The sequence below is a fragment of the Paenibacillus sp. AD87 genome (assembly GCF_001659845.1).
Lineage (GTDB): Bacteria > Bacillota > Bacilli > Paenibacillales > Paenibacillaceae > Paenibacillus > Paenibacillus marchantiae.
On sequence record NZ_LXQN01000007.1, the window covers coordinates 3013705 to 3129047 of the forward strand.

97 protein-coding genes and 1 pseudogene (2 of these 98 only partly in view) are annotated in these 115343 nt (G+C 45.7%); 24 read left to right on the forward strand and 74 right to left on the reverse strand.

Annotated features, from left to right (window positions below):
• From gpAD87_RS12995 to gpAD87_RS13045, 11 genes are all read right to left on the reverse strand, one after another.
• Positions 1-3442: the 5' end (the start) of a fibronectin type III domain-containing protein gene (locus gpAD87_RS12995; protein ID WP_064638769.1), read on the reverse strand. Its footprint begins 4022 nt before the window's first position; only the first 3442 of its 7464 coding nucleotides appear in the window; it begins with the start codon at positions 3440-3442; its stop codon lies beyond the left edge, outside the window.
• A gap of 174 nt (positions 3443-3616) precedes the next feature.
• Positions 3617-4273, reverse strand: a complete 657-nt coding sequence (locus gpAD87_RS13000) for a prolyl oligopeptidase family serine peptidase (protein ID WP_063563494.1) — start codon at positions 4271-4273, stop codon at positions 3617-3619.
• A gap of 9 nt (positions 4274-4282) precedes the next feature.
• Positions 4283-5305, reverse strand: coding sequence for an SDR family oxidoreductase (locus gpAD87_RS13005; protein ID WP_064638770.1), 1023 nt, complete (start codon positions 5303-5305; stop codon positions 4283-4285).
• 97 nt (positions 5306-5402) lie between these two features.
• A complete protein-coding gene (locus gpAD87_RS13010) occupies positions 5403-5828 on the reverse strand; it encodes a cupredoxin domain-containing protein (protein WP_063563492.1) in 426 nt (141 codons plus the stop codon).
• A 203-nt stretch (positions 5829-6031) separates the two neighbouring features.
• Positions 6032-6985, reverse strand: coding sequence for an EamA family transporter (locus gpAD87_RS13015; protein ID WP_064638771.1), 954 nt, complete (start codon positions 6983-6985; stop codon positions 6032-6034).
• Between the two features lie 335 nt (positions 6986-7320).
• Positions 7321-9534 carry a DEAD/DEAH box helicase gene (locus gpAD87_RS13020; protein WP_064638772.1) on the reverse strand — a complete coding sequence of 738 codons (2214 nt, stop codon included), beginning with the start codon at positions 9532-9534 and terminating at the stop codon, positions 7321-7323.
• A complete protein-coding gene (locus tag gpAD87_RS13025; protein WP_064638773.1) occupies positions 9531-10874 on the reverse strand; it encodes an ATP-binding protein in 1344 nt (447 codons plus the stop codon). The genes gpAD87_RS13020 and gpAD87_RS13025 overlap by 4 nt, the downstream gene beginning before the upstream one ends.
• Positions 10875-10881: 7 nt before the next feature.
• On the reverse strand, positions 10882-12480 hold the full coding sequence (locus tag gpAD87_RS13030; RefSeq protein WP_197521415.1) for a TerB N-terminal domain-containing protein: 1599 nt from the start codon (positions 12478-12480) through the stop codon (positions 10882-10884).
• A 196-nt stretch (positions 12481-12676) separates the two neighbouring features.
• Entirely contained in the window at positions 12677-15217 is a 2541-nt protein-coding gene (locus gpAD87_RS13035; protein WP_064638775.1) for a diguanylate cyclase domain-containing protein, read from the reverse strand.
• A 45-nt stretch (positions 15218-15262) separates the two neighbouring features.
• Complete coding sequence (locus gpAD87_RS13040) at positions 15263-15868, reverse strand: biliverdin-producing heme oxygenase (protein WP_064638776.1); 606 nt, start codon at positions 15866-15868, stop codon at positions 15263-15265.
• 294 nt (positions 15869-16162) lie between these two features.
• A complete protein-coding gene (locus tag gpAD87_RS13045) occupies positions 16163-18769 on the reverse strand; it encodes an MMPL family transporter (protein WP_269453509.1) in 2607 nt (868 codons plus the stop codon).
• 43 nt (positions 18770-18812) lie between these two features.
• Between gpAD87_RS13045 and gpAD87_RS13055 the strand changes: the two genes are divergently transcribed.
• Positions 18813-19963, forward strand: a protein-coding gene (locus tag gpAD87_RS13055; protein WP_157258429.1) for an IS3 family transposase whose coding sequence is annotated in 2 segments (ribosomal slippage) — positions 18813-19074 and positions 19074-19963 — 1152 coding nt in all. Because the reading frame shifts where the segments join, the coding sequence is not laid out codon by codon here.
• 16 nt (positions 19964-19979) lie between these two features.
• Here the strand turns inward: gpAD87_RS13055 and gpAD87_RS13060 are convergent.
• Positions 19980-20567: an MMPL family transporter gene (locus tag gpAD87_RS13060; RefSeq protein ID WP_064638777.1), complete on the reverse strand. Its 588-nt coding sequence runs from the start codon at positions 20565-20567 to the stop codon at positions 19980-19982.
• A gap of 78 nt (positions 20568-20645) precedes the next feature.
• Complete coding sequence (locus gpAD87_RS13065) at positions 20646-21218, reverse strand: TetR/AcrR family transcriptional regulator (protein WP_064638778.1); 573 nt, start codon at positions 21216-21218, stop codon at positions 20646-20648.
• A gap of 157 nt (positions 21219-21375) precedes the next feature.
• Here gpAD87_RS13065 and gpAD87_RS13070 point away from each other — a divergent pair, with 157 nt between their 5' ends.
• The 4 genes from gpAD87_RS13070 to gpAD87_RS13085 all read left to right on the forward strand — a co-directional run bounded on the left by gpAD87_RS13070 (position 21376) and on the right by gpAD87_RS13085 (position 24004).
• Positions 21376-22173 (forward strand): Nif3-like dinuclear metal center hexameric protein, encoded by a 798-nt coding sequence (locus tag gpAD87_RS13070; RefSeq protein ID WP_064638779.1) that lies wholly within the window; start codon positions 21376-21378, stop codon positions 22171-22173.
• A gap of 168 nt (positions 22174-22341) precedes the next feature.
• Positions 22342-22767 (forward strand): DMT family transporter, encoded by a 426-nt coding sequence (locus gpAD87_RS13075; RefSeq protein ID WP_024633836.1) that lies wholly within the window; start codon positions 22342-22344, stop codon positions 22765-22767.
• Between the two features lie 34 nt (positions 22768-22801).
• Entirely contained in the window at positions 22802-23500 is a 699-nt protein-coding gene (locus gpAD87_RS13080; protein ID WP_064638780.1) for a Crp/Fnr family transcriptional regulator, read from the forward strand.
• An 18-nt stretch (positions 23501-23518) separates the two neighbouring features.
• Positions 23519-24004, forward strand: coding sequence for a DMT family transporter (locus gpAD87_RS13085; protein ID WP_063563626.1), 486 nt, complete (start codon positions 23519-23521; stop codon positions 24002-24004).
• An 85-nt stretch (positions 24005-24089) separates the two neighbouring features.
• On the opposite strand, the gene gpAD87_RS13090 is transcribed toward gpAD87_RS13085, so the two are convergent.
• The 4 genes from gpAD87_RS13090 to gpAD87_RS13110 form a co-directional block, all read right to left on the reverse strand.
• Entirely contained in the window at positions 24090-24806 is a 717-nt protein-coding gene (locus gpAD87_RS13090) for a YebC/PmpR family DNA-binding transcriptional regulator (RefSeq protein ID WP_064640900.1), read from the reverse strand.
• 210 nt (positions 24807-25016) lie between these two features.
• Entirely contained in the window at positions 25017-26738 is a 1722-nt protein-coding gene (cysI, locus tag gpAD87_RS13095; RefSeq protein ID WP_064638781.1) for an assimilatory sulfite reductase (NADPH) hemoprotein subunit, read from the reverse strand.
• A 54-nt stretch (positions 26739-26792) separates the two neighbouring features.
• Entirely contained in the window at positions 26793-28634 is a 1842-nt protein-coding gene (locus gpAD87_RS13100) for an assimilatory sulfite reductase (NADPH) flavoprotein subunit (protein WP_064638782.1), read from the reverse strand.
• Between the two features lie 213 nt (positions 28635-28847).
• Positions 28848-29237 carry a winged helix-turn-helix transcriptional regulator gene (locus gpAD87_RS13110; RefSeq protein WP_064638784.1) on the reverse strand — a complete coding sequence of 130 codons (390 nt, stop codon included), beginning with the start codon at positions 29235-29237 and terminating at the stop codon, positions 28848-28850.
• 177 nt (positions 29238-29414) lie between these two features.
• Here gpAD87_RS13110 and gpAD87_RS13115 point away from each other — a divergent pair, with 177 nt between their 5' ends.
• Positions 29415-29975: an NAD(P)H oxidoreductase gene (locus gpAD87_RS13115; RefSeq protein ID WP_064638785.1), complete on the forward strand. Its 561-nt coding sequence runs from the start codon at positions 29415-29417 to the stop codon at positions 29973-29975.
• Between the two features lie 161 nt (positions 29976-30136).
• On the opposite strand, the gene gpAD87_RS13120 is transcribed toward gpAD87_RS13115, so the two are convergent.
• A complete protein-coding gene (locus gpAD87_RS13120; protein ID WP_064638786.1) occupies positions 30137-35344 on the reverse strand; it encodes an S-layer homology domain-containing protein in 5208 nt (1735 codons plus the stop codon).
• A 417-nt stretch (positions 35345-35761) separates the two neighbouring features.
• Positions 35762-37318, reverse strand: a complete 1557-nt coding sequence (locus gpAD87_RS13130; protein ID WP_063563476.1) for an ABC-F family ATP-binding cassette domain-containing protein — start codon at positions 37316-37318, stop codon at positions 35762-35764.
• A 245-nt stretch (positions 37319-37563) separates the two neighbouring features.
• Between gpAD87_RS13130 and gpAD87_RS13135 the strand changes: the two genes are divergently transcribed.
• Positions 37564-38037 (forward strand): SET domain-containing protein, encoded by a 474-nt coding sequence (locus gpAD87_RS13135; protein ID WP_064640902.1) that lies wholly within the window; start codon positions 37564-37566, stop codon positions 38035-38037.
• Between the two features lie 199 nt (positions 38038-38236).
• On the opposite strand, the gene gpAD87_RS13140 is transcribed toward gpAD87_RS13135, so the two are convergent.
• The 6 genes from gpAD87_RS13140 to gpAD87_RS13165 all read right to left on the reverse strand — a co-directional run bounded on the left by gpAD87_RS13140 (position 38237) and on the right by gpAD87_RS13165 (position 44573).
• The gene (locus gpAD87_RS13140; RefSeq protein WP_064638788.1) at positions 38237-38845 is read right to left on the reverse strand and encodes a DUF1349 domain-containing protein; all 609 of its coding nucleotides are present in this window, start codon (positions 38843-38845) and stop codon (positions 38237-38239) included.
• Positions 38846-38874: 29 nt separating this feature from the next.
• Positions 38875-40218 (reverse strand): dihydrolipoyl dehydrogenase family protein, encoded by a 1344-nt coding sequence (locus gpAD87_RS13145; RefSeq protein ID WP_064638789.1) that lies wholly within the window; start codon positions 40216-40218, stop codon positions 38875-38877.
• A 39-nt stretch (positions 40219-40257) separates the two neighbouring features.
• Positions 40258-41772, reverse strand: coding sequence for an osmoprotectant update ABC transporter permease/substrate-binding subunit OpuFB (gene opuFB / locus gpAD87_RS13150; protein WP_064638790.1), 1515 nt, complete (start codon positions 41770-41772; stop codon positions 40258-40260).
• Positions 41765-42808, reverse strand: coding sequence for an ABC transporter ATP-binding protein (locus gpAD87_RS13155; protein WP_064638791.1), 1044 nt, complete (start codon positions 42806-42808; stop codon positions 41765-41767). Before gpAD87_RS13155 ends, opuFB begins: the two co-directional genes overlap by 8 nt.
• Before the next feature lie 199 nt (positions 42809-43007).
• A complete protein-coding gene (locus gpAD87_RS13160; RefSeq protein ID WP_064638792.1) occupies positions 43008-43859 on the reverse strand; it encodes an NmrA family NAD(P)-binding protein in 852 nt (283 codons plus the stop codon).
• A 129-nt stretch (positions 43860-43988) separates the two neighbouring features.
• Positions 43989-44573: a TetR/AcrR family transcriptional regulator gene (locus gpAD87_RS13165; RefSeq protein WP_064638793.1), complete on the reverse strand. Its 585-nt coding sequence runs from the start codon at positions 44571-44573 to the stop codon at positions 43989-43991.
• 167 nt (positions 44574-44740) lie between these two features.
• Between gpAD87_RS13165 and gpAD87_RS13170 the strand changes: the two genes are divergently transcribed.
• Together gpAD87_RS13170 and gpAD87_RS13175 are read left to right on the forward strand one after the other, a co-directional pair.
• Complete coding sequence (locus gpAD87_RS13170) at positions 44741-45103, forward strand: iron-sulfur cluster biosynthesis family protein (RefSeq protein ID WP_064638794.1); 363 nt, start codon at positions 44741-44743, stop codon at positions 45101-45103.
• Positions 45104-45349: 246 nt separating this feature from the next.
• Positions 45350-46126: a M15 family metallopeptidase gene (locus gpAD87_RS13175; protein ID WP_064638795.1), complete on the forward strand. Its 777-nt coding sequence runs from the start codon at positions 45350-45352 to the stop codon at positions 46124-46126.
• Positions 46127-46333: 207 nt separating this feature from the next.
• Here gpAD87_RS13175 and gpAD87_RS13180 read toward each other — a convergent pair whose 3' ends face one another.
• On the reverse strand, positions 46334-47104 hold the full coding sequence (locus gpAD87_RS13180; RefSeq protein WP_064638796.1) for an alpha/beta fold hydrolase: 771 nt from the start codon (positions 47102-47104) through the stop codon (positions 46334-46336).
• A gap of 241 nt (positions 47105-47345) precedes the next feature.
• On the opposite strand from gpAD87_RS13180, the gene gpAD87_RS13185 reads away from it, so the two are divergent.
• Positions 47346-47960, forward strand: coding sequence for a TetR/AcrR family transcriptional regulator (locus tag gpAD87_RS13185; RefSeq protein WP_231952543.1), 615 nt, complete (start codon positions 47346-47348; stop codon positions 47958-47960).
• Positions 47961-48214: 254 nt separating this feature from the next.
• On the opposite strand, the gene gpAD87_RS13190 is transcribed toward gpAD87_RS13185, so the two are convergent.
• The gene (locus gpAD87_RS13190) at positions 48215-48490 is read right to left on the reverse strand and encodes a hypothetical protein (protein WP_064638798.1); all 276 of its coding nucleotides are present in this window, start codon (positions 48488-48490) and stop codon (positions 48215-48217) included.
• 130 nt (positions 48491-48620) lie between these two features.
• Here gpAD87_RS13190 and gpAD87_RS13195 point away from each other — a divergent pair, with 130 nt between their 5' ends.
• Both gpAD87_RS13195 and gpAD87_RS13200 read left to right on the forward strand, forming a co-directional pair.
• The gene (locus gpAD87_RS13195) at positions 48621-49253 is read left to right on the forward strand and encodes a nitroreductase family protein (protein ID WP_064638799.1); all 633 of its coding nucleotides are present in this window, start codon (positions 48621-48623) and stop codon (positions 49251-49253) included.
• Between the two features lie 211 nt (positions 49254-49464).
• A complete protein-coding gene (locus gpAD87_RS13200) occupies positions 49465-49929 on the forward strand; it encodes an AraC family transcriptional regulator (protein WP_064638800.1) in 465 nt (154 codons plus the stop codon).
• A 91-nt stretch (positions 49930-50020) separates the two neighbouring features.
• Here gpAD87_RS13200 and gpAD87_RS13205 read toward each other — a convergent pair whose 3' ends face one another.
• From gpAD87_RS13205 to gpAD87_RS13215, 3 genes are all read right to left on the reverse strand, one after another.
• The gene (locus gpAD87_RS13205) at positions 50021-51265 is read right to left on the reverse strand and encodes an aminopeptidase (RefSeq protein ID WP_064638801.1); all 1245 of its coding nucleotides are present in this window, start codon (positions 51263-51265) and stop codon (positions 50021-50023) included.
• Positions 51266-51318: 53 nt separating this feature from the next.
• Positions 51319-52929 carry an acyl-CoA synthetase MbcS gene (gene mbcS, locus gpAD87_RS13210; protein ID WP_064638802.1) on the reverse strand — a complete coding sequence of 537 codons (1611 nt, stop codon included), beginning with the start codon at positions 52927-52929 and terminating at the stop codon, positions 51319-51321.
• Between the two features lie 277 nt (positions 52930-53206).
• Positions 53207-54211: an aldo/keto reductase gene (locus tag gpAD87_RS13215; protein ID WP_064638803.1), complete on the reverse strand. Its 1005-nt coding sequence runs from the start codon at positions 54209-54211 to the stop codon at positions 53207-53209.
• A 203-nt stretch (positions 54212-54414) separates the two neighbouring features.
• Here gpAD87_RS13215 and gpAD87_RS13220 point away from each other — a divergent pair, with 203 nt between their 5' ends.
• On the forward strand, positions 54415-55260 hold the full coding sequence (locus tag gpAD87_RS13220) for an AraC family transcriptional regulator (RefSeq protein WP_063563461.1): 846 nt from the start codon (positions 54415-54417) through the stop codon (positions 55258-55260).
• A gap of 86 nt (positions 55261-55346) precedes the next feature.
• On the opposite strand, the gene gpAD87_RS13225 is transcribed toward gpAD87_RS13220, so the two are convergent.
• The 10 genes from gpAD87_RS13225 to nagZ form a co-directional block, all read right to left on the reverse strand.
• Positions 55347-55745, reverse strand: a complete 399-nt coding sequence (locus gpAD87_RS13225; protein ID WP_053782092.1) for an Asp23/Gls24 family envelope stress response protein — start codon at positions 55743-55745, stop codon at positions 55347-55349.
• Positions 55746-55778: 33 nt separating this feature from the next.
• Positions 55779-56858 (reverse strand): AI-2E family transporter, encoded by a 1080-nt coding sequence (locus gpAD87_RS13230; RefSeq protein WP_063563459.1) that lies wholly within the window; start codon positions 56856-56858, stop codon positions 55779-55781.
• 99 nt (positions 56859-56957) lie between these two features.
• Entirely contained in the window at positions 56958-58373 is a 1416-nt protein-coding gene (locus gpAD87_RS13235) for a sensor histidine kinase (RefSeq protein ID WP_231952545.1), read from the reverse strand.
• Positions 58374-58386: 13 nt separating this feature from the next.
• On the reverse strand, positions 58387-59094 hold the full coding sequence (locus gpAD87_RS13240) for a response regulator transcription factor (RefSeq protein ID WP_064638805.1): 708 nt from the start codon (positions 59092-59094) through the stop codon (positions 58387-58389).
• Positions 59095-59314: 220 nt separating this feature from the next.
• On the reverse strand, positions 59315-60742 hold the full coding sequence (locus tag gpAD87_RS13245; protein ID WP_064640904.1) for a 4-hydroxyphenylacetate 3-hydroxylase family protein: 1428 nt from the start codon (positions 60740-60742) through the stop codon (positions 59315-59317).
• Between the two features lie 196 nt (positions 60743-60938).
• Entirely contained in the window at positions 60939-62897 is a 1959-nt protein-coding gene (locus tag gpAD87_RS13250) for an FtsX-like permease family protein (protein ID WP_064638806.1), read from the reverse strand.
• Positions 62872-63642, reverse strand: a complete 771-nt coding sequence (locus gpAD87_RS13255) for an ABC transporter ATP-binding protein (RefSeq protein WP_063563455.1) — start codon at positions 63640-63642, stop codon at positions 62872-62874. The genes gpAD87_RS13250 and gpAD87_RS13255 overlap by 26 nt, the downstream gene beginning before the upstream one ends.
• A gap of 277 nt (positions 63643-63919) precedes the next feature.
• Positions 63920-64906 carry a sensor histidine kinase gene (locus tag gpAD87_RS13260; protein WP_064638807.1) on the reverse strand — a complete coding sequence of 329 codons (987 nt, stop codon included), beginning with the start codon at positions 64904-64906 and terminating at the stop codon, positions 63920-63922.
• Positions 64903-65607 carry a response regulator transcription factor gene (locus gpAD87_RS13265; protein WP_064638808.1) on the reverse strand — a complete coding sequence of 235 codons (705 nt, stop codon included), beginning with the start codon at positions 65605-65607 and terminating at the stop codon, positions 64903-64905. Before gpAD87_RS13265 ends, gpAD87_RS13260 begins: the two co-directional genes overlap by 4 nt.
• A gap of 74 nt (positions 65608-65681) precedes the next feature.
• Positions 65682-67019: a beta-N-acetylhexosaminidase gene (gene nagZ / locus gpAD87_RS13270; protein WP_231952547.1), complete on the reverse strand. Its 1338-nt coding sequence runs from the start codon at positions 67017-67019 to the stop codon at positions 65682-65684.
• Between the two features lie 483 nt (positions 67020-67502).
• Between nagZ and gpAD87_RS13275 the strand changes: the two genes are divergently transcribed.
• Positions 67503-69056 (forward strand): acetamidase/formamidase family protein, encoded by a 1554-nt coding sequence (locus tag gpAD87_RS13275; RefSeq protein ID WP_064638809.1) that lies wholly within the window; start codon positions 67503-67505, stop codon positions 69054-69056.
• A 72-nt stretch (positions 69057-69128) separates the two neighbouring features.
• Here gpAD87_RS13275 and gpAD87_RS13280 read toward each other — a convergent pair whose 3' ends face one another.
• The 4 genes from gpAD87_RS13280 to gpAD87_RS13295 form a co-directional block, all read right to left on the reverse strand.
• Complete coding sequence (locus tag gpAD87_RS13280) at positions 69129-69575, reverse strand: Lrp/AsnC family transcriptional regulator (RefSeq protein WP_082935283.1); 447 nt, start codon at positions 69573-69575, stop codon at positions 69129-69131.
• A gap of 133 nt (positions 69576-69708) precedes the next feature.
• The gene (locus gpAD87_RS13285; RefSeq protein WP_064638811.1) at positions 69709-70809 is read right to left on the reverse strand and encodes an NADH:flavin oxidoreductase; all 1101 of its coding nucleotides are present in this window, start codon (positions 70807-70809) and stop codon (positions 69709-69711) included.
• A 323-nt stretch (positions 70810-71132) separates the two neighbouring features.
• Entirely contained in the window at positions 71133-72446 is a 1314-nt protein-coding gene (locus gpAD87_RS13290; RefSeq protein ID WP_064638812.1) for a hypothetical protein, read from the reverse strand.
• Positions 72447-72731: 285 nt separating this feature from the next.
• The gene (locus tag gpAD87_RS13295; RefSeq protein ID WP_064638813.1) at positions 72732-73781 is read right to left on the reverse strand and encodes a 2,3-butanediol dehydrogenase; all 1050 of its coding nucleotides are present in this window, start codon (positions 73779-73781) and stop codon (positions 72732-72734) included.
• A 416-nt stretch (positions 73782-74197) separates the two neighbouring features.
• Here gpAD87_RS13295 and gpAD87_RS13300 point away from each other — a divergent pair, with 416 nt between their 5' ends.
• Positions 74198-75241, forward strand: coding sequence for a LacI family DNA-binding transcriptional regulator (locus tag gpAD87_RS13300; protein ID WP_064638814.1), 1044 nt, complete (start codon positions 74198-74200; stop codon positions 75239-75241).
• Between the two features lie 142 nt (positions 75242-75383).
• Here the strand turns inward: gpAD87_RS13300 and gpAD87_RS13305 are convergent, their stop codons facing one another.
• The 3 genes from gpAD87_RS13305 to gpAD87_RS13315 form a co-directional block, all read right to left on the reverse strand.
• Positions 75384-76358 (reverse strand): D-2-hydroxyacid dehydrogenase family protein, encoded by a 975-nt coding sequence (locus tag gpAD87_RS13305; RefSeq protein WP_064638815.1) that lies wholly within the window; start codon positions 76356-76358, stop codon positions 75384-75386.
• A gap of 190 nt (positions 76359-76548) precedes the next feature.
• Positions 76549-76800 carry a hypothetical protein gene (locus gpAD87_RS13310; protein ID WP_064638816.1) on the reverse strand — a complete coding sequence of 84 codons (252 nt, stop codon included), beginning with the start codon at positions 76798-76800 and terminating at the stop codon, positions 76549-76551.
• Between the two features lie 33 nt (positions 76801-76833).
• Complete coding sequence (locus gpAD87_RS13315) at positions 76834-77418, reverse strand: TetR/AcrR family transcriptional regulator (protein ID WP_064638817.1); 585 nt, start codon at positions 77416-77418, stop codon at positions 76834-76836.
• 245 nt (positions 77419-77663) lie between these two features.
• Here gpAD87_RS13315 and gpAD87_RS13320 point away from each other — a divergent pair, with 245 nt between their 5' ends.
• Positions 77664-78884 carry an MFS transporter gene (locus tag gpAD87_RS13320; RefSeq protein ID WP_064638818.1) on the forward strand — a complete coding sequence of 407 codons (1221 nt, stop codon included), beginning with the start codon at positions 77664-77666 and terminating at the stop codon, positions 78882-78884.
• 6 nt (positions 78885-78890) lie between these two features.
• On the opposite strand, the gene gpAD87_RS31805 is transcribed toward gpAD87_RS13320, so the two are convergent.
• The 13 genes and pseudogenes from gpAD87_RS31805 to gpAD87_RS13380 form a co-directional block, all read right to left on the reverse strand.
• Complete coding sequence (locus tag gpAD87_RS31805; protein ID WP_157258459.1) at positions 78891-79052, reverse strand: hypothetical protein; 162 nt, start codon at positions 79050-79052, stop codon at positions 78891-78893.
• A 27-nt stretch (positions 79053-79079) separates the two neighbouring features.
• Positions 79080-79529 (reverse strand): SRPBCC family protein, encoded by a 450-nt coding sequence (locus gpAD87_RS13325; RefSeq protein ID WP_331710913.1) that lies wholly within the window; start codon positions 79527-79529, stop codon positions 79080-79082.
• Between the two features lie 269 nt (positions 79530-79798).
• Entirely contained in the window at positions 79799-80713 is a 915-nt protein-coding gene (locus gpAD87_RS13330; RefSeq protein ID WP_064638820.1) for a phosphotransferase, read from the reverse strand.
• Positions 80714-80820: 107 nt separating this feature from the next.
• Positions 80821-80989: pseudogene (locus tag gpAD87_RS13335) on the reverse strand (IS1595 family transposase); the annotation flags it as partial.
• Between the two features lie 322 nt (positions 80990-81311).
• The gene (locus gpAD87_RS13340; RefSeq protein WP_063563441.1) at positions 81312-82403 is read right to left on the reverse strand and encodes an HD-GYP domain-containing protein; all 1092 of its coding nucleotides are present in this window, start codon (positions 82401-82403) and stop codon (positions 81312-81314) included.
• A 277-nt stretch (positions 82404-82680) separates the two neighbouring features.
• Positions 82681-84516, reverse strand: a complete 1836-nt coding sequence (locus tag gpAD87_RS13345) for a UbiD family decarboxylase (RefSeq protein ID WP_064638822.1) — start codon at positions 84514-84516, stop codon at positions 82681-82683.
• Positions 84517-84795: 279 nt separating this feature from the next.
• Positions 84796-86133, reverse strand: coding sequence for a sensor histidine kinase (locus gpAD87_RS13350; RefSeq protein WP_082935120.1), 1338 nt, complete (start codon positions 86131-86133; stop codon positions 84796-84798).
• On the reverse strand, positions 86130-86798 hold the full coding sequence (locus tag gpAD87_RS13355; RefSeq protein WP_064638823.1) for a response regulator transcription factor: 669 nt from the start codon (positions 86796-86798) through the stop codon (positions 86130-86132). The genes gpAD87_RS13350 and gpAD87_RS13355 overlap by 4 nt, the downstream gene beginning before the upstream one ends.
• A 45-nt stretch (positions 86799-86843) precedes the next feature.
• Positions 86844-88808 carry an ABC transporter ATP-binding protein/permease gene (locus gpAD87_RS13360; protein ID WP_064638824.1) on the reverse strand — a complete coding sequence of 655 codons (1965 nt, stop codon included), beginning with the start codon at positions 88806-88808 and terminating at the stop codon, positions 86844-86846.
• A gap of 203 nt (positions 88809-89011) precedes the next feature.
• Positions 89012-90304, reverse strand: coding sequence for an amidohydrolase (locus gpAD87_RS13365; RefSeq protein WP_064638825.1), 1293 nt, complete (start codon positions 90302-90304; stop codon positions 89012-89014).
• Positions 90305-90384: 80 nt separating this feature from the next.
• The gene (locus gpAD87_RS13370; protein WP_064638826.1) at positions 90385-90678 is read right to left on the reverse strand and encodes a hypothetical protein; all 294 of its coding nucleotides are present in this window, start codon (positions 90676-90678) and stop codon (positions 90385-90387) included.
• An 88-nt stretch (positions 90679-90766) separates the two neighbouring features.
• Positions 90767-91864 carry a saccharopine dehydrogenase family protein gene (locus gpAD87_RS13375; RefSeq protein ID WP_064638827.1) on the reverse strand — a complete coding sequence of 366 codons (1098 nt, stop codon included), beginning with the start codon at positions 91862-91864 and terminating at the stop codon, positions 90767-90769.
• On the reverse strand, positions 91848-92555 hold the full coding sequence (locus gpAD87_RS13380; RefSeq protein WP_082935121.1) for a class I SAM-dependent methyltransferase: 708 nt from the start codon (positions 92553-92555) through the stop codon (positions 91848-91850). The genes gpAD87_RS13375 and gpAD87_RS13380 overlap by 17 nt, the downstream gene beginning before the upstream one ends.
• A 129-nt stretch (positions 92556-92684) precedes the next feature.
• On the opposite strand from gpAD87_RS13380, the gene gpAD87_RS31810 reads away from it, so the two are divergent.
• Together gpAD87_RS31810 and gpAD87_RS31815 are read left to right on the forward strand one after the other, a co-directional pair.
• On the forward strand, positions 92685-93020 hold the full coding sequence (locus tag gpAD87_RS31810) for a hypothetical protein (protein WP_157258460.1): 336 nt from the start codon (positions 92685-92687) through the stop codon (positions 93018-93020).
• A 229-nt stretch (positions 93021-93249) separates the two neighbouring features.
• Entirely contained in the window at positions 93250-93801 is a 552-nt protein-coding gene (locus gpAD87_RS31815; RefSeq protein ID WP_231952549.1) for a helix-turn-helix transcriptional regulator, read from the forward strand.
• Between the two features lie 145 nt (positions 93802-93946).
• On the opposite strand, the gene yidC is transcribed toward gpAD87_RS31815, so the two are convergent.
• From yidC to gpAD87_RS13395, 3 genes are all read right to left on the reverse strand, one after another.
• A complete protein-coding gene (yidC, locus tag gpAD87_RS13390; protein WP_064638829.1) occupies positions 93947-94813 on the reverse strand; it encodes a membrane protein insertase YidC in 867 nt (288 codons plus the stop codon).
• Entirely contained in the window at positions 94750-95100 is a 351-nt protein-coding gene (locus gpAD87_RS32165) for a hypothetical protein (RefSeq protein ID WP_197521416.1), read from the reverse strand. The genes yidC and gpAD87_RS32165 overlap by 64 nt, the downstream gene beginning before the upstream one ends.
• A gap of 92 nt (positions 95101-95192) precedes the next feature.
• On the reverse strand, positions 95193-96839 hold the full coding sequence (locus tag gpAD87_RS13395; RefSeq protein WP_064638830.1) for a DUF4153 domain-containing protein: 1647 nt from the start codon (positions 96837-96839) through the stop codon (positions 95193-95195).
• 134 nt (positions 96840-96973) lie between these two features.
• Between gpAD87_RS13395 and gpAD87_RS13400 the strand changes: the two genes are divergently transcribed.
• Complete coding sequence (locus gpAD87_RS13400) at positions 96974-98752, forward strand: ABC transporter substrate-binding protein (RefSeq protein WP_064638831.1); 1779 nt, start codon at positions 96974-96976, stop codon at positions 98750-98752.
• A gap of 61 nt (positions 98753-98813) precedes the next feature.
• On the opposite strand, the gene gpAD87_RS13405 is transcribed toward gpAD87_RS13400, so the two are convergent.
• Positions 98814-100163, reverse strand: coding sequence for an FtsW/RodA/SpoVE family cell cycle protein (locus tag gpAD87_RS13405; protein WP_064638832.1), 1350 nt, complete (start codon positions 100161-100163; stop codon positions 98814-98816).
• Positions 100160-100477: a PadR family transcriptional regulator gene (locus gpAD87_RS13410; protein ID WP_079344751.1), complete on the reverse strand. Its 318-nt coding sequence runs from the start codon at positions 100475-100477 to the stop codon at positions 100160-100162. The genes gpAD87_RS13405 and gpAD87_RS13410 overlap by 4 nt, the downstream gene beginning before the upstream one ends.
• A 316-nt stretch (positions 100478-100793) precedes the next feature.
• On the opposite strand from gpAD87_RS13410, the gene gpAD87_RS13415 reads away from it, so the two are divergent.
• Positions 100794-101378, forward strand: coding sequence for an AAA family ATPase (locus tag gpAD87_RS13415; RefSeq protein ID WP_064638833.1), 585 nt, complete (start codon positions 100794-100796; stop codon positions 101376-101378).
• 176 nt (positions 101379-101554) lie between these two features.
• On the opposite strand, the gene gpAD87_RS13420 is transcribed toward gpAD87_RS13415, so the two are convergent.
• From gpAD87_RS13420 to gpAD87_RS13435, 4 genes are all read right to left on the reverse strand, one after another.
• Complete coding sequence (locus gpAD87_RS13420) at positions 101555-103705, reverse strand: hypothetical protein (RefSeq protein ID WP_064638834.1); 2151 nt, start codon at positions 103703-103705, stop codon at positions 101555-101557.
• 308 nt (positions 103706-104013) lie between these two features.
• Complete coding sequence (locus gpAD87_RS13425; protein ID WP_064638835.1) at positions 104014-104979, reverse strand: sugar phosphate isomerase/epimerase family protein; 966 nt, start codon at positions 104977-104979, stop codon at positions 104014-104016.
• 108 nt (positions 104980-105087) lie between these two features.
• Entirely contained in the window at positions 105088-106284 is a 1197-nt protein-coding gene (locus gpAD87_RS13430; RefSeq protein ID WP_064638836.1) for an ROK family transcriptional regulator, read from the reverse strand.
• A gap of 224 nt (positions 106285-106508) precedes the next feature.
• Positions 106509-107348, reverse strand: coding sequence for a YitT family protein (locus tag gpAD87_RS13435; protein ID WP_064640909.1), 840 nt, complete (start codon positions 107346-107348; stop codon positions 106509-106511).
• A gap of 376 nt (positions 107349-107724) precedes the next feature.
• Here gpAD87_RS13435 and gpAD87_RS13440 point away from each other — a divergent pair, with 376 nt between their 5' ends.
• From gpAD87_RS13440 to gpAD87_RS13450, 3 genes are all read left to right on the forward strand, one after another.
• Positions 107725-108783 (forward strand): fatty acid desaturase, encoded by a 1059-nt coding sequence (locus gpAD87_RS13440; protein WP_064638837.1) that lies wholly within the window; start codon positions 107725-107727, stop codon positions 108781-108783.
• A 93-nt stretch (positions 108784-108876) separates the two neighbouring features.
• Positions 108877-110025 (forward strand): sensor histidine kinase, encoded by a 1149-nt coding sequence (locus tag gpAD87_RS13445; protein ID WP_064638838.1) that lies wholly within the window; start codon positions 108877-108879, stop codon positions 110023-110025.
• Entirely contained in the window at positions 110022-110621 is a 600-nt protein-coding gene (locus gpAD87_RS13450) for a response regulator transcription factor (protein ID WP_064638839.1), read from the forward strand. Before gpAD87_RS13445 ends, gpAD87_RS13450 begins: the two co-directional genes overlap by 4 nt.
• Before the next feature lie 147 nt (positions 110622-110768).
• Here gpAD87_RS13450 and gpAD87_RS13455 read toward each other — a convergent pair whose 3' ends face one another.
• The 3 genes from gpAD87_RS13455 to gpAD87_RS13465 all read right to left on the reverse strand — a co-directional run bounded on the left by gpAD87_RS13455 (position 110769) and on the right by gpAD87_RS13465 (position 113377).
• Positions 110769-111677: a hypothetical protein gene (locus gpAD87_RS13455; protein WP_064638840.1), complete on the reverse strand. Its 909-nt coding sequence runs from the start codon at positions 111675-111677 to the stop codon at positions 110769-110771.
• Between the two features lie 60 nt (positions 111678-111737).
• Positions 111738-112478 (reverse strand): polysaccharide deacetylase family protein, encoded by a 741-nt coding sequence (locus gpAD87_RS13460; RefSeq protein ID WP_064638841.1) that lies wholly within the window; start codon positions 112476-112478, stop codon positions 111738-111740.
• A gap of 395 nt (positions 112479-112873) precedes the next feature.
• Complete coding sequence (locus tag gpAD87_RS13465) at positions 112874-113377, reverse strand: ferritin (RefSeq protein WP_063563419.1); 504 nt, start codon at positions 113375-113377, stop codon at positions 112874-112876.
• Positions 113378-113551: 174 nt separating this feature from the next.
• Between gpAD87_RS13465 and gpAD87_RS13470 the strand changes: the two genes are divergently transcribed.
• Positions 113552-114814 carry an amino acid permease gene (locus gpAD87_RS13470; protein ID WP_064638842.1) on the forward strand — a complete coding sequence of 421 codons (1263 nt, stop codon included), beginning with the start codon at positions 113552-113554 and terminating at the stop codon, positions 114812-114814.
• Positions 114815-114869: 55 nt separating this feature from the next.
• Here gpAD87_RS13470 and gpAD87_RS13475 read toward each other — a convergent pair whose 3' ends face one another.
• Both gpAD87_RS13475 and gpAD87_RS13480 read right to left on the reverse strand, forming a co-directional pair.
• Complete coding sequence (locus tag gpAD87_RS13475; protein WP_090805800.1) at positions 114870-114992, reverse strand: dihydroorotate dehydrogenase; 123 nt, start codon at positions 114990-114992, stop codon at positions 114870-114872.
• A gap of 99 nt (positions 114993-115091) precedes the next feature.
• Positions 115092-115343, reverse strand: partial view of a YolD-like family protein gene (locus tag gpAD87_RS13480; protein WP_064638843.1) — the 3' portion only. 6 nt of this gene lie beyond the right edge of the window; the window shows 252 of its 258 coding nt (coding positions 7-258); its start codon lies beyond the right edge, outside the window; the stop codon is at positions 115092-115094.

The following is a 115343-nucleotide window of genomic DNA, read 5'->3' on the forward strand; positions in this document are numbered from 1 at the left end:
GGACCAGATTGGTCATGTACGGAATATTGGAAGAATCGGAGATCGTCTGGTCAAATACAATACTTCCATCCGAAGTTGCAGCCGTGATACGGTACGCAGTAGCACCTTGAACCGAATCGAAATGTACTTCTGCCAGCTCAGGCTGGGAATCGACTTTTCGAACTTGTAATGATCCCGGTGCCGCGGGGATTGTCAGTGCACGGACAGATACTGCATCACTTATACCAGTATGGTTTCGAACTCTCACTTCGTAATCATAGACTTGCCCACCACTTAGGGAGTGATCAATGAGCGTATGTTTAGGATAATCCAGTGTCCAGGACTGGCCTGTCGTATGGTTTATGATTTCATACTGATACCCGTCGTTATACCATTCTCCTGTGGGCAGATCCCACGTAAGTTCTGCCGAAGTCTCACTGATCTGTGTAACGCTCGCATTTCCCGGCTGCTGTGGCTTGCGCTGGATCTGATAAGGTGCTGATACGGTCTCATATGTATTCCCTGCCATATCTATTGTTTTGGCATGGATATACCAAATGCCTTCGGATTCAATTGAAATTACAGGCTCATTCGAGCGGGCTTCATTCCAGTTGTCTGGCGATGCGGTACTGTTGGTCACACTGTACAATCGCGAATTCTCATTGATACCCGAATCAGAATCTTCATATTGAACGGTAGCAGATATATTAGTGTCAATCCAGCCTTGTCCATTCGGTGTAAATGTAATCGTTGGAGCAACCTGATCGACATAAGCCGTACGACTGACCTCCTTGCTAACGTTTCCGACAGCGTCTCTCGCTCTGGCTCGAATTACGTTGGGACCGTTTGAACTCACTGTACCTGAGTTTCCTACAATATACGGGGCCCCATTCAAACTATATTCATACGAAATGGCATGTTCATCTACGCTGCCAGCAATCGTAAATTGTATAGCTTCCTCGCTCCAGCCAGACTGACTTAATGTAATAACCGGCTCTGTTGGAGCAGTCTTATCCAGTCGAATGAGTGCTTTTGTAACAGTACTTACATTCCCTACCCTGTCAAGCGAGCGCGCATATACTGTGGTTTGTCCTTCTTCGGTAACCTTCACTTCTCCAGTGTAATCGATCCAGGGGCCTTGTTCGTTTAGACGATATTGGCTTTTGGCAAGTCCACTGCCTGTATCTTCACCGCTGGTTATTTCAAAGGATACATCCTGATTCGTCCATTCATCAGCACTGAGTGTAATCTTTGGCTCATCAGGCCCTGTCTTGTCGATCCGGGCATTGGCTGAAGTTGACGCACTGACATTAGAGGCCCGATCCACACTTCGCGCCTGAATCTCGGTGATTCCTTCCGTATTGATGGTAAATGGCTCTCGATAATCGACCCAAGTTCCTTCAACTCCAAGTCTATATTGCGTAAGACCCACTCCACTTGCTTCATCCGTACCTGCCGTTAACGTCACCGTTACTGCCGAATGGGTCCACTCCGTCGAATTTAACGAGATGACGGGAGGTGTCGGAGCTGTACGGTCCACTCGTGCTGTAACAGAAGCCTCCTGTCCTGTATTGCCAAATGCATCTATGCTGCGTGCAATAATGAGTGTGTTTCCTTCAGAAGCAACCGTAATGGGAGCAGTGTATTCCTTCCATTCTCCCCCAATCCCCAGCTTGTACTCAGTCTTCTGTACACCACTTAAGGCATCCGAGCCTGCTGTAATCGTAACCAGGACATCTTCCTTGGTCCAAGAAGAAGGATTTACTGCTATCGAGGGAGCAGTGGGACCGGTTGTGTCCTTTGTGATCTGACCTGCAGAGGTAAATGCAGTCTGTATGCCTTCTCCATTCAGTGCTGCTACATATACGTTATATAATCCGTCTGCAAGTCCAGTTAACGCAAGTTCAGTCCGAGTTGATGAAGTTGTACCCGATGCAAGCACTTGTCCGACGGAGTTACGTATTTCCGTTTTGTAACTCGTTCCCGCAGGATTGCCATTGTTGTTCCAACTAGCCGTAACGGAGTTACCTGACTGGCTCACAGCTGCATCGCTTGGTGCATTGGCTAGTGTAAATTTGCTAGCTGGACTTGAATACCCCGTATACGAACCCACTGTATTTTTAGCGCGCACAGCAAAAGAATATTGAGTATTCGGTGTAAGCCCGGTCACCTGCCGACTATTTGTTGTACCCGTATCAAAGGTTTGATTCGTCGTTACATTTTTCAGTTCATACGTCACGGAAGCATCATTCGCCTTTTTGTCCCAGTTGACCGTCAGATTATTATTGTTAACAGATATAAATGACGGTGTTCCCGGAACAACGAAACTTTTCACCGTGAAGTTGACAGTGCTCGCAGAGGAGACCCCTCCCTTGTCATCCATTACCCACACCTGCAACGTATGTGCGCCATCTGCGAGCGTGTCTGGCAATGTGTAATTCGTGTTAAACGACTGATTGGAACCTGTAGCCGTCATCTGTGTCAACATGTTTTCGGAGCCTCCGTCGGTTGACCATTTGACAGTCAGAAGATCTCCCACATCCGTATCCCGGGTTGTACCGGATATTTGAAGCTGTTCTCCTTTGTAATAGGTCTGGCCCGAAGACGGTGCCGATAGTGCAAATGAAGGCGGTGCATTTTTGGGACCAATCCCCACAATCGTCGAAAATTTGCGTGAAGCCTGGTTCGCGGTTGCTTTGCCGTCCCACCAAAACTGCGCAGCAGTATCCGTTGCGGTAACGGTCTGCCCTGGCGTAAAGGAAGATGGAGAAGAACCACCTGTCAGCTGCGCATTGTCCGGGCTATTGTACTGCCCCATGAAAATGCGATCTGCGTCCACAACGTTATACGTGTTGGCATAAAAAGCAGTTACCTGAACACCTCCACTGTAATTGCGCCAGCCGTTCTCAATCACTTCAAACGGAGAAGCATCGTTGCCATTCACCATCGTATCCCAATAGAACGTACCTCCCAGATTCAGCGTAGAGCCGCTGCGGTTAACAGCCTCCAGCTCCACCTTCATATAACCGCCCTGAGATGTGGCATTAACGATGGACACGCGCAAAATATACTCTACGTTGTCTTTCTGCCTGGACATTTCGATTACATTATTATTGATTCGATAATAATTAAGGGGCAGCGACTTAAAATTAACGGGTGTTCCGTTATGATCAATAATGGTGGATACATTCCCGGTATCGCCACCGTAGAATACGTTTGTATTAGGAAGCAACACAATTCTATATTTGCCATCACTATTCATCTCCACTTTCACCTTGGAGGATTGAACAGCCTTCATGCTGGAAGTATCGGATACAATACTGATGGTTTCCACAGCTTCAGCCATAATGGCCGTTGAACCCCATTCGACCAGCAAGGCTTGGGGTGACAGCAGAGCAAATGCAAGTACCACTTTGGTAAGCTGCTCGGCCTGTTTTTTAATACGCTTCTCAGATTTCTTCAACGTCTGCTCTCCTTTTCTGCACACAAAAAAAGGAGGCACCCCAACAAAGGAACAAAGTCCTCTGTTGGGGTGCCTCCCCTAACAAGTGTCATTTTTTCTTGATTATAACGATTCGAATAACGAAAGTAAATACTTAATAATGCTGAATATTGTCAATTACGAACGATTGATTGATTATAACGTATGGCTGAGAAACCACTTGTACAATTCCGGGTTGTCATACGTTTCGGTCCAAGCATCATGATTACCTTCAGGATATATCGTCAGCTTCACATCCGCGTTCAACGCTTCAAGCGCATGAACAATTTTCTCGGATTCCGTAACATAAACGATGTCATCCTTGGCACCATGGAATGCCCAGATCGGTATATTATGCAGTTCTTCCGCTTTGGAAGGGTCTGCTCCCCCACATACAGGAGCCAATGCAGCAAATGTATTGGGGTAAAACAGTGGCAGATCCCAAGCACCATACCCGCCCATACTCAGACCTGTAAGATACACCCGGTTCGGGTCAGCAGCTTCGTTTTCCAAAACATGTTCCAGAAGAGCCATAACAGCTTCGCGATGCATACCCCAAAATTCGTCCACAGGACATTGCGGTGAAATCACGATAAACGGGAAACTTTTGTCCTGATCGGCAATAAGGGGAACCCCGTGTGCTTTAAGCTTTTCCAGATCATTTCCACGTTCTCCAGAACCATGAAGAAACAAAATGACAGGCCATTTCTGGTCCGCAGCAAGCGGTTCCTCCGTCTCGGGAATGTGCAGTAAATAGTCCAAAGTGACGGTTTTGGTGATTTCCTTTACCAGTCGATGCCCGGTTTGGGACATATGCTCGCCTCACTTCTCATCTCTAATTTTCAGCAACGCTTCATCCAATACTCCAACCACCTTGTCACACCATGCATCAAATTCGGGATCTTCGGTCTGCAATTCAGGATGTGCAAGAATATATTCTATGGTGCTCCGGATTCCTTGATCGGCCCTGATCGTTGCCACAAATTCTGGAACAAGCCTTTTTAGCTTACTGTTATCAAATACAACCGTATTCGCCTTGTCTCCCAGCAGACCGCCTCGAAGATCCTGATCACTGCACGCCGCCAAAAACTCGGAAGATACATGAACCGCATGAAGCTTGACACCAAGCACTCCTGCAATAATCTCATAGATCTGATTCCAGGTTACTGACTCGTCCGAGGTAATATGTACCGATTCACCAATGGCGTGAATATTGCCCATAAGGCCAATAAATCCTTTGGCAAAATCACGGTTATGCGTTATGGTCCAGAGAGATGTACCATCTCCATGAATGAGTACGGGTTTATTTTCACGTATGCGCTTGAGGACCTGCCAGCTTCCCTCTGCCCCGTGTACACCGAGAGGTACAGAACGTTCACTATACGTATGGCTTGGACGCACAATGGTTACCGGAAATCCTTCTTCACGATACTGTTTCATCAAATAGTCTTCACATGCAATTTTGTTGCGCGAATATTCCCAATACGGATTGGATAAAGGCGTACCTTCCGTGATCCGATAATCAGCAAGTGGTGTCTGGTAGGCAGATGCCGAACTGATAAATATAAATTGCTTCGTTTTGTCTTTGAACAAACGGTAATCTCTCTCCAGCTGGGAAGGTACAAACGCGATAAAGTCTGCGACAACATCGAACTCCAGGTCGGCAATCAGCTCCGCAACCCGCGCTTCATCGTTAATATCGGCTTGCAGCACTTTGATTTGCGCAGGCAAATTATCATTTTGATTACCCCGGTTGATCAAATAAAGTTCACAGCCTTGCTTCGCAAGCTGATCGGTAATTGCTGTACTGATGGTACCTGTTCCTCCAATAAATAGCGCTTTCATATTTGGCCACCTCCAGATGAAATTGATCACTAGTCCATGATATCACGCACACAAAAGAGGAGCAAAGATTCAATTGAAGAATCTTTGCTCCTGTCCACTATATGACCTTAACCGTTCCGTAAATCATGTACATGCCACAGTGAATTTCATATTCCCCAGGCTGGAGATCTTTGTCCAAGGTGTAGTAATTATCACCCTTTTGCATGTACATATCCATGCCAAGCTTACTTGATGCCACCGATTTAACGTGTGTGACCTGCCGAGTAAGAATAAAGTTGATTTTGGTAGGGACTCCGGATTTAACTTCAATAACATCAGGTTCAAAACCGTCATTGCTTACGTTAACATTAACAACTTCATATCCCTTCAAGTCCTCCGGCGTCTCGGCTTTGGCCGTTACGGCACTTCCTGAACCTGGGGACATGTCCTTGCCCATAAAATACACCATAAAAGATCCAAGCAGCACAACTACAGTAATTCCCAGCGTAAGCCAAGGCCAGGTTTTGCTAATCCAGCTTTTCATCTCAACGCTCCTCTGTCTATGTTCCCATTCTATTGCAACTCTTCTTCAGCATACCCCATCCGGTTAAAATTGAAAATGACTCGAATGGGCCATATCGATGGGACGTCACTTAGCCCAATAAATATATTCATCAAAAAAAGAGCCTGAATCACTCAGGCTCTTTCAGTTATAGCTATTGTCTTTATCATTCTATCTAATCCCACTCAGGAATATAGAGGTGTATTTCGACTTCGTCTCATCCGCAACTTATAAATCTCTGGCAGCGCTACACCAATTAGTACCACAATAACCCCGATCCATTGCAATGGGCTCACATGCTCGTGAAGCACAATGGCTGAGAGCAGCACCGCGATTGGGAGCTCAACTGCACCAAGAATTCCGGCCATGTCGCCCCCAATATGAGGCACACCTACTGCGAACAGTACTGGTGGGATAAAAGCTCCGAAGAAGCCAAGCAACAATCCGAAGACAAGCAGCTGGCTCCAAATCAATCCGTTAAACAGGAACGTCGGCGGGAACAGGATGCACAGCAAGACCAGACCTCCGGTCACCATCCATGCACTGCGAAAAGCCGGATGTGCTGATGGAACCGCTTTACCACTGAACATTACAAACAGGGAGTAACTTACAGCCGCCATTAAGCCAAGCGCTATGCCCAAGCCGTTAAACTCTCCGAGTCCCTGTTCCAGGAAACCTGCTGCCAGCAATGTTCCGCCAAACAGGATAATCAAAGTCAGGAACGTTACTTTGTCAGGACGCTGACGTTTGCTCACGGCCTGAATCAATACGCTAATCCACGTAAATTGGAACAAAAGAATAATGGCAAGTGACGCGGGAATGTATCGTAAAGACTGATAATAGACCAGACCGGTAATCACCGTCGGCGTCCCTGCAGCCATCAATATCAAACGTTGCTTCCACGTTAATTTCTGAAATGCTTTTGCCACGGCAGCTGATGTTTTTCCATCTGCCTGTGATTTCCGTTTCATTCTAAACTTCGAGTATAATGCCAGCATCCAGGACAGGATGAAGCCCGTGATCAGCTGTGTGCCCACGACCTCTCCAAGTTTGTACCCTTCGCCGTAAGCCAGAACCACAATTGTGGATAATATGCCATAGCTCATCGCTCCTGCGAGAACGGACAGATAATATTTCATTGTAGATAAACCTCCTGATGATCGAAAAATGCGTCCGCATGTTTGATCCATGCCAAGGTCACAGACACCATCCAAATGCAAAAATCCTAACTACGAGCAAGGAATACAATGATTCCTGGCATCGTAGTTAGGAAGTATAGGCTTCCCGTAGAGACCCTCGCCCTGTGTACACTTTCGGCCTGCGAGGTTATACGAAATGAAATATGCATTTGTTGTTTGCGATTCGTGTGTGACGACTTTTCATATATTACATGGCAGGTGAGGTGGTGTCAACCCTGATTCACAATTTAAATTTTTTTAATTCAAATTAAAAACAAAAGACATACGTTATTACGTCATTTCACAGATGAAGAATCCCATGTTAACGTTTGCTGCAATCCTTCTTTGAGACCATTTAAATCCAATCCATCCACTGCAAAGGCCTCTCGGATCAAAGGAGGAGCCACAAATTCATCGTATTTACCAAGATACGGTGCTTCATCTTCTGAAAGTAACGCAGATGCGTCTTCCGCTGTTCGACATTCACTCATGATCTCGGCCAAAAGTGTGCGACCATCCACTTTGCCTGACACGACAAAATAATAAGGCTCCATAGGTACAACAGATCGCAAGGCAAGTTTGTCAGACAAATTGTGCTTCATTAAACGTTCCAGTGTGCGGAAAGACTTGCTTCCCACCCAAGGTAATACATACAAGGAATCTCCTCCAGCTGGAATGACAACCTGTTTCAGCAACCCACTTTCACGTGCAAGTCGACGGGCGCGTTCCAATCGATTTACCGCTTGCGGAGACAGATACGGATATATCACCGTGTCGGACAGTACTTCACGCATTTTCTGGACGACCGTCGTATGAATGTCCCCACCCGCACCCAGCCATAACGTATCCACTTTTCCTTTGGCTGCCTTCACATACACAGATTTATGCTTGTGATCGACCTCTTCCACTTTCCACAGTTTCCCGGCAAGAGAGAAACAGTATCCAGGAGGCGGCACGGTTGTAATCGACCCGATCTCCTCGGAACCGTTCAGCACTTTGTGCTCTTCATCATCTTTGAACACCGCATAAAAGCGATAGTTATTGACGGTTTTCTCACCCGTAAGCCCGATGATTAAAGTCCGATCTTCTGTCCATTGCAGATGATCAGTCTCAATCAGATAATTTAGAAAAATCTGATATTGATCTGCACGAATCTCCTTGAATGGTGCGAGCGAAAGCATGGCCTCAGCCAATTCTTTGGGTTCAGCCTCCCCCATGCTTTTCAGTATGCTCATCGTCTGATGATAGAGCACACCCATCGGCATCTTCCGGGCCTCAAGTGGTTCAACCCACTTGGTCTTTACATACAATTCAATAACAGCAATAGCCCGCATGAGTGTCCATGGCATCCGAGCAGGCAATTGAGCTTCCTCATCCTCTTCTTCCGGACATACAAATAGCATCTCGGAAGCCATATCCTCACGCCTGCCTGACCGTCCAAGGCGCTGAACAAAGCTCGATGCACTATAAGGTGCTCCAAGCTGCACAACTCGCTCCAGTTCACCCAGGTCAATCCCCAGTTCCAACGTTACGGTAGCCGCAGCTACTGCTGGCCCTGATCCGGTTCGTAAGGCGGCTTCGGTCTCTTCTCTCAACATGGCGGAAATGCTCCCATGATGAACATGGAATACGTCCCGCTCCTGTCTCCGTGCGGCGACACGCCGCATCTCAAGTATAGTGACTTCGGCATCCGTTCGACTATTGGTGAATATCAAAGCTTTTTTGCGATGTGTACTCTCATATATGAAGTCGTAATAGACTTTACGTGCGTTATGCAGATGTTCCGCCTGTTCTTCATCCCGTGCATCTGGAAACGAAAAATGCTCCACCCGCAAACGCAGCTTGCGACCACCGGGGGAAGAAACCACATCCACCCCCTGATTAGTTCCAGCAGCGAGCCAGGCTGTAGCAGCATCATAATCACTTAGTGTCGCAGATAATCCCACTCTTCTCGGTTTACATCCAGCCATACGTTCAATTCGCGCCAGCTCACTCAGTACCTGAATGCCTCGATCCGCTCCCATGAATGCATGAACCTCGTCAATGATGACATATCGCAGATCATGAAATAGCGCCGGAATGGCATTGGGACGATTCATCAGCAAACCTTGGAGCGATTCAGGCGTAATCTGAAGCACACCGGATGGACTTCGCATGAGACGTGTTTTCTCTGCCTGAGGCACATCTCCATGCCAGTGCCATACCGGAATATTACCCTCGGACAGTAGGTCTTTTAGTCGCTCGAATTGGTCATTAATCAGTGCCTTAAGCGGCCCGATGTACAAGATGCCCACGGATTTGGAGGGCCGTTCATGCAGCTCCGTCAGTGCAGGAAAAAAAGCCGCCTCCGTCTTGCCGGAGGCTGTACCTGCCGCAATCAGCATATGATGCGGGGTATGAAAGCAAATGTTGCAAGCTTCAATCTGGGCAGGCCGAAGTGATTCCCATCTTTTTTTATAAATAAATTCCTGTACAAAAGGTGCCAGTCGATAGAAAGGGTTCTCACTCATAATTCAAACTCCGCCAGAAAATCATCCAAATCATCAGCAGATGATGAAGAATCCGTTCCTTTTCCTGCTTCCTGCGGTTTGACTGCTCGCTCACCAAGTAATTGAACATAGGTCACTTCAGGATTCTGATGGAGCGTGTGCAGCACATCCATGAAGTCCCGTACCACTTCACGTGTGGTCAGTAACTCATCCGCGCCGAGCCTGTTGACCGCTGTTTGCATAAAATCAACTAAATCCTCGTCTGTTAGACTAGCACTATATCCAAAATGCAGGGCATGAATCTGACGCAGCTTTTGCAACAGAATCAAAATCTCTTCATGGGACAACATCGAAAGTTTCAGGATCGGTCCTGTATAATTCGCATATTCTCTTGCTGCATAGCGGCCATCAATGAGTCTCGAACGAAGTGCTTCATAACTGAAGAGTCCGCGTCTTTCATCTTCCACAAATTGTGGTGTGCCGCCTACAAAGATACCAAGGTGTTCTGCTTTACCCTGCATCGTATCATTGAACATGGTAAGCAGCTTCTCGTAGTTGCTTTGCCGGGATATGCTGTTTGTAATTTTGTACAGATTCACCGCTTCATCTATGAACAACAGCAGTCCTTTGTAACCGATCCGTGCCGTAAATTCGGACCATAATTTGAAGTAGTCATACCAGTTATCATCATCAATGATGACGCCGACAGCCAGCTCTTTCTTTGCTTCCGTCTTGGTTGCAAATTCGCCTCTCAACCAGCGCAGCGCCGCCTGTTTACGGTCATCATCCGCCAATTTATAGCCGTTCCAGTACGAAGCAAGCACTTTGGCAAAATCGAATCCATGCACCATATTCTGCATTTCGTTCGTCACCGCATAGATTTGCTTCTCGACTTCAGCAGGAAGAGCCGGATCATCCGGGCGCAAGCCCTGACTTTGCATCGCTTGCTGCTGAAGACCAGCGATCCATTTTTGCAAAATCGGTTCCAGTGCCCCACCATCCGGACGTGTACGAGTAGACAGACGAGTCATCAGCTCACGGTATGTTGCAAGCCCCTGACCTTTGGTTCCCACCAGTCTGCGCTCAGGTGACAAGTCCGCGTCAGCCACAACAAATTCCCGATCCATCGCATAGTTACGAATCATCTGTAACAGAAAACTTTTTCCGCTTCCATACCTTCCTGTAATCAGCTTAAAAGCTGCCCCGCCTTCCGCAATGTTGTCCATATCCCGCAAGATCGCGTCCACTTCAGACTTCCGACCAACAGCAATCTGCTCCAGTCCGATTCGTGGCACAACGCCCGCTGTCAACGAATTCACTAGTGCGGTAGTCAGCCGCTTCGGTATTTTAAGTTCTGCCACTGCCCAATCACCTCTTCACATGTTCAAACACATTTATATAATCCGAAACCATCCGATCACCTTCAATCAAAAGGTCACCAATCGTTTCCATGGCCACATCATTAATTTCATCCAACAGGAGTGCAGGCATCGTGCCGTATTGCTCAGCCACCCGCATCAGCTCCGTATCCGGGCTGACACCAAGCAAGGCGTGAATGGCCTGTACATGTTGCGGGGGTAGCATCTCAGAAAACTGTAACCACTCTTCATCCAGATCAGCAGAAAAATCCGCCTCCCATTGCAAGGTTAATAGCTCTGTATTTCCGCTTCCTTGTCCTCCATCAGTATTAAGCGCTCCCTCAACGTCAACCTCCGGTTGGTTAGACTGCTTAGCACTTTCAGCTTCTTCCGTTGAATTCTGGATCACGGTAGTGGGTAGGCTGCTCACATTGTTTGCATCCTCATCTTCGGAGGTATGATTTTCTTCGATCATGAGTGCTCTGCGCACATATTCGCTTTCCATTTTCAGCGAAGCAAGTTTCTCTGCATCAATCCGGACTATCGGTTGCTCTACAACTGGCATTTGCTCGATTGCAAAGGCCTTGTCCAGATAACGTTCAATCACATTTGCAAGCTCAGGTTCAAGGGTCTTTCCACGAAGTCGCCCTCTGAAACCGAGCAGTTCACGGCATTTATTTTCCGTGCATCGAAAAACTCGGGTTACAAACTGGACAAAATCAGCATGCTCTCCAATCGGAACATATGTCATTCGAACCAATTTTCCATAAATGGATTCGTCATATACAGCTTTTCGAAACAGCGTACGTTCGATAGTCCTTTCATGATTTAACTCAAACTGATCCAATATGCCTGCCTTGCGTGTACGCAGTAGATAAGAATCCACCAAAACCATAACTCGGGGAATGTACTGTTCCAGAACCTTCATACCGCCATCTCTGTAAAATTTACTGAGCGTAATGTCGTAATCATAATATCTTTGTAACAACTTCAGCGAGATATCCGATATATTGCTGCTCAACAGCCGTTGCAATTCCATATCCAGAATCTCCGGTGGAAGATAGCCACTCGAAAGCTCCACCATCTCGGATAATGACATGTTCAACTCATGGACTAGATCATAATCAATAATCCATTCCTGCATGTACACATCCAACTGCGGAAGCCGTTCACGATAGTTGATCCATAGCTCTTTTAATTGGTCGTAACCTTCCTGTGGTTCCTGCCAACCAATTCCGTTTATCAGCTCATAAATATGAACAAACAGATAGGACAGATCCGTATCAGGGAAACGTCCTTGCCGGACTTCCGTCCTCCAATACATATACCACTTGCGCTGGGGTTCGTTCATTACACCATAAGTCGGCCAATAACTCATAAAAGGAACAAAGGTAGCCTGCTCCCCTTCCACTTCAATGAGTTGCCTTGCTTCCTCTACAAACCTTTTCTCAGAAGACAATATGCCGCCAGGTAATCTTATATCAATATCAGCACGGACAATCGTTGAACGATCAGGAACCGGGACTGCCGCTGTGATAGGCTCTTCGCTTAGATCTATCTCCATAAATTCCAGTTGTCTTGAATCCTCTTTCATTGAATTCCGTTTCACCGTCCTCTGCGTGTGAATACGAACAAGTGTATCCATATTCATCATTATAACACTTGTCCTGTGCCTGCGGTGATGAAAATAATACTTTCCTTATTAGCAGAAAAAAGAAAGACATTCAAACTGATATCCAGTTTAAATGCCTTCCCTCTATACCATTTTGCCGCACCCTTTACAGTAAGGCTAGTACAACCTCGTATCAAACCATGATAGCCCGATTTTTCCCGTCACTCTTGGCTTGAGCAAGGGCCTGACTGGCTTTTTCAATCAGATTCGACATCATCAGCTTCTCTTCAGGAACCATTACCGCACCGCCAACGCTAACAGTGACCACGTCACTCGGGCTGGACAGATCTCTCTGAATTTGAAGTGCAAGCACATGTTGTCTGATTTCTTCGGCAAGCTCCGCTGAACGTTCTGATGTTGCATTCTTCAGTTTCAACATGAAGGTTCCTCCCCGAAGACGGGAGATGATGGCATCATTCTGCTCACTGACCACCGCCAGCACTTCTCCAATCCACTGCAGGCACAGATCGCCACCTTGAAGTCCATAAGATGCATTATATGAACGGAAATCATCGATATCTATAATAAACAGTCCCAAACTGCATTTCTCCTGCAAACATTCATTCCAATCATCCTGAAGTTGGGATTGGAATATCGTCTGAAGCGGCATGTCTGTTAACGGATCTGTATTGAGATAGTTCTGGAGCTGACTGGTTGTCTCCGTATAATGATCCTGATCATGATTCGATGCGCCACTGTTCAGGAGCACCATCACTGAGGGTCTGCCTGCATGTGTAACAGAAGCAAGTGTAATCTCAAGCAGCAGGGACGTGCCCGTTGCTGTGGTGAAGTACGCCTGGTTAGTAAACAGACGCGTATTATTGAGCTTCAGTTCCTCCAGGTTTTGCTGCAAAATCGTTTTCGTCTTATCAGGCACAAATTCCCTGAAATCCTTGCCGATGAGATGTTTGGAGTTTTCATAGCCAAGCAATTCAGCTGCCTTGTTATTGCAATAAATAACGAACCCGTCCGTCAACGTAAAAAACGCCACCGGGGAAAACTCCATCAACTGTAAGTAGCGCTGCTCATTTTGTCGCAAAATACGTGCATTCTGCAACGCCTGCTCCTCTGCCTGAACAAGCTGGTTCTCCGTTTGACGGCGTACGATGCTTTTGAGCAATGGAAGCACATTCAGCTCCTTCGTTGTCCACGGGTAGGAGGTCGATTGGACAATCTCTCTCCATTTCTCGAAGGATTTCCGGGGGGACAGACGCATGCCATCATCGGTTTTGATCACGGCTTTGGCTGGATCACCTGCCCAATCCACAAGCTGAACCACTTCAGGCCGGAACCAGATGATATAATGATGCTGCCCAGGGGATATGGCAACATAAACAATACCCGATGCTTTTTCCTTGTAAGCTTTAGCAGGATCATACTCCAAACTCAGCTTGGAGGTGTGATAACTGTAATCTACCGACTTGCCCGCTAGCCATGCAGCCAATTCCCGTACTTGCTCTCGTGCCGGCGTATCGCCATATAACAGCAGCTTGTCCTGATAACAGATCGCAGCTCCCGAAGCATCCATCAAACTTAATAAGGTCTGCTCTTCGCCCTGCAATTCCTCAATAATCCTCACTGGACTTGTATTTCCAATAAAAATATTGGCAATTTGGGTAGCCGCTTCACGTGACCTGATCTCAGCCTGATATTCATCCAGCTGCTGACGTTGAAACAGTTCACTTGAGAAGAATGAACCCAGGAAGTTACACAAATTCCGAACACGATGAGGTATATATCTGGCTGAATAATGATGACATGTAATCAGGCCCCATAGTTGGTTGTCATGAATCAGAGAGATGGTTACTGTTGCTCCGACACCCATGTTCTGCAAATACTCAATATGCAACGGGGATACACTCCGCAGAACCGACAAGCTCAGATTAAGCGGTTTGCCCGTCAAAGGTTGAAGCAGGGGAACGATCTCCACAGGTGTATAATTCACGTTCACGATGGTGCGCAACCAATTACGCAGGTATAACTCGCGTGCCTGTTTGGGAATATCTGACGCTGGATAATGGTGCCCGAGAAACGGTTCGAGCTCTTCCTCACGTGCTTCTGCGATGACCTTTCCATTCCATTGTTCGTCAAATTCATAGATCATAACCCGGTCATACCCGAGCATTTCCTTCACTTGTTCGGCTGCTACTTGACTCGCTTCCACCCGATTATCAGTACTTTTAAGTCGGCTGAAGAAGCTGGAAATCCACTCAAAATCATTAACTTCCATATTTCCTTTTTCATAGGAAGGCTCCATTTCCAAAATTAACAGGCCTTCACTCTCATGAATGACAGAAGTGAAGACCTGCTCATTTCCAGATACGTTAATCGTGAGATCCATATATTGCAGGTCTGATGTTACAGATGCACTGAAGGTGCGTGCCAGTACCTGCCTTATATTATCCTTGCCAATCAGATGTTCGAGTGGAAGACCCAGCACCTCTTGCGTAGTAAGACCGAGATGTTCCTCCGTATTTTGGCTGCATTGTACAATAGTCGGTATATTGTTGGTGCTCACAGCCAAGAGCACACCATGAGGTTGAATGAAGCCGGGGATATGAATGGGTTCTTTGTCGCAATTGTTTAGATCAATTGGATCATTGGTGTACGTACCCTGATTAAGCAATGTACGGTTAAGCAAATTATTTTCTTTCTTGGACTTCGATTCGGGCATAGCCTGAAAAATCCCCTCTCATCATGTGATAACTCTATTTTCAACTTACAGATTATCCGTATTTGTATTGATCCATTGATCAAGTAATCGGAATGTTTCCGAAGCCGTGTGCACCATGATGTCGTGATCTTCTTCCGCCGTGATGGATTGACGCAGTAGTTCCGTGAACTCCGCCCATCTCGTTCTGGTTTCCGTCCCGTAGGCATTAAAATATTCCAGCCCCCGATCTGCTTCAATCGGCAGGAAGTGCGACAAACGTTTGGTCATGATCTGACCTCCGTTCGTAGATCCTTCAATGACGTATAAATAACCGAACAACCTTGCTGGTGTCGAGATATCCGGAAGATCCTTACATAAAGGAACCTGGCTAATTTCCTCTTCACTGGCGCCCAGATTCCGCAGGTCATTTTCAAGCAAGTTCGCTTTTCCTCTAATCCCGATATCCAGTCCGGTGTTTTCCCAGAAAGGCTGCTGTACAGCCTGATCTTCCAGTGGTTTCAGGAACCCGTAAAATTTCTCCAGATATTTCTTATAATCTCCCAAGCTAACGGTTTGATTCATAATAGCCTTGGCGTAATCGTTCTGTTCCACTTGTCTGTGATAATGAGCTGTCTCACTTTTCAGACGTTCCATAATGGTACTGGCTGTCATGTAATCATCGCCCTTCTATGTCGGATCTCTTCATCAGAATTAAGACTTATACTTAACTGAATGTTCAGTGTAGGTTTGAATGGGTACTCCATTTCATCTAGATAAAGACTCTATGTAAGTATACTTTTTCTTGTACGAGAAAACTATATGAATCCAGCAAGTTACATCTTTATTACGTTTGTTCGATTATACTACCCAGCTTGAACTCTTTATTTCTATTTTATAGGAAATAGTAAAGACGACCCCTGACATATGTTAGTCAGGAGTCGTTAGCAAAGCATAGATTAATATAAATTATTTATTTTCATCTGATTTAGATCCCCATTTGGCTAATTTATGCAATAGACTGATCAAAGCTGGTAACAAGACCGGAAGCATCACAAAACTGAGTAATACCAATCCAATGATGACAGATACAGCAACTTCAATCAATGTAACTACACCGGAAGGAATCAGGGCAGCAAAGGTACCTCCCAAAATAACAGCGGCAGAGATGACGACACCTCCGATATTGCGGGAAGCCTCCGTAATTTTATGAACCGGATCACCTTCAATCTCGCGATATCTCATCATGAGAAAAATGCTGTAGTCCACGCCAAGTGTAACGATCATAATCAGACTGAAGAAAGGAACGTTCCAACTCAGATAATCCACGTTAAGCGGCCCCACTACTAACAATTCATTCAGACCAAGCGCAACGTAATACGTCAGGAACAACGAGCCAACAATAATTACGGACTGCCAGAATGAACGAATGATTACCAGAAGAATGAGACCAATCCCAATCAACATAATCATGGAAGTTCTGCTCAGGTCGCCTCCAGCTAATTTTTGTAGATCAAGATTTTGTGACGGAACCCCACCAAGCGCCACTTTGGCTTCGCTCAAATCCGTACCAACAAGGGCTGTGTTCAGTTGGTTGCTCAGATTTTGGACAACATCCATCGCCTCTTTAGAGTAAGGATTGTCTGTTAAAATGATGGATATTTCCGCAGTCTTCCGGTCATCAGACATATAAGTTTCTAGCGATTCTTGGAATTCCTCGCCTGTTAATACCTCTTTAGGAATATAGAAACTTTTGGCTGCATCGGACTGTCCCAGATTGCCCAAATACTCCTGTGCATCCCCAAGACCTTTGGAAACATCTGTAAGCCCTTTTGTACTTGCGGTGAGTCCCGATTTCAGTTCACCCATCTTCGCTTGCAGATCGTTCAGACCGGTTAATAACTGATTTTGTCCTTGATTAATTTGTACAAGTCCTTTTTCAACTTCAGACGTTTTCCCAGCAATCTGCCTGCTGCCACTTGCACCATTAACCAGACCTGCAGATAACTCCCCTGCTCCAACTTTAAGTTGACCCACACCCGAAGTCACCCGAGTTAAACCTTCGTTAACCTGAGCCAGGGCTTTGTTCGCTTCCTTGAATGAACCCAGAGCACCATTGTACTGCACCATCAGCGGGTCCATCTGTGTGTATAACTTGTTCAGATCGCTTTGAGCCGCCTGGGCAATGGCGATGATTTGTACCGCATCTTCGTCCTGCTGTAACTCAGGATGATTCGTAATGAGTCTTGTCATACTACTTTCGATTTGAGCGTAGGCATCTAGTGCACCCTGAATTGCTGTTTTCATACTTTTAAAAGTATCTCTGAACGAACCTAGTCCCTGTTCAAGATCGGCATATCCTTGATGCAACTCAGTTGTACCTTTAGATAGAATATCTACTTTTTCCCTGAGGGTAGCCAGGCCATTTTTCAATGTATCTGCGCCTTTCCTCCCATCGTTCAGCCCGACTGTCACCTGATTCATGGCTTTCCCTAGAGCTGACACTCCTTCTTGCAACTGACTTGTACCATCAATCAGCTGCTGCACATCACTCAGATCATTGGAAGATTGCAATTGGCCTGCAGCAGAAGATAATCCTTCGTTGATGGTGCCTAATCCATTGTTCGCTTTCCCAATACCTTGATTAAGCTCATCCGCCTGATCATTGATATACAATTCCTTAATTTTTGTTCCGGTTGGTCGGGTAACGCTATAAACTACGGACACACCATCCATTTTGGATACTTTATCCGTCAGATCATCCAGTGCTTTTAAAAACGTTTGGTTATCCATTGACTGCTTGGATTGTACAACCAGTGTGGTTGGGGCAGAGAAACCTGGTGGGTAATGATCCATGATCAGATTAATCCCCTGTTTGGATGTATAATTGTTATTGACCTCAAATAGATCATTATAACTAAGCCGGTTACTGTAGCTGAATAAAAACAGAATGCTGATTACGGCAACAAGAATGATTGCCAGAACAGGTCTACTTGCCGCGTTCCGAGACAAAAATCCCCATAAGCGGCTATCAGCGTGACCTTCAAATTTCTTCGATGGCCAGAACATCTTTTTGCCTAATACAACCATGAAGAATGGATTCAACGTATTGAGGACGACAATGAGAACCGCTACTGCAAATGCCACTGAAGAGGTTGCCTGATACAGCTGAAACTTGGCGAGCATCAGAGCAAGGAATCCGATGAATACAGCAATACCACTATATAACACAGTACGTCCTGCCGTTCTAAACGTCGTTTTGGTTGCGAGAAGTACATCTCCGCCCTGTCTGCTTAACTCTTCCTTAAATCTGGTGTATAACAAAATATTGTAATCCGTACCGATTCCAAATAAAATCACAACCATAAACACTTGGGTAAAGTTAGAGAACGGAAAGTTAAACAAGTCTACAAGATGACCCACAATCGCTAATGAAACAACATATGATATACCCACTGTAAGCAGTGAGATAACGGGAATGATCGGCGATCTGAAAATAATAATCAAAATAACGAGGATAAAAATAACCGCGATTGGTATTATCCCCTCAAGGTAGACAGTGAAAAAAGAGGTCATGTTAAAATGAACTCAACACTGAAAACCGGAGGGGATTTTTGCTATGCCAGCTAAAAAAGGCCAAACCTTTAATCAATATAGTGAAGAAACGAAGAAAGAGGCTGTTCGTCTGCGATTGGAAGAAGGTTGGACATACAGTCGGATCATGGAGAAGTTTGGTATTAAGAGTGAGAGCCAGATTATTACTTGGGTACGGAAAAGCCATAATGGAGAGAGTTTTGAGGATTATCGAGGACGTTGGACGAAGAAACATTTTAGCACTGCAGAAGAAGAAAATGCTTATCTGAAAGCGCAGGTAGAATATCTAAAAAAGCTCAATCCGAATTTGCACGGAGAGGGAAGCTGGATTTCGAAACCCGGTGCCAGTCCGTTCGAGAAATAAGCAAGTGGGCACCTGTGGTTTGGTTGTGTAAAATTGCTGAAATTTCTCGTGCAGGTTACTACAAATGGAAGAAGAATATCGTCCTCAGAGAGAAACGAGCAGATCGGGATGCGGATCTAAAAGCACATATTTTAGGCATTCACCGGCTTCGTCCTTATTTTGGCTACAAACGTATGCGAACCGCGTTAGGAAAGGAAGGCCTCGTGGTGAATCACAAAAAGGTACGCCGCTTAATGAGAGAACTTCAGATTCGTTCCGTGATTCGCAAGAAACGTCCATTTGCTGGCCGGAAACCGTCCGTTCTTTTCCGTAATGTCTTAAATAGAGAATTCTCGGCGGCAGCTCCTCTGCAGAAGCTCGTGACGGATATTACGTATGTCCGGATTGGGCATGATTTTGCTTATCTCTCGGTTGTGATGGATCTATACAACAACGAGATTGTAGCTTGGGAACTATCCGAGCGAAATGACTTAAAACTCGTTATGGACACGGTGAAGAAACTAAAATGTGGACCTACCTTGCTCCATTCCGACCAGGGGTTCCAGTATACAACACAGAGCTATGCCAAGTTGCTTGAAGAGAAGAAGCTAACAGGAAGCCATTCTCGGCGTGGGAACTGCTATGACAATGCATGTATTGAGTCGTTCTTCTCCCACTTAAAGACAGAGAAGTTGTATTTGGAGAAGCCTCAGAATCTGGAGCAAGCAAGGAACCGAATTACAGAGTATATTTTGTTTTACAACAAGGAACGTTTCCAAAACAAACTCGGCGACCTCTCCCCGATTGAATTCAGGGAAAAAGTCGCCGCTTAATGGAATTTCTCTTTTTTTATTGTCTACTTGACGGGGCTATGACCACGATAATTTCTGTTTTCTGTACTCCATCCTCAATCGATTTGCCAAAGTCATCACCAATCAGATCTGCTCCTGTCAGATATGTATTCACATCTGAGATGGCTGTCGCCTCATTTAACTGACTCACCACTTCCGAGAGGGGAATATCCTCATCCTTAGTGACTGTGATTTGGGTTAAAATCGTGGTTTGGTCCTCGGATATAAGTCGATCAGCTTGCTCTTCACCATCCAGATGGGTTGTGAGCGTCTGTATATTCAGTTGTTTTTCCTGATTTTTCAGATTGGACAAAACAGATTCGATTTCCGTCTTTTGCTGCTTGGTTAATGCCTGTGCATCTTCTCCACTGTTAAATACAGCGATGATTGAATAGGTATTCCCACTATCCTTATCCATGTCTTTCATCATCGTAGCAGCAATTTGGCTCTGAGCCGTTTCAGGAATTGAAATTTCTCCTTTTTCTTTCACCAGCTGACCAAAATCAGGCATCGTCATTACAGAAACTACGGTAATAAGTATCCATAAAATCAAGGAAAGCGTTCTGGGGTTTCTAAGTTTACTCATAGTTTATCCTCACACACCTTATGTCTAATATAGGAATGAACGTTCATTCCGTTTATGTTGTAAAAAAGGCCAATAGAATCAATGGACTCTAATGGCATTCCACAGGCACTCCTCAAGCTGGTTCATTAACTCCGGCGTTGCTTCCAAAAGTCCTTTGTTAAAGTGTTCAAACAAATGCATAGAAGCACCGTAGACAATGTTCATTAACGCTTCTGTCGGCAACATAAGAATAGCTCCCTGCTGCTGCCCCTTATGGATGCATTCATTCAGAAACCCCATAAATTCATTGACGCTATCCTTGCTTTCATCGTGAAAATGCAGTGCATTACCAGTAGAGTTAATAAACTTTAGCCGATCCGGGTTGGACTCAGCGAACTTAAACAATCCACGGAATATATGATGAAACTGCTCACGTACGGAAATGGGTTTATCCGGAAATCCTTGCCTCAAGGCATCAAGGAACTCCCTGATACTTTTCTGAAAGAGTTCATTCAACAATACTTCTTTGTTCGTAAAATATCGATATATGGTTCCCGCTCCTACCTGAGCCGAATCCGCAATCATTGGCATGGTTGTTGCATCGAACCCCCGTTGGGCAAAAAGCGTTAAAGCAGCTGCATAAATATCATCTTTTTTGCTGCCTTTAGCCATGAATCTATCCCTCCTTTAATTAGGAATGAACGTTCATTCCGTTTCTTTTGGTTATTATAACCTCTTTTCTTCCATCTAGCAAGTCTAATCTAAAGTGCCGTTCTTGCTTCAAAATGGTAAACTAATCCTATATCCTGTCACTGGAGGAATTATACCTATGAACATAACGATTCAAGACATTATACAACATCTCACGGAAAATGTTGAGTTACCTGAACATACCGTGGATCAACTGATTACGGGTTCTCCCAACCAAACGATCACAGGCGTTTTTGTAACTTTTATGCCTACACAACATGTGATTGAGCACGCCATAAAGCGTGGTGCTAATCTAATTATCGCTCATGAACCTCCCTTCTATAACCATCATAGCTATACCGATTGGCTGGCTGATGATCCGGTCTATGAAACCAAGAGAACGCTAATCGACAACGGTGGAATTGCGATCTATCGTTGCCATGATGCAATTCACCGCTTTCAACCGGATGGCATTACGGAAGGATTGGTTCAGGCATTAGGATGGTCCCCTTATGTGGTACAGCGTAAACCGGAAGCTGACATTCTATCCTTTCCGGAAGGAATGACAGTTCAGCTTATTGCAGAACATATTAAACGTTCGCTTGGAATCGAATATATACGCCTAGCTGGTGATCCAAAGATGATATGCAGACGAGCAGCAGTGCTTGTTGGTTTTCGAGGTAACGGTAATCTGACCATTCCTCTGCTTCAACAGGAAGAGCTGGATCTGATTATTGCAGGTGAAGGATTCGAATGGGAGACACCGGAGTACATACGAGATGCTGTGCAGCAAGGAAAACAAAAGGCTCTTCTTATGATCGGTCATGCCGAGAGTGAGGCTGTCGGGATGAAGCTTTTGTCAGAAAGATTGGCTACAGCTTTCCCGGAATTGCCTGTTCATTTTATTGGTGAGCAACCGGTGTTTCAAGTATTGTGATCTTCAGAATGACGAGCCATCCTGAGTCCTGTCTGGATTTTGTAGAGGGTTTAATGTACTCTAAATGCTATAACTTCTGAGCTGAGGACATTTGTCCTTGGCTTTTCGAGTGGATATATCATTTAATAGAAATCGAAGAAGTAATGACGCGACAAGGAGAGTACAACCATGAGAGGAATTATTTTTGCACTATTAGGCGGTGCATGCATTACCCTGCAAGGGGTTGCCAATACCCGAATCAGTACGGACATGGGCACCTGGCAAGCCGCAACCATTACCCAACTCACCGGGTTCATTCTGGCGGCTCTGATCCTTGTATTCGTGCGGGACATCAACCTGCAAGGATTGAAGCAAGTGAAGCCCATGTACCTGGCGGGAGGCGCGTTTGGTGCAGTGATTATTTTCAGTGAAGTCACAGCAATCCAGCAAATTGGGGTAACTTTTACGATCTCCGCCCTGTTGATTGCACAGCTTTTCCTGACCTTTCTGGTCGACAGTAACGGATGGTTTGGTGTTGTGAAGCAGAAAATGAAACTACCGCAATTTCTGGGTATAGCATTAATGGTTACGGGCGTCATTATTATGAAACTGTAGCTGGTCGATTATAAAGTCGGGGGTGAAATACACTATGGAAGAATTCCAGAATCAGCATCAATTGCTGCACTATTTGAAACAGTATCAACTCGAATCGGTATTTCACGAGCCCCTGCATCCGCATATGACGTTATGCCACTTCGAGAAGTGCGAATTGATCTGCCGCGAAGGCGAAACATCCGAATATTTATATGTGCTGGTTGAGGGGAAAGTCAAAATTTTCACGACCTCACCACAAGATAAAACACTCGTTCTTTGTTTCAAAACACCGCTTGAGGTGGTTGGTGATATCGAGTACGTTCGGGAGAGTAACATCGTGAACACCGTACAAGCGGTCTCACCTGTCGTGATGCTACGCATTCATTATCAATGGTTAGTTGAACTCGCTAGCGATTACGCCCCCCTGTTGAAATTTTTACTCAAAATTATTTCCCACAAGTTTTACATTGATTCGAACTTCTCCAACTTCAACCTGATGTATCCGGTCGAGGTTCGATTAGCCAGCTATCTGCTCTCCATCTCTACCGAAGAAGCGGGGACTGTTGTCCACGAAGAACTGGACGCCTTTAATTTGACAGATATCGCGAATCTGATCGGTACGAGTTATCGGCATTTGAATCGGGTGATTCAGAAGCTGTGTGCAGATGGATTAATCATGCGGAATCAGGGCTTTATTATGGTCAAAGATCGGGCAGGTCTGGCAGAAGTGGCGGGTCACAACATCTATGAATAAGGAGATCTCTATCCTATGATCATTACAGGTATTTTACTAGCGTTACTGGCAGGTTCTCTTGTCAGTCTGCAGACCATCTTTAATAGTAAGGTAAATGAACGTACCGGCTCGTGGTCCACGACAACGATGGTGCTTTTCACCGGGTTTATTGCATCGTTTCTGATTTCTCTAGTGGTGGAGGGCAAAAATACGTTCAGCTTCCAACATATGCAGCCCTGGTATTGGCTTAGCGGAGCCATCGGTGTTGGGGTGGTCTTCTGTCTCGTTCAAGGGATGAAGCTGCTCGGTCCCACATTTGCGATCTCCATCGTACTTACATCACAGTTAAGTTTCGCCTTGCTGTTTGATTCCATGGGATGGCTTGGACTGGAGCAGATTCCATTCTCGTGGAACCAGCTTCTTGGTGTTCTTGTCATCGTGGGCGGTATTGTGTTATTCAAGTTTGGCGGTAGCAAATCGGCAAAATCGAAAAAATCTCCTGGTGCATTGCAATCCGATTCATAGGAGAACAATAAAAAGAGTGTCTGTCCAATCCGTTGATTGGCTAGACACTCTTTTTGGCAATCAAACCACGTATCGTTTAGTTCGCTTAAACGAACTCTACGTTGTGGTATACTTGTTGAACATCTTCAAGGTCTTCAAGCGCATCAATCAGTTTCTCGAACTGAGCTTGTGCATCCTCTGGAAGTTCAATATGGTTTTGCGCAAGCATCGTCAGCTCGGCTACTGTGAACTCAGTAACACCAGCAGCTTTAAATGCTTCCTGTACAGCGTGGAATTGATCCGGTTCTGCATATACGATCACAGCATCGTCTTCGTCCACGATATCACGTACATCCACATCTGCTTCAAGCAGAAGTTCCAGTACTTCCTCGGAGTTTTTGCCTTCTACCCCGATTACCGCTGTAGGATCAAACATATAAGCAACTGAACCACTCACACCCATATTGCCCGCGTTTTTGTTAAATGCCGAGCGCACTTCCGGTGCAGTACGGTTCACATTATTGGTGAGGGCATCCACGATAACCATGGCACCATTGGGCCCGAATCCTTCATAACGCAGTTCTTCATAATTTTCGTCCCCGCTGCCTTTTGCCTTTTCCATGGCACGGTCAATAATTGCTTTGGGTACGTTATACGTTTTGGCACGTTCCAGCACGACTTTCAGTGCGCGGTTCGCTTCCGGGTCCGGTTCGCCCTTCTTGGCAGCTACATAAATCTCAACGCCGAATTTAGCATAGACCCGGCTAGTATTTGCATCTTTTGAAGCTTTTTTTTCTTTAATATTATTCCACTTACGACCCATATCGTTTCCGCTCACTTTCAACATATAATCTGCTTTCTACTTTGTCATTATATCTTGTTGGGCGTACTTCAACAAGTTTAGACTCACGAAGAAATGGTAAAAGACAAGTTGATTTCACCTTACCACGTTCAGAAATCCCAAAGAGAAACGATCCAAAAACGCCAAAGAAGCAATTCCCTAGGGAATGCTTCTCTTCACGAATTCATCTAATTAGGCATGAAACTGTTGACCGTCCAGCACTTCAGGCACATAACCGGCACGAATGACGAAATCTCCAAAATGCTCACCATCATTGCGCTCTTTGGCATATTGATTCACCATTGGAGTCAATGTATCCAAAATTTCGGTTTCGCCAATATTTTCTTTGTACAATTTGTTCAAACGATGCCCGGTAAAACTTCCACCCAGATACATATTGTATTTTCCCGGAGCTTTGCCGATAAACGAGATCTCGGCCAGCATCGGTCTCGCGCAGCCGTTCGGGCAACCCGTCATACGAATGACAATCTCTTCGTCTCTCAGCCCCGCTTCGTCCAGTACAGGCTCCAGCTTGTCGATCAGTGATGGAAGATACCGTTCGGATTCCGCCATGGCAAGACCACAAGTCGGAAGCGCCACGCAAGCCATAGAACTTCTGCGAAGCGCCGAGTAATGAGCACCATCGGTCAGATTGTATTGCTCAATCAGTGCCTCAATCTTTTTCTTCTTCTGGCTGCTGATGTTCCCGATCATGAGATTCTGATTGGCTGTGAGACGGAAATCTCCAGTATGGATTTTGGCAATTTCACGCAGACCTGTCATGAGCGGATAACCGTCCACATCCTTCACACGTCCATTTTGAATGAACAAGGTGTAGTGCCATCTGCCGTTGCTGCCTTTCACCCAACCGTAACGATCTCCATTATGTTCAAAATGGAACCCGCGCGCCGCATCCAGCTTCCAGCCGAGACGACTCGTCAGTTCTTCCACAAACCAGGCGAGGCCGCGGTCATCGATTGTATATTTGAAACGGGCATGTTTACGTACTGCACGATCCCCATAATCACGTTGAATCATAACCGTCTTCTCCGCAACATCAATCATTTGCTCTGGTGTACAGAAACCAATGACTTTGGACACCTGAGGATAAGTCTTCGGATCACCATGAGACATCCCCATACCACCACCGACAGAAACGTTAAAGCCTTGCAGCTTGCCGTTCTCTACAATAGCGATAAAGCCGAGATCCTGCGAAAACACATCTACATCATTGGATGGTGGAACAGCAATCCCGATTTTGAACTTACGCGGCAAATACACTTTGCCATAAATCGGTTCTACCTCTTCATCTGTGTCTTGTGAATCGATAATTTTCTCTCCATCCAGCCACAACTCATGATACGCACGAGTCCGTGGATCCAGGTGATTACTCACCTGGCATGCCCATTCATATACTTCAGCATGAATGTCCGATTGGTCTGGATTCGGATTACACATGACGTTCCGGTTCACGTCGCCACAAGCAGCTAGGGTGCTGAGCAACGAATCGTTTACTTCACGAATGGTATTTTTGAGGTCCCATTTGAGCACACCATGCAGTTGAAATGATTGGCGCGTCGTCAGACGAATGGTCTCATTCGCATATTTATGCGCTACACGATCCATCATCAACCACTGTTCGGGTGTAACAATTCCTCCGGAAGCACGCACACGCAACATGAATTGGTAGGCAGGCTCCAGCTTGGATTTATTCCGCTCATTACGCAGGTCACGGTCGTCTTGCATATAACTGCCGTGATGTTTCATCAGACGGTTATCGTCCTCAGGAATCGCACCACTGATCCGATCCGCCAGCGTTTCAGTCAGACTTCCACGCAAGTAGTCACTTTTGATCTTTATATCTTCCACATCACTGTTCGTGCGCTGCGGGTTAAGTAAGTTATTATAAGTCATGCTGCTTTCTCCTCTCGTATCTCCGGGATGCCTTATCCGGCATATGATCTGTAATTAATACACATCCCGCTGATAACGTTTTTCCTGTTGCAACCGTGTCAGATATTCCGCTGCCTGTTCAGGTGTTAGGCCACCCTCTTGTTCAAGAATGGTCGCTAGTGCAGCATGAACATCATGTGCCATTCGTTTCTCGTCACCACAGATATATATAACTGCACCTTCCTGTAACCATTGATACAGCTCTTTGCTATGCTCCAGCATCCGATGCTGCACATATACTTTCTCTTCTGCATCACGGGAAAAAGCGACATCCATCTTCGTAAGAACGCCGTCCTTGAGCCAGCGCTGCCATTCGGTCTGATAGAGGAAATCGGTGGAGAAATGCTGATCTCCGTAGAACAGCCACGTTTTGCCTTCTGCACCCGTCTCTTCACGCTCTCCAAGGAAAGATCTGAACGGAGCTACACCTGTACCTGGTCCAACCATGATGATTGGAGCATCCGGGTTCTCAGGCAGTTTGAAGTTTGGATTTTGCTGAATGAATACAGGTAATGTATCACCTAATTCGACTCGTTCAGCCAGATGAACAGAGCATACACCATAGCGCTCTCTACCACGTGATTCATAACGTACTGTTCGAACGGTAAGATGAACTTCATCCGGGAAAGATTTCGAACTGCTTGCGATCGAATATAGACGTGCCGGGATTTTGCGAAGCACAGCTACGAACGATGCAGCCGGAATACCTTTAAGCCCATAATCCTGTACCAGATCCAGCAAATCACAACTGTTCATGGCTTTCCGGAATTCCGAATCATCTGCTAGCAGAGCAGGCAACCCGCTACCCGGGCTCAGCTTTGCCAGCTGCTCCACAACGGGTCTTGTGACAGCAGTAATTTCGAAGTAACGCAATAATGCTTCACGTACAGAAACCTGGTCTCCACTTTTATTAACCGTAACGCGCTCATCTGCATTCCATTCCATGGCTGCAATCAGCTCATCGACCAGGCGTGGATGATTCTCAGGGAACACACCCAGGCTGTCACCCGGTTCGTAGTCCAGATTGGAGCCTTCCAGAGACAATTCAATATGACGTGTCTCACGGTCCGATCCTCTGCCGTTCAGGTTAAGATTTTCCAGCACTTCCGCCTTGTATGGATTCGTCCGGTTGAACTCAGATTCACCGCTACTTACTGCGGCTCCAACCGCTTCACTGGTTACCACTCCAGCAGCAGCCGGTGTGCTGCTAAGTGAAGCAAGCACTTCATTCATCCACTCTGCAGCCGCTTCATCAAAATCAACATCACAGTCCACACGTGGTACAAGCGCTGTTCCGCCAAGCTCCTGCAAACGAATGTCAAAATCCTTGCCTGTCTTACAGAAGTACTCATACGAAGTATCTCCCAAAGCCAATACGGAGTACCGCAATCCATCAAGCTTCGGAGCCCGTTTGCTATGTAGGAATTCATGCAACGGAATCGCATTATCCGGCGGTTCGCCTTCTCCATGTGTGCTGACAATAATGAGAAGATTCTCTACTTTTTTCAGTCCGTTCGGTTTGAAATCTCCCATTGACGACAGGGTCGCCTGAAGCCCCTGCTCTTCCAGCTTTTTCGCCAGTTTCTTGGATAGTCCACTGGAGTTCCCGGTTTGTGATCCAAAGAGTACCGTAACTTCCCTGGACACCGCAACAGGTGCACTTGCAGGAGTAATACTTGCTGAAGATGCAGACTGTTGTTCCACACCAGCAGGTGCAGCTACAGCCGCAAATCCCTGAATGGCTGTCAGATATCCGCTAAGCCACGTTTTCTGTCCATCGTTCAATGTAGGAATAAGGCGATTGAGCAGCTCAACCTGTTCCTGATTAAAAGGGCTGTTTGTCACTTGAAGTTCCACCATTTTCCACCTCACGCATTACGTCAATTTTAATTCCTACTAAAATGATCATATTAATTTCTACTCTCTTGAAGCTACCATACCCGATGGTAGGGGTCAATTTCGATGATTTTATGGTATTTATCAGTTTCACTGATAAAGGACAAAAAAACAACAAATACCCTCCTCCTCAATTCAGGAAGGTTTTTGTTGTTTTTTAAATCTGGAAGCAGTTTAGTTCGAAGTCGAAAGCGGAATATATTCGCTAAAATGATTCTCCAGCACTTTGTTTTTATCACCATATACTCTGTCCAGATGATTCTCTCCCCACAGACAGATGCGGTCGATGATTGCCTGCAGTGTCAAGCCATACTCGGTCAGCTCATACTCGACCTTGGGCGGAATCTCGGGATGAATAATTCGATGGATGATTTCATTCTTTTCAAGATCACGCAGCTGCTGGGTAAGGACCTTCTGAGTAATGCCAGGGATAGCTCTGCGAAGTTCGCTTGTTCGTTTTTTACCTGATATCAGTTGATGCAGAATAAGAATCCTCCATTTTCCACCGACCAGTTCTAACATTGCCTGCACACCACTCTCATATCTTTTCAGTTCCTGTTCCACTGGTAATCCTCCTTAAATCACATATATGTATACCCATTATTAAAAGTAACCGAAGAACCTCAAAGTATCTACAGCACTCGAAGGTGCGTACTTCTCAATAAGATGTCATGAAACTTATAATAACATTGGTCAGAACGTTAAACCAAAAAATGAAGGAAAAAGGATGGTCACTCATACATGAAAATTAAACTGGTCGTTACTCACCCAAGACAGGATTCTCTAACATTTGCCGTGATGAATCGTTTTATAGAAGGTCTGAAGGAGAATCACCATGAAATTGATATCCTTGATCTGTACCATGATGGATTCGATCCGTTATATAGCGTAGAAGATGAGCGAGATTGGCAAAATCCCGATAAGCAGCATGCCCCTGTAATTCGCAAAGAGCTGGATCGCGTGCTCGCGGCTGATGCCATTGTCTTTATTTTTCCGGTATGGTGGTACAACGTTCCTTCCATGCTCAAAGCTTATCTGGACAAGGTATGGAACATGGGGCTGCTGAACAAAGCAAACTCCAAAAAGGCACTCTGGATTGCACTAGCTGGAGGAACGGAGGCTTCATTCCATAAATACGATTATTACAACATGATTTCGAATTATCTGAATAATGGGATCGCGGGTTACGCAGGATTGCAGGAATCCCGAGTCGAGTTTCTCTATGAAACCATATCCGATTCCAAAACGCATATTGAAGGTTTGCTGGAGCAAGCGTATCAAATCGGCAGACATTATAAGTAACCTCTGAAATCGGAAAGAAAGCTACTGGCTCGTAAAGAGTGGACTTCACCATCCAGTTATCCCCCATGCCGGGCGCATAAGCAAAAAGAAAAAGGCTTACATCATCCTTTAATCCAGGTTGAAGTAAGCCTTCTCTTCTTACGCTAAAATGGTTTTTATCATCAGTTAGGCCAAACCAATTTACTCATCATTGCATACAGCAGCGTTGCCGATTCGGCACGAGTCGCTTGGGCAAGAGGCTTCACCTCTCCGTTGTATCCACCGACGATGCCCCGCTTTACAAGCAAGGCTACGCTATCGCGGGCATATGAGCGGATCGTGGAAGCATCGCGGAACTGTACAAGGCTATCCGCCGAAGCTGATTCCGGCTCGACCAATCCGGCCGCTCCAAGTGCCCTCACGGTCAGCGTCATCATTTCCTGACGGGTGATGGTTGCCTCAGGCATAAAGCGCCCGTCCCCGGTGCCACCAGTGATGCCAAGCGCATGCGCCGTGGTTACCGCTTCATAATACGATGCCTCCGCGCTGACATCGGAGAACGCATTCCCGCGCAACGTTTTCAAGCTGAGTGCGGTCATCAGCCACTGCACGTATTGACCACGCGTCATCACCTGTTTCGGATACAACTGACGGGAGTCCTCGCTTGCACTTTCATCAAAGACTCCTCGGGCTGCCAAGGCCTCCAAGGCATTCTTAGCCCATGGTACATTCGCGAGATCAGTGAACGTCTGCTGCACAGACACGGCAGCATAACTTCCTACTGCGGACGTAACAGTGAATACGACCTCTCTGTTATTCTGATCATAACGGCTTTGGGGCAACGGAGTTGCCATATGATTCGCATCTATGGCAAACCCTACGATTATATCCCGTTGTACATTTTGCAATGTTTCGTAGGGCAGACGCAGCGTCAGCTCATTTGCTGCTGGGTAAGCATCACCGTCCAGATCAATTTCCAATCGAACTCCGTGCTGTGTTCCGAGTTGATCAACGACTGTCTGCGACAGCTGAGTTCGAATCAATCGGACCGATACAGTCTCATACCCTGCTAAGTCTTTCATTGAAAGTGTGGCAGGAAGCTCTAACGTCCCCAATTCCGTAACGATGTTGAATACATGTGCGTCGCCTTGGCCCACCAACGCAGAGACAGGCAGCAATAGTTCATATGCACTTGCTCCTGAAACCGGTTTCTGCCGAAGTTCGACCAGACGGTGACTCTTACTAGCAGGAGCGACTCTCAATGCCTCTTCAATCGCTGAAGCATCCACCTTCGTCTGTACTACACCCTTCTGGTCAACAATACCTTGTAACTCAAGAACGGCACGGTCTTTTTGCGATACTGGTCGTGGCGATGAATTCTCTGTACTTGGGGTACCACTCCCCGGCTGTCCTCCGGAGCCGCTTGAATTACCACCTGAATTTCCACCAGAACCACCGCCCGAACCATCGGAACCCGAGCCGCCTGGTGATGGTGTATACGCTGGTACCTTCACTGCCAGCGGTATAGTCATCGCTTTGCTGTCATCAGAGGTTCGAGTAATCTCCAATTCCAACATGACCGATGTTTCCTTCGATGGCGGGATGATCGTTCCATCGGTTTGAATGACGGTCGGCACCGAACTAGAAGCGATCTCCACGGCAAAACCTTGCGGCACAGTCGGCAACTTTAGCCTCTTCGCACCTGCAGAAGGTTGCTCCAGTACCGTAATGCTCGCAGCCACATCGGCAGCGGTCTGTTGGGCCGTAACCACACGATACGCGGAAGACAACCCGAGCATCGAATGCCCCGACGCGTCAAAAGCTTCCACTTTGTAATAATAACTGGTGCCGGGGCTCAGTTCGTTGTCCGTATACTCCCGCAAACTGCCGTTGTAGACGACACTGTACTCTCCTTTCTCACGATCGGAGCGATAGAGCTTGTAGCTTGCTGCGCCAAGAATTGCATCCCAGTGGAGTGATGCACTTGTTGCAGCCGACATATCAGCATTTAGACCGGCGCTATCGTCCGCAGGTGGCACCGCATCAGACTTGGCGATTATAATCCAGCTGATCAGCGGGTCCTGTGATGCCGTATTACATACCGTTAATTCCAACTTGTTGCCAGATACGACAATGCCTGTGTGAGCTCTTACACTGGCGGGTGTATAAGTAACTGCACCGGTATTCGTGCCATTGATGAGGAAGTTCGCTTTCCGCGATGTGTTCGTCCACGGATCGTTGAACCCGGCGTATATATCGTATGTCCCGTTCGGCATATCGAAGGTATAGGTCAGATCACTGCCTTTGGGCGAGTTGCTGACATTGCCGCCGTTCAAATAACGGACGGTCGAGAAAATATCCCCGCCGCTCGAACCGGAAGCGAGCGCATCTGCGCTGACATAACCCCAATTCCGTCCCTCCTCCGGCGCGTACAACTGATCTGCCGTATCCGAATTGACGAGTGTGCCTTTCATGTAGGCACCCATCAGTTTATAATCAGCCGTTTCGTATCCACCGCTGTTCACGAAATACTGTGCGTTCTCCGGAATAACATATACTCGGACTGCCTGCTTTTTGTTACCGAACTCCGGTGTCGTTACCTGAAGGGTGATTGGTCCGGGTTTCGCAAAATCTTCTGCCGTCATGACTCGGTTATCCACTGTCCATACCGCTGGGGTTGACACAAGCGTACCTCCGTCACGCACCTTGACCGTCGTAGGCAGGGAAGGTACTTTCCCGAGCGGCACAGCTTCCGGCAGCGGATCGGCGATGTCTACCTTGCCCATCGAATTCAGCAGATCAGGCGACCAACTGTTATACCACTTTATAGCGATGTCTGATCCTATCCCAAACTCAATGGGCAAGAAAACGTATTTTGCCCCATCGTTTGAGAAATTGCCGCCGTTCCACGTGTCTCCCACGTAAATGAATTTTCCTTTTTCCGGATCGACTGGAATGACCGACGTAGTCTGCGTACCGAACGCCTTACCCGGATCGGGATCGCTCGGCAATGTGCGTACGAACGGATTGGTCATCGTTGACCAAGGACCAAAAATGTTATCAGCCACCGTCACTTTATTTTCGTTAGGGGCCCAGCCGGACGCGCCGGAGGTCAGAATATAATATTTCCCCTGATACTTGAACATCGCGGGCGCTTCACGCTGTCCGCCTGGGAACACGCGCACATAATCGACACCGTATTCCGCCTGATAGGTCGAATCACGTACCGGATTGCCTTTGTCATCCGTACGTCCTTCCTTATGCCACCCTGTTACGTCACTGTAGTCTTCATTCAGTTTGGAGATATACAGCGTCAGGTTTTCCTCACTGGAGTAGATCAGATATCCGGTACCATCGTCGTCCTTGAACAACGTCATGTCACGTGCCATGCCCCGATCGCTTGGGAAGTAATCTTTCTCCCCTTCAGGAGTTATGTCCATCCGGTAACTCTTCTGATACACGAAAGGCCCTGTGGGGGAGTCACTGATTGCGTAGCCGGCCCGCGCTTTACCGTAGTTCGCACTATCGTTGTAGGGGTCCTTGTCTCCGTCCATGTGGGCCCACATCACGTATTTTTTCGTTTTATCGTTATAGATGACCTTCGGTCGTTCAATAATTCGACCTTTGCGGATATCGGCCCAAATGTCCACCTTGTCGTCACGACCTTCATACAACTTGGCGTTCAACGGGTTCTTGTCGAAATCATCCATCGATTGAATCATCGTCAGTGCCATGCCTTCATCTGTCCAGTTCAGCAGATCCTTGGATGAATATACGCGCACACCAGCGGCTGGCCATCCGCCCGTATGGTATTCGCCATACCAATAATACTTTTCAGTCTGTTCATCGTAAAAAAATCCTGCGCCGTGTGCGTCGATCGGCTTGCCGTCCTGATCCGGCCATAACTGCCCCGGCGTAAAGCTTGTACGAATGGTGGCAACGCCCAGCGGTGCAGATGCAGGAGAAACGATGTCGTCGACGGTTGCCTGGATCATGTAAAAATACCCCGTGCCCATCGTCAGACCATTATCAATAAACGTACTTTCATTGCCACTGTACACCTGCTGATACGTACCTGCAGCACTGGTTGCACGGGACACCGTATATGTTACATCAGATCCAGAAAGTTCGTTCCACCCTAGAGAAATCGACGTATCCGTTACGACTGTAGCAGCAAATCCTGCTGGGGAATCAATCGAGTATGTGGTAGCCTCGGCAACGGTGAACGCAGATTCTCCGGCAGCATTAAAGGCCGTTACGCGATAGCTATAGCTGTTGCCGGGATCAAGCCCCTGATCCGTGTAACTGAGCGCCGTACCTTCATACACCTGATTATACTGGTCGCTGCCAGCCTCAGCCCGAGCCACACGGTAGCCAGCCGCCTTGTCCACGGCTGGCCAAGACAGCTTCACGCTCGTGGCATCGAGTGCTAAGGCCTTCAATTCGCCTGGTCCCTGTGGAGCAACGGCTGTCGTCCGAACCTCCAGCGGCGCAGACCATAACGATTCGGTCATCCCCCCATATTCATAGGCGAGCTTGTAATAATACACCATATCCGCACTTAACCCCTCATCCACGTAACCCAAAGACCCGGTGTTGGTAATCAGGGAATACCCACTTTCAGGCGTAGAGGAACGGTACAGGTGATAGCTTGTTGCACCTGCTGCCTCGGTCCATTGCAGTGAAACCGAAGACGCCGTCTGTTCATCGTTGGAGAGTTGGAGATCGTTCCCTGGTGGCTGCTCGGCAATGATAACGTCATCTATATGTACCGACTGCCACTTATTACGAATGCCAACTGTACCCGACCCGTATGTAGTATCGATCAAATCGAATACTAACCGATCCAAACCGTTTTCGGCGATGTACCCGCGAATGGAAGAACCCGACAGCACCATTTTGAGCGTATACCACGTATTTTTGGCAAACGTATAGTCCACCGATTTCAACGTCGTATCTGTTCCGTTTACCCGCTTGGAAAAGACAAGTTTATTGTTAGGGGCCTGCATTTGAAAATAATAAAAGTTGCCCTTATCCTGAAACCGCGATAGAATTCCCGGAAATCCCTGACCGCCCCCCATGTAAAAACGCATGGAAACCGTCATGTCAGTCATGACCTCTCCGGTTGAAATGATGCCTTCCCCAGTATCGCTCTGAAAAAGTGTGGAGTTGGACGTATCCGTTGGGTCCGCCATTACCTCCCAACTACCTGAGCTTACGTCCCACACTGGCGATGCCGTGTAATCTCCGTCAGAAAAATCGTCCTGCAACAACGTAGCAGGCATTCTATCCGCATCGGCATATGCATGGCTTGGTAACATCAACGGTCCTGAAGACAATGCCAACGTAGCAGATAACATGAATATCAAGGGTTTCCTGAGTTTATCCAATGTTCATTCTCTCCTTTGACTTGGAAGATGAAAGCATGGTTCTTGAAGGCGGTGTTGTTATCCGACCTGTCCTCAGCAGTGAGCGTGCGGTAAAAAAGTGCACTCCACCTCCCTTTTTTAATGAAACCGGTTTCATTATAAAGCAAAAAAAGACCCGTCTTCTCTCCTAAGTGCAATGATACCAAAACGGAATACCTCGTCTTCTTTGCCCCTATGTCGTGAAATAGGTTTATATTATATAAATGTAATCGCTTTCTCGAATTATATGATTACGTATTTGAAGCTGTCAACCATTAACTCAACTCGGACATTTTTCGCTGTAACATGCAAAAAAAACGCGTATTCCGCCTGCTATGCAAGCAAAATACGCGCCTTGTATCACCGTTCGAGTTTGTTCGCAAACTCGCCCATATTACTTTAAAATACCTTCGTTGTCCACGACTCACAATTCCATGTCTCCGTAACCACATCACGATAGAATTCAGGTTCGTGAGAGATCAGCAGAATGCTGCCTTTGTATGCTTTGAGTGCGCGTTTCAACTCTTCCTTCGCATCAACGTCCAAATGGTTCGTCGGCTCATCGAGTACGAGCAGGTTTGTTTCGTTATTGATCAGTTTGCAGAGACGAACTTTGGCTTTCTCGCCACCGCTCAGTACCGCAACCTTGCTCTCAATATGCTTGGTAGTCAGTCCGCATTTTGCGAGTGCAGCACGCACTTCAAATTGGGTATAGGAAGGGAACTCCTGCCAGATCTCTTCGATACAGGTATTGTAGTTGGCATCCTTCATCTCTTGTTGGAAATATCCAATTTCCAGATGTTCACCGCGCTGAACGGTTCCTTCCAAAGCTGGAATCTCACCCAGAATGCTGCGCATCAGGGTTGTTTTACCGATACCATTCGCACCAACGAGAGCGATCTTCTGACCACGCTCCATACGCAGGTCCAGTGGTCTCGACAACGGCTCATTGTATCCAATGACAAGGCCTTTTGTTTCGAAAATGAGCTTACCGGACGTTCTTGCATCACGGAAGTTAAACTGTGGTTTCGGTTTTTCCTTGGCGATTTCGATGACATCCATCTTGTCCAATTTCTTCTGTCTGGACATCGCCATGTTGCGTGTCGCCACACTTGCCTTATTACGGGCCACAAAATCCTTGAGATCAGCAATTTCCTGTTGTTGACGCTTATACGCCGACTCCAGTTGCTGTTTTTTCATCTCATGGACTTCCTGGAAATGACTATAATCGCCCACATAACGGGTGAGATCCTGATTTTCCATGTGATAGATCAAGTTAATTACACTGTTTAGGAACGGGATATCATGCGAGATCAGAATAAAAGCATTCTCATATTCCTGCAAATAGCGTTTCAGCCATTCGATATGCAATTCATCCAGATAGTTCGTAGGCTCATCCAGGAGCAGAATATCCGGTTTTTCAAGCAGCAGCTTGGCGAGCAATACCTTCGTACGTTGTCCACCACTAAGGTCGTTAACGTCCTTATCCAGACCGATATCGGTTAGACCCAGACCGCGTGCTGTCTCGTCGACTTTGGCATCGATCATGTAGAAATCCTGGTTAGTCAGCGTATCCTGAATCGTACCTACATCCTCTAGCAGCTGTTCCAATTCCTCCGGAGTTACATCGCCCATCTTGCCATACATATCATTCATTTCTTGTTCCATGTCAAACAAATACTGGAATGCTCCACGAAGGACATCACGAATGGATTGTCCCTTGCTGAGCACAGCGTGCTGATCCAAATATCCGACACGCATACGTTTGGACCACTCCACTTTACCTTCATCTGGCTGGAGTTTGCCAGTAATAATGTTCATGAAGGTAGATTTCCCCTCACCATTGGCCCCGATCAGACCAATATGTTCGCCTTTCAGGAGGCGGAAAGAAACGTTGTTAAAGATAGCACGGTCACCAAAACCGTGACTTAATTTTTCGACATTTAATATGCTCATTCATGACACCTTTTCTATATAGACTTAATTCTTTGTATATTATAAGCGTTATATCATGCACAACTCAACGCCCTATTGTAAATTCAGCACCATTTTTCGATGAAATGTCCTTCGTTTTGACCCCGGATCCACTCAAACTGATATCAATGGCATTTGCCTTATAGGTATGGATGAGTTAAAATTTTTCCTTAAACGACTTACTACTATAAGAATGGAGCTCTCTTGGAGAGCATCAGGTGAAAATCATGATTGAAGTGAAACAATCCAAATTGGGTAATGGCGAATTTAACCGCGGCGTATTTGCGACCGTAGACATTCCAAAAGGCCAACTGATCCATCAGGCTCCAGTTGTCCCTTATCCAAATGAAGACCACGAACATGTTGAGAAAACAATTCTCGAAGATTACGTATTCGAATACGGAGCCAATCATACGGCTATCCTGCTGGGCTATGGCAGTTTGATCAACCATTCCTACGAGCCTAACGCCACCTATGATATCAACTTTGAAAACCACACTTTTGACTTCTATGCTTATACAGATATCAAAGCTGGCGAAGAAGTATTGATCAATTATAATGGCGAGGAAGATAACATGGACCCATTATGGTTTCTGGATGATTACGAAGAACGTATGCGTGAGCTGAACGAAGCAAATGATGGTGAAGAGGATGCTGATGGCATCGAATCTGACTCCAAGGACACAGACTCAAGCAAATAAGACCTTGAGGATAAACGACAACAGTATTGCAACTTCATGTGAAAAAAATTCAAATAAGCCTCACCATAATCGTTGAAGGCTTGATAAATTAACCTATGGCGCTGCCTAATGCAAACGAAAACAAGCAAGTCCCCCACCAAGGGAGACTTGCTTGTTTTCGTTTGTTGCAATTGCGTCACATTTTCCAACCAAACCCATCTTAATCGGCAATGGGAGGGTCTGTGTGCAGATCCTGATCCGGTTCAGTCAATTTCCATTTGGTAAACGCAACCTCGAACCCGGCACGCTTCGGAGAACAGAGAAACGGTCCTGCTTGCTTGTTCGTCGGATAGGCAAACCTCGCGACCCGAATGGTACGCCAAGGATGCTCATCCGTGCGGGCACGAATAACTACGGCTTCGTCATGGTATGAAGCCCGAATGGTAACGATGCGTCCACCCCACTCCGGTACAGGTGAGAGCGACCAATCGGAAAAACGATCCGTTACGACCGCTCCTACATGAGCCACGCCGTCATTTACTTCAACCCCCGCCTTGATCCATTGATCCTGTCCATGCCAGAGCATTAACCCTGCCTGATCATATAATTCCGTGAATGAACTCAGATCAAATGATACTTCGATTGCCTTGGTTCCATCCCATGGAGCAAGCATGGCATGTCCATTCTGATGGCAGAAACCATAGAAGGTCTTCTCCCAAAAGTCACTGCCCTCCTGTGCCTCCACAATTAGACGGTCACCTTCCGTTCGCGCCTGAACCGGTTCGGTTGTCCACTCGGCTTCATGAATCCGATGAAAATGAACTGACATAATTCTTCCCTTCCTTCCACACCATCACATTAAAATAAAGAGCCTATATCCGATGCGGCTGTAGGATATGCAAAATTCATGGTGTTTAGCTGATCGGTCGTCAAATCGAACTGAATTGCCATGGCGAACAGGTTAATCAGTTCTTCTGTTTTGCCACCCAATACATGGGCACCCAAGATACGTCCTGTTGACTTGTCGATTACAACTTTGGCCATGGCATATTTTTCATTCGTACGTTTATAAGTATACCATTTCGACATGTCATTTACCTTCACCTCATAGCCCTCTTTCTTGGCCTGCTCCACATTAAGGCCTACAGAACCCATGGAGGGCACGGTAAATACAATGGAGGGCATTACTTTATAATTAGGTTTGTTATGATTGCCTTCAAGCAGATTCAAGGATACTGCGCGTGATTCTTGGCCTGCGAGCGGAGTCAACGGAAGTCCTTCCGTTGCGGTAACATCGCCGGCAGCGTAGACTCTTGGATTACTTTCGCTCTGCAAGTACTCATTAACGGAGATGCCTTTTTTCGTGTAGCTGACATTTCCTTTCTCCAATTCAAGCCCCTCTACATTCGGAATACGCCCTGCTCCGTGAACGACAAGTCCACATTGCCATTGATGATCAGCCCCATTGCGGGTTCCACTGACCACATATGTGTTTCCCTGCTGACGAATTGCCTTCACTTCCGCATTCAAGTGTACGTGAATGCCTACTTCTTCGGATTTTTGCAGTAGCATGTCCACCAGTTCCGAATCAAACTGTTCCAGCGGCTGTTCACCTCGATGAATAATATGGACTTCCGTACCAGCTCTGGCCGCAATATGTGCAAATTCAAAAGCAATGTAACCTCCACCTACCAGAACCAATTTATCTGGCAGCTGTTCCAGATCAAGAAAATCATCGCTGTATTTCAGATGCTCTACACCATCAATAGAAAGTGGTGCTGGACGCGCTCCTGTTGCGATGAGAATATGTTTCCCGTGTAGGACTTCGTCCCCTACACGAATATGATCTTCGTCAACAAAAGAAGCCTTGCCATGGAACGTATGCATCCCGGCCTGCTTGAACTTATCCTCGCTTGCTCTCGGAATACTCTCCGTAAATGTTCGCTTGAACGCCATAAGTTCCGACCACTGAATAGAGGCGTTACCTTCCACTCCTTTGCCCTTCATTCGTTCATTCCAGTCGATCAGTTCAGCCGCTCCTGCAAGTACTTTCTTGGGATCACAGCCCCGTAACGCACAGGTTCCGCCAAACTCTCGTTCATCAATCACGGCAATTTTCCATCCGGCTTCGGCGCAGCGGGATATAACAGAGCTTGCAGCGCTCCCGGTTCCAATCGCGATCAGATCATAAGGTTGTGTCATGTTAGTTCCTCCTCTTCATGTATAACCGTAAATATCAAGCTACAGTAACCCTGCTTTTTGCAGATAATCCGTTGCCACTTGCTCTGGAATCGCTCCATTAACGTTCACTTCGTAATTCATTTGACGCATCTCATCGTCCGTGATCCGGCCTGCAAGTTGATTCAGTACCTCCACAAGCTGCGGATATTGGTCTGCCGTTTCTTTACGGAGCATCGGCGCCCCCTGATATGGCGGGAACAATTCCTGATCATCCTCCAGCACAACAAGTTTATACTGTCTCAGTTCACTGTCTGTGGAATAGGCATCTAGCAAATTAATGTCTCCACGCTGAACGGCTGAATAACGCAGTTTCGGCTCCATTGTGGCTACGTTCGGGAATTTGATGCCATACTTCTTCTGAATACCAACATATCCGTCTTCCCGATCAGAGAATTCCAGTGTGAATCCTGCCTTAATCTGCTGCTGTACCGATTTAAGATCCGATATCGTCTTCAGATTATACTGATCGGCAACCTTCTGAGGCACAGCCAACGTATACGTATTGTTGTAATCCATCGGGTTCAGTAGAACCATATCGAATTGGCTCAACATCCCGTCTCTTGCCTGTTCATACACTTCTGTACGATCAGTGCTAACTGCGGTTTCCTTCATAAATTCAGATATGGCGGTACCCGTAAATTCTGGATAAATATCAATATCACCTGATTTCAGTGCATTGAAAAGAAATGTGGTTTTCCCCAATCCTGGTTTCAATTCAACCTTCAGATCGGTATCTTTTTCAATGAGCAATTTGTACATATAAATCAGAATCTCTGGTTCGGCACCCAGCTTTCCAGCAATAACCAGATCTTTTTGCCCTCCACGGGAGAGCCAAGGAATTGTGATTACCAGTACGGCCACCAGAGCGAGTGTTCCGAGAGTGACCAGCGTTTTCTTGAATGATAAACGTTGGAACTGGCGGAGCAGCACATCAAACAAAATGGCAAGCAATGCGGCTGGGATGGCTCCCAGAATAATCAATGCCGTATCATTTCGATCAATACCTAGCAAAATGAGTTCACCCAGGCCTCCCGCGCCAATCAGGGCTGCAAGCGTTGCTGTACCTACAATCAGAACCATTGCGGTGCGAATGCCTGCCATAATGACAGGCATCGCGAGTGGCAGCTCCACTTTGGTGAGACGTTGACGACTGTTCATGCCCATCGCATTCGCTGCCTCGACCATGGAAGGATCGACTTCCGATATACCCGTATACGTGTTGCGGAGTACCGGAAGCAGGGCATACACTACAAGCGCAATAATCGCAGGAAATGTACCGATGCCGAATAACGGAATGAGCAATCCGAGTAGAGCCAGAGACGGGATCGTTTGTAATACGGCTGTTACCCCAATAATCGGCTCGGCCACTCTTGGCTTGCGTGTCAGATAAATGCCCAGCGGGATCGCAATCAGAACGGCAAAGAACAATGCGATAAATGAGATCTGAATATGCTCAAGAAGAGCGGATAATAACTGTCCTTTGCGCTCACTGAACACCTCTGTAAATCTACTCATGTGCTTCACCTCGTTCCTGCAACTGCCCGGACCAGTACTGGATCAGATCAGCTCGACTGACCTGGCCTATAATCTGGTGGTCCTTCTCGACCAGTAAATGATCATGAGATGCCATGATTTCCACAAAATCAGGCAGCGTAATTGATACGGGAACAGCCGTTTTGGCCGACTTCGGCACATGCCCGGGTGAGAGCGGGGACATGATCGATTCAAGATCAAATATAGAAATCAGTCGTTCTTGTTCGCCGGAGGCCGTTTGTAATTCATACATCGGGTCGCCCGCACCAGATACAGGCTGTGAACTCCTATCCGGACCAGAACTACCGACAAAGTCACGTACGAATTCATTCGCTGGCTGCTGGATTAGTTCTTCCGGGGTACCCACCTGTAATACTTGCCCATCCTTCATGATGCAGATACGATCACCCAGCTTCATCGCTTCCTGAATATCATGGGTAACAAACACAATCGTCTTCTTCATCTGACGCTGAATATCCAGAATATCGTCTTGCAATTTCTCACGGCTCATCGGGTCAAGTGCACTGAACGGTTCATCCATCAGTACAATTTCGGGATCGGCAGCGAGTGCGCGCAATACACCGATTCTCTGTTGTTGTCCGCCAGATAGCTCAGCAGGCTTGCGATCACTGTATGTGGTACCTTTCAGTCCGACCATGTCCAGCAAAGTATGTACGCGCTCCTTGATTTGCTCTGACTTCCACTTTCGGAGTTCAGGAACAACCGCAATATTTTGGGCAATTGTCATATGTGGGAACAGTGCAATCTGTTGCAGCACATATCCGATATTCCATCGCAATTCATGAATGTTATATTCATCGATAGGCCGTTCATTAATTCGTACGGTCCCATCTGTCCGCTCGATCAGACGATTGATCATTTTGAGCATTGTGGTTTTGCCGCAACCGCTCGGACCAATCATGACGAACAGCTCTCCCTTGTTAATGTTGAGATTAACCTGACGTAGAGCATGGGTTCCATCAGGGTATTGCTTGGATACATTTTCGAACTGAATCATCCGTTCTCTTCTCTCCTTTTATCAAACATTCATTCTCATCTATTTCCCCAAAAGCGTACACATATAATCACCATGCTGGATTGGGGTATTGTTAAAGGTTGAACAATCAGCAAAAAAGACGGGCCTTCCGGCACCGTCTTCTTGTTATTCAGCAGAATTTGCTTCCAATATTTTTATAAAAACACATCTATCATTTCCCTTAATGCATATGCTGCCTTATAAATTGCTCAAGAGAAACCGGGCTTTGCCCTGTGACTTTCAATACCGTCTCCGTCGTTTGATCTTCTCTTCCTTCCTCACGGATGAATACATCCAGTCCTGCCAGAGCCGTGGCGTAATCTTCCGGCATTCCCGCCTGAATCAGGCTATTTCTTAGTTCTGCATCCGACAATGAATCATGCTCAATACGCTGATCCAATAAACGACTAATGATGTCCGCAACTTGACCATAAGACAATGTCTCCGGCCCCGTAATGATATGAGCTGTATTATGGGGGACAACATCTGTCAGAGCATAGAAGGCAACTGCTGCGATATCATCTGCGCTGACAAAACCAATTTTACCTTCACCAGTAGCACTGTAGATTTTACCCAACTGCTTCATCGTCTCTCGATGCGGTCCCTCTGTAAAGTTCTCCATAAAATAGGAAGGCTGTAGTACAATCCACTCAGGAGCAAGCTCCTTCAAGCTTTGATGTACTTTGCCAAATATAGGTCCGTCTTCATCAACGGAAGCACTGCCAAGTAAGACGAATCGTTTAACGCCGTTCCATAACGCTTCCTTGATGAACGGAATCATTACGGCTTCTGGGTGCATGTCCATGACCGGTACAACAAGGTACACTTGATCCACATTTTTCAGCGCTGGACCATAAGTGGTTGAATCGTACCAATCAAAAAAGACATAGTTGTCGGCAGAATCAGAAGAAGCTGGTTTCTTTCTCCCTGCCAGACGCACCGGATAGTGGTGCCTCTGAAGCATTGCCGCAACGCGGCTTCCTGTCTTTCCATTCGCTCCTGTAATCAGTGTTAAAGGTTTATCGTTGAACATTTTCACGTCCTCCTTCGGTTTGCTTTATGTTCATTTTCCAGACTGATCAGTCTAAAAAGGTGAAAAAACAAACGCCCTAAGCGTTCATTTTCAGAAATCCAACAAGAATCCTTTCTCATACTACTGCCATTAATTCAATACTCTTAATGTTGTACGCACTAGCTCCCGCAGCACTTCTGTACTGGCACCGCTCTTGGCGGTGAAGGTCAATGACAGGCGGGAATAATTCAAAAAACGGGCAATACCGAGCAATTCATCCTCGGCATGGTTAAATTCACCGTTTTTATGTCCACGGATAAGCGCCGCAAGAAAAATATCTTCCATTCGCTTGTTGTTCGCTTGAATAAAGTCGGCAATTTCATGATTTTGGGGTGCCTGTTCGACGGCGCTATTGATGATAAAACACTCATTGCGACGCCCCTCGTCACTCAATACATTAACGGCTTCGTTGAAAAGCTGTTCCATCCCCTGCCGCACACTGGTGCATTCATTTAACAGCCGAATACCCGCCTCTGTTTTCTGCTGAATATAGAATTTCAGGGCAGAGACAAATAAATCATGCTTGGTTCCAAAAGTGTCATACAAACTTTGCCGTGCAATACCGAGCTCATTCAGCAGTATAGTCAACGAAGTACCTTCATAACCATAGGCTCCAAATACAGCCGTGGCTTTTCTTAGAACACTTTCGGTGTCAAATTCCTTGGCTCTTCCCAATTTCAGACCTCACCTCCCGCTTGATTAAGTCAAGAATACACTTTTCCAGACTGATCAGTCAAGAAAATAAATGCTTTGATTTTTGCCAAAGTGGTATAATGACAGTAGAAGTTGAATTAATCCATCTACCATTACAATCGTGCCAACATATAAAGGAGTGTAGCGATATGCATATTCAAATTACAGATTTGGCTGCTGCGCGATTAACTGAAAACCTGAATGATCAGCCCGGTTATTTCAAAGTGATCTATGACATGGAAGGTTGTGGCTGTAACGGAATTATCGCCATACTTATCGTGGATGAACCCGAAGCTCTGGATGTACAAATTGAAACCAATCTGGTGCCATTCTATGTCGATCCGAAGCAACAGCTAAATCTGGAGCAGCACATGAAGCTGGACACGGAACTCAACTATCCTTCCTTCAAACTAAGCAGTGATTCCGGTGTACTCAGCAGCAATGTCCGTGTTCGGGATGCCCGTGCAGTGGCTGCTGTAAGCTCCGGCAATTCTGTTTCATGCGAGCTGTAATTCAAAAGTTTGTGGCTGAACTAATGAGCATTTGATTCGCCTATCTATGTATACAGAAAGACTTTGCACAAAAGGTGCAGAGTCTTTTTTTGTGCTCTTTTTCTCGTCAGACAATTAAAAGCTATGAATCTCGCAAACTTTGTTTACAACTCGGAAACAATTGGAGAACCTATGGATATAATCCTCTAGTATACTCGGTATATAGCAAAGCACGAGATTGATATAACCCGAGGAGGAACACACATCATGAAATCTTTTACACGTAAATCCATCGTATCCACGATACTTATAGGTTCTGTCGTAGCAGGCTCAGCATTCACAACGCTGCCCTTCACTAAGGAACTGAATCCAGTCGCATCTGCTGCCAGCTCCAGCTTCACTCAATTCCTGCACGATAATGCACCTGGACGCACAATTAAAACGAGCAGCAGTGGCCTGGCAACGGTAACGAATCTATCAAGTACAGTTGTGCTAGTGAATAAAAAGAGAAACTTGCCTTCAACCTATGCCCCTCAGGATCTGGTTGTTCCTAACATCCCATTTAGCTTCTCCGGCTCCAGTCCTAAAAAGCAAATGCGTAAAGTAGCCGCTACCGCAATTGAGAACTTGTTCGCAGCAGCAAAAAAAGACGGCATTGATATCAAAGCCGTGTCTGGTTATCGCTCTTATGCTACCCAAAAATCCATTTTTGACCGTAATGCAAGTATCAAAGGCGAAGCCGTTGCGAATAAAACCAGTGCTCGTCCTGGACAAAGTGAACATCAGACGGGTCTTGCGATGGATATCTCCAGTGCATCAGCGGGATATGATTTGCAACAAAGCTTTGGAAACACCAAGGAAGGCAAATGGCTGAAAGCCAATGCACATAAATACGGATTTATCATTCGTTATGGCAAAGATCAGGAGAAACTGACAGGCTACTCTTATGAGCCATGGCATGTGCGTTATGTTGGCGTGTATATTGCGGGGGAAATTACGAGTCAGAACCTTACACTTGAACAGTACCTTGAACGCGCCAAATAAACAGTTAGAAATCTGATGACAAAAGGTATTCATTCCACTCTCATATGACTATCGTATGTAAATGACAGATAACTAACAGGACGGGGCCCAATTTCGGGCCCCGTCCTGTTGTTGCATATCAACCACATTTTAATCGTTCTCCAAATCGAATAGATAAGGATCAGTTCAACCACATTGATGTAAAGGTAAAGTTAGATTCATAGCAGACTAAGGTTTACTATTCAGTTCTGTGCTCCATTCCTCGACAGCATCAACGACCTGTTTTAATTGCTGTTCTTCCTCAATCGCTGGATCATTGTCCCCTTTTTGCTTCCCATAAGAGCCAAATTGCCCATGGTTTCCTCCTTTTACACTGACATACAAAGTGTCAGCAGGTAGATTGGTTTTGGCACTTTCCCAAGCTTCTTTATTGAGAACTCCATCTGCTGTACCTGTAATTTGCAAAACAGATAAATCAGTGTCTTTTATGGATCCGCCCTCATCCGCATAAGATGCCAAGAAAAATACACCCTCAAGCTTCTCACTGTGTTCTGAAGCATATCTCGCTGCGAATGAACCTCCTAAAGAGTGTCCCCCAATAACAAATGATTCGTCTGGGTGTTCTTCAAGAAAGGAGTCCGCTTTATTTTGACCGAAAATGGCTAGATTCAGTGGCATTTCCGCAATATATACGCGATGTCCCCGTTGAGCCAGTGCTCTGGCAAATGGTGAGTAGCTTTCCGGTTCTACTAAACCTCCAGGATAAAAAATAATATTCGGTTCAATTACTTTCCCGGTTTGTGGCTCAAATTTATAACCGTCTTTGATCTCTGTTACTATGACCTGATTATCATTCTGAAATGCGAGTTCCGCTTGATTGGAAGGACTGTAGGTTATCGAATTGAGGTATACCAATAAGCCAATGATTACAATTATGATGAGGGAAACTCCCCATATCAATATTTTAGTCCATTTGTTTTTTTTCTCTGTTTTTGCCAAAGTTAAAACCTCTTTCAATCATTATTTTGGATTAGAATAGCAGACAGATAGTAGCGCGGTAAGAACAGCATCGGCCCATTACACAGACAAATTCCAGTACATTCACCTGATCGTTTTTTTATTTATCATTGAATTGTAGCTTCAGTTCTAGTAAATTATATTTACCGGTAAGTAAAATTACAAGTCTAATCTTATTCAATGGATAAGTTGTCATAAAATATTCATGGAGGTAATGATGAAAATGAATACAGATTCACAACGCTCACCAGGAAGACCGAAACAAGCAGAAGATGATTTACCCGTACAAGAAATAATTCTTCAAACGGCCGCCAAACTCTTTATGGAGCATGGGTACGAACCTGTTTCACTCCAACAAATCGCTAAAGCTTGCAATGTGTCTAAACCATCCATTTATTATCACTTCACCAGTAAACCGGAACTTTTTAAGATCGCGGTTACGACCATGTTTAAACATGTGCACCAAGCTACGTCACGATTATTAAGAGAAGCAGACAATCTGGAAACAGGACTGCTACATGTGGCAGAAGCAAGGTTAGCTAATCCTCATGCGGAGATTGAGACTCTGCTCAAAGATGCGGAGAGATATTTGAGTGAGAAACAGATCGAGGAAATCAGAGCAGCGGAAAATAAAATTTACATAGAGCTGGCTGATTATTTTAAAGATGCGATGGATAATAACCTTCTTCGAAACAACAATTCCATGCTTCTTGCGCAAACTTTCTCAACAATGATGGTCATCGGCAATAAGGTAGATACATTAAAAGAACATGATTCCACTTTAAATTTAGGTAAGGAAATTGTCGAAATTTTTTTGCGGGGTACGATGGTGAGATGACTGGCCGCCAGACTTATATAAAAATGGCGTTCCTCTCTCCTCGTTCGGGGTTGGAGCAGAAGACATGGAGTGTAAAAAAAGATGAGACGTGTATGAGAGGTTGAAGAAGCGCCTGCAAAATGCTAAGGAACCTCAGACACGTTATAACGGAGTTTAGGCCATATGTAACGTTTTTGGAGCATTTTAGGAAATAACGTGTCCGGTGTCCCTTGCAATTGAAAAAGAGAGCCAGGGGCCCATAAGCCGTCTATTCCTTAAGTAAAGAACATGCTCATGCTCCCTGAACCTTCCTGCCGACCTGCTATTTTTCTGAAAACGACTGGCAGCCTCTTCACACTCTCCGTCCCGGCCCAGGAACCAACGCCAGCAAGAAGTGCATTATGAAACCAAAAAAGTGCAACATTATACGCGATGGTTCCCAGTACCATCTCCACCACCAAAAAACGTTTCAGCGTGGAGGATTCGATGACGTATACCTGAAATTCATTTCGCGACTTTCCAGCTCTGTACCTAGTGATGAATGTTTTCATGAATCACCTCTTCTGTTTTATTTTATCGTATGGCAGGCAGATCTTGTCTTATTCAAAAATAATACTTACATAAAGTAACTTAGTGTGTTATAGTCAGTTTATAAACCATACATAAGCGAGGGAAACTACCATGAGTGAATTGGAGAATCTGGTCAAAAACCGTAGATCGGCCGTTATTTTTGAAGAAGGAATTGAGATTCCAGATTCAGAATTGCAAGAGATGTTTGCCTTGAACAAATTCGCACCTTCCGCCTTTAACCTCCAGCATACGCACTATCTTGTGCTGACGGACCCGGCTCAGAAAGAAAAAGTCTATGAAGCTTCCCAGCAATATAAAGTAAAAACGGCCTCTGCGGTCATTGTTGTCCTCGGCGATGTCAACGCACACCATCACATCCGCACAATCAATGAGGGCCTGCTGAACCTTGGTGCGATGACTCCGTTTCAATACGAGCAAGAATCACAGAGTGTCATCGAATTTTACGAAACGCGGGGAAGGTTCTTCCAGAGAGAAGATGCAATTCGTAATGCCAGCCTGTCAGCGATGCAATTGATGCTGATCGCTCAGGATCGTGGTTGGGACACCTGCCCCATGATTGGCTTCGACGCTGAAGAATTGCAACGCAGTTTGGATATTCCCGACCATTATGTACCTGCCATGCTGATTACAATCGGCAAAAAGTCGGAAGCCAAACAACGTCCGCGCGGATACCGCAAACCGATTAACGAATATGTCAGCTTCAACAAAATGCATGCTGAATAATTTGGGAATGTGACATCCGTAACTTTTCACTGATTCCATTACAAAAAGGAGGTCGATGATCAGATCATTGGCCTCTTTCCTATTTTCCTAGAATAAACAAATCGCACGTCAAACTAACCGATCTTTTCTCAAAAATACATATGAATATTTTTTTATACCATGATAGCATTCGAGATGTAACCCTTAATCGTAACGAAAGGAATGAACTCCAATGGAATTCCACATCGAAAACCTGCCAACCTCCCGAATTGCTTATGTACGACAAGTCGGTCCGTATGGTCCCGCCAACAGTCACGCGATGGAAACATTAAAGACCTGGGCAAGATCCCAAGGCCTGCTTACAAGCTCGACCATCTTGTTCGGCATTCCGCAGGATAACCCGGAAACCACCCTCCCCTCTCAATGCAGGTATGATGCATGTATTGTCATATCAGAGGATTACTCCTTGGATGAGTCGACTCCCCAACTTGAAGAAGCTGAACTTCCTGGCGGGCAATATCTGGTTTGCAAAGTCAAACATACAGCAGAAGATGTGCAGCAAGCCTGGACCGAGATTTTCCCGTATTTGCAGAGCAATGGTTGTATTATGGACAACAAACCCATTTTGGAAAGGTATGCCGGTGATCTGCTTCTTCTGGATTTTTGCGAAATATGTGTACCCGTTAAGCCGCTATAAATCATTTAAAGTTGTGGATGCCAAAAACAACAAAAGCGACTTCAACGTTGAAGTCGCCTTTGTTTCTAACTTATTGCCTTGTTTTCACCAATTAAAATGCCCAGTTCCCTTTGCGGAATACAGGTTCCACCGTTCCATCCTGCAACTCACCATCAATGTCGAGCTCTGCGGAGCCGATCATAAAGTCCACATGGGTCAGACTAACGTTGCATTCATGTTTCAGCAATTCCTCGTTAGACATCGTCGTACCATCCTTCATGTTGAACGGGTATGCACTTCCTACGGCCAGATGGCAGGATGCATTCTCGTCAATACCGGTATTATAGAAAATACGATTCAAGTTGGAGATTGGCGAATCATGCGGCACGAGGGCAACTTCGCCAAGATAACGTGCACCTTCATCGGTGGCAAACAGGTTTTTAAGATGCTCTTCACCCGAAGCTGCTGTAAAAGCAACGACCTGTCCATCCTTAAACGTAATTCTCATCTGGTCCACTAGTTGACCATTCAGGTTCAGCGGCATCGTGCTGCTGACAAATCCGTTGACTCCACTGCGCTTCGGCATTGTAAATACTTCTTCTGTCGGCATGTTCGCAACGGTATACACACCTTGCTTGTTTTCGCTACCGCCGCCACCCCAAATATGGTTGTTCACCAGTTCGATTTTCAAATCCGTTCCGGGTGCGCGGTAGTGCAAGCTTTTATAATTTTTCTTGTTCAGCAAATCACTCATGGCATTCAGGGTGTCCAGATGTTTTTTCCAGTTCTGAATAGCGTCTCCGCCATCGACACGGTTCATTTTGAAGATGGTTTCCCACATCACGTTAATGCGATCTTCCTCTGGAATGTCGGCAAATACTTTGTTCGCCCACGCCTTGGTTGGCGCTTTGATCAGACACCAGCTAATTTCGTGGTTACGTGTATATTTCGAAAATCCGCGACGTGCATGAGCCGCCGCTTTGGTTGCACGCGAAACATTGTCGGAATTGATGCCTTTGTATAATTCAGGGTCAGGTACTTTGATCGTGAGCGTAGCGCCGCCTGCTTCTGCAAACTTCTCCATCATTTCCGCCTTCCAGGCCGGGTAATAATCAAAACTGTCATCAGAGCCATGTTCAAAACGGCTGCGTGTAATATCGTCATCATCAAAATCAACCTGTACATACTTGGCGCCAGCCGCATACGCTTTTTGCACGATCAGACGGGTGAATTCCAATGTTTCGATGGGTGCCGTTACGAGCAGATCCTGTCCTTTCTGAATATTTACGCCGACTTTGACAACCAGCTCTGCGTATTGTTCCAACGATTTTTCAAAGGTTTGTTCAAAATTACTCATGGTTGTGTTCACTCCTGTTTCATATTTGAATACTATTGCTGCTGCACAATCATTTAAGCCTTGCGTTTCTCCTGCTCACGCAGCTCGATCCGGCGGATTTTTCCTGAGTTTGTTTTCGGCAGATCGGCTACAAACTCGATTTTACGTGGATATTTGTAGGGTGCTGTCCATTCCTTCACATGGTTTTGCAGTTCACGCGCCAGTTCTGGTGATGCGAGAGACTCGTCTCTCAGCACTACAAATGCTTTCACTACGTTACCACGGATCTCATCAGGACTCGCTACGACCGCACATTCCTTCACGCTGGCGTGTTTCATCAACGCTTCTTCCACCTCGAACGGTCCAATCGTGTATCCCGAACTGATAATGATATCATCACTTCGACCTTCAAACCAGAAGTAGCCTTCTTCGTCTTTGCGTGCGCGGTCACCTGTTACAAAATAATCCCCACGCTGATTCGCTTCCTTCCGTCCCTCATCCTGGTAATAGGCACGGAACAAGGCTGGCATATCCTTATGCACTGCGATATCTCCTACTTCACCAGCAGGTACAAGTTGTCCCTCTTCATTGACGATCTCAATAAGGCCTGGTGTAATGGACTGCCCCATAGAACCAATTCGTACGGGAGCATCTTTTAAGCTGCCGATCAGCAGCGTGCTCTCGGTTTGTCCATATCCGTCCCGGATCGTCAGGTCAAAGTGACGCTGGAAAATTTCAATTACTTCCTGATTCAACGGCTCACCAGCAGACACGGCGCTGCGCAGTGCGGACAGATCATGGTGACCCAGATCGTCTGCTTTGGCCATTAACCGATATTCCGTCGGCGTACAGCACAAGACGTTGATCTGATGCTCCTGCAACAGTTCCAGATAACGTTTGGGTTGGAATGATCCATTGTAGACCAGTCCGGTAGCCCCTCTTCCGAGTACAGACAGGAACGGACTCCAGATCCATTTTTGCCATCCCGGTGCTGCCGTTGCCCATACCGTATCCGAAGGCTGAATATCCAGCCATAACGATGAAGCGATCCGTAAATGGGCATACCCCCAACCATGACTATGTACTACGCCTTTTGGATTACCAGTCGTACCGGAGGTATAAGCGAGAATAGCCATATCGTCACGATGTGTTTCCACCGCAGCCATCGTATCGGATTGGCCTTGCATTAACTGGTGTACATTGACCCAGCCTTCTCCAGGTACGCTATCATCACCATTTGGTGATGCAACGATGCGGTGTGCCAATGCCGGCAGATCTGCATGTATTTTTTCAACTTCAGCAGTCGTCTCGGACCAGACAATGACAGCCCGGGCCTCGGAATGCCGAAGACGATACTCCAGATCTTTCGCACGCAGCATCTCGGAAGAAGGAATAACAGCAATCCCCAGTTTCAGGCAGGCAATGTATATAACATAGGCAATAATTCGGCGTGGTACCATGACCAGCACCCGGTCGCCCTTCTCCAAACCAAGATCACGCAAGCCTCCAGCAAGACGATTTGCCTGCTTCAATAACTCACCATAAGTGATCTCTTCCAATTCTTTATGATCGCTCAGCCATCTAAGTGCAACCCGATCCGACGGGTGATTCTCCATCTCGGATGTCAGGTTATAGGTTTCAGGCGAAATCCACTGTTGAAAATTCAAATGGAGCCTCTCCTTCATATTTCAAATGTATAGCATCTATATATTATACCCTAAATCCTAGGACCTGGTGCTATGATATGAAATAGTTTAAGAAAAAAATAAACATAGGTCAATTAAGCCGAAGCTCTAAAAGGTCTATCTCTACATATAAAGAACGATAAGTAAGACAAAAAAAGTGTCCTCCCGACTACAGGAAGACACCTTAGTTATCCCAACATATCTATATCATGGGGATCAAATTAATCATTGTAGACATGACTCTGAATCTCCAAAGTCGTATCTCTCCGTTACAAGTTTACCAAGCGTAGTTTCCGATGCCGTCCAAAATGCCTTCGATCTCATTCAGCTCTTCCGTCGTCAGGTCTGGTGCCTGAAGAGCGGCTACGTTTTCTTCGATCTGGGATACACGGCTTGCGCCAATTAGAGCAGAAGTAACTCGGTTGCTACGCAAAATCCAGTTCAGCGCCAACTGGGAGATCGTCTGTCCTCTACGTTCGGCAACCGCCTGAAGTGCTTCGAACTTGGCGATCCGTTCGTCCGTATAGGCTTCTTTTCTCAGATTGCCTGTTGGATTAGCACGCTCTTCCTTGATCTTGTCCACATACTTATTCGTCAACTGACCGCGGCCAAGCGGACAGAATGCAATCGATCCTACGCCGTCCTCATTCAGCACATCCTGCAATCCATCCTCAATCCAGCGATTCAGCATCGAATAATTTGGCTGGTGAACCAGACAAGGTGTTCCGAGACGACGCAAAATAGTAACTGCTTCTTTTGTCTGTTCGGCATCATAGTTGGACAAGCCTACATACAGAGCTTTACCCTGTCTAACGATATGATCCAGCGCAGTCATCGTTTCTTCGAGCGGTGTCTCCGGATCTGGACGGTGATGATAGAAAATATCTACGTAATCCAGTCCCATCCGGCTGAGACTTTGGTCCAGACTGGCAATCAGGTTTTTGCGGGAACCCCATTCGCCGTATGGACCGTTCCACATATGATAACCTGCCTTGGTTGAGATGAGCAGTTCGTCGCGGTAAGGACGCAGATGTTTTTTGAGAATGACACCAAAATTCTCTTCGGCTGATCCTGGAGGTGGCCCATAATTGTTGGCCAAGTCGAAATGGTTAATCCCCAGATCGAATGCGCGCAGGATCATCTCTTCCTGAATATCCATGGTGCGGTTTCCACCGAAGTTCTGCCATAAGCCTAGTGCTATTTGCGGCAGTTTAATTCCGGTTTTGCCAGAGCGTGCATACTTCATTTCACTGTATCGTTGTTCACTCGCAGTATAAGGCATCGTTAATCTCTCTTTTCCTGTAAAAGTTATTGAATACCCTTTCATCTTAGACACTTTCCATGTAAAACGATATGGCATTTCACTATAACGATATGGAAAAATGATTGGTATCTTCATCAAATGATATTCATAAAACGATCCCTTTTCACCTTTTATATGTTAAAATGCAAGGTATAACGACCTCATAACAGGAGTGAATAGCCTTGATTACGTATATGTGCAAAAACAATCACTTTCAGGAGCTGCAGCTCCTTCATTACGGCACAGAAGCTTGCGCACCCGGTCACCACTTCGGCCCGGCCATGCGGGATTATTACAAAATCCATTACATATTGGACGGCAAAGGTACCTTCGAAGTTGGAGGCAAAAAGGTTACGCTGCGCAAAGGTCAGGGGTTCCTCATCGTCCCCCATTCTGTCGTTCATTATGAAGCAGATCAGGATGATCCGTGGGAGTATAGCTGGGTTGCTTTCCAAGGAAGCACCTGCCCTTCGTTATTACAGCAGGCCTGCCTGTCTGAGCACCATCCGATCTTTGAGATGGGTAATGACGATGACGAGATGCGCTCCTGTCTGCACCGCATGATTAGCTCTCGCAACACCCATAAGGGATGGGAGATCAGCATGACGGGATTGCTCTTTCAGTTTTTCTCCATTTTGATTGATCGAGCCGGTGAGGACAGACCTATTCCGCTCCAGGACTATACGAAAGAAACTTATGTCACTCAGGTGATGGATTTCATTGAGATTAATTATGCTAATACCATAACCGTACAGTCCATTGCGTCTCATGTTGGCTTACAGCGCAGTTACTTGTGCTCTCTCTTCAAAGACAAGATGGGCACCAGCATTCAGTCTTATCTGGTCAATTACCGCATGCGCAGGGCGGCTGAGCTGACGCTGGATCCGGCTTTGACCATTGGGGATATCTCCCGTTCCGTTGGATATGCCGACCAGCTGCTTTTCTCGAAAATGTTCAAAAAAGTTATGGGCGAAGCCCCTACGTATTATCGCAAACACAAAACAGCACCTTCCCATTTATGCAGCTAATGGGAAAGTGCTGTTTTGTATTTTTACACAGGATATCACTACCTGCTTATGACTGAATTCCATTCGTTCGTTCTAATCGTTCTGCTTTAAACTTGCTCCTGCATGGTCACGCCTACCACTTGAACTTTAATTTCATTCACCATAATGCCTGTTAATTGCTCGACAGCTTGCTGCACATTATGTTGAAGTTCCTGACAGACTTCATGCATCTTTTTGCCAAATTGAACATTGATTCGCAGTTGGATAGATGCCTGGTCATCTTTGATCGCAACGTCAATCCCTTTCTGCAAGCTCTTTCCGCTGATACTCTTGGCGATTCCTTCGGTAAGACCAACAGACATGGAGGATATTCCCTCTGTAGTCTGAGCGGCCATGCCAACAATTTTGGATACTACATCGTTGGAAATATGAATGGCGCCCATTTGAACAGATTGTGGCTCAATATACTCAGGTTCAGTGTATGGTTGTGGGATGATTTCAGACATGATTTCCACTCCTTCTATATCATTTATAAATGTTTAAGCATTCTGCCATTTGTCCTTGAAGAATAGCTGATAGATTCGAACCAAAATAATCTTAACGATCATGTAGACAGGGATGATAATCAGAATGGCAATAATGCCGCCCAGATCCCCTGCACCCAGCACCAATATAATGGTGGTAAGCGGGTGAATATCTAGTTTTTTGCCGAATACATACGGTGCAACCAGATTATCCTGAATTTGCTGCGCTACCAGAATAATAATGAGTGACCAGATCGCAACCGAAGGGGATACCACCAGTCCCATAATAACAATAGGAACGGAAGACAGGATCGCCCCGATAAACGGAACAAAGTTCATAATGACCGCAATCACGGTTAACAGCAGTGCATACGGGAGACCGATGATCAGGAAACCGATATACATCAGCACGCCCAAAGCCAGATTCACGAGAACTCGTCCCACGATAAAGCCGCTTAACGCCTGATCGATCTCAAGTACCACATCACGACTGTCTTTTTGGAAACGTTTTGGTGCAATGTGCACCAGCTTACGACCGAATTTCTCTCCCTGCTTCAACATGTAGAACAAAATGATCGGGAAGGTGAACAGAACAATCGCAAAGCTTGAGATGAGTGAGAAGAATCCACTCACATAGTTCGTTACAAAGGTGAAGCCTTTGTTAATGTAATCCGTAATCTGCGAAAACGGGGTCGACCCTTCCGGGAACAAAGCCGTAATGGCACCGTTCTGCTCGAGCTCTTTAAGCTGCAAACTCAGTGAATTGATTAAATTTGGTGCGTTTTCTACCAGGTTGATCAACTGCTCGCGTAGTGAAGGCCATAACCCTATAATAAACAGGGCGAACAGTATACCAAACACCAGATAGATCAACAAAATGCTAAGTGTGCGATTCAGCTTCTTTTTTTCCATGTAATTGACGAGCGGCCGCAGCAGATAATAAAAGAATACGGACAACATCATCGGCACGGTAATCACCGTAATCATGGTAACAAGCGGTTGGAAAATAAAGCTGACACGTGATAACAGATAGATATTGATCAGTATCAGTGCCAGTGCAATACTGAAACGTACAAACGAATTTACTTTGAACAAAAAGTTTCCCCTCCACTTAACCTTTTCTATATGAGCATTTTGCAAATGGTGATCAGAATGACAAATGTTTATGTCAACCTTATCCTTTATGTCGGTTCTTTATTTCGGAATCTGTATAGTGAACACCGTCGTCTCTCGTCCACGCTGGGAAAGTGTTAATCGTCCACCCATTTTCTCGGTGTTCCGCCGCGCAATTGCTAGTCCAAGCCCGGTACCCCCGGTTCCCGTACGAGCCTCATCCCCTCGCACAAATGGATCAAAGATGGTTGCCCACAACTCTTGAGGGATACCCACACCGGTATCAGCAACCTCGATAACCACATGGTTGTCCAGTGGGATTAACTCCACATGCAGCTCCGTCCCCCGCGGGTTGTAGGACAAGGCGTTTGTAATCAGGTTCTGAATCACTCTGGACAACAGTTCCGGATCATACCTTGCATAGATCTCTTCATCAGGAACGAGCACATGCAGGCCAAAATGGTTCTGCTCAATCTCACCATATGTGTCGGCCATAATTTCACGTACAAATTCTCCGATTTCCCGCTGCTGAATGTGCATACGGAAGTCAGGTGAATCTACTTTGAGCAATTCCAGCATGTTCTGAATCATGCGCGCAACCTGAACGGACTTGTTGTAGATATAACCCAGATATCGCTGCTGCCTGTCCTTATCTTCCCCCCGCCCTTCCACCAAAGCCTGGGCGTATCCTTGAATACTCGTGATCGGGGTCTTGAGATCATGTGACAGATCCACAATTAAGCGCTGTTTGCTCTCTTCGGCATAACGTTTCTCCGCAGATGTATTCTCAATGACGTCCGCCATATAATTGAAGGTTTCTCCAATCTGGACAAATTCCCTCTCTGCCGAGATGGACATGCGCGTACTATAATTCCCCTGGATCATCTGGGTAAGACCTAGAGAGAGAATACTCAGCGGTTTTTTGATTCGACGGGCGACCCAGTAGCTGTATACAAATATCAGCAGCAAGACCAATCCGATCCCGATCATAATGTAGAACGATAACGGATGCTTCAAATTGGTAATCAGTTGATTATCATTAATTCGTACACTGACCAAGTCACGCGGAATCTTCAGCAAAACGTACTTTGCAGCTCCCTCTGTTGAAAGCGGACTAATGGAGTAATAGTAAAGCTGTTCATTTCGGTTTTCGAGTCCTGCATATAGCTCAGCTTCACTGTACTGAGTGAACGTATCCTGCTTGTCCCCGATATAACGAATGACCCTGCGATCCGCATCCAGCACTTCAATCCATCCCCCACTGTCCTTGAGACGCTGAATTTCGGTATTATTGGTCTCATCGGAACTACCGGACAACCATTCGTTCTCCAGTTCTGTCACGTACACATGTGCCTCCACATTCAGATCAGGATCCACCACCTGATCCGAAATGCGGAAATCAACCACATCCAGATTAATGATAATGTACACGATGGCTACCAGTAACAACAAAAAGAAGTTGAACAGCAAAAAGTCCAGTGTCAGGGACGTTTGCAATAGTCTCTTTTCTCTAGCTTTCCATGGGCGCTTCAATTTTGTATCCCAGTCCCCTTATCGTTTTTAAATATTCCGGTTGCCTGGAGTCGCGCTCGATCTTTTCCCGAATGTTACTGATATGTACCATTATCGTGCTGTCCTCGTGAGCGTAATAATCTCCCCAAACGGCTTCGTATATTTTTTTACGGGTGAAGACACGACCTGGCTGCTCAAGCAGAAGCTCCACGATTTTGTACTCTGTAGAGGTCAATGTCACAGGTTTACCCGAGCGAAAAAGGATACATTGGGATCGATCAAGCCTAAGCTCACCCAGCTCAAGATTTAACTCCTTAGCAGCAGGCACGTCAGGTGCATCAAATTGATTGACTCTTCTGAGCAAAGCTTCCACTCTGGCGACAATCTCCAAAGGATTGAAAGGTTTGGAGATGTAGTCGTCAGCACCCAATCCGAGTCCAAGGATTTTGTCATGGTCCTGGCTTTTGGCCGACAGGAACAGAACAGGCATATGATGTGTGGACCTGATTTGTTTGATCAGCTGGAGTCCATCCATTACAGGCATCATAATATCCAGTATGACCAGATCAATCTGAGTTGAACGGATACACTCTAGCGCCTCTACTCCATTAACGGCTGTCACAATGTTGTAGTCCTTCTCAAGGTACAGCTGAAGCAGTTCCACAATTTCGGGTTCGTCATCTGCAATTAATAGTGTGTATCTCATGCGAATCCTCTCATTCCTATTTCAATAAATTCAGTTTTCATTCGAATTCGTATCCGTACATTCCATTTGTTATTGTTCATATGTCTATACGTTACTACTATATACTACGTCTCTTAAATCAATCTAAACCATTTCTAAAGATAACCTAAATAAAAAGCCCAGGCATCAGGCCAGAGCTTCAAATATAAAGCTAAAATAAGTAAAGATTCAGTACCATTCATCACTTGCTACGTAACCAGGGTTCAACCCGGGCATATAATCGGTCCTTATCATATTGCACATACTGACTCGCCCGATTGCGTACCGGGTCACCGGCATAGAAACGTTCATACAGATCATGTCTGGCTCCCAGCGGACTTCCTGTCAGCTCCCAGGCGAGCTGGAATAACCGAATCTTCTCTGGTGCCTGCATCGTTACGCCTCCAAGATACTTGTTCATCATAGGGCTGATACTTCCTTCCAGCTCCAGCTTCCCGGAAGGGATCTGAATAAGGCCACCTGCGGCTATAGTCTTCAAAATCTCAACAGCGCGCGGGTAATAATGGTTCCCCAGATTACGGGCTGTTTCGATATATTTGAATGATGGTAGCCAGTTCCCATGAACATCCGGGGCAGCTTGTGCCTCAGATGCGACGATGAGTCCTTCAATCGTATGCATCTGGCTGATCATCTCCCCAAGCTGTTCCTGTACATTCAGGAAGGCATCCACTCCAATCTCCTTGGCGATGGAAGACGTGATGGCTGTAATGAATTCCAGCTTCGAATGTAGCCGAATAATGCTCTGATGATAAGCCAGACTGGAGGATGCCACGTTGCAGCGAATCTGCCATACCGCTTCCGGATTGTTGTGCAGGAGTACACGCTCCCAAGGTACAAATACGTCGTCAAAAAATAATACAGCATCCATCTCATCATACTGACTACTGAGCGGATGAGCAGTATCTGAATCTAATGTTGCAAAAGATTCTCTACATACCATATGTAATCCTGGACTTCCTGCTGCCACAATAACCATATGCGCCAATTCCGGGCGATGTCCAGGAATGCGCTGAATCGGATATGCAATGATATCGTCCGCATATGGAGCAGCAGTCGCCACCATCTTCGCCCCACGGAGGACAACGCCCTCTGTATTGGTACGAATGATTTGAAGCATTGCATCTTCATCTTCCCCTACAGGCAGAGCACGATTAATCTGCGGGTCACGCTGCACAATGGTCAGGAAGGCATCCTTCCGTTTTGCCTCATCATAATAGGCAGCGATTTTACCTCCATATGCTGGGTCATATGCAGCCATCGCATCCCGTGTGGCGTACCATCCGGTCAGGCGGGATCGGGCGTAATCCGAGAGACGGCTCATTACCCCGTAGGTGCGATCAGACCACAATCGAAAGGCTGCCGCCCTGCCGCTGATCTCCTGAGCATTGCGGGGTACTCGAAAAGCCTGGTGTACATATCCGTTCGTCTGCTCATCCCAATAAGCCACTGTTTCTCTCGTGTCCGCATCATCCACCAGATTGAACAGACTTTCAATCGTTTGTAAGGTTCCCCGGAAGGCAGAATGCTCTGTTACGCGAATACGTTCTCCATCCAGCCATACATTCCGTTCATCGTTCAACCGTTGCAGATAAGCTTGTCCACGGGACATCGTTATGCTCAATGTAATCCTCCTTCTCAGTTAGAAAGGCTAGGAAACTCAATGGTGATAATGTTTTTAATCATTTCGAGACTCAACTTATACCGAAATGATACATATTGTATCTATTGAAATAGTACTTTGCTTTGTAGGAAAAAGTCAACAGACACCAAACCTAAGGTCCGGTGTCTGTTCTATTAGATTTATATTAGATCAATTTGGCATACATATGACGCAGATAGCGCCAGCGTACCAGCAGGAAAAATAGAATCTGCATAGATGCAAATACGAGGAAAATGCGCAAAGTATAACCCATAACAGAGAAATCAACCAACTGCTGTAATGCAACAAATGCAACAGAGCTGTGGAAAATGGCCAAGGCTATTGGCAGGAAAAACATCAATACCAGTTGTCTGGTTACGATGTTGCGAAGCTCCGGGCGACTCAGCCCCATCTTACCAATCATGCGGTACTGCTCTTCATCCCGTTCCAGATCAGCATATAACCGGAAGTAGGTAAAACTTGCAGCAAAGGTGAAAAAGACAATGCCAATCAATCCACTTAGAATTAGGATAATACCATTAGTTTGTTTGGAATTAAGCCAATCCAGCACGAGAGCGCTGATCTCGAAGTAGCCCTGACCATCTGAGTCATTTTGAATGGATTCGATCAGATCAGGAGAAAACTTCCGCGTTCCCATCCAATCTGTCACAACAAATTGAGTTTTTTTATCGAAATAAAAATTTTCATCCGCTTGGATTTCATTCTTAAATTCCTTATTCATTTTATCGTACAGCTCATTGGAAACTACATACACTTCCCTTGTAAATTCAACCGGGATGACGATCTCGGTTTCAGGTGTTGTTAGACGTATCTTTTTATTTGTTTCTCCAACCCTCATATCGATATTTCCCTGAGTTGAACCCTGCCCGACCAGTGCACGTAACGTCTTGCGACTCGTAAGATTACCCGGAGTCATAAACGAGTCATTGTCATTCTCCAACGTTCGCTCTTTGTAACCGAGTGCCTTCGCAAGATGATTATACTCACTGAGTTTGATGATATAGTTGCCCTCGTTGTCATACAGCGGAATATAACTTCCTTTCTGATACGGAACTTCATGATCAATGAGTGTTTCTTCGATCTTCCTGACGTGGCGTTCTGCGTTAGGTGTATCCCATGAATTTTGGTAAGTAAACGCATATGGATTCGTCATGGATGATAATCCCGGATCAGCGATCGCCAGCATTGTGCCAATGCCCGTAAAGGCAGAAGCCGAGATCACACTTACCATAAAAAACATGATCGCATTATCTTTCATTCGATAGGTAAGTTCGGACAGAAACAGCAAATTCGTTTTGCGGAAAAACAAACGCTTATTGCCTTTGAGCGCCCGAATGGCATACACACTAAGTTGGGTGAATAACAAATACGTGCCTGCAATAACCAAAACAACACTACCAAGCAGCAAAGGGAAAGAGTATGTGATCCATACAAAGGCAAATACACCCGCATATCCACCCCCAATGAGTATGACGGAGAGAAGTGCTAAAAGACGAGAAGCCTTTGGCTCGGGTTTTGGTTTTTCCTCTGATTTTACAAGGTCAATCAATGACCCTTTTCGCATCAGCAGCGATGAGCTCAGCGCAATCACAACAAACAGCAGCAGAAATGCTCCGACAGTAAGTGCGATTGCGTTTAATGGAAAATAGAATCGGAGACTTTCTTCCACCGCCAGCATCGAACCGCAGATCAACAGGATCAGCTTGGCAAAGATCATTCCTAATCCAACGCCTGCCACAATGGCGGCAAGTCCAATGCACAAGTTTTCCATGAATAACAGTCGGTTCATCTGTTTACGTGTCATGCCAATGATTTGAAATATGCCGAATTCTTTTTTACGCGTCTTTAGAAATGAACCTACGGAATAGAGCAGAAACAGAAACGAAAAGATGAAAATAATGATCTCAGCAATCAAAAACCCCTGATTCGCAAGCATGGTCACTGTCCCACTTGAACCCTTCAGTCCATCCTTCAGATCCGGGTGAAACAAAAGAAGTGCATACGTAAAAAAGATCATGACGGAAAACGTACTGCTCAGAAAATGGGCCAAATAAATTCGTTTGTTCCGAACAACATTATTAATGGCGAACTGGCGAAAATTCATGTCCTGAGCCTCCCATCAGGGATAATACGTTGATGATTCGTTGATAGAATGTCGATCGGTTATCTCCATAATGAATTTCGTTGTAAAGTCGTCCATCCTTAATAAATACAACCCGGCTGCAATAACTTGCCGCAACAGCGTCATGCGTGACCAACAGCATGGTGGCCCGATCTTCCTGGTTGCGGCGTTCCAGCATCTCCATTACATCACGCGCTGCCTTCGAATCGAGATTTCCTGTAGGCTCATCGGCCAGCACCAGCTTGGGAGAATGGATCAGGGCTCGTGCGATTGCTGTCCGCTGGGCCTGACCTCCGGAAATTTCATACGTACGTTTGTTCAGTAGAGATGCGATGCCCAGCTTCTCTGCAAGTCGATCAACACGTTCATTCATCTCCTCAATCGGTACTCCATCCAGCGTAAGCGGCAGGACAATATTTTCTTTAACCGTGAGTGTGTTGAGCAGGTTAAACGACTGAAATACGAACCCCAGCTCTCGGCGTCTGAACAGAGCCAGTTCATCGTGATCCAGTTCAAACGGGTTCTTACCCGCGATCTTCAGTTCCCCTGAAGTAGGGTGATCAATAGTTGAAATCATGTTTAGCAACGTTGTTTTGCCGCTGCCGGATGGACCCATGATGCCAACGAATTCACCCTCCTGAATACTGAGATCAATACCTGACAAAGCTTCGTATGATACGATCCCTTTATAAATTTTGCTAATCTGTTTCACTGAACATATCTCCATAGGTTAATGGCTCCTTTTAGATTTCGGATTTGAATTAAACCAAGTTGAACTGAACTTCATCGCAAATCGAGGTCGTTCTCTACTTTCTGACTTCAGTCTATCGAAGTTTCGACCATTCTCCTATGGATTAACCTTTCATCTTCATGACATTCTTGTAAGGTTACATGTCTCTCGTCGCCTTTTGGCGTGTTTCTTCTATGTAGAAAACGAGAAAGACGCCGATCCCTGTCAGGGCACCAGACGTCTTCTCATTTCGTTCCGCATTATGCGCTTATATTTAGATTTCAAAAGTAATGGTTACCGTTGTCCCTTCTCCCTGAACGGATGTAAGGTCGATCCGATGGTTCATTCGTGTCAGGACATCTTTTACAATATATAATCCCATCCCCGTGGATTCTTTAAAATGACGCCCATTCTCTCCGGTGAAAAAAGGCTGGTACACTCGGTTGAGATCCGACTTGGGAATACCCACTCCCTGATCCTTCACTTCAAGAATAATGGATCTTGTGGATTCATGGGCCTGGATGGTTACCTTTTGCCCGTTCCCCCCGGAAGAGTACTTGATGGCATTGGATAACAGCTGCACGAGGACAAACCGAATCCACTTCGCATCCGACTGAACCATTAACGCAGAATCAATTTTCATCTCGGGATACACGTGATTGCGAATGAAGAACCGTTTCAGCTCATGGATGGCTTCTTCTCCGGCCGCCTTGAGGGATACCGGTTCCACACTGAAATCTTGTTCAAATGTCTCCAGCCGTGCCATGTACAACACCGTTTCCAGTCCTCGTCTCATCTGGTCTGCTTCCTCTCGAATGCTGATGAAACGGGGGTCCTCATCCTCCTGATCCTCAACCGTCAGTTCAATGACGGACAAAGGTGTTTTCATCTGATGAACCCATTGATTCATAAAAGTCAGATATTCCTGTTGACGCTGTTCCAGACGATGCAGATGCGCATAATAATGACCGTACTGTGAGTCCAGCAGTTCTGACAATGCCTGTGGCAAGGGAGCAGGCTCATTCAATGGAACAAATTCTTTCAGATCATTCATTCGATGGGACATCCGGGAATAAAACATGCGATGGGACAGATACCGATAAATGAGATAGGCTGCGTATAGGACTAACCCCAGAGATACCGCATACGTGGCCGTTAACCAGTGGTCATAGCCGTCGTACCAGAAGACCGCAACAACGGTGAGCAGCACAACGATTACCCAACAAGTCAGTACAATATGTTCTTTGATAAACAACTTCATGAGGGTGACGATGCCTTCCAATTACTGTTGAGTCGATAACCCGAACCTCTTACCGTCTCCAGCGCATCTGTAATTCCCAGCTCAGTCAATCGTTTACGCACGCGGGTCACATTCACGCTAAGTGTGTTATCATCCACAAAGGAATCATCCCACAGCTTTTCCAAGATGGTTTCACGACTAACCAGTTTGGGACTGCGACGCAGCAACGTCTCCAGCAAAATGGTTTCTTTCTTGGTCAGTTGTATCTTGCGGTCACCGAGCTCCATCTCCAATCTTTCCAAATAAACAGTTAGTCCATCCAGCTCCACCTTGCGCTCTTCATGACGCGCAGCGTAATCGCCATACACCCGGCGCAGCTGACTTCGAATTTTGGCCATGACAATCTCATGTTCAAACGGCTTCGTAATATAATCGTCCGCACCGTTCTCAAGCGCCATGACCTGGTCCATTTTGCCACTCCGGGCCGAGATGAAAATAATCGGACATGTGGAAATGGAACGAATTTGGCGACACCAATAGAACCCATCGTAACTCGGCAAGTTGATATCCAGCAGCACGACATGCGGCTTCATTTGTTCAAACTGCTGAACGACTTGCTCAAAATCCTCAACCGCAACGGCCCTGTCACCATATCGCTCGATATGGGATTGAAGAAGACCCGCAATCTTCGGATCATCTTCAATAATCATTATCGTATACATAAAAAAGGTCTCACCTCTAACCTGTCGTAATGGAATATGCAATTCTCTTTCCAAAATCATAACACAGGTGGGTACTATCGGGCATCGACCTGGTTGCGCCAATCCACAATGTCAGCGTTCAGCTGCTTCAAATCGCCAGACGGCTGCTCCTCATCGGACAAGTTATACTTCTGTTTCAAAGCCAGAATTCGATATACACTTTCATTAATTCGGGATTCTGAAATCTTCCCTGACTTCACCGCACTCTTCAGCGTATCAAAAATAGTCTTGGCACTCTCATAACTGTGAGCTACCAGCAAAATATCGCTCCCTGCCTGAACCGTCGCTACAGCGGCATCGTTCAGCTTATAATTTTTCGCGATCGCGCCCATGCTCAGATCATCTGTAATGACCACACCGTCATACTTGAATTTGCCACGCAACTGCTGACCAATAATGACGTCCGACAAGGATGCCGGATGGTCGGGATCAAGCTTTGGAAACAAAATATGGGCTACCATAACCGCTTCCACTTGTTCCTTCACCGCTGCCTCAAACGGAATCCACTCCAGCTGGGCAAGTTGCTTTTCTGTTTTGTTCACGACAGGCAGATCCAAGTGGGAGTCCACTGACGTGTCTCCATGACCGGGAAAATGCTTCACCACCGGAATAATCCCTTCGTTGCGCAATCCCTTCATCTCGGCTATACCCATTTGGGAGACCAGACTGGCTGAACTCCCAAATGAACGATCCCCAATTACCAGGTTATTCGGATTACTGTTTACATCCAGTACTGGAGCAAAATCGACGTTAAAACCTAACAGCTGAATTTGTCTTGCTAACAATTTGCCCATCGTTTGAGCCAAATCAGCATCCTTCGTCTTGCCCACTTTCCCATTGGAAGGTATAGACTCTACCGTTTCTGGCATTCGACTAACTTTGCCACCCTCCTGATCCACACTCATGAAAATAGGAACCGGATTGGAACGATTGGCATCCTTAATGGATTGTACGAACTTTGCTGTTCCTGGCACGGTCGAGACATTATTTGCATAGAAAATAATCCCTCCCACCTTCTGATCCGTGATCATCTGTTTCGCTTGAGCATCCAAAGTGGTTCCCTGAACACCCGCCAGAATCATTTGTCCGATCTTCTCATCCAAAGACAATTGGTCGAGCTGCTCTTCTACCGGATCCTTCTCTTCCTGTGGAGGCACTGTATTCTGTTGATCATCCTGAACATTCTGATTGTTTGCACCTGTGTTTGAATTCGCATTGGTCTCCGTTCCGGCATTAATGTTATTTTGCTCTGACGAGGAAGGCTTCTGTGACTGCCCACATGCGGATAAGAGCAGCATTATTCCGAATAGCAGGAACAACATTTGAAGCGTGTTTATGTGTTTGTTTTTTAACTTGCGATTATCGATATACAAGGATGGTCATCCTCCTTAAGCATTGTTGTCATTCAGTCTGAATGTGGTTTAGGCATAACCTTATCATAAGGTGGTTCATTTTCAAAATGGAGACGGCTTAAGTACAAATTCTTATGTTGCAGCCTAAAAACGCAAAAAAATTTCCCTTTTTGGGCTTAAAGTGTGGTACTTCATGGTGTTGTTCCTTAGGGCGTGTGTGATTGGAGGGGATGAGAAAAGGTGTCAGCGGTGCGAAAAAGGGTTTTCTATTGTGAATTTTTCATATGTTGAAATTATTATTATAGGAAGGCAAAAAGCAGCTAATATTTACTAAGCATTTCAATTTGGAAATCTAATAATTTTAAGAATATTGGATAAATAACTTTAAAAAATATGAAAAATAAAACAAAAACTTTATATTGTTAACCTAAAATACATCTGTTATACTCTGATTCATATCATGTTAAGTAAAATGACATTATATCGAATGGGAGTGATTTTCGAATGAGAAATCGGTTTAAATGGAAGGTTTTCTCTGCATTATCTGCTGTTTTATTAATGCTTCCAGTCTCTTATGTTGCAAATGCTGACACAGTTCAAGTTAGAAACGTTCCGAAAACACATTATCTTGAAGCAAAATCGGAAAACGTACGCTGGGGTAATATCGGGAAAGGTGATCCCGTGCTTACGGTTAATTCGGGGGATATCGTCACGGTGGAAGCTGTTACGCACCACTCCGGCGATGATTATGAGCGCATGATCAAAGGTGATGCCGGCGCAGAAGATATTTTCCATTGGAGCGAAACGGAAAAACATGAGGCTGATCGTGGACCTGGCGTACATATCATGACGGGACCAATTGCAGTCGAGGGCGCTGAACCTGGCGATGTACTCGAAGTGAAGATTTTGGACATGAAGCTGCGCCCTAGCGGAAACGGGGAATATGCCGGTAAAACCTATGGTTCGAATGTAGCTGCAAACTGGGGCCTTTTATATGGTGAGATGGAAGAAACGCCGAATACACGTGAGGTTGTTACAATATATGAAATGGAGACGAAAGGTGGCAATGATTACGCCAAGGCACTGTACAGTTATCGCTGGACACCACAGACCGATCCAAGCGGCACAGTACATCCAACCATAGATTATCCAGGTGTTATCGTTGATCACTCGACGGTGGAAGAGAACCATGATGTGCTAAAAGGCATTCACGTCCCTGTCCGGCTGCATTTTGGCACAATGAGCGTGGCCCCCAAAGAAGCTGATGTTGTCGATTCCGTTCCACCATCGTATTATGGCGGGAATATCGATGATTGGCGCGTAACCGAAGGGGCAACGATGTATTATCCGGTATCAGTACCTGGAGCACTGCTTTCTGTGGGTGATCCGCACGCAGGTCAAGGTGATTCCGAATTGAACGGAACAGCGATCGAAACATCAGTGACCGGGGATATCCAGCTCATTCTTCACAAAAAAGCGGAGCTGGTCAACAAGTTGAAGGCGCTCAACTTCCCACTTCTTGAGAATGAAAACGAATGGGTTGTTCACGGCTTCAGCTATGCGAACCATTTGGCCGAACTGGGCAAGGATGCACAAACAGAAATTTTCAAGCAGTCTTCCCTGGATAAAGCGATGAAGGACGCTGCGAACAAAACGAAGTCTTTTCTGATGAGAGGCATGGATTTGACTGAAGATGAAGCATATTCACTGATGTCCGTTTCAACGGATTTCGGAATTACGCAGGTTGTTGACGGTAACTGGGGCATTCATGGCATCATCAACAAAAAAATCTTCGGGGAAAAAGAACAGAAGCGTGCACTGCTGCGCAACAGCTTTGAACAATTCGGGGCAGACATCGGATGGGACCCAGCAACCAAAATGATCACCATTCAATATAACGGCAATACACTCTCTGCCAAAATCGGTGCTACAACAGCTACGTTTAATGAGGAAACGATCAAATTGACGGCGCCTATTCAATTGAACGATCAGAAGTTGGCAGAAGTCAGCGAATATTTCGTAACCTTCTACCGGGCAAAATTGTCCAAGACGGAATAATCACACTCTTCTGTTTCTGTAAAGGAAATAAACAAGAACCGTTAGTCTTCAGAGCCTGACGGTTCTTGTTCGTTAAATATTCAATCCATCCTGGTTTTTGTGTCGCTTCAACAAAATCTGGTTTTCCACCCGAACCAACCCTTCCAGAGAGTAAATCGATTCGTTCATGAAGTGTTCCATTTCCTCGATGCTCTCCACAAGAATGTGGGTGTGCAGGATGCAAGCCCCCGTCATTTCATAAAGCACGGCCACCCGCTCGTTTTCTTTCAGCGCCGCCACAATCTTGTCCAAATGCTTGGGTTCAACCTCCAGCTCAAGATAAGCAGAAATTTTTTTCCCAAGCTTCTCGGCACTGATTACAATTGAAAATTGCTCAATAATCCCTTGATTTACAAGACGCTCAATACGTTCCTTAACCGCTACCCCTGAAAGGCCGACCTCTTTGGCCAGATCAGTGTACGAGATTCTGCTGTTCTGGGCCAAACGCCGCAAAATATGGCTATCAATCGTATCCAGCACCGTCATTCACCCCTCTATATACTATATATTGTAACAGAAAAACAGTGTCACAGAAAAACAGACAACTCCTAATTACTTGCTTACCTGATCATACGAAAAGCCGCCTTTCGGCGGCATCAGGTTTGTTTTCAGTTTAGAGTGTTTTCAATGCTTCTGCTGTAAAAGGAACAATTTCGGACAGGCGCCCTTCGCGAACTTTGTTTGGCCATTCCGGATCACTCAGCAGTACACGCCCCAACGCGATCAAGTCAAATTCATTATTTTCCATTTTCTCGTTCAACTGATCCAGATGAGCGTCACCTGTTCCCTGGTTTTCGTTCGCTCTGTCCACGAATTCCGCTTCGAGACCTACCGATCCAACGGAGATCGCCGGCTTGCCACTTATTTTCTGTGTCCAGCCTGCAAGATTCAGCTCTGAGCCATCAAATTCCTGCAGCCAGAATCGACGGGTAGAGCAGTGGAAAATATCTACACCTGCAGCCGTGAGGGGTGCAAGGAATTGCTCCAGTTGTTCTGGTGTTTCTACCAGCCGTGCGTAGTAGTTCCCCATTTTCCATTGGGAGAAACGAAGTACGATCGGGAAGTCAGGACCTACCGCAGCGCGACATGCTTCAATAACTTCAACAGCAAAACGCGTGCGCTGTGTCAGATCGCCTCCATATTTATCCGTACGACGATTGGTGTGCTCCCAGAAGAATTGATCAATCAGGTAGCCATGAGCCCCGTGAAGCTCAATACCATCAAAACCGATGCGCTGCGCATCTGCTGCTGCTTGGGCAAACGCCTGGATAAGACCCTTGATCTCTTCATCTGACAATGGTTCTCTCTCAGGTTCACCTGCCATGCTTATTCCCGATGGGCCTACCGGCTCAGCTTCTGCATTAGGCAGGTCCCCTGAACGGCGGGCTGTACCCACATGCCACAATTGTGGCATGATTTTGCCACTTGCCTCATGGACTGCTTTGACTACATTCGCCCAACCCTGCAATGATTCTTCGCCATGGAACAGCGGTATGCTCGCGCCACTAATGGATGAAGGGTGGTTAATACCCGTTCCTTCCGTAATAATCAGCCCTACACCTCCGGCTGCTCTGCGACGATAATATTCCACGACCTCTGGTCCGGGTACTCCTTCGGGTGAAAATCCACGAGTCATGGGTGCCATGACGATCCGGTTGGACAGGGTAAGCTTGTCCGAGGTAAATGGTTTAAACAAAGCTGACGGTACATTCATTGTGTATTGCTCCTTTACGATTAGATTGGAAGAAAAGATGTACACTTTCTTGCACATGCTATTGTATAACTACTACATATGTTAATCAGTGAGTTGGTTAAGATATATCACCTTTCTATTTTATAGTTTCTGATTTTTATTTTCAAATTTTCGATTAAAAAGGATTATTAATCTCTTGAACATAAAAATAGAGCAAGCTCGATGTAGCTTCATCTAAGAAGTTCTACGATCTTGGCCTGCTCTGTACAATTAACCTAAACGGCTCTCTCTGTAACCAAAAATGTGGATGAAGCATAGTATATAATCCATAATCTTCCTTACATTTAATTAGAATTAACAGGGATTTCATTGCGATTAACTCTGAGTAATTTGCCTGATGAAGTCGATAGAACGTCGGGGTCTGTGCCCAGCCCAAAGTAGAAATCACCTTCGTGTTCTTCAAAAGACTTGGCGTACGTGTCCTGGTTAAAACGGAGGATTTCATTCCATGTGTTCAGATCTGTCGATTGATACACCCGGTTTATATAGAGATTCGCACTTTTGCGTGTGTAGGTAAGCACATAGACTTTCCCTTCTCGAAGCAGCAGATCCGTAGGAAGAGCTTGAGTATCTGGCAAAATGACGCGCGCTGCCTGATTAATGTCGGTCATCACATTCAAGGATTTGGGTAACAGTTGCCCATCATTGAATACCCCTCCGGCAATATAAAGCAGCTTATTGTTAAAATTAATATTTTTCCCTATTTTATTATACGGAACTGTGCCCGTTTGATAGGATAATCCTGGGAGCATTTTGCTACCATAGATGACGACGTCTTTCTTTTCAAGCTTCTCATTAATCTCTAATACATTAGTCTTATCGCCCCAAATTTTATTGGCAGGATACATCATGCCTGATGCATATAATTTGCCCTTGATTTCAAATAGCGTATATGCCCTGAAGCCAAACGTATTGATGGTGGCGAATTTTTGCCAACTTTCGCCTTGATCATGAGAGATTAATACGGTAGGTTTCTGCTCGGTACCCAGCGCTGCAAACAGTTTGCCCTGATAGGACGCCAAATCGTATACGTGTACACCTAGCGGCAGATTCCGATACTTTGTCCATACATCTCCATCTAACCGGTAGAAGTTTCCCATATCCCACTGTTCACCATCCGAATCATTTCCGGGAATATACAATTTGTCGTTCAGCACTTTATAAATATCAATCTGTTCCTCATCTACAAATAATTTGGTCGAAGGAACGATGCTCGGATTGCTATTGGTGACGGACTGGGTTATAAATTTGGGATTGGCTGTATCGTAATAAATGACTGGAATAGGACCCGCATTAGGTGAAACACCTAAATTACTGCTGTTCCCATGACCCATATATATTTTCCCTCTGTACAGCTGCAAGTCCCAAACATTATTGGCATACGGTGCTTTCTTAAAAGGTTTTCCAAGCAACTCAATCTTGGACGTCACATCAGCGGATGTGATAGGCGCACTGGACACCTTGGCAAGTGCCCGTTCGGCAGTTGGCTGATGATCGGTTGAAACATTGTTTTTGGGTTTCGAATTACCCATAAGCAGCCAGCCCATGCCTGCAACAATCGTCAAAATCACGGCTGCCCATTTTGTATTGCTCTGCATGTCCGCTTCCTCCTTCATTTTTATGAAATAACACCTTTACATCAAAATGATACAAATTGTATCTTTTCATATTATGTAAAACGAAACGTACTTGCAACAAATTCCGCCCGTTCTGTGCAAAAAAAATAGACAATCGCATCCGAAGATGCGTTGTCTATTTGTCATTCATTCATTGTAGTTGCCTACCGCTTGCACATCAGCTCCAGTTGAGCTCCAACTGGGTACTTGTTGCCATTAGCTGACTTCCACTCTATTATTTAGTTTTGTGTGATTTGCTTGGTAAATTTACTCTGCTTTCACCAGAATTTTAACCTGGTTTTTCTCTTTCAGCAGTGCTTCAAATCCATGCTCTACCACTTCATCCAGGCTGATTCGTTTGGTTACCAACTTATCAGCTGGGAAGAAACCTTTAGCCATCAGACTAATTACAGCCGGGAATACGTCACGGTAACCGATAATGCCATTGACCGTACGCTCCTTCATAACAATGGAGTTTGGCAGAATTGGTGCTTCCTGTTCAAAAATGCTGACGATCATCAATTCACCGCCAATACGCGTTGAATCAATCGCTTGTTGCAGCACCCGTGGAACACCGGTTACTTCATAAGCTACATTCACGCCACCTTGGGTGCGTGCATGAATTTCTTCCACTACTTTGTATTGTGTAGGATCAATAACAATAGCGCCAAGTTCTTCCGCTTTGGCTTTACGTTCTTCGGATAATTCCACAACATAAATATCCGATGCACCAGAAGCTTTCAACGCTTCAATAACCAGCAAACCGATTGGACCTGCACCAAAAACAGCCGCAGTGTCGCCAACTTTCAGTTTGCTTTGACGAACAGCATGAAGAGCTACTGCGGAAGGCTCCACCAACGCCCCTTGCTCGTACGAGATGGAATCAGGAATGGCATGAACCATATATTCCTCAGCCGTTACATACTCCGAGAAACCTCCGCCTCCCCCAGCCAGACCCAAGAAACCCATCTGATCGCACAAATTATATTTCCCTTGTTTACAGGCTTCACAATGACCACATGCATAGATCGGTTCCACCACAACGCGGTCACCTGCCTTATAACGTGTCACGCCTTCTCCTACTTCAACGACTTGTCCTGAAAATTCATGCCCCATCACAACAGGTGCTTGTTCCCCTGTTAGCGGATGCGGTGCTTGAGCCGGAATGAAGATCGGGCCAGCAGTGTACTCGTGCAAGTCACTGCCACAGATACCACACCACTCCACTTTTATTTTAACCTTTCCCTGTTCAGGGCGGGGTTCATCAATATTTTCGAGACGCAAATCATTTACTCCATGCCAACGCAATGCTTTCATTTGTTTCATCTCCCAGATCATAAGTTTTGATATAATCGGAAACGTTTCCGTAAGTTAAATATGTCACATTTTAAATAGGCTGTCAAACATAATTTGTCACACATATGTCTATCTTATGAATTTTACGTCGATAATTCTGGTGTAATAACAGCGTTTTCAATGTATTGATAGTTTTTGCTATGTGGCTTTCTGTCCGTTCTCGTGTATATGTTTAATTCAATTGATATAGAATGCGCGATTTATCTCTATTTATCCTTCGGTTCTTTTGGAAAACCAACAGACATCTCTGTCCTTTCAATCGTATTCACGGGATAGTTATTGGCTCAAATGTTATAATCAAGATATAGGATTGTCTTTCCATTCGTACATATTTTCAAAATTCGGAATCGTTTCCGATGAAGTGAGGTTAACTAAACGTGAGTAAAGATCAGAAGATTACGATCAAGGACGTTGCAGAACTTGCAGGTGTAGGTATCGCTACAGTCTCCCGAGCCATTAACAATTCCGATGGCATCAGCAACAGAACACGGGATAAAGTCTTGCAGGCCATTGAGGAGCTTGGATTTGTCCCCAATACCTCTGCCCAGAGTTTGAAAATACGCCAGACACATCAGATCGCACTGGTTGTTCCTGACATACGCAATGCCATCATTCCCGAGATCTCTTGGTCTGTTGAACAAACGGCGAAGCAGCATGGGTATCATGTGGTTCAAATCAATACGGCGGGTAATGCACGAACGGAACTGGAAACCATTCGTACGATCAAAAAACTGCACGTGGACGGGCTTATTTTCATGCCTTTGGCATATCCCAAAACATTGCCTGGTTTAATTGATAAAGCTCCCCTTCCCATTTCCATGATCAATTACGGTAAAAAGTTGGACCCTGGTATGAAAGCTGATGTCGTTTCTCTTTCACAGCCTGAAGGGAAATTGGTGATGGAACATCTGATTAAGATTGGACGGACCCGCATTGCATATGCCGGTGCTCCCAAAGACATTATTGAAGAGCGTTATCGGGCTTATGAGCAAGCACTCGGACATGTAGATATCTCGCTTGTTTACTTCGGAGAAGATTTTTCATTGAATACGGGAGCTAGTGCAGCGGATTATTTCTATGGACTGACTCACATGCCAGATGCCGTATACGCGATTAACGATATGGTCGCCATCGGACTGGTAAATCGGTTTAAAGAACTCGGCGTTCGTGTCCCTGAAGACATCGCTGTTGTGGGCGTCGATAATAACCAATGGACTACCGTTACGTCTCCGCAGATCAGTTCAGTCTCGATTATGGGCGAAGAAGTGGCCCGACTTGCTACGGAATTGCTGTTAAAACGGATTCGAGAGATGAGCACCACGGATTACGAGCATATTCAATTTGAGCCACGGTTAATTGTGCGCGGCTCCAGCGTTGCCATGATCCGCTCATCTTCACAAGGACCACCCGCAGAAGAATGATTGTGAAGTCACCGGATTTAATGGACAATCCAAACCTTCGATAAACACAAAAAAGGTGTTCACCAGGAATGAACTTGTTCCTGAGAAACACCTTTTTTTATCTTCATTCACACCATTTTATCTCAAACCCACCTCCGAGTAACTACTTCTTCGAAAGCAATTGTCTAATCGGTGTTCCTTTCATAAACATCTCAATATCCTCTACGGTATGGTTAAAATAAATGGCATAGTTGCCTTGAGTCACATAACCCAGATGCGGTGTTGCCAAAAGATTGGGCAGTGTACGCAACATATGATTCACAGGAAGAGGTTCCTGTTCATATACGTCTAGACCGGACCCGGCAATCCACTCATTCTGTAAAGCTTCGACCATCGCCTCTTGATCCACAATGCCTGCACGGGACGTATTGATCAAAAAAGCAGTATTTTTCATCCGTTGCAACTCGGCTCGTCCGATCAGATTACGAGTGCGATCACTGAGCACCAGATGAATGGAAACAATATCGCTTTGTTCCAGCAGCTGTTCCTTCGTCTCTGCCCACTGGACTCCCTGTTCCTCCGCTCGTTCCTGTGTCAAATTCTCACTCCAGGCGATCACGTTCATGCCAAAGGCTTGTGCAATCTCTGCCATCCGGCTGCCAATCTTGCCTAAACCGAGTAATCCCAATGTCTTTCCGTACAAATCCATGCCAACTGTACTCTGCCAATTCCGATTGGAACGCAGTGCGTTATTTTCAGTTACCAGCTGTCTGGACAGACCCAGTATCAGCGCCCATGTCAGTTCCGTCGGCGGGTTCGAGCTGCCTTCCGTGCCACAGACGATTACTCCACTTTCTTCCGCGGCCCGGAGATCAATGGAGCCATTGCGCATGCCGCTTGTAATCAGAAGCTTGAGTTTGGGCAATTGTGTAATCACGGATTCAGGAAATGGTGTACGCTCACGCATCAAGACAATAATTTCAAAATCCTGCAGTTCCTGAACGACCTTCTCTTCTGATCCCAAATAGTTATTGAACGTCTGAACCTCAACTCGATCCAGGATAGGAGTCCAATCCGCTGAAGAAAGGGCTACATTCTGATAATCATCCAATATGGCACAACGCAACTTCGTCTGCATGGTTGAATCTCCTCCTCATATATGTGCATCATCAAACATTCTTTGAACATGTTACCCGAATATGTAAATCATAGTATACACCCTAATTTAATCTATACCCTATCTGTATTGTATCAACTCAAGCCCTCATCTGCCCAATGTCCTCAGACACAAAAAGAGCAGGAACAGATTCCCGCTTCTCGCTCTCACTTCAGAACAGCTTGAAAAGCAGCGCCGTCATCAGTATGGCCATCGCCACTTGAAGCAAGGACCGTATTTTCCAAAAAATCGTATCTAATTTCGATTGATCATTCTCAGTCAGCGAACCTACAATAGCAATAAAAGCAAGCATGCCAATCACAATCAAACTGAACTCGATGATCCCCATCCCGCCGTATGTCGTCAGCAGCACACCTATAATGTATAAAACGACAAGGTAGACCCTATGAAAGTGACGCTCCATATGAACACCCTTTCTAAAAATAAAATCGCTCCCTCATTCCTCTAAAAACGATAACGTAACCTTAATACTCTGCTGCACAAACGAGCGATCCGGCTCCGATTTCATCATCACAGTCAATCCAATCATCGATACAATCAGAGACTTGGACAACGCACTTGCGTCGAAGTCATTAGACAATTCCCCGGTTTCCTGCCCGCGTTCAATCGTCTCCTTGAAAATCGCCGCCAGATACATCTGGTGCTCACGTGTAAGGACAGCGAATTTGAGGTCATGCGGAGCCAGTTCAACCATCGTATTGATGCAAAAACAGCCGTGACGTGCATCTGTCACATCCCCTTCTGCTCCAATATGTTCAAATAAAGCACGGAAAGCTTCTTTTACAGAGGAAGTATGTTGAAGCCTGGATCTGACCTGAGCGGCATGCAAAGTTGTATATCTGCGAAGTGCCGTTTCAAACAATTCCTTTTTGTCACCGAAAGCCGCATATAGACTGGGACGCTGAATCCCCATGGCTGTTGTCAAATCCCTTAAGGATGTCGCTTCAAATCCCTTATCCCAAAAAATCTGCATTGCCGCTTCCAATGCCTGATCTGTATCAAATTCCCGTTGTCTAACCATGTATTCACCCTCTTTGTGTATCGATCAGTATATAACTATTTTAATCTAAATCCAATTCCCATGTCAAAACCATCTCTATATTATAAAAAATAAAATTAAACATTCCACTTCAACTCTTGACATCATGTCAAAGCGTGAAGTATGTTTATTCGGAATTATAATGTACTGATCGGTATATTTAGATTCAACAGTATTCTTACTGCTCCTCAACTTACCACATTTGAATACAGAAAGGTGAATCATCCATGCAAAATCCATCTCATCAAGCACATCCCTTTAGCGAAGGACGTCCGGGCATGTCCCGCCTTGTCGCACTGTTATTTGCCCTGTGCAGCGGACTGGCGGTAGCCAACATTTATTATGCCCAGCCTTTGCTCGACTCTATTGCTGACGAGTTCAGTATCGCGCATTCATCCATTGGCATCGTTATTACCGTAACCCAGATTTGTTACGCCCTCGGGTTATTATTACTTGTCCCTCTTGGCGATCTATTGAACCGGCGCAAGCTGATCATTATCCAGATGCTTTTATCCGTAATCGCCCTGATTACTGTCGGTACCTCATCATCCAGCCAGGTTTTATTCTTTGGAATGGCTGCCATCGGGCTGCTTGCCGTGATTACACAAACACTCGTTGCCTTTGCCGCCTCCCTTGCTGCACCTTCAGAACGAGGGCGTATCGTTGGTCTGGTCACAAGCGGGATCGTCATAGGCATATTACTGGCGCGAACCATAGCAGGCACCTTAAACGATTGGATGGGCTGGAGATCGGTCTATCTCTTCTCTGCCAGTCTGACATTACTGGGGATTATCGCCCTATTTCTTGTACTCCCAAAACACGAACCCAAGCGAGAGAAACTAAGCTACACCCAATTAATCGTTTCAGTCCTGCAACTGTACCGTGAGCTGCCTATTCTGCGAACACGCGGCGTTCTCGCCACATTGATCTTCACAGCCTTCAGCATCCTGTGGACTTCCATGGTGTTGCCATTAAGCGCTCCGCCACTTTCCCTGTCACATACGGCTATTGGAGCCTTTGGTCTTGCGGGAGCTGCTGGTGCCCTGGCTGCTGCACGTGCTGGAAAACTGGCTGATCGGGGATTGGGACAAAAGACGACGGGTGTCGCTCTTGTTATATTGCTTCTATCCTGGCTGCCCATTGGCTATGTTCACCACTCATTATGGCTGCTTGTAGCTGGGGTAATTATGCTGGACCTTGCCGTGCAGGCCGTACATGTCACCAACCAGAGCCTGATCTATGAAGTTCGACCTGAGGTGCAGAGCCGTTTGACGGGCGCCTACATGATCTTTTATTCAATAGGAAGTGCTACCGGCTCCATTGCGTCTACTCAAGTATACGCATGGGCAGGTTGGACTGGCGTTTGCTGGCTGGGTGCAGGCGTGAGTGCCGCTGCGCTTCTGTTCTGGACCTTTGACCGGTATATCCATCGGAATTCGGATCAATAAAAGAACTTAATCCAGCTTATTCCATACCACAATAAACAGAGTGGCTAACGGACCAAATAACAGGGAAATCAGAAACCAGTTACGACCACTTCTGTTTTTTCCCTGAGCAAGTCCGGCATTAATAAGGGCAAGTGTGCCCCAACCTACAAAATATTCGTTTTCCATCAACTATCATTTCCTCCTTACAGATCGGCTCTATCTATTCTCTAGTAACGCCTTTAGCTTCAAATTACGGCTCTCCAGGAAAGCCTGCATATACCTCTTGAGTACAATCCGCTCTGCAACCCAGCCCAGAACACCAAGGGGAACTTCAAATCTCAGTGTGTCCCTCATACAAGTGGTCTGCTCGCCAAGCTTGCTGAAGCTGTGTTCATGTCTCATGCTCTTGAAAGCACCTTTCTCCATCTGATCCACAAAGAAATACGGCCGATTATATTCGGCGATCCGGGAAGTCAGCTTCTGCCTTATCCCAAAATGAATTGCTACGAAAGTTACCGTATCGCCTTCACCAATTCTGCCCGTTGTCACACCCGCTACAGCCTGCTCACGGGTATGATTCCAGACCGTTCGGGTATGAATATCAATGTCCCGCGCATAATCAAAGCATTGCTCAATGGGGGCATGTATTGTAATCTCGGTTACCACTTCAATCAAGGACGATCTCTCCTTTTCCACTTCCTTTGCCTAAGGCTATGTTAAATTCTAATGTTGATATTTGACCATAAGAAAACCGCATTCGTTGAAAGGCGGTTTATTGCTATCGTGTCCCGTTAGCGCAAGGACTTACTCTGTTGAATTTCGTGTTCCTCAACATAAAGCGGCATCAGAGAAGGCGGATCGTACCTTATCGCGGCCTTTTAAACGACAAAATGGTGCCGATAGCCTAGCCCCACAGCCGCAACGAAATAATGAGTCTAATCCGACAGTGCCCGCATGATGTTGGATTTCGCCTCTACTGCAATCGCTTCATTCCCGTCATCGACCGCTTGCATTAAGACCAGTATGGGGATGTATACCGCGATCAGCCGTGCCAGCAGCTTCGTTTCCTCGTCCGCTCCTCCGTACGTTTCAAAAAACACGCCGCGAGCGTAAGGTGGTAAAAAGCTATAAGCAACGCTCAAATCGCAAGCCGGATGGCCTACGCTCAGATCGCCCCAATCAATGATGCCGGAAACGATCCCGTTCTCATTTACAAGCATATTTTTGAAATGAAGATCGCCATGTAGCAGTGCATTCACCGCCTCGACACGGTCCTTTTGCAGCCTGCTAATATACGCTTCGATCACACCGGACTCCTCCGGCGACAAGTGTTCAACCACCTTCGATAGAAAGCCCTCCAATTTCACTTTGCGCGATGCTATATCCGTCAAGTTTCGATGATCTTGCTGAACTCCGCACTTCAGCGCCGCCTTCACCGGAAACTCATGCAATCTCCGCAAAAATTTAGCCAACGTCTCTGCCGATAAAGCCCGGCGTTCTTCCGTCAAACCGATTGGGAAATCTCCTGGCACGTAGGCATAGCCAAGAAATGGTGCCGGGTATTCGTCACTTGCTTCGCCATAAAACAACGGTTTCGGATAGGGGATGGTCATATATGCCTCCAGCTTCGGCAGCAGCTTCCCTTCCATACGAATAGAGCCAACTGCAATCGTTCTTCTTGGAAACCGGAACACATACTCGTCACCGATGAGAAAAACCGTATTGTCCCAGCCCCAGCCCAATCGCTTTACTTGCTTCGATGACAGCTGAGGGAATTGTCTGCCGATCAGCGTTCGCGCCTGCTCTTCGTTAACCTCCCACTCTGCATCCCATACATTCGTTCCTCCCATGAATTGTCTGCCTCCTCGTTCCTTACGTTATTTAGATGTTTACATTCCCTGGAAGTTACGCATAACTGCCCGTTAGCTTAACAAGAATAAGCAGAAAGTCGAGTCGGTCACAGTAAACAGGCACAATTTGACCAACATATTTTTCTTATTCGACGCGGTATTCTCATACTTGCTGTCTAAGTAACGAAACCACGCCAAGTAATTCTGCAAATACTTTGTTGCAACACCATTAATGCGATCCATCCATTTCTTCAAGCGGCTGTGGTAGCTGTTGGTTCGGGACTGCAAAAAGTAGATAAGTTCTCGCTTACCATTATCGTCCAACGTTTCAGCAAGCTTTTTCAGTTCCTTTAAATCCATGGGCAAATCATCTCCGAACAGTTATATTGCCCTTATCAAAGAACACTTGTTCGTAATTATCAAATTACAACAACAAAGTTTAACATACCCTTACCTAAAAAGGAAGATTAAGGTCTTTGCAAAAGTATACTCCTGGTCAATATAAAGAACAACGCAGTGCGTCATATAAATGAAAAACGGGTCCCCTGTTATCTTATAGGAGGCCCGTTTTCTGTATGAATTCATTTGTTATTCAAACTTAGATAATTAATTCATTAATGGCAAGAGTGCGTTCTTTAGACAGATCACGATATTGTTCCGATTCCACCTTGATCAGTGGTTTGAAAATATCGGATGTATTGTTCATGACAATAACACCACGCTCGCCGTTACTCAGCAACACTTGTTTACCAATAAAATTAGGAAGCAAATGCTGCATCAAGGCTTGAACTGGCTTCTCATTCAATTTGCCGAATCCCATCGCATAGATATCGCGCAAATTGTTAATCAGGTTCGGATTGCTGCTTCCGTGACTGCCGGATCTCATCCCGATGTATATGTCAGCGACAGATACGATCTGTGTGTATGGATGAATTTCGTCTTTCTTCAGTTGCATCGGATATCCAGTACCATCCTCCAGTTCATGATGCTGAAGAGCTACCAGCGCTGTAGCTTCATCCGTCATGGAACTTTTGATAATATCATGTCCGTAGATCGTGTGACGCTGCAATTCGAGCTGTTCATCTGCGGTTAACGGTTCCACCTTGTTGCGTATCCGATGAGATACCTTACATTTGCCGATATCGTGAAGATAGCCACCACGACTGATCTGATAACTTTCTTTTTGGGAATAACCAAGCCAGTTAGCTAGGTAAAATGACAACAGTCCAACCTGAATGGAATGTGTGTAGTTATTGACATCATCCCGTTCCAGCATCATCAGGAGATGCACGACATCCTTTTGCTCGTCCAATCCCTCCACCATCGGTTGAAGCGCATCGTCCACCATTGTTGCGTTGAACTTGCCCACAGTCAGCGCTTCGAGAAACGCGGATTGATAATTATGTACAGTTTGTATAAATTGAGATTTCATTTCTTCTTCAGGCGGTTCTTCCTTGGTGCTTGTGCTTGCTCCAGATGCAAATTTTGCTGCAGCAGCAAAGAATTCCGCTTCCGTGATCTCTTCCTCGCGTGGTTCAATATCCACATAGTCTACGCGGTGCTGCATCAGCAAGGTAATATCTTCACTTTTGATCACAGTACCCTGACCCAGAACGTGTAATCCCGCTTCGCTGAATGTATCCGCAGTTAGACGGTCTCCATCTTGCAGGTTCATAATATGGATTCTCAAATCGGTATTCCCCCTGAACAATCATTTATAGTCAACAGTACCCGTTAGATCGGGTTCCAAAAATCCCTATACTACTTTATATCGATAAATACGATCTTTTTCTCCATAGTCCAAACGACCTTAATCGTAAAAGGAAATACGAACGTATAAGACTTTATTCTCAGTCCCATTTTCAAAAAAGTCCCGGTTTGAATTTGTATTTAGATATCTGGCATATTGCTTTACACATATATAACCAAAAAGCCCAAAAAAATCTTTGGGCTTTTATTGAATTCAATTAAATTTTGATTGAGCTCAGACTCGCTCCCTGTACGAAAAAGCGTTCAATGCCTTTCTCAACTGATGGGTCCGGAATTAACGGTGGTGCCTGATGTGGCTTCACTCTGGCATCGATAATGATCTGATCACAGCCCCAATGTTTATAGTTGTAACTGCTGTTCACACCGTACATATCATGGGACGGATTACTGCGGGTAAATGTCGCCCACAAGAAGTTGCTGAGATTCGCACTCAGGAAAGAACTATCGTCACATAATACAATCATTGGACAAGAAGACAGGTCTCCTTTTTCCTTCAGCATGTCCGTAAATGCCTTCATTTCTTGTTCTGTATCCGCATAACTGGTGAAAGGCATACCCTGAATGGCTACAACTCCTGGCATCACGAGCTGCGGATTACTATAACCCCGGATATCCTTCAATGTCTCCGGTACTTCACGGCATAATTCCCGTTTCTTGTCCCCATAGGCTGCAAAAACAACCTTACTGCCGCTGTTCAAACCGGTTCCCGAGTAATCCAGCGTATCGATCGTTGTGTTGGTATGGAAATGAATGTCCCGTTGCAGATCCATTCGTTCCAGGATGTACGTCAGGAATTCCACTTCCTGGTGCGTATCCAGCGGTTGCTGATCTTCTGCTGTGATAAACAAATACTTCGCCAGACTGAGCTGGCCTGTACCCAGAATACGACTCGCAATCGTCAGCAGCTCTGTTGGCTGTTTTACCGTCTGGTAGGGTGTATAACGCTCACTTCCAATCGCGAACAGAAGCGGATGCACTCCTGCAGCATCGACTGCATGGACTTCTTTTACGCCCGGAATCTCCTGTTTAATGGCATCACCCGTAATTTCGTGAATCAGATCCCCAAATGCGGTATCCTCTTGCGGAGGACGACCCACCACAGTAAATGGCCAGATCGCATTCGGCTTGGCGTACACTTTATGCACTCTCATTAGTGGGAACGGATGGGTCAGACTGTAATATCCAAGATGATCACCAAAAGGTCCTTCAGGCTTCGTCTCGTCCGGGTAAATATCACCCGTGATGACAAAATCGGCGTCATTGCTGATGCAATATCCATCCTTATAGCTGTAGCGGAAACGACGGCCGGCAAGTAGCCCTGCGAAAGTCATCTCACTGAGACCTTCAGGTAAAGGCATCACTGCAGAAAGTGTATGTGCCGGCGGACCCCCAATGAATATACTCACTTTCAGGGGTTCTCCCTTTTTGACTGCATTGGCCTGATGAATACCAATTCCGCGATGGATCTGATAATGAAGTCCAATTTCCTTATTCAGTTCATAATCATTACCACTTAGCTGTACCCGGTACATGCCCAGATTGGAGTTCATGATGCCTGGCTTGTCCGGGTCCTCCGAATAGACTTGAGGCAGCGTAACGAATGCCCCACCATCCATGGGCCAATGCTTGATCAACGGCAGATCCGAGATTTGAATCTCTTGCGCGGTTACAGGCAAACTGATGGACTTCTGCTTAGGGAGAGCCTGCCAGGCGGCAAGACCGGTGCTGATATGCTGAAAAGGCGTCTTGAGTGCCTTCATTGGATCATCCCGAACAGCCATGACACGTTGTACACCTTCAAGCGTTCCACGGAACATGAATTTGCTTCGTTCCAGTGTACCGAACAGGTTCGAAACAGCCTGGAACTTGGAGCCTTTCACATTTTCGAAAAGCAGAGCTGGGCCTTTCGCCTCATGCACTTTCATATGTATCGCTGCCATCTCCAAATGAGGGTCCACTTCTTCCTTCACTCGAATCAAATGTCCATGCTGCTCCAGATCATTAATGCAATCTTCCATATTGCGATATTTCATTGGATGGCTCCATTCTGTATATAATAAATTGTTATGTTCATATATTCACATAGATGTGCAGGGGTAGGGGATAGAATAAAACGTTGAATCTAATTTACTCTCGTCACCATATAAATGGATTGATACTCACATCTCTTCTATCTTATCAAATCATCTGCCACTAAACAAAACAATATATCAGATCTTTCACGCAGCGCTCACCAAAAAGCAATATTTAGGCAACAGGGGTCCTGTATTCGTAAGGACCACGATTGCTTCAATATTGCTAGTTGAGCTTATTTAAGATGTAGTCGAAGATCTGGGAATCGTAACCGTAAACTGCGTTCCTTCTCCAACCCTGCTCTCCACATCAATAGTACAATCATGCAATTTCAAAATTTTAATCACGATGGAAAGCCCTAATCCATTGCCTCTAAGAGCACTGCTCCGTGCTTTGTCGACCATATAAAATCGATCGAAAATATACGGAAGGGCCTCCTCCGGTATTCCTTGTCCTGAATCTCTAATCGATACCTTCACCAATGACGAGGACATCTCGATTTCAATGTGAATGAACCCATCGGTACCCGTATATTTTATCGCATTGTTGATTAAATTCTGCCAGACCTGCTCAAACAGATCTTTATCGACCTTAATCTCGCAAGGCAATAGATCCAATTCAATCTTGATATTTTTGTGCGCCCACTGGGGCTCTGCTAATACAATCGTTCTTCTTAATTGCTCATCTAATTGGAACGTACTGAGATTAAACGGATGGTGCTCCGAATCCAGCGAGGCTAACCGGAGTAAATTATCACTAAGTCTGGAAAGGCGTAAAGTTTCCTCGTATATGATATCCAGATGTTCTTTCTGCTCTTCCAATGGGATGACACCATCTTGCAGCGCTCTTGTAAATCCTCTAATCGATGTTAGTGGGGACTGCATTTCATGAGAGACGTTACTGACAAAATCATCACGCACCGAGTCTATTTTTTGCAACTCACGGGCCATATGATTAAAGCTCTCCATTAGCTCACCAAATTCATCTGGATTATTATGTTTCAACCTGACAGACAGATCGCCTGAAGCCATTTTCTTAGCTGCAGCAGTTAGCCTTTTGATCGGTTTCACAATGTACCCAGACATGAACATGATTAATAAGCTTCCTATAACTAAGACAGTTAATAGCGATATAAATAATGTGCGTTTCACATTATGAAAAATCGATGAAAAATTAATTTTGATCAGGAGCGCATCTTTTTCTTCATTCATCCTGGGAACACCGACAATCGCTGTTTCATCTTTATTGGATAGAATAAACGCTTCCGTAGTATTTTCATCGAATAATTCATGAACTTTATCATCTGGTAGTGAAGCAAGCACTTCACTTTGTTCATTCACGGAGTTTATGTCCAAGCCGTATCGTGCAAAGATATCCAAGCTTGTTTTCACTTTTTCCGGATCATCAATCAGATTTATCATCGTAGCTATGTCTTCGGCAATCGTAACCATAGAATGATTTGGTGTGTTTTCCTGAGACCGCATATTTAATATAAAGGAGAGAATTAAACTGACGATCACAATACCAAAAAAGGTAACTACGATTCGTAGACGCAGGCTTTTCCTCACGATTTTCATACACTCTCCAAACGATATCCAAGTCCTCTTATCGTCGAAATGATCAGCTCAGGGATCGGTTCCAGCCGTTCTCGTAACCTTTTGATATGCACATCAACGGTACGCTCATCACCTTCATAATCGATTCCCCATATATCTTCTATAAGCTGTGTACGTGTGAATATTTGCCCTGGCAAACTCGCCAAAGCAAACAACAATTCACATTCCTTCTTTTTCAATTCAACCGTTTGAGCTCCTGCATCCACTGTCAAATTGCTCAGATCAATCGTTGCACCGCCTATATGAATAACATTCGATGAAATCTTGTTGTATCTCTTCATTAAAGATTTCACACGCAAAATTAACTCCACAGGATCAAAAGGTTTTACTAAATAATCGTCTGACCCTGCATTGAATCCTCTGACTTTATCCTTGGATTCTCCCTTGGCAGTCACCATCAGAATCGGAATATCCATATAAGATCGAATGTCTTCGGTCAGTTCAATACCATCTACTCGTGGCATCATCACATCTACAATCGCTAAATCAATTTTGGTATGAGAGAGGATGTTCAGTGCTTCTTGGCCATCCGGCGCTTCCACGACGGAAAACTGATTTTTTTCGAGATAAATTCGGATTAATTTGCGGATATGGGAATCATCATCCACCACAAGAATCGTGTTCATGTATCCATTATCCTTTCCGCAATTTTCATTATTCACAACTTAAATTTATTCGTATCGTAAGGATTCCATCGGGTCCAGCTTGGCAGCCTTCGATGATGGCATCAAACCAGCGATGATACTAATCACTGTACTTACAACGATTCCGAACACAATGTAGTATCCCGATAAATTTATTAGCTTAGCTCCAAAAGCGTTGTCCAAGAGAATATTCAACACATAACTAATAATTATCGCAAATACTACCGCAATGATACCACTGAATACCCCCAATAGAGCAGATTCAGAAAAGAAAATTCGCTTGATGTCCTTCTTTCTTGCTCCAATCGCACGAAGGATTCCGATTTCCTTCGTTCGTTCCACGACACTAATGTAAAGCACAACCAATATCATAATACCGGATACGATCAACGAAATGCCTGCAATACCAGACAGGACGATCGTGGCCATGTTCACATATGTCGTGATATTTTCCATGATTTTTGCCGTCTGGGAGCCTGAGAAGCCCGCATCAACAGCTGCTGCATTAATATCATTGACATATTTCATATCGGTTGCATAAGCGTTAACCTGAATTGGCCCAATCGTTATTCCTTTGTCCGCATACATTTGCTCCAACGTCTGTGATGAAATGTAACCCGGTGATTGCTGCATTGGTGATCTTTGATCTGACGCTTCATAAATACCAGATATGGTTATTTCTTTCTCCAAAGTTACGGGTTTATTATTGCCATCCATCTCATTGATATATAGAAACACAGACTTGCCGATCATGGATTCAGCTTGGTCATTTCCACTTAATTTATTCGCCGTATCGAGGGGTAACAACATCTCATTTTCTACCGGAGGCTTACCCGTTGTTAGCGTTGCTGGATCAAAAGCATCCGTTAACGTCGTTAACTGCGTAAGTGCCACACTTTGCTTTGCATTAACCATAGTCGATTTGCCTGTAATGGTAGTGATGGTCTCTACATGATCCACATTAGGGAATTTGCGAATAGTCTCAATGTCGGCTGTTGTAAAAGGTTCGCCTGCTGCCATCAAGGCTTGCGGGCCTTGCATATCTTTGGCATCTGCACTGGGCTTCGTTATATCCACAAGCAAAGGGTCCATGCTTGAATTGATTTCGTCGTTCATATATGTCGTTATTCCATTACCCAAGGAGAGCATCAGGAGTACGCTTAAAATCCCGATCGACCCACCCAATGCAACCAGTACATTACGCTTGCCGTTGAGTTTCATATTTTTGAGAGCCATTTTGAAAGAAGCCAGTAAGCCCAAGTTTCTGGAAGCACCACGACTGCCTTCATAAGTGGTCAAGGAACGATCTTTTAGATGGATATCATCCTTAATCCGTCCCTCTTCTACCTTCACAATACGCGTACCGGAATCAGCTACTTTCTGCGAGTGAGTTACCGCAATGACCAGCATCCCTTTTTGCGCAATACTGTCCAGCAGAGCCAAGATTTGATCCCCGTTTTCCTTATCCAAAGCACCTGTTGGTTCATCCGCCAAAATAATGTCTGGATTGTTCGATAGTGCACGAGCAATGGAAACCCTTTGCTTCTGTCCACCCGACAGCTGGTTAGGCCGTTTGTTCAGATGATTCTTCAGCCCGACCTCGGTTAAAATATCTATAGCGCGCTTATTGCGTTCCTTTTCACTTGTGTCCGTCATTTGCATGGCAATCGTAACGTTCTCCAGTACAGAAAGATGCGGGATCAGATTGAAATTTTGAAACACAAAGCCGATATTATTCTTCCGATAATCATCCATTTCCTTTTCAGTCATAGCACTTAAGTTCTTTCCACGAACAAGGATTTCCCCTTCAAAATCGGAGTCCATTCCACCAATAATATTCATAAGGGTTGACTTTCCGCAACCCGATTCACCAAGGATCGAGACGAATTCTCCTGTCTCAAAGCTCAAATTCACATCATGGAGCACAGGAACCTTTTCCTTACCATACAGCGTGTATGATTTCTTCACATGTTTTACTTCTAATATAGTCATCTTGATCTCTTCCTCTCCAAGTCATACACCCTATCTATATTGGCCATTTCACATTCTAACAAATTTGTGTGAACTGATAATGAACTGGACAATTCGCGTCTGCCTGGCAAAAGAATTGTAGCTGTCAAAAATCAATATGTAAGGAAAAGCAAACGGAGCCCTACATTCATTAGGACTCCGTTTGCTTAGTTCCGCTTGGGACATTAAATCCCTTCAACAATACGCTTCGCCCGAACCTCTACCTGACGGAAAAGTTCTTCCTCATCTATCGTTAGCAGCTGCCTGCCTCTCATGAGCACACGACCATTCACAATGGTGGTATCTACATCGGCGCCATTCACGCTGTATGCAAGCAATGATTCCAACTCGTGAACCGGCTGCAAATGCGGTTTCTTCAGATCAATCAGAATCAGGTCGGCCTTGCGCCCAACTTCCAGCACACCTACTTCATCCTGAAGGTTCAACAGACCTGCACTTCCCCGTGTAGACATATGTAGTACCTCTCTTGCCGACAACCGGGTAGGGTCAGCATAATCCAGCTTTTGCAGCCAGGTCGCAGCCTTGATCTCTTCAAACATATCGATGGTTGTCGCACTGCCTGCCCCGTCAGTTCCAAGACCCACATTAATTCCCTGTGCAATCATCTCGGTAATTGGGGCAATTCCGCAGCCAAGCTTCAGATTGCTGACCGGATTGTGCGCTACTCCACCACGCATGCCTTTCAATCTGCCAATATCTCTGCGATTCAGGTGTACACCATGGGCAAGCAGTACATGTGCCTTTTCGAACATACCTGCCTCTTCCAAGTACTCCGTTGGCGTCATGCCATAGCGTTCACGAATCTTCACAACTTCCTCTTTCGTCTCAGCCAGATGAATGTGGATAGGCACATTCTCCTGTTCTGCCATCGCAATGACTTCCCGCAAAGGTTCTACTGGGCAAGTATAGGGAGAATGCGGGCCATACATCGTCGTAATTCGACCCTCAGCCTTACCCGACCAACGTTGTACCAAATCGACCGCTTCCTGTAATCTGCGCCCTCCGTCATCCTCCACGAATACCATTCCGCGTGTGAGCGATGCCCGAATGCCGGTTTCCGTCACCGCTTCTGCGATTTCATTCATGTGAATGTACATATCAGCGTAAGCTGTAGTTCCTGAACGGATCATCTCGGCGATGGATAATTGTGCTCCCCAGTAGATATCTTCGGGTGTCATCCGGGCTTCTGCAGGCAGCATCTTACGGTCAAGCCAGTCCATCAGCTTCAGATCATCCGAGAATGCTCGTAACAGACTCATCGGTGTATGCTGGTGAGCATTGATCAGGCCCGGCATGGCCAGTTTATGTTGACCATCCATAATGTCATCACCCTGTTGAGCCTGAATGTGGGGAGCAATCTCTGCGATACGGTCGCCTACAATGCGAATATCCCCCTTGAAGGGGGAATCGGTGTCTTTCATCGTTAAGATTGTGGCTTGCTGGATTAATATACTCATTCGTTTCACAACTCCTCTAGGTTTGGATTGCCTTACTTCCAAATCCGAGGATAAGCCTTCACGTAACGGCAAGGTCAAGACTAAGTTAATTTTTGAGTCGTCATTGTTCTGAAAGTTTGGATAAAAGGTTTGGGATCTATGTTGACCATATAAGGATAGACTCCGGTGCTGGTATGTAGATAGAAAAAACCACCTTCATTCCCCATTCTCCGAAAGGACATGTCGAACACTTCCGTAATATTAAACTCGCGGTATTTCGTTACAATCTTGTCCGAGTACAGGATCATGGACCGATCGCTATGCAGTACTTCCTGTGCGAGCCCCGTCACTTCTCTCTGTACTTTGTAATAAGGCAATACAGCAATGCAGTTCATGATCTGCCTCCGTTCTAGCATGATTATTTGTTCCATCATAGCAGATCGGAGAGCCTGAGCAAAAAAATGATCCAAACACATATATGATTTACGTGATCTTCGTTGTTACTTTCAATGGAAAACGAAGTGCTTCCTGAATATGCTGCAAGGAAAGGCATTGTTCAATGTGAAAAACACCATGCGGCAGTTCCGTCCGATACATTCGCTCCGCTACTGCCGCCGCAACTGCTGCTGTTGCATCTGCTTCACGCTCGCCAACCAGCAGCTGCTCGACATGGACTTGTTTGCCCTTTTTCCATCCCACTGCATCTATCTTAACTGCAAACATCGGCTCCCCTCCGGGAATAACCCCAAAAGCCTTGACCGCACCATTACGAAGAGAGGGAATACGCAGTAGTTTGAACAGCCCAATACGTTTGGAAATTGCCATGGATCTGGTCATCCAACGGGAATCGAGACATAACCGAGTGGAAACCGTTGGAATATCAAGTGTACGAGCAACGACGTGTTGATCCGAAAAGTTAAACCGATATGCTTTCCTGCGGCCCAAGTCTGCGCCAAAATCAATCCATTTACCATCGTGAAAACTTTGCACTTCGGCTGGCTTACCTTTTTTCATGACCTGATAGGTAGCATTCATCTGATCCACAGTCCACTCCACCGCGGCTTTTCCGTGTTTCTCACCCAGTCCCAGCATGACGGTAATGTCCGCTTCGTCTACTTGTTCCATATGGGCACCTGCTTCACGCACAAGCAGATTGGTCACACCAGGCGACAGTCCCACACTGAGCATGGCTGTTGCTTTGGAACGCTGCATTTTGGGATGCAGCTGTTCGACCTGACCCAGAAAGTCATAATTGGCTGAAATATCAATATAATCTGTCCCTGCTTTCGCACAAGCCTCGACAAATCGGGTATCCGTCTGGTCCACACACATGATCACCAACTTGACCGATTGAAGCAGACTAGGATCAATCGCTTTTCGTACATCCAATTGAAGCGGCTGGACTATACCACCCGTAGATCTGCTGAATTCCTTAGCCCGATTCATCCGCGTACCTGCCGCCCATACCTTGCCGGGAAACAAACGTCCCAGTTGCGTACATATCATTTGCCCCACCTGACCATATCCGCCAACAACCCAAATCTGGTCTTTCACAGACTCTGTTTTAGTCTCGTTTCGCATAATATCCCTCCACCCAGAATGCTCCGAAATAACGTGTAATGTGCGAGAATCCACATTCTCTCATCAGCTCTATCATTTGTTCAGATGAGATGGGGTCCGATTCTCGGCCAAGGGAAGCTGCAAACCGCTCCCATTCTTCAAGCTGAATACCATTACTTAACATGTGATCCTGCCAGGCTTGCATCATGGTTGGATATACAGGCGAATGAAGATCGGCATTCACTGCTGCAATAATGAGTGGCGCCCCAGGCTTGAGTCTGGCCGCTAGAATGGACAGGAACCGTCTTTTGGACTCGATCCCCTGAATAAAATGCAGCATTAGCATACTTGTTGCCCCGTCGTAGACCTCACCTTCCGGTAACGCTTCAAGCGTCATGGATTTAAGTTGCACTCTGGCTTCGATCCCCGCCTCCCGGACTCTTCTCTCTGCTAACTGAAGCATCGGCTGGGAAGGATCTACTCCAGTAAACGTCCATCCCGCATGGCGAGAACCAAGCAGAGCTAATTCCTTACCTCCACCTGCTCCGACAATTAGTATCTCAGCTTCGTTGTTATCCGTGATAGAAGCGGCAAGCAGTCGCTCCATCAGATCATGCATATGAGAATAACCCGGAATTTTCAGGGCTATCGATTGTTCGTAACGGTTTTCATCCGCCGTATCCCAGCTCATAGATGGTTGATTGTGGTCCATCGATACTACACTCCTCATGGATTCAAGTTAGACTTGACTCTTCGTTCGTCTAATTTCATTATAGAATGATACGCAGAGCGTACAATCCCAGAACAATGGGATATCTGCATGTGGAGAGGAGAAAGCTTTATGACATCACGCATGGAACCGAACCAGCGACTCATTACTTCTCTCGAAAAAGGAACCTGGACCTCGCGCACCTACCGGGAAGCTGTCCTGAAACAAATTCAGAATATCGTTCCCTATGACGCGTATTGCTTCACAACGGTTGATCCACAGACTCTTCTCTCAACGGGTGCCGTGACGGAAGACGGCATTGAAGCCATTCATGATCGGCTGTTCGTTAATGAATACATGGAAGAAGACATACATAAGTATGCTGATTTGATTCGCTGCGGTGAGTATACAGCGATCCTTCATGCATCGATAAGCGAAAAACCCTATTGCAAGCGCTCGGTATCATAACATCCTTCAACCCGCAGGTTTCGGTGATGAACTTCGGGCTGTACTGGTCAGTGGCGGAGCCTGTTGGGGGTATCTAACCCTATATCGCAAGACGGAACAACCCGTATTCACGGAAGAGGAACGACTAAGCATCCAGGCCTGGACACCTTCTATTGCATTGATGTTACGATCCACAAGTCTGACTCTTATGGACGAGATTAAGAGCGGAAGTCCCTCGGACCCTGGTATTATGATCACATCGGACGTTTTCGAGATGTTATCCGTGAACGCTCCCGCTCAATATTGGCTATCACAATTACGTTTACTGGAGCATGTGGGACCAGATGTATTGCCGCGCCCAGTCCGTGCAGTCAGTTCGCATTTACAGCGTCAGATTCGTACAGATTCCGATTTGATGGTTGCGCGAGAACCTATCCTTCATTCGCCTTCCAAAGTCTGCATTCAACTCCTGGATGGCCGTTACCTTGTGCTTCATGCCAGCCGCATGCAGCAGTTCTCAGGTCCGGATCAGATTGCGATTAGGCTTGAACAGGCTATGCCGCAGGACTTACTGCCTTTACTCGCCGAGAGTCATGGGTTGTCCATTCGGGAACGAGAACTATTGGGTTACGTGCTGCGCAGTTATTCTTCCAAAGAAATTGCTGAAGCGATGCATATATCAGCTTACACGGTACAGGATCATTTAAAATCCATTTTTGCCAAAACAGACGTATCCTCCCGCCGTGAGTTAATCTGGTATTTCGTATCCCGTTTCCAGTTGTCTGATGAACCAGCTATTTGAATGTTATAACTGGACATACAAAAAAAGATGCCTTGTCCCATGGGACAAGGCATCTTTGCGCTGCATTATGGTGAAGAACATCAGTTATATCAACACATACGTTTAATTCATTCAATTCTACTGCACCATTCTCATGAGTGAAAACTTAGGACTTAGCGGGCTTCGCAGGTTTGATGTTTTTGTTCTTTACCTGCACAGCCACGGGCTCTTGCGGGTGTTCAACCGGATACAATTTGCGGAACAATAACGTCTGCAAGACCAGGAATGAACCGCCGATCGTCCAATACAGCGGCATCGCTGCAGGTGCCGAAAGCGAGAAAAAGGCCATCATCAAAGGAGAGATGTATCCCATGATTGCGAATTGTTTTCGTTGTTCTGGCGCCATATTGGCTTGCGAAACCTTGGCTTGGATCAGATAAATAATAGCTACCACGACTGCAAGCACATAGTCAGGCGCTCCTAATTTGAACCACAGAAAGGAGTGGGATGACAACTCCGGCGTAAGCCTAATAGCCGTGTAGATACCTGACAGAATGGGCAACTGAATCAGCAGTGGCAAGCATCCGATATTCAGCGGATTGAACTTGTGCTTCTTATACAGCTCCATCGTTTCCTGCGAAAGCTTCTGCTTATCAGCTGGGTCGTTTTTGCCCTCATACTTTTTCTTGAGCGCATCCATCTCCGGCTTCATAGCATTCATGATCACTCGGGTACCTTGCTGAGATTTTGCTTGTCGCATCATCAATGGCAACAACGCAAGACGGATAACGAGGGTAATCACAATAATGGCTACCCCATAACTTCCATTAAATATCGTTGCGATGTGCTGAATGAGATACGACAGTGGAAATACAACATAATGGTTAAAGAACCCCGGTGTTGATGAATTAATCTCTGAGACGTTGTTACTGCATCCAGCCAGTAGCATAACTGCAAAAAGAATTGCAATCAGGCCATAGATCCGTCCCTTGCCAGATGTAAAAGTGAACCCCTTGCTTGTCTTATGTTCCATAAATATCCTCCTCGTTGTTTTGTAGAAAGTACATACAACGAGGAATGGCAATCTGGTTCATCTTCATCCGGGGATTCTCTTCGTCTGACGATTCGACTTAAAGCTTCAGGTCTGTGTTGTCCGTCCAAGGACAAGGTTGGCAATCCAGGTTCCAGACCACCTCCGGCCCCACCTTCCATCCAGTACTCTGTAATGCCGCAATGCAGATGGGCAATATAAGCGTAACTGACTGTGAAAATGAGTCCGAGTGAAAATATATACGGTATCAATTCCTGAAGTTCAAACAAGGGATTCACCCCCTTTATAGGTTAGTTTTTATAGTATAACACTTACATATTGATTTTGCATAAATTCATTGCTGGAAAACAGGTAGATGAATTCATTTCATTCTCAATTTGGACAATTCTAGCTTAGCTCTATGTCTTGCCATATTAAAAGAAGTCCATGAACTCTCTGTTTTCTCCAGGTCGAAGTTAGCTTGACGCTCCAGCATTTCCCCTTTTAAATCCGGGTACTCTCTCTGGGCAAACTCTCGCAGTACTGGAACCGCATCAGCAGATAAACTCGCCAAGTAGGATGCATCAATAATGCCTGTCTGATGATATCGTGCAATATTAAGCTCTGCAATCCGATTATCCATGCCCACATAGTTAACTGCCACATAGGCTGTAAGGGACAGTACAATATACCAGCGGATCAACGGTATGGAGGTATAACGGATTCGAAGAGCTGCAATAAGCAGCAGCAGCGCCAGAAAAATCATGAATGCATGTACGAGAAATCGAATGTAGGTATATCCATAAGCCTGTTCATACAGGTTGAGGCGTATAAACGCCGAGTACAGCATGATTGCGGAACAACCCACCAGGACAAAGAGCAGCACCTGATGCACAACAGAACCTATTTTGCCGCTTGAACGCGTGAACTGAAGAGTGATAATCAGGATGAAAAAATTAATGCCTGTTACCAGTATCAGCTCCACAAATCCACTTCTTGCATACTCTGCGTAGGACAATTCTGACGGAAGATGTCCCTCACCAGCCCCAAAAAGATAAGAAAATTGTACAAGCACAAACAGAACATACACACAGTTGATGACCAACAGCATCGTGCCCACAATGATGGGGTCCAATCTTAAAGGTTCACGATGAGCTTGAGTAGAAATTTCCTCAGGTGCGGGCTTATTTGCTGGCTGATCCTCTATGATTGAGTTCAAGGAAGGACTCTCCTGTATGGAATTCACGGAAGCGTCTTCTCGCTTTTCGATTTCTGAAGTAACTGTAATTGCTTTTCCATTTTTCCAATGTGCATTTTCTCTCTTATCTGCTTCATATTGCATCGGCTGCACGAAACCCCATACATAACTGAACAATAAAACGCCTGCGATGAGAATCCAGATCACTCTCGGAAATCCTGGTGTCAGTGTCATTTGATTTAACCATTCCGGAAAACCGGATAAATACTCATTAAAAATCCCATCTGCTGAGGTCAGCAGTGCTACAACCACGATGAGGATGGGAACGGATGCTATAAGGCCAATGAATACTTTGAAAGCAGCCGTTTTCTGCGTTTTACCTAGCCCACGTCCTCCTGTTTTCACAACAATGCTTGCGACCGTTCCCCAATGACGGATGGATTGTGGCAGCAAATGGTCCATCGCGGTACCGATCAATCCAATGTCCCACCATTGTCTCTGTTTTCTGCCGACCAGATAAGTCATATGTAAGATAATAAGCCCCGGTACGATCAGGAAATTAAGGATACGCAGCGGTTCATTGTCGTATAACAGAAACGTTAGCGTCAGCATCAGCACCACCCCAGCCATAAAAGCATCAATCATGGTCAATGGCCGCATGCGGTCCCTGGCAAACAAGAACATAAAGCCATAAAAGAGGATAACAAAGATGGGATAAGAAACACCAATCTCATTGCCATAGAACAAATACTGATGAATGATAGCTAACATTAATGCGGATAGTAGCGTAATTAAAGCGCGGTTGGGTGAAGCCACTATTTTATCAATCATGGGAAAAACCTCCATTAAACTTTCTAGGTTTCATTCTAGATGATAAAATAAGAATATAAATAGAAATTAAAAACGATAAAACTTCTTATTTTATTATATTGCATCAGCTACAACCTCCAGGAGGAATCAAAACCTTGAAATTACATCAGCAATATTTGCTGCTTCATAGCCGGTTTGGTCAACTATTAGAGCATGAAGTAACGCTCTCTGACCTTGCGGAACTGCTCGAGTGTACACACCGTAACACATTAACAATCGTCAAAAAAATGGTTGCCCAAGACTGGATTCGGTGGGTGTCCCAGCGCGGACGTGGACGGCGTTCTACGCTGACCCTACTTGTTCCGGCTGATCAAATTGCAGCAGAATACATGATGCAGGCCATGAATCGCCGCGAGTTGCAGCAAGCCGCCGAACAGGTTGGTGCTTTCTCTAGTTCTACGACAATGCAGGATCACCTAAACCAGTGGCTGCTTGGTTATTCTGGACACCATACGGAAGCTGGTAGCCATAATGAGCGAATTGATACGCTCAGGTTACCGATCCGCCAACAACTGCACGCCCTTGATCCCCTTTTTATCAATTTGCTGGCAGAATCTTTTGTCACCAGTCATGTGTTCGACGGGCTGGTTCAACGTAATGAACACGGAGAGATTATTCCCTGTCTGTCTCATACCTGGGATGTCAGTTCAGATCGGAAAACATGGTTTTTTTATTTGCGTAAAGGGATTACTTTTCACAATGGACACCTGCTGACAGCCGCGGATGTGGTGTATACATTTGAACGACTGCAATCCACAGAACGGCGGACATTATACCGCGATGTGAGTAAACAAATTCTATCGATTGAAGCAGCAGATCCCTTGACCGTTTGTTTCAAGCTCAAAGCCCCTCACGAACTGTTTTTGCCCTTTCTTTCTACGAGCCGTGCAGCGATTGTTTCACAAGCCGCTTACGGGCAACATAAAGATGGATACAATGAACCAGATCTACCGAATAGCATGCAAAAGCCTATAGGAACGGGGCCTTTCAAGGTCACAACCTGGGATGATCACCTGTGCAGACTTGAAGCTTTTCCGATGTATTTTCAAGGCAGGGCCCATCTGGACCGAGTAGATATTCTACAAATCCCGTGGAGTGCTCCTGCACATTTGGATGAAAAACAAGATATCGAATCTCCTTTCTTCCACCTTGTTCATAATCCATCCTCGTCTGAGGGTAGGGACTGGACACAGATTAGTGCAGGCGTGATGGTACGCAAATTACTCACTTGTAATACACAAAAAACCGGACCGCTAAGCGATCCGGATGTAAGAGCACATGTTCAGGCGTGTATTACTAAATTGTATGGAAGTGGCATGAATGAAAGTAATGAAGCTGATTCAGGAGATGCTGATAAAGTGTTGATGAATGCAGAAGAATTGACTTATTTGTCTCAGCACCCTACTTTTGATCTACCTATCCCCTTGCACATCACAACCATTCCTCAGTATCGGATGGATGCTAGACGTTTGGCATCGTCATTGGAAATGAACGGCTTCACATGTACTGTCCGCATAGGCACGATGGAGCAATTCAAAGGGAACCTGAGACTGGAATCCGATCTGATTCTCTTCTCCTTGATTCGGGACCGGGACGAAGAATTACGCAGGTACGATCTCTATCTCACTTTATCCGAGCATCTGGAGGACTCTTCCAAGAAGAGTGTACAACAGATGCTGCAAACCGTTGTTGCTTCACAAATATCCGCAGACCGAACTGCCGAACTGGACCGAATTGAACAATTTTTGGTGCAGCAGAGTCTATTATTCCATTTAACTGAAAAACCTGTGGAGACTGCCTACCTGCCTTCCGTTCGTGGCCTCTCCTTCAACAGCCAGGGATGGGTAAACCTCAGGCACATCTGGTTCCTGTGAATGCTCGTTAAACGAGCATAACAATCCATTCGTTTCAAGATGCGGTAATGATGTTGGATGCTTATGAACTGGTCATTGGGTCGGCATCCACCTTCTGCCGTATTTTTTCATTTCTCTTCAAAATGGTATCCTTCCGACGATACACACCGAGGAGTAAACCGAGCATGGCATAATCAAACATCAGGTGATTACCGTATCCAATAAAAGGAAAGGAAATACTTAGGATTGGAACTTTACCGGTGGTCATCGCCAACGAATAGATGATTTGCAATGCAAACATGGCGGTGATACTGACAATAATCATTCGACTGAAATCATCCCGAATGCGAGGAAGTATCTTCATCATACTGGCAACATACCAGATGACACCCACCAATAACAGTATCCCGGCTGACCAGCCAAACACATCAATGAGCAGCACACCTGGGTAATTATAATAACTCGTTTTAAACTTGTCGAACGTTGTATCAATCCCATTTCCCCACCAGCCGGCTGATCGAATAATCTCAATAATGGAATAATTGCTATATCCACTCCCGTGAGGGTCATCCTGAAGATTCAAAACGACAGAGAGCCTCTCCAGGCGGCCATACTGATCTGCAAAAAACAATAACAATACAAAAATACTTCCTGTTACAACAGCACCTATGACTGTATAAAGCCATTTTTTCGTGAGCCAGCCAAATAAAATAATGCACATTATGCCAAACAGAAACAACCGAACCCAGTCCAACGTTTGAAACAATAGTACTGCGGGGAACATTACCATTGCAATGTAGGTCAAAATGGATTGCATATTAGAATTGGAACGAAGCTTGTCCAGCATAATGGCACCTATAGCAAGTGGCAAAATCCACACTGAAGCTGTGGTAAGGTCTAGCGTTAATCCAAATAAGCTCCAGTACCTGCTATTACCATGAATATCCGTAGTTATGATTGGACTGATCCACAGCATGACATTAAGCAGAATATATATCCACCAAGCAGCTTTTTTCAACTTACGATAATCAAAGTAAATAAAGAACAACATCAACATTACACCTATAACGGTATACACCACATGCCCCCGATATAAGGACTGATACTTTTCATCTGCGACATTCGTCGTAAAAATCCATATCAGTAACAGGCTAGTTATAGACAAACCAATTAATCCAACTAACAGCCCCCAATGCATACGATGACGATGCAATCTGTGCATACTTTTGCCCACCACTGCGGGATCACCCATCTGATCAATGGCGTATGCAGCTGCCTCTTCCTGGCTCAGTCCCTCTTGCTCCTTGTCCAACATCATTTCTTCCATGTGGTTGCCAAGCTCATCACGCAGATCAGTATGTACTTCACGTGCCTTAACCTGACTACACAGTTGATCAAGATAATGTTTAATCTTCTCATGTCGATCCGTCATGTTAAGCCTCCTTCCCCAAGCACCCGATCCACGGCACCGCGGAATAAAAGCCACTCGGCTTTTTTATGCTGTAACGCCTCCACACCCTTGTCACAGATGGAATAATATTTACGTTTCCTACCTTCAACCTCCATCCAGTAAGACTCCACCCATCCCTCAAGCTCCATCGCGTGCAGAATGGGATATAACGTACCTTCCTTTAAATTAAACACACCCTCGGATTGACGATGGAGTTCCTTGATCAATTCATAACCGTAAAGCGGCTGTTCCTTCAGTAGCGTAAGAATCAATGTCTCCGTGCTGCCTTTAATCATTTGTTTGTTTACCTGCAAAGCTGTCACTCCCTTTTGTTCATGCTTCCACGTCCATTAACAATAGCTACTTTTACCACACTTCTTAAAACTTCAAATGAACCTAATAAAACCACTTGGCTATATACATCGGAAATCTATGCATAGTAAAACTAGGTATAATATTACCTGATTCTTCCTTTTCTGTCTAGCTATCAATTGAAGACGTTTGTGATAAAATAAACAAGTCATTTCACACCTGAGGTGTCATCATGAATCTCTTATTCTTACTTAGACATTACATATTCTTTCTATCGATTATGAGGAGGCAATTCAAACCATGAGCAAACTGATTTTTTTTCTTGGCGGGGCCGGGAGCGGCAAAACAACCCTTGCCAAAGCCCTCTCGCGTAAACATAAAGCTGCTTTTTTGGATATGGATATCCTGCTGCGTCCAGCTGCTGAAGCAATAATGACCCTACAAGGACTCGATCCATCCGATCGGGATTCACCGGAATACAAACGGCTGTGCCGTGATTTGGGATACCGTATTACGATGGATGCTGCACTGGACAACGTGCAATTGGGTATCGATACCGTGGTTGTAGGACCCTTTACCAAAGAAATCGGAACTCCGGACTGGATCGAGCAGGAACTCGCACGGATTGGACGTTCCCTGGATGATACAGATGTACGTGTGGCCTATATTTATCTTGCAAATGAAGCGTTGTATCGAGAGCGGATTACAGCCAGAAAATCCCCGCTGGATGAGTGGAAGCTGGAGAACTGGGATGCCTTCACAGCTTCACTTGCCCGTAAACAAGTAGCCTGGCCCTTGCCCGCCTCAGCCGTTGCTTACATTGATAATTCAAATGAGAGCCCTGATATCGCTTTTGCTGAAGTCGAACAACGAATGTACGAATAAAATGTGTAATGGAATGGAACGACCTTCATTTTCTCCATTCAATTTCATGCTACCTATAGGCTCAGAAATATATAATCCACACCAAAAGGGGTATTTGTCATGGTGACCCGCGCAGGTCGAACGTGACAAATACCCCTTTTACAATAATCTATGACCAAACATTCGAACCTACATCGTTACAAAAACTGCTTCATAATATACTCCTGCTCCAGAGGTGTAATCACAGTGCGCTCCACGGGTGGGCCTTCTGTCAGATACTCTGCCACTTCAGCCACACGATTGGATTCCAATTCCGCTGTAAATACGAGATTGGCCATCCCTAATGTCTCAACCAATGTTCCCCGCGCTTTAGCGTGAAGCATGAATAAGGTATATAAATCTGGTCGTTTCATCTCCGTCATTGCCCGGGCGATCAAAGCCAACTCGGCTATGTTGTCTCCCATCGGATGATACACTTTAGGCTGTCTCTTTAAACCAAGATCGCACCACAAAATGCGCCGCTCCTGTATATCAATAATGGCCGGAATACAAATATGGGAATCTGCCGTCAGATCAATTCGCTCCTGCACCGTTGAGGGTTCGAACATCTCATCCGACTGTGGGGCCTGACGCATCATCCAGCCAGCATAACACTCCGATAAATCCTTGATAGCATTATCCCTGAATGCGTTAACCATGATTACAATATAACGTGCCCCTAACCTAGAAACGGACGGCAAATGCAGATCCATATACTTCGCCGCTCCATCCGGTGCAGTCACCATAAACCCACTATTTGCAGCTATATATTCATTCGATTTCAGAGGGGTCCGGGATGTTGGGTCCATACAACGCCAATCCTCATCATACAGTACACCCGACAGATCGGTATCCACACGTTCGATTCGCTCATCACCACTCAGGCCTTCTCTCCACCACAGAAAAAAACGAACGGTATCTCCTGTGGGTAACGATATCCATGACGCACGCGATAGAGCTCGAAGAGATTCGCTTGCCCGGCGTTTTCCCCATGGAACTGAAAACTCTTGAAGTCTTTCATCAATATAGACATTACCGAGTGGTGGAAGCACGGCAAACCGTTTCAACAGTGTATGCTCTACCGCCGATATCACCGCATGAACATCCTCAACGTTGAGGGACGGTAGCGGTTGAGTGGAGACATACAGATTTGCCGTGTTGCCTTTGCGGAAAAAGCTCCTCCTGACCTGAAACTCCGTCCGTGTGCTGAAATGGGCCAACACTCCAAGCAGCGCCCTTGTCGAAACCTTCTCTTCCACAGTTTCCATTTTGCCGATCACTTGCTGCACCGGAACACCGGAACGTATCATTCGGTCGAGCTGACCGACCATCTCTCCCGGACGTTCCGCAAGCGTCTCCAGAATAAGCTGGTTATCCTTCTGTTCAAATGCCCGCTCCACTCTGCCATGAAAGGTAAGCGGTCGTTCCCCACGTCGCAACTGGTCCAGCGCCACTATTGCCCCTGGATAACGGTGACGATATTCACCTGGATGCAGTCGCTCGGCCAATCTCTGCCAGCGCCCTTTATATCGAAACAAATCTTCCAGCGGGTTCGAAGCCCCCTCCAATAAAGCAAGTATTAGCCGACGTTCAGATCGAGTAAATGAACGGAAACGGGTGTTCTCCTTCAGACTGACATCTCCATCGGAACACGCTACCGCCAGCCGCAATATATCTGTTGCCGTGCGCAAATGTCGCTGGAGTTGCTTCACCGAAGCACGCCCCGCCTTTAATAAAGCCGCGCAATAAACGGCTGCATTTTCCCTCACAGGTATTTGCCCTGCCTCTGGTTCAAATGTGGCCCAGCCTTCGTACTCTGTTGCAAACCAGGTCAACTGCTCTCTTGCAACTGGCATTAACGAAGATTTTGCTGTAAGCAGGTCCATTCCTACTTGGTAAAAATCTGCTTCACTGCCGAGATGAATCACACGCAGTCGCAGCTTGTTCAGCAGTAATATGCGCTGCTCCTGTTCAAAAGACTGCTGTCTCCAGGAATGCATCAAAGCATTTAAATAAAATTTACTTTCCTGAATATTCATTTTCCGCTTAGGAAATTTCGGATACACGAGGATTTCCTTTAAATTGATTCCTTTCATCTTTCGAAGCTCTTCCATCAATTGCTCAAACCAGAAAACGAATCTGTCACGTTCCCAGGTATTCAGCACATCTATCAGTTTCGTCGAAAACGTATATCCCAGCGATTCCAAATTTCTCAGTGCAGTCGCCAATATACGCACAGGCAGCTTGCCCTTGCGCTCTGCAATGATCACTTTCAAATTCCTGCTGAAATAGATTGAGAATAAGTCCATCACTTGTACTCTCCCACATGACGATAAAATATTCAGCATTGGTATACTTGGCCTAGCTCGTGGCGGTTCTTCATATGTATAACACAGTCCAAAAAACTAAAAAAATCAGGGAAGCGGCACCCCTAATACCATTGTAAGAGTTCAGAAGGAAGGGATACCATAGCCTGATTAATGCATATTATATCATAATTACAGATTAGAAAATATCACATCGGAAAGAGAGCGGCAGAATACCACTTTACCCGAAAGGTAAGATTATTCTAACCGCTCTCTTTACATTTATTTTTCACCGCTGTTCTCTTGCCAGATTATCCGTGCTGCCGTGTCGCTTGACGTCCAGCGATACGAGCTGTAATTAACTGGTGACTCTCATCAATCTCTTCCGGTGTGCAGGCTGCTTTCAACTCATATACTTTGACAGGAGAACGATCAATGATATCCAGGAATGAATCAAAAAATGCCATGTCCTTGCTATGGATATAAGGACACCAATGATCCGACAAGCCTACCGTCTCATGAATATGCACCCCGACGACATGGTCGATCAATTCATTTGCTTCACGTACATTGTCATAGAGCCCCATTCGATCCATCATCATACCGTGACCAATATCGTACCACAATCCGAGTGGTGCCCCTTTCATGCTGCGGATAAGTGCGCCCGCCTCCTGCAGCGTCGGTAATTGGTAACAGCGAGATCGAGTCTCAATGCCGAAATTCACTCCGTATCCGCGCTGTTCAGACAACTCACACACTTCTTCCAGACTCTCCTGAATCCGCTTCAGGTAATGTGCGCTACTCGCCTCACGCTTCTCCAGCATCTCTTGCCACAACGATTGATAGTCCGAGGAGTCTGGCCCTTGATCGTGATATATCTTTTTCAATGCTTCATCAATATTATATTCAAACGGCACCTCGCCTGGATGCACGACAACTGCCTTCGCACCATACCGGTGTGCATATTCAGCTGAACGGAGCAGCAGTTCAATGGCGCGCTTACGACGAGGCTCATCGTCGAAACCGAGCAGAACCGAGTCGGTTCCATAATCGGGATCAGCTACATGTGGAAATGTATTGTGCACACTGGATATGCCGATTTCTCCCCGTTCAATCATTGGTTCAATCGTTTGAAGCAATTCGTCCGTCACGTTATAGTTTAGCTCCACCTGTCTGAAGCCTAGGGATTTGATCTCCTCAATCATGCCCTGACCCGTAGTGTGACGTTTGATGTTCCAGCAAGTTGAAAATGAATATTCCTTTTTGTCGGTAAACATAGCTTTGTCCTCCTATATGCGATGTTCAACCCGTTCAATGTCTGATGAATCTTCTCTATTTTTAAATCAGCCTAGCTGATGTTTAATTCAAATCTCATTTTGACGCTTTTATTCCAATGCCTCATGCTGAAGATTCAACATCGTCTGTTGCAAGGCTACCTGCACTGCTCCAGTCACTACAGCCCGCTCGCCCAGCTCTGAACAGATCAGTTCCGGCTTCGCTGGGAATTGTTCAGATACGATCTGTCTGAGAAACGGCAATAACACATCCCCATTTCCCCCAATACCTCCGCCAAGTACAATGAGATGGGGAGCAAGCACGACACAGATATTCCGCAGAGCCGAAGCTATCATTTGGCTGTATTGTTTCAGAATCTGCACAGCCTGCGATTCTCCACCTCGGGTAGCTTCAAACAGTTTCTCAGGAGTCAGGTGTTCACGAAGGTATTCTATACCAGAATCAGGACCCTCAAGAAGACTGGCATCCAACTGACGCTTGGCCAGTTCCATCAGACCTTCCGCTGACAAAACATCCTCCAATCGACGCCCCTCTTCCAACAACATCTCCGCGAGCTCGCCTGTCAACCCCCCCATACCTCGAAGCAATTGCCCATTCACCATGATGCCTGCACCTGTTCCAGTACCAATGGAGAAAAAAACAAACAGATTGGAATCCGCTGCTGCTCCACCCCTGTACTCCCCCAGTGCAGCCAGGTTCACATCGTTCTCCAGGATCACTTCACACGGGAAGGCTCCCGACAATGATTCAAGCGAGAGCAACTTTTCCAATCCCTCTAACGGGGCAACGATTCGATCAATATCACCAGAGTCCGGCAGTACAACACCTGGAATGCCAAAACCAATACATTGGATCTGATCCCAATTCAATTGATTTTCCGTCAGTAATTCATCCATATGGCTTCGAAGCACATCAAGGATTGCCGTCCCTGCTCGATCACCGCTTTGGACCGATAATGTTGGATACGTTCTGTAATCCATAATCTCACCATTCAGATCAGAGAGTGCGATCCGAATTCGGGTTGCCCCAATATCAATACCACAGACATAATAAGCTGTTTCGTTGAATCGAATGAGTGTTGCTTTTCGACCCTGGGCATTGTCGGCTCTACCGGTTTCCAACACCAGATTTCGTTCAATCAGATGTTCAATCGCCGACGACACCGTAGGTTTGCTGAGTCCGGTCTGACGACTGATATCTGCCCTGGACATCGCACCAGTTGCGATCAGCGCATCCATAATCAAATTCTCGTTCAGATTGCGGATATACTGCGGTGTGCCAGCCATTTTATCGCCTCCTTTTATAGTTAGTTAAGTTTCTTAACGAATTAAATTTAATATATCATCGGCTTTAAAACGTGTACAGCTTTTTGTCTGTATCGGATGATATGATTTCAAAATCAAGGCCTGATCTCATCGTAATCATTCAATTTCGACTTTACATTATGTAAATCAAAAAAAGCCGCAGTGATAAACACCGCAGCTCCTTACTTCGTTATATATACGTTTCATTACGATTTGGACAATTCAATGAATCCTTCACCAAAGACGTCACGCACATCATGGATCGTTATGAAAGCAATTTCGTCCTCCGCTCGCACAATCTTCTTCAGCATCGGAACTTCTTGTTTGCTAATGACAATATATAAGATCTCTTTCGGGTTCTTCGTATAGTAGCCATGACCAGACAAGACGGTAACTCCCCGATCCATCTTCTCAATGACCTGTTGAGCAATGGCATCCTGTTTGGTAGATATAATCGTAACTGCTTTTTTCGGATTGAGCCCTTCAATAATGAACTCCATCGTTTTGGTTCCAACGAACAACATGACAATCGTACACATCAAACCTTGCGGCCCTATAATGAAGAAAGACGAGAACGCCACGATCAGATCGAAGAATAACAATCCATAACTGATGTTCCAATCCAGATACTTGTTGGCAAGTCGGGCCAGAATAACCGTTCCCGCTGTTGTGCCGCCTACTCTAACAATCATGCCGATACCCAGACCGGCAAATAATCCACCAAAAATAGTATTGATCCAGAGCTCGTCCGATGCGATCGTCCAGCTCTCGGTTAGGTGCAGGAACAGCGAGTTGAATACCACCGCAATAATGGTATACACCGTTGTTGTTCTGTCCAGAAACTTGTACCCCACAAGTAGCAAAATACCATTCAGGAGCAAGTTCATCAGTCCAGGAGACCATTCAAAGAGGTAATACAAAATAATTGTAATCCCTGTAACGCCGCCTTCAGCCAGATCATTCGGGATGACGAACAGGTTTACTGCAAGTGCAAACAGAAATGCACCCGCCATAATAAATAGAATATCCGTTATTCTTTTCTTCATCATGCACTCCATCCAATCCATCAGAAAATCAACCTATCAACCAATTTCATAAGTTGTCATAACCACTCAATGATAGATTCTACCATGCCCGGCACAAAATTTGTATACATAATACAAATTGTTGCGCGATTTGTACAAAGGAATCTGAAATCACTGTTATTTTAGGCTCTACAAAGCATTTTCACTTCATCCACCCATGACAAATGTCATGGGTCATCATTGATATTCATCATTACACTATACTGACGTTTATGACTTACTGCACTGGACGCATTCTTATACAATGATAAAAACGCCTCACTTGGAGACATCTTCCTAGGAAGCGTTAGGTTATAACTAATTACAGTTATTGACCATTGAAGGAGGACGTACGTCTATGAGCAGAACCAAGGAAATGGCGCTAAAAAAAGAAGTCACCCCTTATGAGAAAAATAATCTTCGCCTGAGTATCCAACAATTAGTGAATTCCATACTGCCATTATTATTATTATGGGCCGCAGCGTACTATAGCTTGTCCGTGTCCTACTGGTTGACATTTCCGATTGCCCTCGTAGCCTCGGGATTTGTACTTAGAACGTTTATCATCTTCCATGACTGCTGTCATGGTTCATTCTTCAAAAGCAAACGTGCCAACGACATTCTCGGTACGATTACAGGTGTATTAACCCTGACGCCTTACCTGCAATGGAAAAACGAGCATTCCATTCATCACGCAACCAGCAGTAATCTCGACAAACGTGGTGTAGGTGATATCTGGGTTATGACCGTTGAAGAATACAAAGCAGCTTCCCCTTGGGGTCGTCTCTTCTACCGTATTTATCGTAATCCGTTTGTCATGTTCGGTATTGGACCCATTTATGTATTCCTGTTCGCCTACCGTTTTAACCGTAAAGGTGCAAGACGCAAAGAACGCATGAATACTCACCTGACTACAGTGTTGATCGTAGCTCTTTATGCCTCCATGTGCTGGTTAATCGGCTGGCAGGCTTTTGTACTGGTGCAAGCACCCGTATTTTTCTTCTCCGGCTTCTTCGGTATCTGGCTGTTCTACGTACAGCATCAATTCGAAGATACGTACTTTGAACATGAAGATGAATGGAGTTATGTGAAAGCTGCTGTAGAAGGTAGTTCATATTATAAATTGCCAAAACTGTTGCAGTGGATCAGCGGCAATATCGGGTTCCACCATGTGCATCACTTGAGCCCACGTGTACCCAACTATTATTTGGAAGAAGCACATAATGCAACACCTCCTTTGCAGAAGGCAACAACGATTACGCTGCGTTCTAGTCTGGCTGCCCTGCGCTTCCGTCTATGGGACGAAGAATCCAAGCGTTTTATTAGCTTCGGCGAGATCAAAACGTTATCCCGCAAGCCTTACGTTCAACCGCCTATTCGAGTAAACAACCAAGCGGGTCTGACAGAGAAGCCTTAACTCTGTCGGATTCGTTTTCTTGTATTCAGGCTAAAGTCATGCTACAGTCAGGCTAAGTTTGAGTACAATGCAAGTCCGAGGAGGAGAATTTTCATTCAAAAGTGGATGCAGCTCTTTTATAAAAATACAGGTTTAAATCCATATGTATGGCTCGTCTTTTTCATCCTTCCCTTCTATTATATTTCACAATATTCCAAATTGTGGCCTATGGTTGCGGGAATCTTCATCATTCTGTTCTTCTTTGTTTGTTATCTGCTTGCCTTCATCACAAAGGGCTGGCAGGTCTATATGTGGATTGGACTCTTGATCGCCATATCGATTACGATGACCATCGCTTATGATTATGCCTATTTCTCATTGTTTCTTGCTTTTTTTATTGGGAATATTAAAAATAAAGCCGGTTTCTTCACCCTCTATTCGGTGAACCTGGCAGCCAGTTTTCTAACCATTAATTATAGTTTCATCAAACAGAGCACCCTGCTACTCAGTCAGTTCCCGTTTGTATTCATTAGTTTGATGGCATCCATTCTGCTTCCGATCAGTACGTATAACAAAAATAAGCGTGAACAGCTGGAAGGCCAACTGGAGAATGCCAACAAAAGGCTGGATGATCTTGTGAAAATGGAAGAACGGCAACGTATTGCACGCGATCTGCACGATACACTTGGACAAAAACTCTCTCTCATCGGTCTGAAAACCGATCTGGCGAAGCGTCTGCTTCGCATGAATCCTGATCAGGCCGAGATTGAACTGAACGATCTGAGACAGACGGCAAGTACGGCCCTGAAGGAAGTTCGGGAAATGGTAACGACCATGCGTGGCACACAGCTGGTGGATGAACTGTTCCGTGCCGAACAGATTTTGAAGGCCGCTTCCATTGAATTTGTACTGGAAGGCAATCCGAAGTTGCAGGATACGTCACAACTAAATGAAAATGTACTCGGCATGTGTCTGAAAGAAGCCGTTACGAATGTCGTAAAACACAGTCAGGCAACGGTATGCACCATCCGAATCGAGGAAACACTGTCCGATAATATAGTAACGGTTCAGGATAATGGAGTCGGAATCGAACGTACCCGCAAGCAAGAACGGCGCGGTACCGGAATCTTGGGAATGAAAGAACGACTTGAATTTGTGAACGGTTGTCTGGATATTCGTTCCGGAGCAGACATGGAAGGTACAGGCATTGCCATCCATGTTCCCAAGCTGGTCCGCAAACCGATAAAGGAGGTTGAACAATGATCAGGATCGTAATCGCCGAAGACCAGCGTATGATGCTGGGGGCCTTGTCTTCCCTACTCAATCTGGAAGAGGATATGGAAGTGGTAGGTCGTGCAAGCAATGGACAGGAAGCTCTTTCTCTCGTCAGGGAGCTTACACCAGACATCTGTCTGATGGACATTGAAATGCCCGTCAAAAGCGGCCTGGAGGCCGCTGAGGAACTGAAAGGTATGAACTGTAAAGTCATTATTTTGACAACCTTTGCCCGAACCGGATATTTCGAGCGTGCTCTGAAAGGCGGTGTACGTGGTTATCTGTTAAAGGATAGTCCGATCGAGGAACTGGCCGAAGCAATCCGTCAGGTCATGAATGGAAGACGTATTTTTGCACCTGACCTGGTGGACGAGGCTTATGTTCAGGAGAACCCGCTGACCGAACGTGAAAATGCCGTTCTTGGCCTGATGGCAGACGGTAAAAATACAAAGGAAATAGCCGGACATTTATTTATTACAACCGGTACGGTGCGAAATTACATCTCTATTATCCTCAACAAGTTAAATGCAAGTAACCGCATTGAAGCCATCACTCGTTCCAAAGAAAAAGGGTGGTTTAAATGAAAGTACCGCTTTAACCCAATGAAACATAAATAAGCAAGGTACACCTTCCCATCGGTGCACCTTGCTTATACAAGGATAGGCTGGCCTGGAGTATTCACTCCGGTCCAGCCTATTTGCTTTTGGAACCTATTTTAGTTCCATACTATACTATTTTACAGAAACAACCATGCCCAAAGCTTCCAGTGGCACCTGCTCGGTCTGGAGCTGATGAATCTGCTTGCCATCTTGCCAGGAGATCGTTACATTAACGCTTTTACCACCGCTTGGGTACTGCACGTTCACGAATCCTTTATCCTTTGGTGCAGGCAGTGTATGGGATTCCAAGTATTCCACCATTCTCTTAGCAATCCCCGGATTATTCATGTTATCTTGGGAAACGGATCGAATTTGAAGCGTCCATCTACCTTCTGTCCATGTCAGATACTGACTGCCCGCCGCGCCTTCAGCCACACCCTTGATGTCATGTCCCAGATCCACAGTCATGTCCTTAGGAATGTCTTTCAAATCTGTCTCAGGGAAAATATCCGTACTGTTCGGGTCTTTATACGTCTTCACTTCATAGGATGCCAGAACAGGTACCTTGCTGCCAGAGGCCGCCAACGAAGCATCGTTAACCGCTACAGGCTGATCCGTGGAATAAAAGTTAATGTGGAACGCATCTGAAGTATTCGATGTGATCGATGCAGTCAGATGTTTTCCCTTTTCCAGAGAAAATGAAGTAGGTAACGAAGCGTTCTTCATCTTCAGCTGACTGCGAATGTCCTTAATGACATCGTTCGCACTTTGCTGGGTTTGATCGTTACTGCCCGTTTCCCAATTCGATGTCCCGCTTCCTGCAGAACCTTCCGTCCCCGTTGTTCCCTTGGTATCTGCTTCGCTATCCTTCGTTCCATTGGAGAAATCGGCTCCTCCACTTCCCGACTGAACCTGTTCGCCAGCCGCGGGGGACGTGTTGTCCGCTGATGATGGTTTGGTATCCTGACCACCACACCCCGCAAGAGCAAGCAGCACTGCTGTTGTCACAGGAATCGTCATCCATAATTTAGGTTTGCTCATGTTGTTGTCCTCCTTGAAGCCGTTATTGGACTCAGCTTACATCGTTGTCTCGCCTGAATTTTAACGTTTGTCATTCCAGAAATTCACAGGCTGCACTTTCTTGGTCAGCACTTCAAACTGGTAGCCTTCTGCTTTCAGTGTTTTTAACACTTGCGGAAGTACTTTTAAGGTCGCTTCCTGGTCATGCATCAGTACCACAGGGGTGGTTCCGCTCTTTTGCACATTATGAATCTGCTTCATCACGCTGTTGTAAACTTTCTGATGATCCTTCTTGTATTTCCAATCTTCGGAGTCGACATTCCAATCCCACAGATGGAATCCACCCTGACCCAGTAGAACATTGCGATATGCCGGTTTGAGATACGGTTTGCTGCCGTATGGAGTACGAACGAGGCTGGTTTTGACACCTGCCACTTTATTCAAGCTTTTATTGGCCTGCTGCATTTCTTTCAAGCCGCTGTATGCGGATTTATAAAATTTACCGGGAACATGCGTTACACCATGCAAGCCCAGTCCATGTCCATCTGCAACAATACGCTTGGTGGCCTTCTGAAATTTCTCCATCTGAGGTCCAAGCATGAAGAATGTCGCCTTGGCATTGTACTGATCCAGAATATCCAGTAATTGTCCCGTGTGGGCGGTCGGCCCATCATCGAAAGTTAGATATATGATCTTGGAGCTCGCTTTATTTCCAGCATTCTTGGATGCGGATGATGTAGCTGAAGCCGACTGCGGCAATAGCAATGGAATGATCAATAGAATAGCAAGTGCGGTGATGAACATTTTACGAATATGTAGCATAATAAAAGTCTCCCTTATGTCTTGTATTTCCCCGGGTGTCTGTGTTTCTCTCATTGCAGCCCTTGGCGATAATCCTAATACTATCAAAAAGAGTGCGTCCCATTCTCGCTTCAAATGCTACGTTCGAGTTACACTTTTGTCAGATTACCCAAAAAAATAAAACGAATTTGATAGATTTGCTCGAAAAAGAACATCCGTCGGGATAGATTAATGTTGACATATATTCTATTAACCCAAATTGTGGTTTCTGATAGATTCATTTCTGGAATTTATATGAAGCGAGCGAAGAATCTTAATTGAAATAACAAAAAAGCCTGCCCGAGAGCAGACTTTTCATATGTAGATCGATTTTCTTGTTGTTCGGATCAATCCTGATTGCTTTGCTTAGTCCCCTCTTACTCCGCCGGAGCTGTGAACGAACGTTTACCAAATTCGGCGTCCAGCATGTAGAAAGCATTGCTGTCTTTTTCGATGCGGCGCAACTTTTGAATGATATTATCAAACAGTGCTTCCTCTTCGACTTGCTCATCGATGAACCATTTCAGGAAATACATCGTGGCATGTTCACGCTCATTCAGGGCAATGTCAGCCAGATTGTAGAATTTCTTGGTGTTTTGCTGCTCGTGTGCATATCCGTGTTCAAACACATCCAGCATTGAAGAATATTCATTCTTCGGCTCTGGCAATGCAGCAAGGGTAGCGCGTTGTCCGCGGTCATTCAGGAATTTGTATATTTTCATGGCGTGGAACCGCTCTTCCTCTGCTTGTACGATGAAGAAGTTGGCAAATCCGTCCAAGCTTTCGCTGGAACAGTATGCGGCCATCGCTTGATATACGTGAGCCGAATAAAATTCGAAGTTCATCTGTTCGTTCAAAGCTTCTGTCAACTCTTTACTCATTAGGGATACACCTCATTCTTTCTCTAGGGATGGTTTTATTTTATCATAACGTCCGCACGACTGATATCGAAATTTCTACAAAATTCGCCAATGACTGATTGCCTCTCTTCCTATATAATTACATAGTTCTCGCTCTAAAATCATTTCATTCTGGAAGGCAGGCCATTTTATTTCATGAACACATCTTCTTCGCAGCTCAAAAAAACGATAGGTATGCCGCAAGCTGTTGCGCTTTATATAAGTGCAGTTCTCGGTTCAGGTGTCCTGATTGTACCCGGACTTGCTGCCGAACTGGCAGGACCAGCTTCACTTCTCGCCTGGGGAGGCATGGTGCTGCTGATTCTCCCACTCGCCCTATCCATGGGATTACTCTCAGCCCGTTACCCGGACGCAGGCGGTGTATCCCATTTCGTCACCCTCGCTTTCGGACAACGGGCAGGAGCCGTGGTTGGCTGGTTCTTTCTAATGTCCGTTCCCATCGGTGCTCCCGTGGCTGCCCTTACAGGTGCAGGCTACATGACAGCTGCGCTGGGACTCGGGGAAGGATATAGAACAGCGATTGCCACCCTCATGCTGGCGGCTGGACTGATCATTAACATTGTAGGCATGCAGGTCGCCGGAAAGGTACAGATTGGCGTTGTGCTGGCGATTATTATCGTGCTAGTCATGGCATTTGTATTTGCTATTCCGAATATGCAATCCATACATTTCACACCATTTATGCCAAGTGGTTGGGTCAGCGTGGGTCAGGCTGGGGCCATTCTGTTCTGGTGTTTTATCGGTTGGGAAGCTGTATCTCACCTGTCTGAAGAATTTACTGATCCACGCAAGGCAGCTATCAAAGGCGTAACCATTGCAGCCATCATTGTAGGTGTGCTCTATTTCCTGACTGCACTGGCGACAGTCGGAACCCAAAGCTATCTTCATGGCGGAGCTGATGTCTCTCTCGTATGGATCATTAGTCAGGCTCTCGGTTCCTGGGGTGGATTACTTGCTGGGCTAACTGGCATATTCATTTGCACCGCTACGGTCATTGCGTATGCTGGTGCCGCATCCCGTGTCGCCTATGCACTGGCAAGACAAGGATCCGCCCCGCAATGGATGTCCCGCTTATCCAGTCGGTACCATACACCAATTGCTGCAATTGGCTTCCTGGCCATCTGCTTCACTCTCGTGTTAGGCATATACGGATCAGGTCTGGTGTCACTCACCACACTTATTCAGTTGCCTAATGCAACGTTCATTCTCACCTATCTTGGCGGATGCGCAGCCGGAATACGCTTACTCAAGGGAAGTCGTACTGGGGTAACCATCAGTTGGATTTCCTTTGTGGCGACAGCCATTGTGTTCCCTTTTGCCGGGTGGGCCGTTCTCTACCCTGTGGTGATCGTCGTTCTGTACGGAATACTCAGCCGCAAACGACAACACAAAATATAAACAAAAAAAGCTCTGCCGCGATGGCAGAGCTTCCTTTATTCATCTGGAATAATAATTATACCAGGAATGCTTTGGAGATGATAACCAACAGGATAAACAAAACCAGAATGGCACCTACAGAAGTAAAACCTCCGTATCCGTAGCCTCCTCTTGCTTCTCCACCTAATACTTCGCTCATTGACCGTACCTCCTCTGCAACAGGTATGGGTTATCTTATGCAGGGAGAATGGATTTGACAGGGCGGATGCCCTGATTCAGATCCTGTTTATCATCTTTTTCAATACCGTGGAGAATCAATGCGCATAATATCCAGGAACGGCACTTTGGCCGTAAATTCTTCCTCTGTATACTCCACATGCACTAGCCGGGTACGTGAGTCCAACTTCACAATCACCCCATGAACCTGATCTTCCTTGCCCCATACGGTCAGCAACACTTCCGAACGTTCTTGATACGCCTCAACCAGTTGGTTCCCCAGCTCTTCCAGTTCAAACTCATCCCGGGTAGGTCTTTTTGCAACTTTTGCTTT

What these genes read in the sequence shown, in the direction of transcription:
- gpAD87_RS13000 (WP_063563494.1), bottom strand. Translation starts at nt 4,273, where the DNA reads ATGTCCCAAACCGGGCATCGACTGGTAAAGGAAATCACCAAAACCGTC.
- gpAD87_RS13005 (WP_064638770.1), bottom strand. Translation starts at nt 5,305, where the DNA reads ATGAAAGCGCTATTTATTGGAGGAACAGGTACCATCAGTACAGCAATT.
- gpAD87_RS13010 (WP_063563492.1), bottom strand. Translation starts at nt 5,828, where the DNA reads ATGAAAAGCTGGATTAGCAAAACCTGGCCTTGGCTTACGCTGGGAATT.
- gpAD87_RS13015 (WP_064638771.1), bottom strand. Translation starts at nt 6,985, where the DNA reads ATGAAATATTATCTGTCCGTTCTCGCAGGAGCGATGAGCTATGGCATA.
- gpAD87_RS13020 (WP_064638772.1), bottom strand. Translation starts at nt 9,534, where the DNA reads ATGAGTGAGAACCCTTTCTATCGACTGGCACCTTTTGTACAGGAATTT.
- gpAD87_RS13035 (WP_064638775.1), bottom strand. Translation starts at nt 15,217, where the DNA reads ATGCCCGAATCGAAGTCCAAGAAAGAAAATAATTTGCTTAACCGTACA.
- gpAD87_RS13040 (WP_064638776.1), bottom strand. Translation starts at nt 15,868, where the DNA reads ATGACAGCCAGTACCATTATGGAACGTCTGAAAAGTGAGACAGCTCAT.
- gpAD87_RS13045 (WP_269453509.1), bottom strand. Translation starts at nt 18,769, where the DNA reads ATGACCTCTTTTTTCACTGTCTACCTTGAGGGGATAATACCAATCGCG.
- gpAD87_RS13060 (WP_064638777.1), bottom strand. Translation starts at nt 20,567, where the DNA reads ATGAGTAAACTTAGAAACCCCAGAACGCTTTCCTTGATTTTATGGATA.
- gpAD87_RS13065 (WP_064638778.1), bottom strand. Translation starts at nt 21,218, where the DNA reads ATGGCTAAAGGCAGCAAAAAAGATGATATTTATGCAGCTGCTTTAACG.
- gpAD87_RS13070 (WP_064638779.1), top strand. Translation starts at nt 21,376, where the DNA reads ATGAACATAACGATTCAAGACATTATACAACATCTCACGGAAAATGTT.
- gpAD87_RS13075 (WP_024633836.1), top strand. Translation starts at nt 22,342, where the DNA reads ATGAGAGGAATTATTTTTGCACTATTAGGCGGTGCATGCATTACCCTG.
- gpAD87_RS13080 (WP_064638780.1), top strand. Translation starts at nt 22,802, where the DNA reads ATGGAAGAATTCCAGAATCAGCATCAATTGCTGCACTATTTGAAACAG.
- gpAD87_RS13090 (WP_064640900.1), bottom strand. Translation starts at nt 24,806, where the DNA reads ATGGGTCGTAAGTGGAATAATATTAAAGAAAAAAAAGCTTCAAAAGAT.
- cysI (WP_064638781.1), bottom strand. Translation starts at nt 26,738, where the DNA reads ATGACTTATAATAACTTACTTAACCCGCAGCGCACGAACAGTGATGTG.
- gpAD87_RS13115 (WP_064638785.1), top strand. Translation starts at nt 29,415, where the DNA reads ATGAAAATTAAACTGGTCGTTACTCACCCAAGACAGGATTCTCTAACA.
- gpAD87_RS13130 (WP_063563476.1), bottom strand. Translation starts at nt 37,318, where the DNA reads ATGAGCATATTAAATGTCGAAAAATTAAGTCACGGTTTTGGTGACCGT.
- gpAD87_RS13135 (WP_064640902.1), top strand. Translation starts at nt 37,564, where the DNA reads ATGATTGAAGTGAAACAATCCAAATTGGGTAATGGCGAATTTAACCGC.
- gpAD87_RS13140 (WP_064638788.1), bottom strand. Translation starts at nt 38,845, where the DNA reads ATGTCAGTTCATTTTCATCGGATTCATGAAGCCGAGTGGACAACCGAA.
- gpAD87_RS13145 (WP_064638789.1), bottom strand. Translation starts at nt 40,218, where the DNA reads ATGACACAACCTTATGATCTGATCGCGATTGGAACCGGGAGCGCTGCA.
- opuFB (WP_064638790.1), bottom strand. Translation starts at nt 41,772, where the DNA reads ATGAGTAGATTTACAGAGGTGTTCAGTGAGCGCAAAGGACAGTTATTA.
- gpAD87_RS13155 (WP_064638791.1), bottom strand. Translation starts at nt 42,808, where the DNA reads ATGATTCAGTTCGAAAATGTATCCAAGCAATACCCTGATGGAACCCAT.
- gpAD87_RS13160 (WP_064638792.1), bottom strand. Translation starts at nt 43,859, where the DNA reads ATGTTCAACGATAAACCTTTAACACTGATTACAGGAGCGAATGGAAAG.
- gpAD87_RS13170 (WP_064638794.1), top strand. Translation starts at nt 44,741, where the DNA reads ATGCATATTCAAATTACAGATTTGGCTGCTGCGCGATTAACTGAAAAC.
- gpAD87_RS13175 (WP_064638795.1), top strand. Translation starts at nt 45,350, where the DNA reads ATGAAATCTTTTACACGTAAATCCATCGTATCCACGATACTTATAGGT.
- gpAD87_RS13185 (WP_231952543.1), top strand. Translation starts at nt 47,346, where the DNA reads ATGAATACAGATTCACAACGCTCACCAGGAAGACCGAAACAAGCAGAA.
- gpAD87_RS13190 (WP_064638798.1), bottom strand. Translation starts at nt 48,490, where the DNA reads ATGAAAACATTCATCACTAGGTACAGAGCTGGAAAGTCGCGAAATGAA.
- gpAD87_RS13195 (WP_064638799.1), top strand. Translation starts at nt 48,621, where the DNA reads ATGAGTGAATTGGAGAATCTGGTCAAAAACCGTAGATCGGCCGTTATT.
- gpAD87_RS13200 (WP_064638800.1), top strand. Translation starts at nt 49,465, where the DNA reads ATGGAATTCCACATCGAAAACCTGCCAACCTCCCGAATTGCTTATGTA.
- gpAD87_RS13205 (WP_064638801.1), bottom strand. Translation starts at nt 51,265, where the DNA reads ATGAGTAATTTTGAACAAACCTTTGAAAAATCGTTGGAACAATACGCA.
- mbcS (WP_064638802.1), bottom strand. Translation starts at nt 52,929, where the DNA reads ATGAAGGAGAGGCTCCATTTGAATTTTCAACAGTGGATTTCGCCTGAA.
- gpAD87_RS13215 (WP_064638803.1), bottom strand. Translation starts at nt 54,211, where the DNA reads ATGCCTTATACTGCGAGTGAACAACGATACAGTGAAATGAAGTATGCA.
- gpAD87_RS13225 (WP_053782092.1), bottom strand. Translation starts at nt 55,745, where the DNA reads ATGTCTGAAATCATCCCACAACCATACACTGAACCTGAGTATATTGAG.
- gpAD87_RS13240 (WP_064638805.1), bottom strand. Translation starts at nt 59,094, where the DNA reads ATGAGATACACACTATTAATTGCAGATGACGAACCCGAAATTGTGGAA.
- gpAD87_RS13245 (WP_064640904.1), bottom strand. Translation starts at nt 60,742, where the DNA reads ATGTCCCGTGGACAAGCTTATCTGCAACGGTTGAACGATGAACGGAAT.
- gpAD87_RS13250 (WP_064638806.1), bottom strand. Translation starts at nt 62,897, where the DNA reads ATGAATTTTCGCCAGTTCGCCATTAATAATGTTGTTCGGAACAAACGA.
- gpAD87_RS13255 (WP_063563455.1), bottom strand. Translation starts at nt 63,642, where the DNA reads ATGGAGATATGTTCAGTGAAACAGATTAGCAAAATTTATAAAGGGATC.
- gpAD87_RS13260 (WP_064638807.1), bottom strand. Translation starts at nt 64,906, where the DNA reads ATGAAGTTGTTTATCAAAGAACATATTGTACTGACTTGTTGGGTAATC.
- gpAD87_RS13265 (WP_064638808.1), bottom strand. Translation starts at nt 65,607, where the DNA reads ATGTATACGATAATGATTATTGAAGATGATCCGAAGATTGCGGGTCTT.
- gpAD87_RS13275 (WP_064638809.1), top strand. Translation starts at nt 67,503, where the DNA reads ATGAGAAATCGGTTTAAATGGAAGGTTTTCTCTGCATTATCTGCTGTT.
- gpAD87_RS13285 (WP_064638811.1), bottom strand. Translation starts at nt 70,809, where the DNA reads ATGAATGTACCGTCAGCTTTGTTTAAACCATTTACCTCGGACAAGCTT.
- gpAD87_RS13290 (WP_064638812.1), bottom strand. Translation starts at nt 72,446, where the DNA reads ATGCAGAGCAATACAAAATGGGCAGCCGTGATTTTGACGATTGTTGCA.
- gpAD87_RS13295 (WP_064638813.1), bottom strand. Translation starts at nt 73,781, where the DNA reads ATGAAAGCATTGCGTTGGCATGGAGTAAATGATTTGCGTCTCGAAAAT.
- gpAD87_RS13305 (WP_064638815.1), bottom strand. Translation starts at nt 76,358, where the DNA reads ATGCAGACGAAGTTGCGTTGTGCCATATTGGATGATTATCAGAATGTA.
- gpAD87_RS13310 (WP_064638816.1), bottom strand. Translation starts at nt 76,800, where the DNA reads ATGGAGCGTCACTTTCATAGGGTCTACCTTGTCGTTTTATACATTATA.
- gpAD87_RS13315 (WP_064638817.1), bottom strand. Translation starts at nt 77,418, where the DNA reads ATGGTTAGACAACGGGAATTTGATACAGATCAGGCATTGGAAGCGGCA.
- gpAD87_RS13320 (WP_064638818.1), top strand. Translation starts at nt 77,664, where the DNA reads ATGCAAAATCCATCTCATCAAGCACATCCCTTTAGCGAAGGACGTCCG.
- gpAD87_RS13330 (WP_064638820.1), bottom strand. Translation starts at nt 80,713, where the DNA reads ATGGGAGGAACGAATGTATGGGATGCAGAGTGGGAGGTTAACGAAGAG.
- gpAD87_RS13345 (WP_064638822.1), bottom strand. Translation starts at nt 84,516, where the DNA reads ATGAAATATCGCAATATGGAAGATTGCATTAATGATCTGGAGCAGCAT.
- gpAD87_RS13350 (WP_082935120.1), bottom strand. Translation starts at nt 86,133, where the DNA reads ATGAAAATCGTGAGGAAAAGCCTGCGTCTACGAATCGTAGTTACCTTT.
- gpAD87_RS13355 (WP_064638823.1), bottom strand. Translation starts at nt 86,798, where the DNA reads ATGAACACGATTCTTGTGGTGGATGATGATTCCCATATCCGCAAATTA.
- gpAD87_RS13360 (WP_064638824.1), bottom strand. Translation starts at nt 88,808, where the DNA reads ATGACTATATTAGAAGTAAAACATGTGAAGAAATCATACACGCTGTAT.
- gpAD87_RS13365 (WP_064638825.1), bottom strand. Translation starts at nt 90,304, where the DNA reads ATGAGTATATTAATCCAGCAAGCCACAATCTTAACGATGAAAGACACC.
- gpAD87_RS13370 (WP_064638826.1), bottom strand. Translation starts at nt 90,678, where the DNA reads ATGAACTGCATTGCTGTATTGCCTTATTACAAAGTACAGAGAGAAGTG.
- gpAD87_RS13375 (WP_064638827.1), bottom strand. Translation starts at nt 91,864, where the DNA reads ATGCGAAACGAGACTAAAACAGAGTCTGTGAAAGACCAGATTTGGGTT.
- gpAD87_RS13380 (WP_082935121.1), bottom strand. Translation starts at nt 92,555, where the DNA reads ATGGACCACAATCAACCATCTATGAGCTGGGATACGGCGGATGAAAAC.
- gpAD87_RS31810 (WP_157258460.1), top strand. Translation starts at nt 92,685, where the DNA reads ATGACATCACGCATGGAACCGAACCAGCGACTCATTACTTCTCTCGAA.
- gpAD87_RS31815 (WP_231952549.1), top strand. Translation starts at nt 93,250, where the DNA reads ATGATCACATCGGACGTTTTCGAGATGTTATCCGTGAACGCTCCCGCT.
- yidC (WP_064638829.1), bottom strand. Translation starts at nt 94,813, where the DNA reads ATGGAACATAAGACAAGCAAGGGGTTCACTTTTACATCTGGCAAGGGA.
- gpAD87_RS13395 (WP_064638830.1), bottom strand. Translation starts at nt 96,839, where the DNA reads ATGATTGATAAAATAGTGGCTTCACCCAACCGCGCTTTAATTACGCTA.
- gpAD87_RS13405 (WP_064638832.1), bottom strand. Translation starts at nt 100,163, where the DNA reads ATGACGGATCGACATGAGAAGATTAAACATTATCTTGATCAACTGTGT.
- gpAD87_RS13410 (WP_079344751.1), bottom strand. Translation starts at nt 100,477, where the DNA reads ATGATTAAAGGCAGCACGGAGACATTGATTCTTACGCTACTGAAGGAA.
- gpAD87_RS13415 (WP_064638833.1), top strand. Translation starts at nt 100,794, where the DNA reads ATGAGCAAACTGATTTTTTTTCTTGGCGGGGCCGGGAGCGGCAAAACA.
- gpAD87_RS13420 (WP_064638834.1), bottom strand. Translation starts at nt 103,705, where the DNA reads ATGGACTTATTCTCAATCTATTTCAGCAGGAATTTGAAAGTGATCATT.
- gpAD87_RS13425 (WP_064638835.1), bottom strand. Translation starts at nt 104,979, where the DNA reads ATGTTTACCGACAAAAAGGAATATTCATTTTCAACTTGCTGGAACATC.
- gpAD87_RS13430 (WP_064638836.1), bottom strand. Translation starts at nt 106,284, where the DNA reads ATGGCTGGCACACCGCAGTATATCCGCAATCTGAACGAGAATTTGATT.
- gpAD87_RS13435 (WP_064640909.1), bottom strand. Translation starts at nt 107,348, where the DNA reads ATGAAGAAAAGAATAACGGATATTCTATTTATTATGGCGGGTGCATTT.
- gpAD87_RS13440 (WP_064638837.1), top strand. Translation starts at nt 107,725, where the DNA reads ATGAGCAGAACCAAGGAAATGGCGCTAAAAAAAGAAGTCACCCCTTAT.
- gpAD87_RS13450 (WP_064638839.1), top strand. Translation starts at nt 110,022, where the DNA reads ATGATCAGGATCGTAATCGCCGAAGACCAGCGTATGATGCTGGGGGCC.
- gpAD87_RS13455 (WP_064638840.1), bottom strand. Translation starts at nt 111,677, where the DNA reads ATGAGCAAACCTAAATTATGGATGACGATTCCTGTGACAACAGCAGTG.
- gpAD87_RS13460 (WP_064638841.1), bottom strand. Translation starts at nt 112,478, where the DNA reads ATGCTACATATTCGTAAAATGTTCATCACCGCACTTGCTATTCTATTG.
- gpAD87_RS13465 (WP_063563419.1), bottom strand. Translation starts at nt 113,377, where the DNA reads ATGAGTAAAGAGTTGACAGAAGCTTTGAACGAACAGATGAACTTCGAA.
- gpAD87_RS13470 (WP_064638842.1), top strand. Translation starts at nt 113,552, where the DNA reads ATGAACACATCTTCTTCGCAGCTCAAAAAAACGATAGGTATGCCGCAA.
- gpAD87_RS13475 (WP_090805800.1), bottom strand. Translation starts at nt 114,992, where the DNA reads ATGAGCGAAGTATTAGGTGGAGAAGCAAGAGGAGGCTACGGATACGGA.